Annotated in this window: 91 protein-coding genes (2 of these 91 running past the window's edge); 42 read left to right on the forward strand and 49 right to left on the reverse strand. The window is 69.6% G+C overall.

Going from position 1 to position 115,343, the window contains the following annotated elements; genetic code table 11:
• Both ACLIME_RS08235 and ACLIME_RS08240 read right to left on the reverse strand, forming a co-directional pair.
• On the reverse strand, nucleotides 1-951 hold the 5' portion of the coding sequence (locus tag ACLIME_RS08235) for an NAD-dependent epimerase/dehydratase family protein (RefSeq protein ID WP_079707288.1). Its footprint begins 117 nt before the window's first position; 951 of the gene's 1,068 nt are visible here — the first part of the coding sequence; its start codon is at nucleotides 949-951; its stop codon lies beyond the left edge, outside the window.
• Nucleotides 952-1,010: 59 nt separating this feature from the next.
• Complete coding sequence (locus ACLIME_RS08240) at nucleotides 1,011-2,210, reverse strand: acyltransferase family protein (RefSeq protein WP_164486968.1); 1,200 nt, start codon at nucleotides 2,208-2,210, stop codon at nucleotides 1,011-1,013.
• Between the two features lie 234 nt (nucleotides 2,211-2,444).
• Between ACLIME_RS08240 and ACLIME_RS08245 the strand changes: the two genes are divergently transcribed.
• Both ACLIME_RS08245 and ACLIME_RS08250 read left to right on the forward strand, forming a co-directional pair.
• Nucleotides 2,445-4,013: a DUF2142 domain-containing protein gene (locus ACLIME_RS08245; protein ID WP_411558622.1), complete on the forward strand. Its 1,569-nt coding sequence runs from the start codon at nucleotides 2,445-2,447 to the stop codon at nucleotides 4,011-4,013.
• A 16-nt stretch (nucleotides 4,014-4,029) separates the two neighbouring features.
• Entirely contained in the window at nucleotides 4,030-5,613 is a 1,584-nt protein-coding gene (locus ACLIME_RS08250) for a DUF2142 domain-containing protein (RefSeq protein WP_079707291.1), read from the forward strand.
• Here the strand turns inward: ACLIME_RS08250 and ACLIME_RS08255 are convergent.
• Nucleotides 5,583-7,547: a hypothetical protein gene (locus tag ACLIME_RS08255; RefSeq protein WP_411558623.1), complete on the reverse strand. Its 1,965-nt coding sequence runs from the start codon at nucleotides 7,545-7,547 to the stop codon at nucleotides 5,583-5,585. The two genes, ACLIME_RS08250 and ACLIME_RS08255, sit on opposite strands and share 31 nt — an antisense overlap.
• A gap of 134 nt (nucleotides 7,548-7,681) precedes the next feature.
• On the opposite strand from ACLIME_RS08255, the gene ACLIME_RS08260 reads away from it, so the two are divergent.
• The 3 genes from ACLIME_RS08260 to ACLIME_RS08270 all read left to right on the forward strand — a co-directional run bounded on the left by ACLIME_RS08260 (nucleotide 7,682) and on the right by ACLIME_RS08270 (nucleotide 11,531).
• Nucleotides 7,682-8,602, forward strand: a complete 921-nt coding sequence (locus ACLIME_RS08260) for a class I SAM-dependent methyltransferase (RefSeq protein WP_411558624.1) — start codon at nucleotides 7,682-7,684, stop codon at nucleotides 8,600-8,602.
• Nucleotides 8,603-8,712: 110 nt separating this feature from the next.
• The gene (locus tag ACLIME_RS08265; RefSeq protein WP_124769677.1) at nucleotides 8,713-9,171 is read left to right on the forward strand and encodes a hypothetical protein; all 459 of its coding nucleotides are present in this window, start codon (nucleotides 8,713-8,715) and stop codon (nucleotides 9,169-9,171) included.
• Complete coding sequence (locus tag ACLIME_RS08270) at nucleotides 9,168-11,531, forward strand: hypothetical protein (protein ID WP_411558625.1); 2,364 nt, start codon at nucleotides 9,168-9,170, stop codon at nucleotides 11,529-11,531. The genes ACLIME_RS08265 and ACLIME_RS08270 overlap by 4 nt, the downstream gene beginning before the upstream one ends.
• Before the next feature lie 69 nt (nucleotides 11,532-11,600).
• Here the strand turns inward: ACLIME_RS08270 and ACLIME_RS08275 are convergent, their stop codons facing one another.
• The 4 genes from ACLIME_RS08275 to ACLIME_RS08290 all read right to left on the reverse strand — a co-directional run bounded on the left by ACLIME_RS08275 (nucleotide 11,601) and on the right by ACLIME_RS08290 (nucleotide 16,955).
• Nucleotides 11,601-13,661, reverse strand: a complete 2,061-nt coding sequence (locus ACLIME_RS08275; RefSeq protein ID WP_411558626.1) for a glycoside hydrolase family 99-like domain-containing protein — start codon at nucleotides 13,659-13,661, stop codon at nucleotides 11,601-11,603.
• Between the two features lie 3 nt (nucleotides 13,662-13,664).
• Nucleotides 13,665-14,414, reverse strand: coding sequence for a rhamnan synthesis F family protein (locus ACLIME_RS08280; RefSeq protein WP_411558627.1), 750 nt, complete (start codon nucleotides 14,412-14,414; stop codon nucleotides 13,665-13,667).
• A 427-nt stretch (nucleotides 14,415-14,841) separates the two neighbouring features.
• Nucleotides 14,842-16,041, reverse strand: a complete 1,200-nt coding sequence (locus ACLIME_RS08285) for an ABC transporter ATP-binding protein (RefSeq protein ID WP_411558628.1) — start codon at nucleotides 16,039-16,041, stop codon at nucleotides 14,842-14,844.
• A 2-nt stretch (nucleotides 16,042-16,043) separates the two neighbouring features.
• On the reverse strand, nucleotides 16,044-16,955 hold the full coding sequence (locus ACLIME_RS08290; protein WP_159879409.1) for an ABC transporter permease: 912 nt from the start codon (nucleotides 16,953-16,955) through the stop codon (nucleotides 16,044-16,046).
• A gap of 146 nt (nucleotides 16,956-17,101) precedes the next feature.
• On the opposite strand from ACLIME_RS08290, the gene ACLIME_RS08295 reads away from it, so the two are divergent.
• A complete protein-coding gene (locus tag ACLIME_RS08295) occupies nucleotides 17,102-17,962 on the forward strand; it encodes a glycosyltransferase family 2 protein (protein ID WP_411558629.1) in 861 nt (286 codons plus the stop codon).
• A gap of 44 nt (nucleotides 17,963-18,006) precedes the next feature.
• Nucleotides 18,007-19,101 (forward strand): glycosyltransferase family 2 protein, encoded by a 1,095-nt coding sequence (locus tag ACLIME_RS08300; protein WP_236555506.1) that lies wholly within the window; start codon nucleotides 18,007-18,009, stop codon nucleotides 19,099-19,101.
• Nucleotides 19,102-19,167: 66 nt separating this feature from the next.
• On the opposite strand, the gene ACLIME_RS08305 is transcribed toward ACLIME_RS08300, so the two are convergent.
• The 6 genes from ACLIME_RS08305 to ACLIME_RS08330 all read right to left on the reverse strand — a co-directional run bounded on the left by ACLIME_RS08305 (nucleotide 19,168) and on the right by ACLIME_RS08330 (nucleotide 26,263).
• Nucleotides 19,168-20,391, reverse strand: coding sequence for a cell wall-binding repeat-containing protein (locus tag ACLIME_RS08305; protein WP_159879413.1), 1,224 nt, complete (start codon nucleotides 20,389-20,391; stop codon nucleotides 19,168-19,170).
• A gap of 107 nt (nucleotides 20,392-20,498) precedes the next feature.
• The gene (locus ACLIME_RS08310) at nucleotides 20,499-22,466 is read right to left on the reverse strand and encodes a cell wall-binding repeat-containing protein (RefSeq protein WP_411558630.1); all 1,968 of its coding nucleotides are present in this window, start codon (nucleotides 22,464-22,466) and stop codon (nucleotides 20,499-20,501) included.
• Nucleotides 22,467-22,574: 108 nt separating this feature from the next.
• Nucleotides 22,575-23,504 carry an NAD-dependent epimerase/dehydratase family protein gene (locus tag ACLIME_RS08315; protein WP_079707303.1) on the reverse strand — a complete coding sequence of 310 codons (930 nt, stop codon included), beginning with the start codon at nucleotides 23,502-23,504 and terminating at the stop codon, nucleotides 22,575-22,577.
• Nucleotides 23,497-24,783, reverse strand: coding sequence for a glycosyltransferase family 1 protein (locus ACLIME_RS08320; RefSeq protein WP_411558631.1), 1,287 nt, complete (start codon nucleotides 24,781-24,783; stop codon nucleotides 23,497-23,499). The genes ACLIME_RS08315 and ACLIME_RS08320 overlap by 8 nt, the downstream gene beginning before the upstream one ends.
• A gap of 2 nt (nucleotides 24,784-24,785) precedes the next feature.
• The gene (rfbA, locus tag ACLIME_RS08325; RefSeq protein WP_079707304.1) at nucleotides 24,786-25,655 is read right to left on the reverse strand and encodes a glucose-1-phosphate thymidylyltransferase RfbA; all 870 of its coding nucleotides are present in this window, start codon (nucleotides 25,653-25,655) and stop codon (nucleotides 24,786-24,788) included.
• A 2-nt stretch (nucleotides 25,656-25,657) separates the two neighbouring features.
• Nucleotides 25,658-26,263, reverse strand: coding sequence for a dTDP-4-dehydrorhamnose 3,5-epimerase family protein (locus ACLIME_RS08330; protein ID WP_124769687.1), 606 nt, complete (start codon nucleotides 26,261-26,263; stop codon nucleotides 25,658-25,660).
• Nucleotides 26,264-26,363: 100 nt separating this feature from the next.
• Between ACLIME_RS08330 and ACLIME_RS08335 the strand changes: the two genes are divergently transcribed.
• From ACLIME_RS08335 to ACLIME_RS08345, 3 genes are read left to right on the forward strand one after another with little or no spacing between them, the layout of a single operon-like run.
• Nucleotides 26,364-26,957: a GtrA family protein gene (locus tag ACLIME_RS08335; RefSeq protein ID WP_159879419.1), complete on the forward strand. Its 594-nt coding sequence runs from the start codon at nucleotides 26,364-26,366 to the stop codon at nucleotides 26,955-26,957.
• A gap of 26 nt (nucleotides 26,958-26,983) precedes the next feature.
• Nucleotides 26,984-27,805 carry a dTDP-4-dehydrorhamnose reductase gene (gene rfbD / locus ACLIME_RS08340; RefSeq protein ID WP_411558783.1) on the forward strand — a complete coding sequence of 274 codons (822 nt, stop codon included), beginning with the start codon at nucleotides 26,984-26,986 and terminating at the stop codon, nucleotides 27,803-27,805.
• The gene (locus ACLIME_RS08345; protein ID WP_159879421.1) at nucleotides 27,802-28,938 is read left to right on the forward strand and encodes a glycosyltransferase family 4 protein; all 1,137 of its coding nucleotides are present in this window, start codon (nucleotides 27,802-27,804) and stop codon (nucleotides 28,936-28,938) included. The genes rfbD and ACLIME_RS08345 overlap by 4 nt, the downstream gene beginning before the upstream one ends.
• A 40-nt stretch (nucleotides 28,939-28,978) precedes the next feature.
• Here ACLIME_RS08345 and ACLIME_RS08350 read toward each other — a convergent pair whose 3' ends face one another.
• Nucleotides 28,979-30,352, reverse strand: coding sequence for an LCP family protein (locus tag ACLIME_RS08350; RefSeq protein ID WP_236555507.1), 1,374 nt, complete (start codon nucleotides 30,350-30,352; stop codon nucleotides 28,979-28,981).
• Nucleotides 30,349-30,870 carry a 5-(carboxyamino)imidazole ribonucleotide mutase gene (purE, locus tag ACLIME_RS08355; RefSeq protein WP_411558632.1) on the reverse strand — a complete coding sequence of 174 codons (522 nt, stop codon included), beginning with the start codon at nucleotides 30,868-30,870 and terminating at the stop codon, nucleotides 30,349-30,351. The genes ACLIME_RS08350 and purE overlap by 4 nt, the downstream gene beginning before the upstream one ends.
• A gap of 146 nt (nucleotides 30,871-31,016) precedes the next feature.
• Between purE and ACLIME_RS08360 the strand changes: the two genes are divergently transcribed.
• Nucleotides 31,017-32,120 (forward strand): VIT1/CCC1 transporter family protein, encoded by a 1,104-nt coding sequence (locus tag ACLIME_RS08360; protein ID WP_411558633.1) that lies wholly within the window; start codon nucleotides 31,017-31,019, stop codon nucleotides 32,118-32,120.
• Nucleotides 32,121-32,252: 132 nt separating this feature from the next.
• The gene (locus ACLIME_RS08365; RefSeq protein ID WP_411558634.1) at nucleotides 32,253-34,346 is read left to right on the forward strand and encodes an acyltransferase family protein; all 2,094 of its coding nucleotides are present in this window, start codon (nucleotides 32,253-32,255) and stop codon (nucleotides 34,344-34,346) included.
• Between the two features lie 221 nt (nucleotides 34,347-34,567).
• Here the strand turns inward: ACLIME_RS08365 and ACLIME_RS08370 are convergent, their stop codons facing one another.
• Genes ACLIME_RS08370 through mvk form a run of 5 tightly spaced genes read right to left on the reverse strand, consistent with a single transcriptional unit; the run spans nucleotide 34,568 to nucleotide 40,092 of the window.
• Nucleotides 34,568-35,761: a hydroxymethylglutaryl-CoA synthase gene (locus ACLIME_RS08370; RefSeq protein WP_411558635.1), complete on the reverse strand. Its 1,194-nt coding sequence runs from the start codon at nucleotides 35,759-35,761 to the stop codon at nucleotides 34,568-34,570.
• A 59-nt stretch (nucleotides 35,762-35,820) separates the two neighbouring features.
• Nucleotides 35,821-36,888, reverse strand: coding sequence for a hydroxymethylglutaryl-CoA reductase (locus ACLIME_RS08375; protein WP_079002857.1), 1,068 nt, complete (start codon nucleotides 36,886-36,888; stop codon nucleotides 35,821-35,823).
• Nucleotides 36,885-38,102, reverse strand: a complete 1,218-nt coding sequence (locus ACLIME_RS08380) for a phosphomevalonate kinase (protein WP_071262515.1) — start codon at nucleotides 38,100-38,102, stop codon at nucleotides 36,885-36,887. Before ACLIME_RS08380 ends, ACLIME_RS08375 begins: the two co-directional genes overlap by 4 nt.
• The gene (gene mvaD / locus ACLIME_RS08385; RefSeq protein ID WP_411558636.1) at nucleotides 38,099-39,157 is read right to left on the reverse strand and encodes a diphosphomevalonate decarboxylase; all 1,059 of its coding nucleotides are present in this window, start codon (nucleotides 39,155-39,157) and stop codon (nucleotides 38,099-38,101) included. The genes ACLIME_RS08380 and mvaD overlap by 4 nt, the downstream gene beginning before the upstream one ends.
• Nucleotides 39,154-40,092 (reverse strand): mevalonate kinase, encoded by a 939-nt coding sequence (gene mvk / locus ACLIME_RS08390; RefSeq protein ID WP_079707312.1) that lies wholly within the window; start codon nucleotides 40,090-40,092, stop codon nucleotides 39,154-39,156. The genes mvaD and mvk overlap by 4 nt, the downstream gene beginning before the upstream one ends.
• A gap of 390 nt (nucleotides 40,093-40,482) precedes the next feature.
• Here mvk and ACLIME_RS08395 point away from each other — a divergent pair, with 390 nt between their 5' ends.
• Both ACLIME_RS08395 and ACLIME_RS08400 read left to right on the forward strand, forming a co-directional pair.
• Nucleotides 40,483-46,065 carry a glutamate synthase-related protein gene (locus ACLIME_RS08395; RefSeq protein WP_411558637.1) on the forward strand — a complete coding sequence of 1,861 codons (5,583 nt, stop codon included), beginning with the start codon at nucleotides 40,483-40,485 and terminating at the stop codon, nucleotides 46,063-46,065.
• A gap of 23 nt (nucleotides 46,066-46,088) precedes the next feature.
• A complete protein-coding gene (locus ACLIME_RS08400) occupies nucleotides 46,089-47,924 on the forward strand; it encodes a sulfite reductase subunit alpha (protein WP_411558638.1) in 1,836 nt (611 codons plus the stop codon).
• Between the two features lie 59 nt (nucleotides 47,925-47,983).
• Here the strand turns inward: ACLIME_RS08400 and ACLIME_RS08405 are convergent, their stop codons facing one another.
• Complete coding sequence (locus ACLIME_RS08405; RefSeq protein WP_124769697.1) at nucleotides 47,984-49,129, reverse strand: 5-(carboxyamino)imidazole ribonucleotide synthase; 1,146 nt, start codon at nucleotides 49,127-49,129, stop codon at nucleotides 47,984-47,986.
• A gap of 129 nt (nucleotides 49,130-49,258) precedes the next feature.
• Nucleotides 49,259-49,816: a PH domain-containing protein gene (locus ACLIME_RS08410; RefSeq protein WP_231884331.1), complete on the reverse strand. Its 558-nt coding sequence runs from the start codon at nucleotides 49,814-49,816 to the stop codon at nucleotides 49,259-49,261.
• Nucleotides 49,817-49,917: 101 nt separating this feature from the next.
• Between ACLIME_RS08410 and ACLIME_RS08415 the strand changes: the two genes are divergently transcribed.
• Nucleotides 49,918-50,730: an EI24 domain-containing protein gene (locus ACLIME_RS08415; RefSeq protein WP_411558640.1), complete on the forward strand. Its 813-nt coding sequence runs from the start codon at nucleotides 49,918-49,920 to the stop codon at nucleotides 50,728-50,730.
• Here ACLIME_RS08415 and ACLIME_RS08420 read toward each other — a convergent pair.
• The gene (locus tag ACLIME_RS08420) at nucleotides 50,714-51,505 is read right to left on the reverse strand and encodes a biotin--[acetyl-CoA-carboxylase] ligase (RefSeq protein ID WP_192006821.1); all 792 of its coding nucleotides are present in this window, start codon (nucleotides 51,503-51,505) and stop codon (nucleotides 50,714-50,716) included. The genes ACLIME_RS08415 and ACLIME_RS08420 overlap by 17 nt on opposite strands.
• 139 nt (nucleotides 51,506-51,644) lie before the next feature.
• Between ACLIME_RS08420 and ACLIME_RS08425 the strand changes: the two genes are divergently transcribed.
• From ACLIME_RS08425 to ACLIME_RS08435, 3 genes are all read left to right on the forward strand, one after another.
• Nucleotides 51,645-53,246: an acyl-CoA carboxylase subunit beta gene (locus tag ACLIME_RS08425; protein WP_071262519.1), complete on the forward strand. Its 1,602-nt coding sequence runs from the start codon at nucleotides 51,645-51,647 to the stop codon at nucleotides 53,244-53,246.
• Nucleotides 53,243-53,494 (forward strand): acyl-CoA carboxylase subunit epsilon, encoded by a 252-nt coding sequence (locus tag ACLIME_RS08430; RefSeq protein ID WP_411558641.1) that lies wholly within the window; start codon nucleotides 53,243-53,245, stop codon nucleotides 53,492-53,494. Before ACLIME_RS08425 ends, ACLIME_RS08430 begins: the two co-directional genes overlap by 4 nt.
• 648 nt (nucleotides 53,495-54,142) lie before the next feature.
• Nucleotides 54,143-55,414 carry a DUF222 domain-containing protein gene (locus ACLIME_RS08435; RefSeq protein WP_411558642.1) on the forward strand — a complete coding sequence of 424 codons (1,272 nt, stop codon included), beginning with the start codon at nucleotides 54,143-54,145 and terminating at the stop codon, nucleotides 55,412-55,414.
• 243 nt (nucleotides 55,415-55,657) lie between these two features.
• On the opposite strand, the gene ACLIME_RS08440 is transcribed toward ACLIME_RS08435, so the two are convergent.
• From ACLIME_RS08440 to ACLIME_RS08455, 4 genes are all read right to left on the reverse strand, one after another.
• Nucleotides 55,658-56,719 (reverse strand): hypothetical protein, encoded by a 1,062-nt coding sequence (locus ACLIME_RS08440; protein ID WP_411558643.1) that lies wholly within the window; start codon nucleotides 56,717-56,719, stop codon nucleotides 55,658-55,660.
• Nucleotides 56,716-57,966 (reverse strand): sensor histidine kinase, encoded by a 1,251-nt coding sequence (locus ACLIME_RS08445; protein ID WP_124769703.1) that lies wholly within the window; start codon nucleotides 57,964-57,966, stop codon nucleotides 56,716-56,718. The genes ACLIME_RS08440 and ACLIME_RS08445 overlap by 4 nt, the downstream gene beginning before the upstream one ends.
• Nucleotides 57,956-58,612 carry a response regulator transcription factor gene (locus ACLIME_RS08450; RefSeq protein ID WP_064294846.1) on the reverse strand — a complete coding sequence of 219 codons (657 nt, stop codon included), beginning with the start codon at nucleotides 58,610-58,612 and terminating at the stop codon, nucleotides 57,956-57,958. Before ACLIME_RS08450 ends, ACLIME_RS08445 begins: the two co-directional genes overlap by 11 nt.
• Nucleotides 58,613-58,689: 77 nt before the next feature.
• Complete coding sequence (locus ACLIME_RS08455) at nucleotides 58,690-59,994, reverse strand: class I SAM-dependent RNA methyltransferase (protein WP_411558644.1); 1,305 nt, start codon at nucleotides 59,992-59,994, stop codon at nucleotides 58,690-58,692.
• A gap of 62 nt (nucleotides 59,995-60,056) precedes the next feature.
• Here ACLIME_RS08455 and ACLIME_RS08460 point away from each other — a divergent pair, with 62 nt between their 5' ends.
• The 3 genes from ACLIME_RS08460 (at nucleotide 60,057) to ACLIME_RS08470 (ending at nucleotide 64,256) form a co-directional block, all read left to right on the forward strand.
• Nucleotides 60,057-60,707, forward strand: coding sequence for a Maf family protein (locus ACLIME_RS08460; RefSeq protein ID WP_079002868.1), 651 nt, complete (start codon nucleotides 60,057-60,059; stop codon nucleotides 60,705-60,707).
• Between the two features lie 96 nt (nucleotides 60,708-60,803).
• The gene (locus ACLIME_RS08465; RefSeq protein ID WP_079707321.1) at nucleotides 60,804-62,564 is read left to right on the forward strand and encodes a biotin carboxylase N-terminal domain-containing protein; all 1,761 of its coding nucleotides are present in this window, start codon (nucleotides 60,804-60,806) and stop codon (nucleotides 62,562-62,564) included.
• A gap of 54 nt (nucleotides 62,565-62,618) precedes the next feature.
• Nucleotides 62,619-64,256, forward strand: a complete 1,638-nt coding sequence (locus ACLIME_RS08470; RefSeq protein WP_411558645.1) for a LuxR C-terminal-related transcriptional regulator — start codon at nucleotides 62,619-62,621, stop codon at nucleotides 64,254-64,256.
• 38 nt (nucleotides 64,257-64,294) lie between these two features.
• Here the strand turns inward: ACLIME_RS08470 and ACLIME_RS08475 are convergent, their stop codons facing one another.
• On the reverse strand, nucleotides 64,295-65,731 hold the full coding sequence (locus ACLIME_RS08475) for an NAD(P)H-quinone dehydrogenase (protein WP_079707323.1): 1,437 nt from the start codon (nucleotides 65,729-65,731) through the stop codon (nucleotides 64,295-64,297).
• Nucleotides 65,732-65,859: 128 nt separating this feature from the next.
• Between ACLIME_RS08475 and ACLIME_RS08480 the strand changes: the two genes are divergently transcribed.
• Both ACLIME_RS08480 and ACLIME_RS08485 read left to right on the forward strand, forming a co-directional pair.
• Nucleotides 65,860-66,693, forward strand: coding sequence for a purine-nucleoside phosphorylase (locus ACLIME_RS08480; protein WP_079707324.1), 834 nt, complete (start codon nucleotides 65,860-65,862; stop codon nucleotides 66,691-66,693).
• Nucleotides 66,690-68,393 (forward strand): phospho-sugar mutase, encoded by a 1,704-nt coding sequence (locus ACLIME_RS08485; RefSeq protein WP_411558646.1) that lies wholly within the window; start codon nucleotides 66,690-66,692, stop codon nucleotides 68,391-68,393. The genes ACLIME_RS08480 and ACLIME_RS08485 overlap by 4 nt, the downstream gene beginning before the upstream one ends.
• A 56-nt stretch (nucleotides 68,394-68,449) precedes the next feature.
• Here ACLIME_RS08485 and ACLIME_RS08490 read toward each other — a convergent pair whose 3' ends face one another.
• The 11 genes from ACLIME_RS08490 to ACLIME_RS08540 form a co-directional block, all read right to left on the reverse strand.
• Nucleotides 68,450-68,722, reverse strand: a complete 273-nt coding sequence (locus ACLIME_RS08490) for a PTS sugar transporter subunit IIB (RefSeq protein WP_064294838.1) — start codon at nucleotides 68,720-68,722, stop codon at nucleotides 68,450-68,452.
• Nucleotides 68,719-69,186, reverse strand: coding sequence for a PTS sugar transporter subunit IIA (locus tag ACLIME_RS08495; protein ID WP_124769707.1), 468 nt, complete (start codon nucleotides 69,184-69,186; stop codon nucleotides 68,719-68,721). The genes ACLIME_RS08490 and ACLIME_RS08495 overlap by 4 nt, the downstream gene beginning before the upstream one ends.
• 120 nt (nucleotides 69,187-69,306) lie before the next feature.
• Nucleotides 69,307-70,437 carry an adenosine deaminase gene (locus ACLIME_RS08500; protein WP_236555512.1) on the reverse strand — a complete coding sequence of 377 codons (1,131 nt, stop codon included), beginning with the start codon at nucleotides 70,435-70,437 and terminating at the stop codon, nucleotides 69,307-69,309.
• Between the two features lie 61 nt (nucleotides 70,438-70,498).
• Entirely contained in the window at nucleotides 70,499-71,098 is a 600-nt protein-coding gene (locus ACLIME_RS08505) for a DUF559 domain-containing protein (protein WP_274500668.1), read from the reverse strand.
• Nucleotides 71,099-71,535: 437 nt separating this feature from the next.
• On the reverse strand, nucleotides 71,536-72,828 hold the full coding sequence (locus tag ACLIME_RS08510; protein WP_411558647.1) for a thymidine phosphorylase: 1,293 nt from the start codon (nucleotides 72,826-72,828) through the stop codon (nucleotides 71,536-71,538).
• Nucleotides 72,825-73,178: a cytidine deaminase gene (locus ACLIME_RS08515; protein ID WP_124770215.1), complete on the reverse strand. Its 354-nt coding sequence runs from the start codon at nucleotides 73,176-73,178 to the stop codon at nucleotides 72,825-72,827. Before ACLIME_RS08515 ends, ACLIME_RS08510 begins: the two co-directional genes overlap by 4 nt.
• Before the next feature lie 68 nt (nucleotides 73,179-73,246).
• Entirely contained in the window at nucleotides 73,247-74,548 is a 1,302-nt protein-coding gene (locus ACLIME_RS08520) for an ABC transporter permease (protein WP_079707330.1), read from the reverse strand.
• Entirely contained in the window at nucleotides 74,545-75,831 is a 1,287-nt protein-coding gene (locus tag ACLIME_RS08525) for an ABC transporter permease (protein WP_124769711.1), read from the reverse strand. Before ACLIME_RS08525 ends, ACLIME_RS08520 begins: the two co-directional genes overlap by 4 nt.
• Nucleotides 75,828-77,342 (reverse strand): ABC transporter ATP-binding protein, encoded by a 1,515-nt coding sequence (locus ACLIME_RS08530; RefSeq protein ID WP_124769712.1) that lies wholly within the window; start codon nucleotides 77,340-77,342, stop codon nucleotides 75,828-75,830. The genes ACLIME_RS08525 and ACLIME_RS08530 overlap by 4 nt, the downstream gene beginning before the upstream one ends.
• Nucleotides 77,343-77,482: 140 nt before the next feature.
• A complete protein-coding gene (locus tag ACLIME_RS08535; protein ID WP_124769713.1) occupies nucleotides 77,483-78,589 on the reverse strand; it encodes a BMP family protein in 1,107 nt (368 codons plus the stop codon).
• Between the two features lie 296 nt (nucleotides 78,590-78,885).
• On the reverse strand, nucleotides 78,886-80,592 hold the full coding sequence (locus tag ACLIME_RS08540; protein WP_411558648.1) for an ABC-F family ATP-binding cassette domain-containing protein: 1,707 nt from the start codon (nucleotides 80,590-80,592) through the stop codon (nucleotides 78,886-78,888).
• Nucleotides 80,593-80,855: 263 nt separating this feature from the next.
• Here ACLIME_RS08540 and ACLIME_RS08545 point away from each other — a divergent pair, with 263 nt between their 5' ends.
• Entirely contained in the window at nucleotides 80,856-81,857 is a 1,002-nt protein-coding gene (locus ACLIME_RS08545; protein ID WP_411558649.1) for a hypothetical protein, read from the forward strand.
• Between the two features lie 40 nt (nucleotides 81,858-81,897).
• Here the strand turns inward: ACLIME_RS08545 and ACLIME_RS08550 are convergent, their stop codons facing one another.
• Together ACLIME_RS08550 and ACLIME_RS08555 are read right to left on the reverse strand one after the other, a co-directional pair.
• Entirely contained in the window at nucleotides 81,898-82,386 is a 489-nt protein-coding gene (locus ACLIME_RS08550) for a hypothetical protein (protein WP_079707335.1), read from the reverse strand.
• Nucleotides 82,387-82,399: 13 nt separating this feature from the next.
• Entirely contained in the window at nucleotides 82,400-83,515 is a 1,116-nt protein-coding gene (locus ACLIME_RS08555; protein WP_064294827.1) for a mannose-1-phosphate guanylyltransferase, read from the reverse strand.
• A 107-nt stretch (nucleotides 83,516-83,622) separates the two neighbouring features.
• Between ACLIME_RS08555 and corA the strand changes: the two genes are divergently transcribed.
• From corA to ACLIME_RS08580, 5 genes are all read left to right on the forward strand, one after another.
• The gene (corA, locus tag ACLIME_RS08560; protein ID WP_071262530.1) at nucleotides 83,623-84,747 is read left to right on the forward strand and encodes a magnesium/cobalt transporter CorA; all 1,125 of its coding nucleotides are present in this window, start codon (nucleotides 83,623-83,625) and stop codon (nucleotides 84,745-84,747) included.
• 281 nt (nucleotides 84,748-85,028) lie between these two features.
• Nucleotides 85,029-85,370, forward strand: coding sequence for a succinate dehydrogenase, cytochrome b556 subunit (gene sdhC, locus ACLIME_RS08565; RefSeq protein ID WP_064294825.1), 342 nt, complete (start codon nucleotides 85,029-85,031; stop codon nucleotides 85,368-85,370).
• Nucleotides 85,370-85,816 carry a succinate dehydrogenase hydrophobic membrane anchor subunit gene (locus tag ACLIME_RS08570; protein WP_064294824.1) on the forward strand — a complete coding sequence of 149 codons (447 nt, stop codon included), beginning with the start codon at nucleotides 85,370-85,372 and terminating at the stop codon, nucleotides 85,814-85,816. The genes sdhC and ACLIME_RS08570 overlap by 1 nt, the downstream gene beginning before the upstream one ends.
• Nucleotides 85,817-85,842: 26 nt before the next feature.
• Complete coding sequence (sdhA, locus tag ACLIME_RS08575) at nucleotides 85,843-87,645, forward strand: succinate dehydrogenase flavoprotein subunit (RefSeq protein WP_086474106.1); 1,803 nt, start codon at nucleotides 85,843-85,845, stop codon at nucleotides 87,643-87,645.
• Nucleotides 87,646-87,647: 2 nt separating this feature from the next.
• Nucleotides 87,648-88,415 carry a succinate dehydrogenase iron-sulfur subunit gene (locus ACLIME_RS08580; RefSeq protein WP_064294822.1) on the forward strand — a complete coding sequence of 256 codons (768 nt, stop codon included), beginning with the start codon at nucleotides 87,648-87,650 and terminating at the stop codon, nucleotides 88,413-88,415.
• An 84-nt stretch (nucleotides 88,416-88,499) separates the two neighbouring features.
• On the opposite strand, the gene ptsP is transcribed toward ACLIME_RS08580, so the two are convergent.
• Nucleotides 88,500-90,158: a phosphoenolpyruvate--protein phosphotransferase gene (ptsP, locus tag ACLIME_RS08585; protein WP_124769716.1), complete on the reverse strand. Its 1,659-nt coding sequence runs from the start codon at nucleotides 90,156-90,158 to the stop codon at nucleotides 88,500-88,502.
• Between the two features lie 57 nt (nucleotides 90,159-90,215).
• Here ptsP and ACLIME_RS08590 point away from each other — a divergent pair, with 57 nt between their 5' ends.
• The 3 genes from ACLIME_RS08590 to trpS all read left to right on the forward strand — a co-directional run bounded on the left by ACLIME_RS08590 (nucleotide 90,216) and on the right by trpS (nucleotide 93,454).
• The gene (locus tag ACLIME_RS08590) at nucleotides 90,216-91,523 is read left to right on the forward strand and encodes a YihY/virulence factor BrkB family protein (protein ID WP_202939450.1); all 1,308 of its coding nucleotides are present in this window, start codon (nucleotides 90,216-90,218) and stop codon (nucleotides 91,521-91,523) included.
• A gap of 9 nt (nucleotides 91,524-91,532) precedes the next feature.
• Nucleotides 91,533-92,378: an exodeoxyribonuclease III gene (locus tag ACLIME_RS08595; protein WP_124769718.1), complete on the forward strand. Its 846-nt coding sequence runs from the start codon at nucleotides 91,533-91,535 to the stop codon at nucleotides 92,376-92,378.
• A 71-nt stretch (nucleotides 92,379-92,449) separates the two neighbouring features.
• Nucleotides 92,450-93,454 (forward strand): tryptophan--tRNA ligase, encoded by a 1,005-nt coding sequence (gene trpS / locus ACLIME_RS08600; protein WP_079002883.1) that lies wholly within the window; start codon nucleotides 92,450-92,452, stop codon nucleotides 93,452-93,454.
• Nucleotides 93,455-93,513: 59 nt separating this feature from the next.
• Here trpS and ACLIME_RS08605 read toward each other — a convergent pair whose 3' ends face one another.
• The 4 genes from ACLIME_RS08605 to ACLIME_RS08620 all read right to left on the reverse strand — a co-directional run bounded on the left by ACLIME_RS08605 (nucleotide 93,514) and on the right by ACLIME_RS08620 (nucleotide 99,117).
• The gene (locus tag ACLIME_RS08605) at nucleotides 93,514-94,413 is read right to left on the reverse strand and encodes a hypothetical protein (RefSeq protein WP_411558650.1); all 900 of its coding nucleotides are present in this window, start codon (nucleotides 94,411-94,413) and stop codon (nucleotides 93,514-93,516) included.
• Nucleotides 94,414-94,864: 451 nt separating this feature from the next.
• Nucleotides 94,865-96,379 carry a glycerol kinase GlpK gene (gene glpK, locus ACLIME_RS08610; protein ID WP_079707342.1) on the reverse strand — a complete coding sequence of 505 codons (1,515 nt, stop codon included), beginning with the start codon at nucleotides 96,377-96,379 and terminating at the stop codon, nucleotides 94,865-94,867.
• Between the two features lie 101 nt (nucleotides 96,380-96,480).
• The gene (locus tag ACLIME_RS08615) at nucleotides 96,481-97,233 is read right to left on the reverse strand and encodes an MIP/aquaporin family protein (RefSeq protein ID WP_079002885.1); all 753 of its coding nucleotides are present in this window, start codon (nucleotides 97,231-97,233) and stop codon (nucleotides 96,481-96,483) included.
• 147 nt (nucleotides 97,234-97,380) lie between these two features.
• Nucleotides 97,381-99,117, reverse strand: coding sequence for a glycerol-3-phosphate dehydrogenase/oxidase (locus ACLIME_RS08620; RefSeq protein ID WP_411558651.1), 1,737 nt, complete (start codon nucleotides 99,115-99,117; stop codon nucleotides 97,381-97,383).
• A 134-nt stretch (nucleotides 99,118-99,251) separates the two neighbouring features.
• Here ACLIME_RS08620 and ACLIME_RS08625 point away from each other — a divergent pair, with 134 nt between their 5' ends.
• The 7 genes from ACLIME_RS08625 to ACLIME_RS08655 all read left to right on the forward strand — a co-directional run bounded on the left by ACLIME_RS08625 (nucleotide 99,252) and on the right by ACLIME_RS08655 (nucleotide 107,859).
• Nucleotides 99,252-100,238, forward strand: a complete 987-nt coding sequence (locus ACLIME_RS08625; RefSeq protein WP_064294816.1) for a sugar-binding transcriptional regulator — start codon at nucleotides 99,252-99,254, stop codon at nucleotides 100,236-100,238.
• A gap of 332 nt (nucleotides 100,239-100,570) precedes the next feature.
• Entirely contained in the window at nucleotides 100,571-101,647 is a 1,077-nt protein-coding gene (gene ribD / locus ACLIME_RS08630) for a bifunctional diaminohydroxyphosphoribosylaminopyrimidine deaminase/5-amino-6-(5-phosphoribosylamino)uracil reductase RibD (RefSeq protein WP_411558652.1), read from the forward strand.
• A gap of 21 nt (nucleotides 101,648-101,668) precedes the next feature.
• Nucleotides 101,669-102,364: a riboflavin synthase gene (locus ACLIME_RS08635; RefSeq protein ID WP_079707344.1), complete on the forward strand. Its 696-nt coding sequence runs from the start codon at nucleotides 101,669-101,671 to the stop codon at nucleotides 102,362-102,364.
• The gene (gene ribA, locus ACLIME_RS08640) at nucleotides 102,361-103,644 is read left to right on the forward strand and encodes a GTP cyclohydrolase II (protein ID WP_411558653.1); all 1,284 of its coding nucleotides are present in this window, start codon (nucleotides 102,361-102,363) and stop codon (nucleotides 103,642-103,644) included. The genes ACLIME_RS08635 and ribA overlap by 4 nt, the downstream gene beginning before the upstream one ends.
• An 83-nt stretch (nucleotides 103,645-103,727) precedes the next feature.
• Nucleotides 103,728-104,198 (forward strand): 6,7-dimethyl-8-ribityllumazine synthase, encoded by a 471-nt coding sequence (ribH, locus tag ACLIME_RS08645; RefSeq protein ID WP_064294813.1) that lies wholly within the window; start codon nucleotides 103,728-103,730, stop codon nucleotides 104,196-104,198.
• 203 nt (nucleotides 104,199-104,401) lie between these two features.
• A complete protein-coding gene (locus ACLIME_RS08650) occupies nucleotides 104,402-105,748 on the forward strand; it encodes an MFS transporter (RefSeq protein ID WP_079707347.1) in 1,347 nt (448 codons plus the stop codon).
• Between the two features lie 182 nt (nucleotides 105,749-105,930).
• Nucleotides 105,931-107,859, forward strand: coding sequence for an ABC transporter ATP-binding protein (locus ACLIME_RS08655; RefSeq protein WP_194605281.1), 1,929 nt, complete (start codon nucleotides 105,931-105,933; stop codon nucleotides 107,857-107,859).
• A gap of 43 nt (nucleotides 107,860-107,902) precedes the next feature.
• Here the strand turns inward: ACLIME_RS08655 and ACLIME_RS08660 are convergent, their stop codons facing one another.
• Nucleotides 107,903-109,768: a phosphoenolpyruvate carboxykinase (GTP) gene (locus tag ACLIME_RS08660; RefSeq protein ID WP_411558654.1), complete on the reverse strand. Its 1,866-nt coding sequence runs from the start codon at nucleotides 109,766-109,768 to the stop codon at nucleotides 107,903-107,905.
• A gap of 123 nt (nucleotides 109,769-109,891) precedes the next feature.
• On the opposite strand from ACLIME_RS08660, the gene ACLIME_RS08665 reads away from it, so the two are divergent.
• The gene (locus tag ACLIME_RS08665) at nucleotides 109,892-111,349 is read left to right on the forward strand and encodes a helix-turn-helix transcriptional regulator (RefSeq protein ID WP_124769726.1); all 1,458 of its coding nucleotides are present in this window, start codon (nucleotides 109,892-109,894) and stop codon (nucleotides 111,347-111,349) included.
• On the opposite strand, the gene ACLIME_RS08670 is transcribed toward ACLIME_RS08665, so the two are convergent.
• Nucleotides 111,334-112,521, reverse strand: a complete 1,188-nt coding sequence (locus tag ACLIME_RS08670) for a DUF4192 family protein (protein ID WP_411558655.1) — start codon at nucleotides 112,519-112,521, stop codon at nucleotides 111,334-111,336. The genes ACLIME_RS08665 and ACLIME_RS08670 overlap by 16 nt on opposite strands.
• Before the next feature lie 223 nt (nucleotides 112,522-112,744).
• Between ACLIME_RS08670 and ACLIME_RS08675 the strand changes: the two genes are divergently transcribed.
• On the forward strand, nucleotides 112,745-114,469 hold the full coding sequence (locus ACLIME_RS08675) for a thiamine pyrophosphate-binding protein (protein ID WP_411558656.1): 1,725 nt from the start codon (nucleotides 112,745-112,747) through the stop codon (nucleotides 114,467-114,469).
• Between the two features lie 34 nt (nucleotides 114,470-114,503).
• Nucleotides 114,504-115,298, forward strand: a complete 795-nt coding sequence (locus tag ACLIME_RS08680; protein ID WP_411558657.1) for an alpha/beta fold hydrolase — start codon at nucleotides 114,504-114,506, stop codon at nucleotides 115,296-115,298.
• 19 nt (nucleotides 115,299-115,317) lie between these two features.
• Here ACLIME_RS08680 and ACLIME_RS08685 read toward each other — a convergent pair whose 3' ends face one another.
• Nucleotides 115,318-115,343, reverse strand: the 3' end of a protein-coding gene (locus ACLIME_RS08685; RefSeq protein ID WP_411558658.1) for an MMPL family transporter. It continues 2,245 nt past the right edge of the window; the window shows 26 of its 2,271 coding nt (coding positions 2,246-2,271); its start codon lies beyond the right edge, outside the window — the gene reads right to left on this strand; its stop codon occupies nucleotides 115,318-115,320.

Genomic DNA, 115,343 nt, shown 5'->3' on the forward strand with positions numbered 1-115,343 from the left:
GTCGCCGTCGCGGTACATCCCGTTGATCACCGGCGCGGGCGCGCCGTGATAGGCCGCGATGGCCTGTGCCAGCTCGAGGATGGTCGTCCCGACGCCCGAACCGATGTCGAAGCGGGACACGTCGGCGGACGGTCCGGCGGTGATGACCGCGCGGAAGGACTCCGCGATGTCGTCGATGAAGACGAAGTCACGGACGATCCGACCGTCCTCGTACACCTGGATCGTGCCGCCGTCCATCGCGAGCTGGGAGAAGAGGGAGACGATGCCGGTGTAGGAGTTGATGAGCGACTGGCCGGGACCGTACACGTTCTGCAGCCGGAGGACGGTGAGCTTCGCGTCGTGGGCGGCGGTCCAAGCGGACAGGATGTGCTCCTGGGCGAGCTTTGTCGCTCCGTAGACGCTCGTCGGGGCCGGCATGGTGACCGCGGCCCGGCTGGGCAGGGGTGAGGCCTCCGGGAAGTCCCACTCGCCACGTTCGAACTGAGCGTGCGAACGTTGCCCGGGCTCGAACACGGACCCGTCGGTGCGCCGCCACTGGCCCTCGCCGTAGACGGCCCGGCTCGACGACAGGACGAAGTGTCCCGGGACCTGCCCCGCCCGACCGAGTGCGTCGAGCATCTCCGTCGTTCCGACGACGTTCGCCTGGGCGTGGCTCGTGGCCGCGTGGAGGGACTGCGCCGTGCCGGTCTCGGCGGCCAGGTGGACGATGACGTCCGGCTCGACGTCCGCCAGCAGGGCGTCCCAGGCGGCGGCGTCGGTGACGTCACCGACGACCAGCTCGGCCGCCTCGTGGAGGTCGGCGGGCCGTTCTGCGCTCGGATGGACCTGCGGGTGCAGTTTGTCGATGACGACCCACCGCTCGGCTGTGGCAGCCAGCTTGTGGGACAGCGCGCAGCCGATGAAGCCGGCGCCTCCCGTCACCAGAACGGTTCCGAGCGTTGTTGCAGTCACGAATGGGTGTCCTTAGCTGTAGGCGGGCCGACATTCGATGGTACTCGACGCGGTCACCGTCACACGGGATCCGCGGTCCGACGCGTCGCGAGCCACTCGAGTCCCCGCCCGGGACCGCGATCCTTCAACGCCATCGCCCGCTTCTCGACCCCGTGCCAGCTCAACCACGCGCACGCCGCGGTGACGAGGATGGTCAGCCCGACCCACGGCCAGTAACCCAGGGCGTTCCACCCGAGGAAGGCGGTGAACTGCTGGACGAGGAACCCGTAGACGTACATGCCGTAGGAGTAGTCGTTCTTGGCGCCGATCCACTGGACGCGCTTCGGGAGGCGGGCCGCCAGCCAGAGGATGAAGTAGGCGAAAGCCGGGTATCCGAGGAGCACCCATCCTCCGGTCACGAGCGTGACCGCCGCCACGACACCGCACGCGACGCCGATCCAGTCGTTCAGCGGGATCCGCTTCGAGTACATCGCGAGCGACGAACCGATGAGGAAGGCGAGACCCAGCTTGATGGGGTTCGCGTCGACCAGTTGCGGGATGAACACCGTCACGATCTGCGGTGCGACGCTGTAGGCGATGTCGGCCAGCCAGAACCCTGCGGCGAGCGCCGGCACGACCCAGCGGGCATGGCGGAGCACGCCGACCACGAGGAGGGCGGCGATCAGCATGTAACACCCCCACTCGAGCGTGAGCGTCCAGAGCGAGCCGTTGAAGACGCTGTACTGGACGACCTCGCCGTACGGCGTCGTGTTCTGGAAGATGTCCCAGACTCCCCACTGCCGCATCGTGAGGTCCGCGTTGGAGAAGACGTAGGCGACCGGGCTGACCCCGATGTAGTCGCGCAGACCGCGGCCGGAGAGGTGCCAGGCGATCGGTCCGACGATGACGGCACCGACGAGGAGCACGGTCCAGAAGGCCGGGAAGATCCGCAGGGCGCGCCGCCAGACGAACTGGAGGATGTCCGCGGACGCACCGCTCTTCGCGATGAGGTAGCCGCTGATCGTGAAGAAGCCGACCACGGCGAACCCACCGATCGTCTCCTGGCCGTTCGTCCACCCCTTCGACGGATCCTCCCCCCAGCCCCCGGTGGGGAACGCGTGCGAGAAGATGACCATGGACGCGAGGATGAGCCGCAGGACGCCGAGCGAGTTGCGGTGGCCGCCCAGTCCTTCGCTGAGCGACATGCCACCGCCCGGGAGGCGGAGACGCTTGCCCGGACGACGCGGCTGGTCGTACGGGACGTTCGTCGTCGACGTCATGCGTTCCATTCCTGAGTGCGGGGCCGGCCCCTGGACGGACGCTGATGGGCGGTCCGAGGTGGAGTCAGGATACCCCGTCGTCAGCCGTCGCCCGTGACGGCTTCCGCATAAACTGTCTGCAGTCTCCGCGGTCGGCGCACGATCGCCCGTCATCACGTCGAATGGAACATCATCTCGCTCGCAGGCCCGCTCGAACCGTCCGGTGGCGCACGCCCGGTCAGGAACCGTTGGCGCGTGTTCGTGATCGCGTTCGTCTGCTTCTTCGCAGCCAACCTCCTCTGGTCGCTCGCCTCCCCGCTGCGCTCCTCGCCTGACGAGCCGGCCCACTTCATCCGCGCCGCCGCGGTCGTCCGTGGCGACCTCACCGGGCAGCCGAAGGCGGGCGAGACCTGGCTCTCGGAGTCGCTCGTGCCGAAGTACATCGCCGACACCCAGGGGCGCACCTGCTACGCCTACCAGCCGGACGTCAGCGCGAGCTGCGACGGACCCGTCGACCCCGACGACACACCGACCCCGGCCGTCACCACGGCGAACTCCAACCACCCGCTCTTCTACGCCATCACCGGGCTGCCCACGCTGGTCCTCGACGGCAACGCCGCCCTGTACGGGATGCGCGGGATGAGCGCCCTGCTCAACGCGGCGATGCTCGCCATCGCGACGATGTCGCTCTGGCAGTTCCCACGGGCGAGGTTCGCCCTGATGGGGCTGGTCGCGGGCTTCACACCGATGGTCGCGTTCCTGTCGGGAACGCTCAACCCCAACGGTGTCGAGGTCACCGCCGCGGTGGCACTGATCTCGGTCCTGCTCCTCACCCTCAGGCGCGCCTCGTCGACGCGACTGCTCTGGGAGCGCGGAGCGATGGTCGTCCTCGCGACACTGCTCCTGTCCAGCACCCGCAGCATCTCACTGCTCTGGGTGCTCGTCATCGTCGTCGCCGCGCTCCTCGCCGCCGACTGGCGATCCGCGAAGGACCTGTTCAGACGACCGGCCGCGATCGTCACCGTCGTGGTCTCGGGGCTCGTCGCGGTCGGAGCGATGGCCTGGTTCCTGACCCCGCTCACCACCTACGGTGACGGAGGGCAGACGTATCCGGAGGTGGGCACCGGGTACTGGACCGGATTCCTCCAGATGCTCGTGAGCACCTTCGACTACGCCCAGGGGTGGATCGGGCTCTTCGGCTGGATCGACACGGCACTCCCGCTCTCCGCGATGGCCATCTGGACGGTCGCGGCGGGATCGCTCGTGGCGGCCGCCTTCGTCGTGGGCCGAGGTCGCGCTCTGCTCGCCCCGCTCCTGCTGGTGCTCGTCCTGGTCTTCGTCCCGGCATTCGTCCAGGCGGCCCTGGTCACCGAGATGGGCTACATCTGGCAGGGACGGTACACGCTCGCGATGTTCGCGGTCCTCCTCGTCCTGTGCGGCGTCGTCATCGATGGGAGCGACGTCGTCCTCGGGGTGAGGACGACCCGTCGACTCGCGACGATCGCACTCGGCGCCCTGGTGATCGCGCACCTCATCGCCTTCGTGAACACCCTGCGGCGGTACACCGTCGGTTCGCAGTATTCCTTCGCCGACATGCTCCAGCACGCCACCTGGCAGCCTCCCGCCGGCTGGCTGCCGCTCTCCGTGGCATATCTCGTCGTGCTGACGGCCGGGGCCATCCTCCTTCGCCGACGCCTCCTCAACGACCAGGACGCGCCGGTCGGCTCCGTCGCCCAGACACCGGGGCGGCGCGCTGAGGATCCGCTCGGACCCGCCGCTAAGCTGATCGGCGACGGAACCGCGAACCGTCGCGCATCGACCTGATCGGAACCTCCACCACATGGATTCTCCCGCCCGCAGCTCCGCCCCCACCCGCTGGGAGCGACGACGCTGGCTGACCTTCCTCCTCGCATTCGTCACGATCCTGGCGCCGATGGTCCTCTGGGCGCTGGCCTCGCCGATCGGGTCCATTCCGGACGAACCGTCCCACGCCATCCGCGCCGCTGCGGTGGCGCGCGGAGAGCTCGTGTCCGTACCCTGGCCCGAGAATCCGAGCCTGACCGAGGCGACGGTACCCGAGAACATCGCGAACGCGCATCAGCTCGTGTGTTTCGCCTTCGACGGCGAACTGACCGCCGACTGCCAGGCGGGACTCCGGGATCGCGACGAGGATCTCGTGACCACGGGGTCCTCGGCCGGGCTTAACAGTCCGGCGTTCTACGCGATCGTCGGCTGGCCGTCACTCGTCGTCACCGGTGACGCGGCCTTCTACGCCATGCGCATCGCCGGGGCCGCGGTCTGCGCCCTCGCGCTCGCCGTCATGGTCATGCAGCTCACCCTCCTCCCGCGCTGGCGGTGGGCCATGGTCGGCGCGATCGTCGGGGTCACCCCGATGGTGCTCTACCTCAGTGGTTCCCTGAACCCGAACGGCCTCGAGGTCGCGGCTGCCGGAGGGCTCTTCGCCACGTTGCTCGCGATGACCCGAGGAACGGCCACCGGACGACGGCTCTGGGAGCAGGCCGGCCTCGCGCTCGTTACCGCGAGCCTGCTCATGACGACGCGGAGCATCTCGTTGCTCTGGGTGCTCCTCATCGTCGTCGCCGCCATCTTCCTGGGCAACCGGCCGCGGGTGGCGGCCCTCCTGAAGTCGCCACCAGGCCTGGCACTGCTCGTCGGGGCGGCCGTCGTCGGTCTCGTGACCGTCGCCTGGTACCTGCAACCGCCCGCCCTCGCCGGCTCGGCCCCCGCGAGTCTCGGGATCGTGAGTTACCTCTTCGCGGCCGGCTACACCTTCATCCAGTCCATCGACTGGGTGTTCGGCATGATCGGGTTCTTCGGCTGGGTCGACACCCCCGCCCCGTCGGCCACGATCATCGCGTGGAGCGCCGCACTGCTGCTCCTGTTGTCGGCGTCCGTCGTGTGGGGTCGACGACGCACCACCGTCGCGGTCTGGGGCCTCCTCGTCGTGTGCCTCGTCGTGCCCGTCCTCACGACCCTCTCCGTCTACGCGCAGTACGGGTACATCTGGCAGGGCCGCTACATGCTCGCGATGTTGCTGTGCCTCGTCATCGTCGCCGGTCTGGCGCTCGACGACGCCGGTGTCGGGATCGGTGCCGACCGTCGCATCGCGCGGTTCGTCGTCGGCGGGTTCGTCCTCCTGGCGATCGGCCACCTGTTCGCCTTCGTCATGACCCTCAGGCGCTACGCCGTCGGGATCGACGGCGATTTCGGACGATTCGTCTTCGACCCGAGCTGGGAGCCGCCCATCGGCTGGCGCCCGCTGTCGGTCGCGCTCCTCCTCGTGCTCGTCGTCGCCGTCTGGTTGAGCAGGAAGCTCTTCCTGGGAGCACCCGACCATCGGGCCGTCGAACCGAGCGCCGACCGCTTGGACGATCAGCCGTCGAGGACGACCGAGAAGTCCTGATCCGAGCACTCGGCACGCAGGGAGGCCTCGAGGTCGGGGTTCCGCGTCCGGATCGTCGCTCCGCTCTCGAACCGACCGATCGCCGTGCAGACGTCGTCGATCTTCGTCACGTCCAGGGCGTAGGCGGAGATCCGGATGGGGTCGGTCGCGTCCGTCGTGTTGATCTGCAGGCTCCAGGAGTTCACGTAGGCGTCCGTCGAGGGATCGGCGTACCCCACCAGGATGTTCTTCTCCCCCGGCGTCGCGAACCGCATGGCGAGCTCCGCGGCGTCGCCCGACGCGGCGATACCCGTCTTCCGCCAGACCTCGACGATCGGTGACACCGCCGAGTTCTCCGGGCCGAGCGGCGTGATCTGCCACGCGAGCGATCCGACCAGCACGATGCCACCGGCGACGAGGACCACACGGGCGCTCCGCACCTGGTCCAGCCGGACGGACAGCGCCTGAGCGATCAGGGCGAGGATGATGACGAGCGCCAGCGCTTCCAGCAACCAGGCGAACTTCGCCGGATAGTACCCCCAGGGGTTGGGCACGGCGTGGCGCAGGAGGACGAAGACGACGACCAGCAGCGCCCCCGCGCCGGTGAGGGCGAGGACGCCGGCGAAGACGTGCGATCGGCCCTGCTGCAGGCGGGCGCACGCAGCGACGACGAGCAGAGCGGCGCCGACCGCGATGGCGGTGTTGGACGTGGAGGTGAAGATGCCGCCGTCGGCGGAGAGCGCACCCTGCTCACGGAGGAAGTCGGGCACGGTGACGAACAACGCGTACCCCACCATCTGCGCGGTCGCCGCGATCACCAGGATGAACCGGGGGACGTCGACCCTGCTGGTGAGCACTCGGAGGTTCCGTCCGATGAGGACGAGCAGTACCGACCCGAGGACGATGGCGACCGGACCCCACGTGCCGAGGAGCACCGTGATGATCAGGGTGAGGACGACGTAGGCAGGCACCGGGTACTGCTCGGCGCGCAGGTAGACGAGCCACCCGGCCAGGAGCAGGAAACAGGCGAGCGCAGCGTTGAAGAAGCCGAATTGCAGGGCGTTCCCCGCGACGAACCAACTGAGCGGAAGCGCACCGGCGACCAGCGCAAGGGGGGTCGTGACCCACCAGGAGGCCGTACCCCGCGACGCGACGACGACCGCACCGGCCAGGACGGCAGCACCGAGGAGCACCAGGATCCAGAGTTGGGCGAGCTGACCGAGGTCGTGTCGCAGATACTCCTCGGGTGGGATGGAATCCCGCCCGGGTGCCAGCGCTGCGGCCACGAGCGAATACGGGACCGGCACCGGGTTGGTCCGCTCCGGGCTGATCCCGCCGTCGCCGAACATGTATCGGGAGAACATCAGGCTGGTGATGGAGTCGCCGCTCGTCACCCATGCGATGTTCCACCGGCCGGGGACGACGACGATCGCGAACACGGCCACAAGTCCGGCGAGCGCGCTCGCCGAGGCGACCACGATCTGGCGGAGCGGTCGGACGAGGCGATCATCCAGCGTCAGGACACCGTGTCGCCAGAGCAGCATCGCCACGGCGACGCCGATCGCCAGATGGACGATCAGGACCGGTGTGGCGATGCCGACACCGAGGAAGGGCGTCAGACGGAGCAGCATCGTGACGACGAAGAGACCGACGGCAGGGCCGGCGGCGATGCCGAGGAACCAGTCCGTCCGATGGGCGACGAGCGCACCGACACCGAGCCAGACGGCGAGCCAGAGCGGCCATCCCGCTCCCCCGAACCACAGCGCCCAGACGGCGAGCAGGACGACGCCGACCAGGTAGGCGGCCGCGAGGACCGTCCCGGACGAGAGCGCCAGGGGAGGCGATGCATTGCTGCGGTGCGCGACGGTCCCGGTCTCCCCCGGATCCGTCTGCTGACGACGAACCTCGACCACGACCGCCCCCTCATCCGCGGCGGCCGTCGGCCCGGTCGCCATCCGCGAGCCTAGTCGACAGCTGCAGCTCTGATGACGATCGTCACCGCCCGAGCACGGACCGCTCGTCACAGGTCACCCGTCGCTTCCGAGGTCGTGGAAGACTGAACCCACCCGTTCCCACCAGGAGGCCCCGATTGACTGAAGCCGAGACCGAGCGTTCCTACGTGGAACGGCTCGCAGACGCCGAGACCCTCGATGACGTCCCCGGGATCGTCGACCCCAGGGTCCAGGCACCGTCCAATCCACCGCGGCGTATCCAGCAGAAGTTCGTCGGCGCGAGCTACCTCGACGCCTACCGAGAGGCGGAGCGCTTCATCGGAGCAGCCTTCGACCGGTGGCCGACAGGCGACCAGGGCGAACACCTCGTCCTCGACTTCGGTTCCGGCTGGGGCCGGATCACCCGCCTCCTGATGAGTCGCCTCCGGGCGGACCAGATCTGGTCGAGCGACGTCGACAGACAGATGACGGCGCTCCTGCACCACACCCTGCCCGGCGTCAACGCGGTCACGAACCGCCCGATGCCGCCCACAGTCTTCCACAGCGGCAGTTTCGACGCCGTGACGGCGTTCAGCGTGTTCTCCCACCTCTCCGAGGAGGCCCACCGCCGGTGGTCCGCCGAATTCGCGCGGGTGACCCGGCCGGGGAGCAAGGTGTTCATCACGGTGCTCGAGGAGAACTTCCTCGCCCAGGTCGCCGGTGCACAGGCTGCGGTGGCCGCAGGAGAGGCCGACACGTTCGCGACGAACCTCGCGGCTGTGGTCCCCGACGCGCAGCTCGCGCTCGAGCAGTTCCGCAACGGCGAATTCATCTTCGGTGGCGGCGGCGATGACGGACCGCGCGAACAGTCGTTCTACGGTTGGGCGGCCGCACCCCGGGAGTTCGTCGAGCGCACGTGGGGCGCCAACGGGTTCGTCGTCGAGTCCTGGATCCCGACCGGAGAGCTGTTCGAACAGGCGATGGTCGTCCTCAGGCGCGAGGAGGCCGGCCCGATCGCGCGGGCCGAGCGTTTCGCCCGCCGCGCCGTGAACGGGCTGCAGCGCCGCATCGCGCGCTGAGCTGCACGGAACGCAGCGGTTCGGGGCCGTTCTCAGCGACTCTCCAGTCCGGCCGTATACTGAGCCGAGAACCGCCGGTCACCCATCCGGGGGTGGATGAGAGGAAGCCGATGCTGGTCGCACGTCGTGGAGGACTGCTCGCAGTGGTCGGTCTCGTGGCCATGTTCGGGCTGACCGGCTGCTTCGGCGGTGGCGCGGCTCCCGACTCCAGCCCCTCACCGACCGGCTCGACCAGCGAGGTACCGGGCAAGAGCCCGGAGCCGGCGCCGATCGAGCCGGAGGCCGTGATCGTGTTCGCCACCATCGATCCCGACGGTGCGACCATCTCGATCTCCGGCTACGTCGCCGGCGTCATCGAGAACGACGGTTCGTGCACCTACGTCCTGACGGGGCCCGGCGACGAACAGCGCATCGAGTCCGTCGGGGCGGCTGACGCCGGGCAGACCTCGTGCGGGGTCGTCCAGCTGGACACCGGCGCCCTGCTCACGGGCACCTGGTCCGTCACGCTCGACTACGCTTCAGCGGCGGTCACGACGACCTCCGCCCCGACCACTCTGGAGATCCCGTGAAACATCGTTTGGCGGCATTCTTCGCCATCTTCTCGCTCCTCGTGGCCGGCCTCGTCGTCGGTTCGACGCCGGAGACGTCCGAAGCCGCCGAGGCACGGAACTTCGACCCCGGCAACATCATCAGCGACCAGCTCTTCTACAACGACATCTCCATGTCGGCGGCAGCGGTGCAGTCGGTGCTGAACTCTCGGGTGTCCGCCTGTCGGTCCGGCTTCACCTGCCTCAAGGACTTCCGCGAGAACACCCCGAACCGCGCGGCGGTCTCCGGCAGATGTGCGGCGTACTCGGGAGGCAACCAGAGCGCGGCGGAGATCATCACCCGCGTCGGCGTCGCCTGCGGCATCAGCCAGAAGGTCCTGATCGTCATGCTCGAGAAGGAGCAGAGCCTCATCACGGACGATTGGCCCTCCGCGCGGCAGTACCGGAGCGCCATGGGCTACGGCTGCCCGGACACGGCCGACTGCGACACCAACTACTACGGCTTCTTCAACCAGGTGTACGCGGCCGCGCTGCAGTTCAAGAACTACCAGGCGAACCCGACCCGCTGGAACCACGTCCCCGGTCGCAACAACGCTGTACGGTTCAACCCGAACGCCGCCTGCGGGTCGAGCACCGTCTACATCCAGAACGCTGCGACGGCCGGACTCTACAACTACACCCCGTATCAGCCGAACGCTTCCGCGCTCGCCAACCTCTACGGCACCGGCGACGGCTGCGGTGCCTACGGCAATCGGAACTTCTGGCGGATCTACACGGACTGGTTCGGTCCGACGACGGGCTCCTCGTACGGCTCGTACGACGGCGTGTCCGGTGGATACCAGGGCATCTCCGTGTCCGGCTGGGCGATGAACCCGAATAGCACGGCGCCCGCATACGTGTGGGTCAACGTGAACGGCCAGGGAGGACCGTTCCTGGCGAACACGTCCCGTGCGTGGTTCAACTCCCTCTACCCGGGCTACGGCCCGAATCACGGCTTCGACGGGACCATCGCGAAGCCGCCGGGGACTTACGAGGTGTGCGTCTACAACTCGACCATGAACACGCTCCTCGGCTGCAAGCAGGTCACCGTCCCGAAGGGTGCCGGATCGTTCGACACCGCGACGCAGGTCCCGGGCGGCATGATCCTCAGCGGTTGGGCGGTCGACTACACGACGAAGAACCCGACCAACGTGACCGTCTCCGTGAACGGCAAGGCTGAACCGGCGGTCGCCGCCAACGCCTCCCTGCCCTGGATCAACGGATACTTCCCCGGCATCGGTGCCAATCACGGGTATTCCATCAAGCTCGACAGACCACTCGGGACGTACAACGTGTGCGTCGACGCGATCTCGGGTCGGTTGGGTTGCAAGACCGTGACGCTGAAGTCCGAGGAGGTGGGGTCGTTCGACACCGCGACGGCCTCGGCGAATCAGCTCCGGCTCACCGGTTGGGCGTTCGACCGGAGTACCACGGCTTCGACGTTCGTCTGGGTCGACGTCAACGGCAAGGGTTCCGCCTACCGCGCGAACACCGCACTGAGCTGGTTCGAGGGCATGTTCCCGGGGGCGGGGAAAAACCACGGGTTCGACCTCACGATCCCGACGACGGCGGGCAACAATCGTGTGTGCGTCTATGGTTCGGCGACCTCGAAGTTGCTCGGCTGCAAGACCGTCAACGTCCCCGCTCCGGCAGAATACGGTTCCTTCGACACCGCGACCGCCGTCGACGGCGGCATCAAGCTGACCGGCTGGGCCTACAACTCCGCGACGAAGGACCCGTCCTACGTCTGGTTCGACATCAACGGCGTCGGAACCGCGGTCAAGGCGAACACGAGCCTCAGTTGGTTCGAGGGATTGTTCCCCGGAGCCGGCAAGAACCACGGGTTCGACGTCACCCTGCCGAAGGGGCCGGGGACCTACCGGATCTGTGCTTACGGATCCGCGACCTCGGTGCTGTTCAGCTGCAAGACGGTGACCGTCGGCGCCGGGAAGGCTCCGGCACCCGCGCCGACCCCGACCCCGACGCCCACCCCCACCCCCACGCCGACGCCGGTCGCACCGACGCCGACCCCGACCACCGCGACCGGATCGTTCGACACGATCACCCCCGCGGCGGGCACGGTCCGGGTGACCGGTTGGGCGTACCAGCCCGGCGTGGACCCGGCGACGACGACGTCGTTCGTCTGGGTGGACGTCGACGGGGTCGGTGCCGCCTACCGCGCCAACAGCACCCTGTCCTGGTTCGACGGCCTCTACCCGGGTGCCGGCACCGACCATGGGTTCGACCTGACGGTTCCGGCGGCGTCCGGGGCGCGGAACGTGTGCATCTACGAAGCATCGACCAGCGTGAAGTTGGGGTGCAAGGCGACCACGGTTCCCTGACCGGAGCCATGAACGTCGAAGGGGCTGCACCGTTCGGTGCAGCCCCTTCGACGTTCGCGCGAATCGCGCTCAGCGGTACAGGACGTCGCGGATCGCCATCAGGTAGGACTTGCCGAAGCGGAGCGTCGGTTCGAGGACGGCGCTCTCCGCCCATTCGTTCCAGGCGTTGACGAAGACCAGACGGTGCTCGTGGTCGCGGTCCGCGACGGCCGACACGGCCGCGTCGAACCAGCGTCGGAACGTGTACGGGTTCGAGCCCCACCAGAGATCCGGCTGCCACTGGCGTCGGGCCGTGTTGTCGTAGTTGACCATCACGCCCGGGTAGCGGTCATCGGACACACCCTCCAACAAGGTGAGCTCGGCGTTCTCCACCATGGCGTCGTAGCGGAACGTGTTCCCCTGGAACCGATCGTCGAACTCCGTGTCCGCGCGGTCCCATGGGCTCCACAGTTTGTTGTGGGGAGCGAACTCCATGTACGCGTCCATGCCGTGCTCGGAGAGGTCGCCTTCGACCCCGTCGAACGCGCCGCTCACGTCCACGCTGAGGAGCAGGAGGTCGTCCAACCCGGCCTCACGAGCGACCTGACGCCAGTAGGCGACGACCGAACGGTACTCGGGGATCTGGGTGATCCGGTAGACACCGAGCACCGGGCGACCGTCGACTCGGATGTAGCGGTCGTCGGTGAGCAGGTCGATGACGTCGTGGATGAACTGCGTCGCGGGGACCCGCTCGTAGTCCTGACCGATCAGGACGTTCGTCGAACGTCCGTCCCATCGCCGCGTGAAGTTCTCGTTCGCCCACATGATGCAGAACGGTTCGTCATCGGAGTCCGCGACCAGCTGTTCCACCGGCAGGTTCATGAGCTTCTTGCCCGCGAACCAGTAGTAGTAGTACATGAAGCCCTCGATCCCCATGGACTGGGCGAGGTCGTACTGCTTCCGCCGGGTACCGGGCGCCCGGAGGTCGTAGAAGCCGAAGTCGCTGGGGAGCAGCGGCTGGTTCTGCCCCTCGTAGATGGCCTGTGCTCCGGCGACGTTCGACCATTCGGTGAAGCCGGTGCCCCACCACTGGTCGTTCTCGGGGAAGGCGTGGAACTGCGGGAGGTAGAAGGGGACCGCCCTGGCCCGCGGTGCCACTTCGGCATCCCGTCGGAACCGCTTCCAACCGTCGGACTCGACATCGGTCGAGGAGGCGGTGAGCGAACCGACCTCGCGCAGGTCGTATCCGGCCTCCTCCGTGACGATGCCGATGAGGCGCTCGACGCCGTGCGCCGTGGTCGCGTCGACCTGCCCGGCCTCCTCCTCGAAGTCCCACTCGCTCAACTGCAGCGCGCGGAGACCCTGCAGGACGAAGCCGCGGACCCAGTAGACCGAACCGGACGCGAAGTGGAGGGTCTCCGGTTCGAGTTCGAGCTGGAGACGCTTGAGCAGCGCCTCGACGATCTGCTGGTCGCCGCCCCAGAATTCGGGACCGACGAGGTTGCCGTCGGCGGTCAGGAGACCGAGGGCCGGGTCCCCGGCGAATGCCGAAAGGATGGACTCGACGTGCTCCGGCGAGCCGAGCAGGCCGGCGTACAACGAACGGCGCCACTCATCGCCCGTGCCGCTGAGCTCCGTGTGCTCGGCACGCCAGGCACTGCGCTTCGTGTGGATCTTGAGGACCAGCTCGTACGGCTCAAGGATGTCGGCGTTGACCAACGACACGAGCGGCAGGATGTCGCGTCCCTGGTTGTTCACCTCGTACACCTCGACCCGCCCGACGCGGTCGAGGGACGAGGTGTCGAGGTCGAGCGGGACGCCGGTGGCGTTGGTGACGATGAGGTCGAACTCGACGGGCAGGTGCTGCAGCTCGTGGAGGATCTCCGGCACGAGTTCGGCGTAGAAGACGTGCACGACCACAGCGACGCGTGCGGCGGGCACCGTCGACGGCTCGCGCATGCGCCACTCGCTCGGGAAGAGCGAGGTCAGGCGGTCGTTGCGTCGTCGCAGCCAGTTCTCGAACCCGGCCGGATAGGCCGTCGGCACGTGGTGCTGGACGATGGCCGGGTCGAGCTCGGCGAGCTTGACGCCCGCGGAGATCATCTTTCGGCCGGCGAACCGCTTCGCGCCGCCGGGGGTGATTCTTCTCATGTGTTACCTCGGCTTCGTGTCCGGTGTGGTCGGCAACCAGTCCATCGGGTCTTCCCCGAAGGCGGCTCGTACGGTCTCGCGAGCGCGGGCGCCGTCGGCGACCACGCTCGGGTTGGTGATGATCTCCCGCTTCACGAACGGGAATCCGAGCTGGACGAGTCGGCGCCAGCCCCGGATGACGGGGTTCTCCCCCGGTTCGACGACCTGGGCGTGATCGATCCAGGCGCTCGTGACGTAGGCCTCGACGTGGAGCAGCTCGCTCAGCCCGATCTCGTACTGGTCGATGATCTGCTGCTTGTCGTCGTGGTCGACGAGCGTGCGCCAGAAGGTGCGGACCGGGCGGTCCCGGAGCATCCCGTTCCGGAAGCCCAGGAGGTAGCTCTGGAGATGCGGCGAGAACTGGAGCGTGTTCGTCGCGCCCCAGACGTCCGTGTCGCGAGTCTCGAAGTCCTCGAGCATCGGCTGCAGCGACCCGAACGGGCCGACGAGTGAATCGTTCGCAAGTAGCACGAACGGGGCCCGGAGCAGCTGCGGGTACAACGCCATCCCGGTCGCCCATGAACCGAAGTCGTACCCGATGTTGGGCTTGCGCACCACCAGCGCCTCGGGAGGCGTCGGCCAGACCAGCGGTTCGATCGAGTCCGACGCACGGACGACGACGACGAAGTAGCCGCAACGGGCGAGCTCCGAGACGAGGGTGGAGAGCGACCGTGAGACGTGCGGATCCGCGCCCCAACTGGCGACGAACGCCACACGCTCAGGGTGCGTCGGGAGCGCTCGAGGGCGCTCGACCACCACCCGAGGGAGGACCTCACGCAGAACGGTACCGCCCACCTCAGCGGCCCCTGCGGAGCGACGCCACGCGCCGCTTCACGGCTCGCACTGGCTTCGTCAGGCGCCAGGAGGAGGATCGGCGCAGTTCGCGCACCTGCTCCGCGTACTTCGCAGACTTCGCACGCTCAGCCCGGAGCAGCCGCTTTGCGTCGTCGGCTTGACGTGCCAGGCGGGCCGCTTCCGCTCGCAGGCGGGCGATCTCGAGCCTCGCCTGTCGGAGCTCTCCGGTTCCGGCCTCTTCAGTCACGTCGTCCCACCTTCGTCCGTTCCCCACGAGTCAACGCTCCATCCTACCGAGGCGCCGACTTGGAGTTCGCTGGGCTTGCGTGTAGACGAGACCCGGAGGTCACGCGACGGAATCCACCACGCTGGCGGTCGGCACGGCGTGCACGGTTCCGACGGCGAGCTGGAAGTGCGGGGCATCGAACGACGCGATCTGGGGCCGGTCTGCGAGGTGGACCCCGTCGTGGGTCATCAGCGACACGTTGACGAAGTACTTGCCTTCGCCGAAGGTCACCTTCTCGAGCACGAAGTCGACCGTGCAGGAGCTCCGGAGCCGCGGGAGCGACAGCCCGATGCGCTTGCTCGTGGTGCCGTAGACGACCTGGCCGAGCGCACTGTCGATCTGCACCGCGGCGATCCAGTCGTCGAGCCCGTCACTGTGGGAGAAGGTCGCGGACACGATGAGGTCGTCTCCGGGCGCGACGGGCTCACCGACCGCCTTGCCGACGGCGTGGGCGGTCACCGAGATGATGCGTCCGGCGCCCTCCTGCTCCTCGGGGTGCTCGGCGATCTCCTCCTGACGTCGCTCCTCGAGCACGTCGCGGAACTCCGTCGTCGCGACGTGCGGTTCGCCGTCGAACAGCACCTCGCCGCGGTTCAGCAGGACGGCGCGATCGCACAGTTCGGTGACCTGGCCCAGGGAGTGGGTGACGATGACGATCGTGCGGCCCTCGGCCTGGAAGGACCGGATCTTGTCGAGGCACTTCCGCTGGAACGCTTCGTCTCCGACGGCGAGCACTTCGTCGACGAGGAGCAGGTCGGGGTCGACGTGGATCGCCACGGCGAAAGCGAGCCGCATGTACATGCCGCTCGAGTAGAACTTCACCTGCGTGTCGATGAAGTCACGGATCCCCGAGAACTCGACGATGTCCTCGAAGTAGTAGTCGGTCTGTTTGCGGGACAGCCCGAGGATCGAGGCGTTGAGGTACACGTTCTCGCGACCGGTGAGGTCCTGGTGGAACCCGGCGCCGAGCTCGAGGAGCGCGGCGAGCCGACCGCGACGCTTCACCGAACCGCTGGTCGGCTCGATGATGCCGCCGATCGCCTTGAGCAGGGTGCTCTTGCCGGAGCCGTTCGGCCCGATGAGCCCGATGGTCGAGCCTGAGTCGACCTCCAGCGAGATGTTCCGGAGAGCCCAGAAGTCCTCTTTGTGCTTCGCCGACCGGCCGGCGTTGACCAGCCGCTCCTTGAGACTCTTCTCCTTGCGGATGACGAATCGCTTCGAGACGTCGTCGAGACGGACGATGGGGACTGAGGTGCTCATGTTCACAGCTCCTGCGCGAAGTTGCCCTGGAGCTTCGCGAACACGCGCTGGGCTCCGAAGAGGAGGACGATGCCGACCACGGCGGCGATGGCCAGGCGGAGCCCGAGGTCGGGCAGGGTCTCGCCGTTGCTTGTGCTCGCCCAGAACGCTTCCTGGAATCCGATGACCCCGAGCGTGATCGGGTTGTTGAGGTAGATGTCGGCCAGCCAACCCGGCATGTGCTGCACCGCGAACGTCCAGTGGTACAGGATCGGCGAACCCCACATGAAGAGCATGAGGAGCACCTCGACCAGGTACTGCACGTCGCGGAGGTAGACGTTCAGGGCGGACAGCAGGAGCCCGATCGCCGTCGCATAGACCAGCAGCACGAAGAAGCCGCCGAGGCCGAACAGCAGGTTGCCTGAGAACTGCAGCGTCCCGAACAACGCGGCGGCTACCAAGAGGATCACGAACTGGATGCAGAAGTTGAAGATCGCCGAGCCCACAGCGGAGAGGGGGAAGATCTCACGCGGTAGGTAGACCTTCTTGACGAGGCCCGAGTTGGCGATGATCGAGGAGGTCGAGCCGCCGACGATCTCGCTGAAGAGCCCGTAGGCGGTCAGCCCCGCGAACAGGTAGATCGCGAAGTTCTCGATGTTGCGGGCTGCTCCGAGGAACTGCCCGACGACGACCGCGTAGATGAGCAGCTGCATGAGCGGCTTGATGAGGCTCCAGAAGAAGCCGAGTGCGCTGTCCTTGTACCGCGCCTTCACCTCGCGGTTCGTCAGCAGACCGAGGAGCTCGCGGTGCCGCCAGATGTCCTTCAGCTGCGAGGTGGAACCCCCCAGCGACGACCCGGGTGAACCGGCGTCCTCCCAGGGCAGTCCCGCCAGTCGTTCCGCCCGATCGTCCGGGCTCGGCGCAGCAATAGCCATGCAGTGGATCTCCTAGCAGTTCGAAACAGCTCTCCGCTGATTTCGAGCAGAGACGCCTCCGAGGATACAGGAGTGAACATGAGAGACTGCGTGCTGGGGTTCGAAGCGGACTCCCGCCAGGCAATCTCCAGGAAAGCGAGGTCGGTGTGCCCGACGGATACCGGAGCCTCCCGCGGCGCGCGCTCGGCCGCGCGGCGCGTGACTACCGTGGAGCCGTGCTCGCCTACCGGCAGCGCCGGGCCGACCAGCGGATGCGGCGGATGCTCGACGGACGGTTCACCATCGAGCTCCTGGCGGGTGAGGTGCACGAGGAGGACCTCGCGGTCGTCGTGTGCCTGTGGAACCGGCGGGAGCGGCTCGCCGACGTGATCCGTCTGCTGCGCGACCAACGAGTCGACCGCCACCTCCGGTTGGTGCTCTGGAACAACCAGCCGGACGACGAGGCACACTATCGCCGGGTCATCGCGGAGGTCGGCGTCGGCGGTGCGCTCCGCAGCATCGAGTTCCGCGCCAGCCCGGAGAACATCGGCGGCATCGGACGCTTCTGGGCGGCTCGCAAGCTCAGACTCGCCGGCTATCGCGGACCGTTCGTGATGTTGGACGACGATCAGGACGTCGAACCGGACTTCATCCGATCGCTCCTCGAACGAGCGGGCGAGCGGGTGATCGCGGGGGTCTGGGCCTATGCGAACCACGGCTCCTACTGGAACCGGACGGACCTCGCCGACCGCGAGCGGGCCGATTACGTCGGCACCGGCGGCTGCGTCTGCGATTCCGAGATCGTCACGGATGACGCGTTCTTCACCGACCTGCCCGAGCGGTACCGGTTCCTCGAGGACATCTGGATGTCGTTCCTGGCCGCCCGCCTCGGGTGGCGTCTGGAGAAGGCGGACCTCCCCGTCACGTTCGTCCTCGACGAGACCAATCAGAACCATACGCTCGCGTACATCAAGGACGAGTTCTACGCCTACCTGCACCACGACCACACCGGACCGACCGACGCGTAAGCTGGAGCGGTTGTCCCGATGCCGACCCGACAGGAACACACTCGATGAAACTCGCCATGACGATCATGGTCCGCGACGAAGCGGACATCATCGCGGCCATGCTCGACCACCATGAGGCCCAAGGGGTCGACACCTTCATCGTCACCGACAACGGGTCGGTCGACGGCACCACCGAGATCCTCGAGCGCTACGCGGCCGAGGGGCGGATCGACCTCCGTCATGACCCGGTGCACCGCAAGCAGCAGGCGCCCGTGGTCACGCAGATGGCGCGCGACGCCTACACCCGTTATGGAGCGGACTGGGTCATCAACGCCGATGCCGACGAGTTCTTCCTGCCCGTCGATCGCACCAAGACCCTCCACGAGGTGTTCGAGCAGATCCCCAAGACCTACCTCAGTTTCCTCGTCCCGGTCGTCAACTTGACCGGCGCACCGGCCAAGGACGGCACCGGCTTCGATCGGCTCGTCTACCGCGACGCCCGAACCCAGGACCAGCTCGAGCTCGCCGGGGTGCGTGCCCACCCGACCCCGGACGCCGTGCACATCGGGTCCCCCGACATCGACGTGATCCAGGGCAACCACTTCGTGAGCCTGGCGTCGCAGGGTTCCCCGCCGCCGGAACTCGCCATCGAGGTCCTCCACCTGCCGTGGCGTTCGTGGAAGCAGTACAAGAACAAGGTCGAGATCTCCGGGCGCGCCTACGAGAGCAACCCCGAGTTGACACCCAGCCCGAACCACCACGGGATGCGCGACTATGCGAGATTGAAGGCGGGTGCGCTGCTGCCGTACTACTTCATGCGCCACCCCACGCCCGAGGAGCTCGAGCAGGGAGCGGTCGACGGCACCCTGGTGCGCGATGACGTGCTCGCCGATGCGCTCACGGCGCCCGTGCCGGATGCGGACTTCGACAAGGCGACCCGGAAAGCACAGCTCGCCTTCAGCGAGGCGCTCCGGTACGACCGTGTGCAGCGGGCGAAGCGCATCGCCTCCGGCTTCGAGGATCGACTCGAAGCCGCAGCGGAGCGCGAGGCCGACCTCGCAGCCCGCCTCGCCGTTGTGGAAGGTGAGGCGGCGGCCCTGCGCTCGAGGCGGGTCGTGCGCGCCACGGATCGACTCGCACGACTCGTCCGCCGTCGCTGACCGGTCTCAGCAGCGCTTCAGTGCCGCCACCACCGGCGTGAGTGCCGTGGTCCCGCCGATGCTGAGTCAGGCCTGACGCCACCGAAGTCTGGAATCTGTCGCGGATCGCGAGCAGACCATCAGGAGCCCGGTCGCCGTTCGGCCGTACTGCCCGTCGAGCGAAGCTTTACAGAACGCCCCCGGAGTGACACCGTCCCGATGCGGGTTCCCTGCTGAACCGAGCGGCGGCGCCGGCGCCGGAGGCGGGTTCGGAGCAGGAGCCGGCGCGGGTGGCGGAAGGCAGACGAAGCGATCTGCCACAGCGGGAGAAAGCGCCGCGGCACCACCGAGCAAGGTCAGTTCCGTAACTCCTGCCGAAGCCAAACCGTTGGCGACGACAGGCGGAAGGCAAGTCGGCGTCACGACGTACAGCGACGAGCCGGTGCGGCCCGCGAGGACGGCACCCGCCAGTGCGTCCGCATACGCGGTTCCCGTTGCAATCAGGGCAGACGAACTTCCCGATGGAAACTGACTGTTGATGAGGACCGACGTCTCGTAGCGATCCTGGCCGGCGATGCGGCCAACGGATGAGACGGACTTCCGCAGTCCGCCCGCGTAGCCTTCCCCGATAGCGGCCGAACCGCCGATGAGCGTCGCACTCGTCGTTCCCAACGCCTGGAACAGTCCCAGATCATCCAAACTAGGGCCCGATGAGCTTCCGTCGACCAGCAACACCGGGATCCCGCGGGGTCCGCTTGCGGCCCCCGCGGAGAGGGCGTCGGGGAAGTTGGATCCTGTCGCGAGGAAGACCTGCGTTGCTCCGGTCACCGAGAACGCTCGCTGAATCAGCGCTCGCGACGTCGCGAACCGATCTGTACCCGAGACTCTCTCGACGGTGATACCGAGAACACCGAGTTCGTCGACCACCGAAGCGTCGACGGCGTTCACACCGCCGACGACGACGACCTTCGTGACGCCGAGGCGCGAGAGTTCCGCTCGAACGGTCTCGGGAAGCCGATCGCGCATCGTGAGGAGGAGTGGACCACCTTCTACCATCGCTGCGGGCGCCGCGCTGAGGGCGTCCGGAAAGTTGAAGCCGGTCGCCAAGTACGCAACGGTGGCCCCGCCGTCGGGGAACGCTGCCTGCGAGATGGCGACCGCCGTCGAGAATCGATCGTCGCCCGCCAGTCTGACCGTCGCCGCCTGAGCTGGAGCGGCTGTGCCAGCCATCAGGCCGGCGCTTGCGAGAGCGATGGTCGCCGCCACGGCGAGCATCGCCAATCGACCGCGTGGAGCGAACGTTCTGTGCACAGCGCTGTCCTTGCCGCCGACCGCTCGGGTTCGGCAGGCGAGCTGAACTCTAGCAGAGGTGATCACCTCAGTACTGCACCCTCGAGGCACGGCTCCGATGATCGGGGTCAGCAGCGCTTCAGTGCCGCCACCGCCGGCGTGAGTGCCGTGGTCCCGCCGACCACCGACACCGTCTTGGGCTGCAACGCCGCAAGGCGGTCGAGTACGGAAGACGACACACAGGTGGACCCGCTCGTGAGCATCGGTACACCCAACGCGCCGGCTGCGAGTGCGTCGGGGAAGTTCGCCCCCGAGGCCAACAGCACCTGATCGACGGCGCCCGGCCACGCGGCGGCCACGATCTGCGCGGCCGTGTCGTAGCGGTCGGCTCCCGCATACCGCGTCACCTTGCCCGGGTAGAGGTGTTCCAACTGCGACTGGATACCGGCGCTCATCGCCGCACGCCCGCCCACGAGTCTGACGTCGCGGACCCCGAGCCCGGCGATCATCCGGAGCGTCGCAGCGTCCACGGTCGACGCACCACCGTCGACGAGGACCACGGCACCTCCCAGACTGGCTGCGGCCGGGCCGGCGGCGAGTGCGTCCGGGAAGTTGGACCCGATCGCGAGGTAGACCGTCGAGGCGCTACGCAGCGCGTCCGCGATGAGCAGTCGGTTCGTCTCGAACCGGTCCGACCCACCGATGCGGGTCGTACCGTGTGCGAATGCGAGCCCCGTGACCTGGCTGAGGACCGCGTCGGACACGGCCGACGTCCCACCGACCACCTTCACCGTCGCAGGACGCAATCTGAGCAGCTCCGCCCGCACCGCGTCCGGCAGGACCTCCGGTGCCGTCAGGAGGACCGGCGCACCGATCGAGGCGGCGAGGGCTCCGGCTCCCAGCGCGTCCGGGAAGGTGTTCCCCGACGTCAGGTAGACGGTTCCGGTACCCGTGTCGAACGGAGCGAACGCCTGCGCCGTCGCGACCGCGGTCTGGTAGCGGTCCTCCCCCGAGATCCGGACGACCTCCGGCGAAGCGGCCACGGTCAGCGCGGCGGAGACCAGTCGTCCGTCGTCGGACCCGCTCACCCCCCAGAGTCGTTGCACGCCGGCGGGAGCGTCGGCCGGCAGTCGAAGCGTCCCCGCGACCCCGCCGCCCGCATCGGCGACCAGCGCTCCGACCTGCTCAGCGGAACCCGTCGACGGGTGCAGGGAGAAGGTGACCGTCTCCGCCGGTGCGAACCCTCCTGCCCGGACGACGAGGTCGCCTCCCGAGAAGACCGCCCCGCTCGTCGAGAGCGCCTCCGTCGAGCTGAGTGGCATCGGGGTGCCCGGACCGGACGCGAGGCGGAACCGGCTGGTGGCGCCCGCGATCGAGAGGTCGAGGTCGTCCCCGGGAACCCAGCCGCTCGGAACGACGATGTCGACCGTCACCGCACCCGATCCGTCGACCGTCGCCCCGACAGGTGCAGCGACCGCACCGGACAGGTCGCCGCCCGACGCGAGTCCCCGCGTGACGTTCGTGATCGAGGCCGTCACCTGCTCACCAGGCGTGAAGCCGAACGCGCTGGCGGTCACCACGGCTCCCGCCCCGATGGGGCCCGTGATGCTCCAACTCCACCTGGTCGCCGTCGGGCCCGAACGGACCGTCAGCGGTAGGGAGATGGTCTGTGCTGCGCCACCTCCCGAGGGTGTGCACGTGAGCTGCAGGGATCCGGCCGTACCATCGGGGATCGACGCCGACATCTGACCGTCCCGCGAGGTCACGCCGAGCGCTGAATTCGCCTCCGAGGGCGACGGCAGCGGTGTCGATGCTGCGGCGTCGACGAACGCCCAGCTCTGGGAGAACGCGTCACCGCCGTCACCGCACTCGGCGGTCTCGCCGATGAAGTCCACGGTGAACGCGCCATCCGGTGCGACGGACGGTGCAGAGACGTAGGCGCCCGTCGGAGCCGGTTGCGGAGCCTCGGCCACGGCCGCGGGGACGGCACCGAGGGCAGTCGAGCCCACCACGATGGCGACGACCGCGCCGATCGCGACCGAGGTTCTGCGTCGTGGTCTCGGACCGACGTGTCGGGCCCCGGTCGTCTCTGGCATCTCGGGGCCTTCCGCTCGGGGATGTCGTCCTCTGAGGGTATCGAGCGGACCAGCACCGGAGAGACGCCACGCTGCGGTCCCCGACGAGACCCTTCGAGCCGGACCCTGTCAGCCGGCGTCCCGTCCCAGTTCGGCCCAGAGCGCGCGGACGCCGTCGTCGAGTGAGGTCGGCGACTGCGGCCGACCGAACTCGCCCTCGTACCGGGAGACGTCCAGGACGACCCGATCGACGAACGTCTTCGGTTGCGGCAGGCGTTCGATCGCGAAGTCGACGCCGGTGACGCGACGCAAGGAGGCGAACACCTCGGACACGGAGAACCCGATGCCGCTGCCGAGGTTGTAGGTGGAGTGCTCCGGCGTGGTCGCAACCACCGGCAGGATCATCCGTACGAGATCCTCGACGTAGACGTAATCGCGGACCATCGACCCGTCGCCGAACTGTTGGATCGGCCGGCCGAGCGCGATCTGTCTCAGCGCGATCGGGATGAGCCCCTGCTTGCGGTTCGGACGCTGGCGAGTGCCGTAGGGGTTCGACACCCGCAGGGCCGTCGAGGCCAGACCGTGCTTCGCCCGGAAGTAGTCGAGGTAGTGCTCGATCGCGAGCTTGCCGATGCCGTATGGCGAGATCGGGAGCGCCTGGTCCGTCTCCGAGTAGACGTCCTGACCCTGCTGCCCGTAGATCGCCCCGCCGGTCGATGCGAACACGAATCGGCCGACACCCGCGGCGACACTCGACTCGAGGAGCTCGATCGTCTGGGCGATGTTGGTGCGGACGTCCAGCGTCGGATCGCTCTCCGCCGTCGCCGGCGTGGTCGTCGACAGGAAATGGAACACGAGTTCCTGACCTCGGACGGCTTCCTCGAGGTCGCTCCGACTGAGGAACTCCCCGGTCAGCACTCGGGCCCGCTCGGAGCTGAAGGTCGTCGTGCCCGAGCTGAACCGGTCGAACGCGGTCACCTCGTGGCCGGCACCGTCGAGCGCGTCGACGAGGTGCGAACCGATGAACCCGTTCGCACCGATGACCAGTGCCTTAGCCACGCATGACCCGTTCGACTGCCGACACGAACGCGTCACCCGAGTCGCTCCAGCTTGCACCGGCGACCGAGGCGGACATGGCCAGACCACGAGCGGTCGCATCCGGCCGGTCGAAGACGCCGGCGAGCGTACGAGCGAGCGCCATGGGCACCGGAGGCACGTATTCGATGAACGGGTTGTCCGACACCATGCGGTTGTTCGGACCGTCGTTCACGACCGGGGCGACGCCGCTCGAGATCAACTCGAGCGGGAGCAGCGACATGTTGGTCAGCGACAACACGAGCCCCGCAGCACAGCGGTTGTAGAGCTCGTTGAGCTCGGCCAGCTGCATGCTGGAGTGGTTCTTGTACGCGAACGGCAGGTCCCATCCGGAGACGTCCCAACCGGCCAGGTTGATGGTGACATCCGGCTTCAGCTCCGAGAAGTCCTTCAGCGCGAGGACGCCGAGCTCGAACGCGCGCCGCGAGGTGACCGGGCGTGCGTAGAAGAAGATCTCGTTCCGTGGACGCTCATTCGTGATCCGGTAGAGCGAGGTGTCGACCGAGAAGTCGAAGGAGTCACATGCCATGCCGTACTCGGTGCTGAGCTTGTGGGCCAGCCACCCGCCGGCCGTGATGCCGTGGAATCCGAAGCGGTAGGTGTTCTCCGCGAGGATGTACTCCGAGCCGATCGCATAGAAGTACGGCTCGAAGTCCTGCACGAAGTAGAAGCGCTTCGCCGTCGAGCGATCGAGATAGGAGGCGTAGGCGGTCTCCCAGCCGGTGGCGAACAACGCCTGGGTGTCCGCATCCACGCCGACGGAGGCGTCGTACATCCGGATGTCGGCCTTGAGATCCGGGTACGACTTCGAAGCGGCGAGCATCTGCTTCGTCGCGTCGAGACTCGGCGTCAGGTGCAGATTGTCGTAGAGGTAGATCGTGCAGTGGTGACCTGCCCGTTCAGCGAAGTCGATGAACCGGAACAGGTTCTGGTGGCCGCCGCTCTCGGCTCCCGGAGGCGACATGATCCAGGCCATGCGAACCGGGCCGTCGGCGACGGTCACCGGGTTCGCGAAGCGTTCGCCGGGCACCGTCCAGTCGACGGCTGCGGCGTGCTCGAGGTTGACGAGCATCTCCCCGCCGGCGTTCTGCAGGCTCAGTTGGGTCGAGAGCTTGCTGAACACCCGACCGAGGAAGGCCTTCGGACCGAGGTCCTTGAAGAACCGGAGGAGGCGGGCGGCACGGGTCCTGACACGGGCGGCGCGGGTGCGTACCGCCGTCAGCCGCGAGCTGAGAGGCGACACGGTCAGGCCTGCTGGGCCAGCAGCGTCTGCAGGTAGCGACCGTAACCGCTCTTCACCAGCGGAGCGGCGAGGGCTGCGAGCTGCTCATCGTCGATCCAACCGGCACGCCACGCGATCTCCTCGATGCAGCCGACCTTGAAGCCCTGGCGGTCTTCGATCACACGCACGTACTCGGACGCCTGCATCATCGACTCGAAGGTGCCGGTGTCGAGCCAGGCGGTGCCACGGTCGAGCACCTGGACCTGCAGGGTGCCGCGCTCCAGATAGCGCTCGTTGACCGTCGAGATCTCGAGCTCGCCTCGGGCGGAGGGCTCGATCGTCTTGGCGATCTCGACGATCGAGTTGTCGTAGAAGTACAGTCCGGGCACCGCATAGTTGCTCTTCGGCTGCGCGGGCTTCTCCTCGATGGAAAGCGCTTTGAAGTCGTCGTCGAACTCGACGACGCCGTAGGCCTTCGGATCGGCGACCTGGTAGGCGAAGATGAGCGCGCCGTCGATGTCGTTGTGACTGCGGAGAGCTGAACCGAGGCCGGTGCCGTGGAAGATGTTGTCGCCGAGGACCAGGGCGACGCTCTCGTCTCCGATGAACTCCTCACCGATGATGAACGCCTGCGCAAGGCCGTCCGGAGACGGCTGGACGGCGTACTCGAGGCGGATGCCGAGGTCGTCGCCGTTGCCGAGGAGCGCCCGGAACTGCTCGTTGTACTCCGGGGTGGTGATGATGAGGATCTCCTTGATCCCCGCCATCATGAGCGTCGACAGGGGGTAGTAGATCATCGGCTTGTCGTAGATGGGCATGAGCTGCTTGGAGATGCCCTTGGTGATCGGCCAGAGACGCGTGCCGGATCCACCGGCGAGAATGATGCCGCGCATCGTCAGTTCCCCTTCAAGGTCGCGTAGAACGCCCGGGCGTCGTCCCAGGTCGGCAGGAGACCGGCGGCGGCCGCCTCGTCGAGACCGGGGGCCTCGGTGTCCTTCGGTGAGAGCAGAGGCGTGCCGGCCTCCGGTGGGATGACGAGACCGATCCGCTCGTCGAGCGGGTTGATGCCGTGCTCGCGGTCGGGGCGGTACACGTCGGTCACGAGGTAGCTGACGGTGGCGTCGTCGGTCAGGGCGACGAAGCAGTGGCCGAGGCCCTCGGAGATGAAGATCGCCTTGCGGTCGGTGTCGTCGAGCAGCACCGAGTCCCACTGGCCGAAGGTCGGTGAGCCCACGCGGATGTCGATGACGTAGTCGAGGACGGCACCGCGGGTGGCCGTGACGTACTTCGCCTGCCCGATCGGGATGTCGGCGAAGTGGATGCCGCGCACCGAGCCGCGCTTCGACACCGAGGTGTTGGACTGGGCCAGCTTGATCGACCGACCGGAGGCCTCTTCGAGCTTGTCGAAGCGGTACCACTCGAGGAACACGCCTCGGTCGTCGCCGAACTGCTTCGGCGTGATCTCATAGCTGTCGGGGACGTTCAGTTCGCGGATCTGCACCCGGGGAGTCTACCAAGTCGGCGCTCGGCGACAGTATTCCGCGGTTCCTTCACCGGTTGTCTCAGGCATAATCGAGTGTCCGCGCACAGAACGGCCCGCCATGATCCCTCTGCTCCGCCGCCTCTGGAACGGTGTCTCCGCGTACGCGGTGAAGTTCGGCGTCGTCGGGCTGATCGGCTTCGGCCTCGATGTGCTCGTGTTCAACCTGCTGCGCGTCGGCGTCTTCGGGCACGACCACGTCGCGCAGTCCCCGCTTGGCGCCAAGGTCATCAGTGTCTCGGTCGCCATCGTCTTCAACTGGATCGGCAACCGGTACTGGACCTTCCGCGAGCATCGCCGGAAGAACTTCGTCCTGGAACTCGGCGAGTACGTGATCGTCTCCCTGGGTGGCATGGCCATCGCCGTCGGGTGTCTCTACGTCAGCCACTACGTCCTCGGCTTCACCTCGCTGCTCGCCGACAACCTGGCCTCGAACGTCATCGGGCTCGGCCTCGGAACCCTCTTCCGTTTCTTCCTCTACCGCTTCTGGGTCTACGGACACCATCGGGCGGACGGCCTGGCCAACCTCGCTCGCGTTGAGGAGGCCCAGCGAACGCTGTTCGAGGAGCCACCGGCGACTCAGGCACCGACAGGTTCCGCCCTGCCCGAGCCGGGTACGATGAACGGGCCACTCCCGAGAGGACCCCTATCTTGACGTACCTGATCACCGGCGCTTCCGGCATGCTCGGCCACGACCTGCAGGAGGCCCTGACGGGTCGCGAGGTCACCGCCCTCGGTCGCGCCGAGCTCGACGTGACCGACCTCGAGGCCGTCCGTTCCGCCGTCGCAGGGCACTCGGCCGTCATCAACGCCGCCGCCTACACGAAGGTGGACGACGCCGAGTCGCACGAAGCAGACGCCGCGGCCGTGAACGCCATCGGGGCCCGCAACCTCGCGATCGCCGCTCGGGAGGCCGGCGCGAAGCTCGTCCAGGTGTCGACCGACTACGTCTTCGACGGCTCCGCGACCTCGCCGTACCAGGAGGACCACGAGCTCGCCCCGATCAGCGCGTACGGCCGGACGAAGGCCGACGGGGAGCGCGCCGTCCTCGCCGAGCACCCGAACGGCGGCTACATCGTGCGGACGGCATGGCTGTACGGCAAGAACGGACCGAACTTCGCCGCCACCATGGCGAAGCTCGCGGCGAACGGCGTCGACCCGGCCGTCGTGACCGACCAGCTGGGTCAGCCCACGTGGACCGCCGACCTCGCCGCGCAGATCGTCGCGCTGCTCGACGCCGACGCTCCTGCCGGGGTCTACCACGGCACCAACGCCGGACAGGCCTCCTGGTACGAGTTCGCCCAGGCGGTCTTCGCGGCGGTCGGCGCGGACCCGGCCCGTGTCTCCCCCACCGACAGCTCGGCGTTCGTCCGCCCCGCGCCGCGCCCCGCCTACTCGGTGCTCGGCCACGACGCCTGGGCCACCGCCGGTCTCGCCCCGATGCGTGACTGGCGGGAGGCCTTCGAGGCAGCGACGCAGCACGGCGTCGTCACGGCGCCGTGACCACCCTGCGCGTCGTCGTCGACCAGATCGTCGCGCCGGTCGCCGGCGGGGTCGGTCGTTACTCCGAGGAACTCACCCGTGAGCTCATCGCGAGCGCCCCAGCGGGATGCGACGTCGAGGGCATCGTCTCGGCGGTATCGAAGGAGAAGATCGACCTCCTCGAGTCCAAGCTCCCCGGACTGGCGACGCTGCATCGCACCACGCTCCCGCGCCGCGAGCTCAGTGCCGCCTGGCAGCTCGGCATCGTCGCGCCCGGCACCGCGAACGGCATGGTGCACGCCCCGGGCCTGCTCGCCCCGCTCAACCGCCACGACCGCATCAACGACGGCAACCAGATCGTCGTCACCATCCACGACACGCTCGCCTGGTCGCACCCGTCGTCACTGACACCGATGTCGGTGGCGTGGCAGAAGGCGATGGTCAAGCGGGCGCGGAAGCACGCGGACGCCATCGTGGTCCCGACGCACGCCGTCGCCGACGAACTGCGCGACATCGTCGATCTCGGCGACCGCGTCCGCGTCATCGGCGGGGCCGCCGCGACCACGCTCACCATCCCGACCGACGCCGATGGTCGAGCACGGACGCTCGACCTCCCCGCCGAGTACCTCGTGTCGGTCGGCTCACTCGACCCCCGTCGCGGCATCACGGAACTCATCACCGGCCTCGGACGACCCGGTGCACCCGACCTCCCCCTGCTCATCGTCGGCACGGACAGCTGGGGCGACGTCACCCTCGCGCAGGTCGCCGACGAGGCCGGGCTGCCGGAGGGTCGCGTGCGTGCGCTCGGGTTCCTCGACGACGCCGACCTCGCCGTCGTCCTCGACCGCGCGACCGCCTTCATCTACCCGAGTCTCGCCGAGGGGTTCGGGCTCCCACTCGTCGAGGCGTTCCGCTTCGGCACGCCCGTCATCCACTCCGACGTCCCGGCGCTCGTCGAGGTCGGCGGCGGCGCCGGCGTCGTGGTCGAGTCCGGTGCCAAGGGGTACGCCGATCGACTCATCGCCACCATCAACGACGTCATCGGCGACAGCGAACGCCTCGCCCGCCTGCGCATCCTCGGCATGGACCGCGAGCAGGCCTTCAGTTGGCGCGACTCCGCCGAACGCGTCTGGCAGCTGCACGCGGAGATCTGACACCGACGCCGAGCCGGACGGACGACCTCTCAGAGCGGCCTCAGCCGGCGTCCGGCTCCGGGCTCGGCGACGGCGGGAACAGCTGGTCCTGCACCATCTGGTGGATGAGCGTGTAGTCGGGCTCTTCCGGGTCGATCGTCGGCGGGACGAACTGCAGGGAGTTGATCGGCAGCTCGCGCGTCTTGAGCGCGAGGTTCACGAAGTAGCCGAGCATGCCCTGGGGCACATCGGTCTTGACGACGTCGCCTCCCGCAGCTGCGACGTCCTGGAAGCGCGCGAGGACGTTCGCCGGGTTGAACTGCTTGAGCATCGCCGTCTGGAGGATGTGCTGGCGCTCCATGCGGTCGTAGTCGCTCGTCGAGTGCCGCGACCGGGCGTACATGAGCGCGGTCCAGCCGTCCATGTGCTGCTCGCCGGGTTCGATCCACTTCGTGACGTTCTCGAGGTCGGCGTCGCCGTCCATCGGCAGTCGCTCCTTGACGTCGATGTCGACGCCACCGAGCGTGTCGATCAGCGTGGCGAAGCCGTACATGTCGATGAGGACGTACCACTGGATGTGCAGCCCGGTGATGCCTTCGGCTGCCTGCTTCATCGCCTCGATGCCGGGCTCGCTCGCCTCAGCCGTCGCCTTGGGGAACAGTTCGGGGTTCTTCAGCTCGATCTCGGTGTAGATCGAGTTGAGCTGACAGACGTCGACGTCGCAGGAGTCGTCGTAGCCGTCCGGATAGAGGGACGCCATCTCGCTGCCCTCGGGGAACGGGATGTCGACGAGGTCACGCGGCATCGACATGGTCGTCGCCTGCCCGGTCTCGGCGTTGATGCTGACGACCGACATGCTGTCCGGCCGCATGCCGTCGCGGTCGGGACCTGCATCGCCACCGAGCAGCAGGATGTTGTAGTAGCCGTCGACCGGCGGCTCCGACGGGCCGGTGTTGCCGAAGATGGAGGAGATCGACCCGCGGGTGGCGCCTGCGACCACCGCTCCGTAGCCGGCCCCACCGGCCACCAGCACCATGGCGAGGGTCGTGAACAGCGCCACACCGAGCCTGGCGTTCGGCGAGGCCTTCACGAGGCGCACGAGCCGCAGGGTGTCGAGCGTCAACACGATCCACAGGATCGCGTAGGCGGCGAGGAGGATCTGCGCGACGGTGAGGGCGATCGGATTCGTCGCGAGGGTGAAGAGCACCTCGCGGGCGAGGAACATGAGGGCAACGCCGACGACGACGAGCAGCCAGAGGAAGAGGGTGAACCCGAGGCCGAACCGACCGAGCTTCCGGTTCCCGGCGAGCACCTGCGCGGAGCCGGGGATCAGCAGGTTGAGCAGGACCAGCCACCAGGCGCGCTTCGTCATCACCTCGCGCGAACGGGTGTCGGGATACCGCATCGGCTTCGCGGCGGTGGCTGCACTCGTCATAGCTGCGCTTTGAGGTTCCGGTTCTTCTCCTCGACGGAGTCGGCGAGGCCCGCGGCGTAGGCGACGAGCGCCTGGTGCAGGTCGTCGTCGGCCGTGGCGAGGATCTTGACGGCGATCAGCGCGGCGTTCTTCGCGCCGCCGATCGACACGGTCGCGACCGGCACGCCCGCGGGCATCTGCACGATCGACAGGAGCGAGTCGAGGCCGTCGAGGCGGGAGAGCGGCACCGGGACGCCGACGACCGGGAGCGTGGTGACGGAGGCGAGCATTCCAGGAAGGTGCGCCGCTCCACCGGCACCGGCGATGACGACCTTGACGCCACGGCCGTGGGCGGCTTTGCCGTAGGCGATCATCTTCTCGGGCGTGCGGTGGGCCGACAGCACCTCGACCTCGAACGGCACGCCGAAGTCGCGGAGCACCTGCGCCGCGTCGCTCATGACGTTCCAGTCGGAGTCCGAGCCCATCACGACGCCGACGAGCGGCGGGGCGTCACGGGACGGGGCGGAGTTCTCGGGCATGAGCACCATCGTAGATCGCGGTGCCTGAAGATCGGCTCAGGACGCACCGCAGCTGGCGGACAAGCCCTCGCCCAGGAGCCCCCAGTCCGGGGACGCCTCGGTACCGCGCAGCGCACCGGTCGACAGGTGTCTGGGACAATCGGCGGATGAGCACGTCGACCGCGGACGGATCCGCAGCACGCCACGAGCCGCCCAGCCAGCGCGAGCTGCGGCGGTGGCGCGGGTACCTCGCCGACGAACGCGCCGAGGCCGCCGTCTACCGGGATCTCGCCGGGCGGCGGAGCGGTGAGGAGCGCGACATCCTGCTCGCGCTCGCGGAGGCCGAGAAACGCCACGAGTCGCACTGGATCGCCCTGCTCGGGGACGACGTCGGCAAGCCGCAACGCGGTGACCTGCGGACCAGGCTGCTCGGCTGGCTCGCGAGGCGGTTCGGATCAGTCTTCGTCCTGGCGCTCGTCCAGCGCGCCGAGTCACGCTCGCCCTACGCGACCGAACGGGCGGCCACCGAGCGCATGGCCGCCGACGAGCAGATCCACGAGGAGGTCGTCCGGGGCCTGGCCGCCCGAGGACGCAACCGCCTGTCCGGAACCTTCCGGGCGGCCGTGTTCGGAGCGAACGACGGACTCGTCTCGAACCTCGCGCTCGTCATCGGCATGAGCGCCACCGGCGTCGGCAACGGCGTCGTCCTCGCCGCCGGGCTCGCGGGCCTCCTGGCGGGCGCGCTGTCGATGGGGGCCGGCGAGTACGTCTCGGTGCGGTCGCAGCGGGAACTGCTCGAGGCGTCCAGCCCCAACCCGGCGGCCGACGACGCCCTCCCCCACCTCGACGTCGACGCGAACGAACTCGCGCTCGTCTACCGGGCACGCGGCATGGAGGTCGGCGAAGCCGAGGCCCACGCAGCGGACGTCCTGGCCCGCGTCGGCGCCGGCACCTACCAGCGCGAGGCCCGGACGGCGATGGAGCACGAAGCCATCGGGACCGGGCTCGGTGCCGCGCTCTCGAGCTTCTGCTTCTTCGCGTCGGGCGCCGTCATCCCGGTCCTGCCCTACCTGTTCGGGCTGCAGGGTGTCGCTGCATTGGTGGTCGCCGCGCTCCTCGTCGGGGTGGCCCTGCTCGGCACCGGCGCCGTCGTCGGGCTGCTCTCCGGGGGGCCACCGCTTCGCCGGGCACTGCGACAACTCGCGATCGGGTACGGCGCTGCTGCGGCGACCTACGTGCTCGGCCTGCTCTTCGGCGCGAACGTCGGCTGACCCGGCCGTCGGTCGTCCGCCGCGCGACACCGGGAGCCGATGCGAACCCGTCATCTGCCGTCCACGAGTGCGTCACCGGCGTTCCCTACGCTGAGCCCGCCGTCCGTCGACCCGGAGGGCGGAGGAGGGCGCGTGAGGCAGGTGCAGGACCGGACCGACGTGTCTCCCCTCCTCGGAGCGGTTCCGCGCACGCAGCCTGACATCCAGTTGCTCCGCGCGATCGCCGTCCTGTCCGTCGTGGTCTTCCACCTGTCGTCGAGCCTCCTGCCCGGCGGGTACGTCGGCGTCGACGTGTTCTTCGTCGTCAGTGGCTATCTGATCACGAGCCACCTCGCACGCCAGGCCGACGAGACGGGCCGCGTCGACCTCCCGGCGTTCTGGGCCCGCAGGATCCGGCGACTCCTGCCGGCCGCTCTGCTCGTCCTCGCCGTCACCGCCGTCCTGATCTGGCGGCTGGCCCCGCCGAGCGCCTGGACGCAGTTCTTCACCGAGACCGTGGCGAGCGCGACCTCCTGGGAGAACTGGTTCCTGGCCGGGAGCTCCGTGGACTATCTCGCACAGGGCAGCGCCGCGTCACCGGTCCAGCACTTCTGGTCACTCTCCGTCGAAGAGCAGTTCTACCTCGGCTGGCCGCTCGTCGTCGTGCTGTGCGTGTGGCTCACCCGGCGTCGACCGTCGGACCTCCGCCGCACCCTCGGTGTTGCGCTCGGGATCATCGGTGCCACCTCGCTCCTGTGCTCGATCCTGTACACGGCGGCGGACCCGGCTCCGGCGTACTTCGCCACGCCGACCCGTGCCTGGGAGTTCGCGGCCGGCGGTCTGCTCGCGCTCCTCGGGCCGGTCGTGGTCGTGCACCGCACCCGGTGGCGAACGGTCTCCGGCGTCCTCGGTGTCGTCCTCCTGGCGGTCGCCCTGGTCGCCTTCACCGAGCGGACGGCGTTCCCCGGGATCGCCGCCGCCCTCCCGGTCCTCGGGACGCTCCTCGTGATCGTCGGTGGGTCGTCGACCCACCGGTGGTCCGTGACGACCCTTGCGCGCACACGTGCGTCGCTCCTCCTCGGCGATCTCTCCTATTCGCTGTATCTGTGGCACTGGCCGCTCATCGTGGTCGCGCCGTGGGTGCTCGGCGTGCCCGTCGCGCTCGGCGACCCGCTCGGGTGGGCGGTCGCTGCCGCACTCCTGGTCGTCGCCGTGATCCTCGCCGCGCTGACGAAACGGTTCGTCGAGGACCCTGTCCGACGAATCCCCGTCCTCGCGCACGCACGCTCCGCACGGACCGTCCTGCTGGCGGGCGCGGCGACCGCACTCGTGCTCTGCATCCCGACCGCGGGGTTGCTCACCGTCGCTACGGAGGAACGCACCCTCGCGAGCACCGTGGACGCCTACCTCGCGGACGGCGAACCGTGTTTCGGTGCCGATGCGGCCGTGTCGGGCTGCACCAATCCGGCGTTGGCGGACGAACTCCTGCCGCCGCTGTCGGTGCGGACCGAGGACACCGGCGACACCTTCCGGTGCTCCGCGGCGGCCGACGCACCGGACTTCCCCGGCTGCACCTTCGGTTCCGAGCGCCCGGACGCCACGCGGGTCGCGCTCACCGGGAACTCGCACGCCACGATGCTCATCCCCGGACTCGTCGACCAGCTCGAGGCACGCAACTGGCGACTCGACGTGTACGTCGGCAAGGGCTGCGAGTGGCGGGCACCGGGACCCGACGACTCGGCGGCCTGCGACGCCCGGCGGACGCTCATGCAGGAGGCGTTCACGGGTGAGCGGCCGTACGACATCATCCTGGTGACCTCCAAGAGTCCGGACGAGACCTCGGTGGCCGAACAGGCCGCGATCCGCAGCGCGACGCTCGCGGCGTGGAGACCGGTGCTCGAGCAGGGGACGTCGATCGTGGTACTGAGGGACAATCCCCGCGTGCCGACCGAGGCCGCGGCCTGCGTCGACCGCACGAGCGCCGCCGAGCTCATCGCGGGGGCGTGCGCCTTCCCCGTGGCCGAGGCGTACCCGACGTTCGACCTGAACACCGCCACGGCGGCGATGACCGATGGCGCGGTGCCGGTCGTGGATCTCGGCGAGCTGTACTGCGCCGCCGGGACCTGTCCGCTCGCCGTCGGGAACGTGCTCGTCTATCGCGATCTGCACCACATCACGGCCACCTGGTCGCGGACCCTGGGCCCGTTCCTCGTCGACCGGATCCGAGCCGCCACCTCCCGAGGGTGACCAGTCCCCGATCGGGTGGAGTGCCAGCGCGGTGCGCTGACGCGAGGGTGTCGAACCCGGCGTCGGCGCGGTGCGCTGACACGAGCGCGGCGGAACCGGCACGACCGCAGGGCACACGCGTGAGCGCGCCCCTCCGGAGACCCTCGCTGACGTCCCCGACCCGCGGTGACGTCAGCGCACCGCGCCGGCGACCACCCAGGAGAGCTCAGGCGCGGGAGCGGTCAGGCGGAGGTGGGCTCGTACTGCCGGCGGTCGCCCGCGACGCCCGCGAAACGGAACGGCGCACCGGTCTCGCGAGGGCGGTCGGAGTCGTGGACGTCGGCCGACGCCGCGTCCTCGAGGAGCTGCAGGTAGCGGGCGTCGTCGACGACCGTCCGCGCATCGAGCTGCGCGCGGTTCGCGTCGCTCCGCAGAGCCGAGCGGTAGCCGGGACGCACGATGCCGCTGAAGCACTCCGCGACCGCACCCGAGCCGTAGCTGAGGAACGCGATGCGCCGACCGGTGAGGTCGTCGTCGCCGTCGAGCAGCGCGAGCAGCGCGAGGTACACGGAGGCCGTGTAGCTGTTCCCGATCCGGCGGTTGTACCCGGTCGTCGGCTCGATCTGTGCGTCCAACTCCTCCTGGGTGCGCTCGGAGCCGAGCGACTTGGCCAGGTGCCGGTGCGCCTTGATCGCCATCTTCGTGAACGGCTGGTGGTAGCAGAAGTGGTCGACCTCGGAGAAGTCCGCTCCGCCGCGTGACCGGTAGTCCGCCCAGGCACCCTCGATCGCGTCCTGGTAGGCGGAGATGGACAGCTTGCCGTCGACGATCGCCGTCGCGCTGTGGTTCGGGCGCCAGAAGTCCATGACGTCCTGCGTGTAGACGCCGGTCGCGGTCTCGAGCTCGAGGATGGCCGGATCGGCGGCCACGAGCATGGCGACGGCCCCGGCGCCCTGCGTCGGCTCGGCGTTGGAGTGCAGTTCGTACCGCGCGATGTCGCTCGCGATCACGAGCACGGTCTCCTCGGGGTTCCGCGCGACGAGCGCAGCCGCGAACTGCAGCGCCGCGGTGGCCGAGTAGCAGGCCTGCTTGAGCTCGACCACGCGGACCGCCTGCGGCAGGCCGAGCAGCCGGTGCATGTAGACGCCAGCGGACTTCGACTGGTCGATGCCGGACTCGGTGGCGAACAGGACGGTCCTGAGCCGGTCGCTGCCGTGGCGTTCGATGATGGGCGCGGCAGCGGCGGCGGCCATCGTGACGATGTCCTCGTCGGCGGCCGGGACGCTCATCTCGCTCTGGCCGAGACCGACGTAGTACTTGGCGGGTTCGACACCGAAGCGCCCCGCGAGCTCGGCGAGGTCGATGCGGTTCGCCCCGGTCGCGAAGGCGATGTCGTCGATGCCGACGGCGGGGCTGCTGGTCTGGTTGGTGTTCACGTGCGGGGTGCTCCGTTCGAGCGTCGACGATGCACCGGTCCCCCGGTGCGGTGGGAGGGTCAGGCGGGCGCGCCGGCTGCGGTCTGCGCGCTGCGTTCGAGCTTCAGGTGGGCGGCCATGAGCTCACCGGGGTTGGTCTGCGCGGCGAGGAGTGACAGTTCGCCACACCAGACGGCGGCAGCGCACAGGACGGCGAGTCGCCGGGCGTTGGCGCCGGGTTCACGGTCCTCGCGGCACCCGAGGCGGGTGAGGTTCTCCTCGACGAAGCCGAGCCCCTTGCCGTTGCCGACCGTGCCGACGATGAGGTTCGGCAGGGTGCAAGAGAAGTAGAGGTCGCCGTCGTGCACCTCGGCGTGTGTGACGCCCTGCGAGCCCTCGACGATGTTCGCCGCGTCCTGGCCGGTCGCCAGGTAGAACGCGAGCAGCATGTTGGCGTAGTGGGCGTTCGCGCTGCGCAGGCCGCCGGCGAGGATCGTCCCGACGAGGTTCTTGCGCACGTTCAGCTGCACGATCTGCTCGGGCGTCGTGTGCAGGAACCGCTCGACGATCGCCCGCGGGATCGTCATCTCGGTGACGACGTTCTTGCCGCGACCCAGGATGCCGTTGACCGCGGTCGCCTTCTTGTCGGAGCAGAAGTTGCCGGAGATCGAGCCGTAGCGGAGCATCGGCCAACGCTCCATGATGTACGGCATGAGACGGTCCGCCGCGAGCGTGACCATGTTGTGGCCGGACGCGTCACCGGTGCGGAACTCGAGGCGCAGGAAGAGCAGGTTGCCGGCGATCTGCGAGTTGATCTCGATGAGTTCGGCGAAGTGACTCGACTGGGCGACGACGGCCTGCAGCTCGGGCAGGCTGCGCTCGATCTCGCGGAGTGCCTGCAGGGCGTCGCCGGCCGAGTCGACCTCGAACAGGACGGAGCGGCTCATCCGCTCGTCGACGAGCGTCGCGCGGATGCCGCCGGGGACCATGGAGGAGATGCGGGCGCCCCGACGGACCGACGGCCAGAGCGGGCTCTCGTAGGTGGCGAGCGGGACCTCCTGCTCGCCCTCCATGACGTTGCCGCTCAGATGGAGCGGGCCGATCCACTTGAGTGGGACCGGTGCGACGCCGTCGGGTTCGTTGCTCATGCGTGGGGTTCCGTTCCGCCCCGGAGGACGTCGTGCTGCTCGGCGAAGGCACGAGCGTAGGTGGATCTGATGGATTCGACCGCGTCGTCGTCGGTGCGGCTGATCTCCGACGGCCCCCACGGGCTGTGGGCGGCGTCGATGAGTCCGGTCGGCGGGTGCACCGTGAGCGGGAGCCGCTCGATGCCGTGGGCCGACCAGTCGTCCTCGAGGGCGGCGGTGGAGACAGACTGCCCGATGAATGCGATGCCGCAGTCGCCACCACCGGCACCGGAGGACTTGGCCGCCCCGCCGAGGCGCTCGGCGGCGTCGCAGAGTTGCGCGAGCGCGGCGGTCTCGATGTCGACACCGGCGTCGCGTCCGAGACCGGCGAGCGTCGCGCGCGCGGAGCGGACGGCACCGAGCACGAGGGCCGGGTCCTCGTCGTTCAAGCCGATCGTGAGAGCGTCGACGGCGGCGCGACTGGCCGCGAGGAACGAGGTGTAGTGGGCGGTCTCCGCCCATTTGCGGGACTGCAGTTCGTCGACGAGACGCGTGGTCGAGGCGGGCTCGCCGGTCCATCCGACGAGGAGCCGGAGCGAGGTCGGCGGCGACAGGCGCTCGAGCCCCAGCTCGGCCCAGGGGTCGCGGAGGGCGGCGAGCACCCCTTCTCGGTGGCGCACCTCCCGCAGCCGGGCCCGATCGGGCGAGGTGTACCGGAGCCAGCCGCCGAACATGCTCGCCGCGAGGTCGCCCCCGGAGGCTGCCGGCGCGACGTCGATGGTGGCGAGGATCGCGAGCTTGAGCATCTGCGTGCGGGTGAGGTCGAGCTGGTAGAACTCGTCGAGGGCGCGGATGGTTGCGGTCGTCACGGCCGCGCTCGAGCCGAGGCCGAACTTCCGGCCGCTCGCGTCGTCGAGCTCGCTGGTGATGGACAGCGCGGAGAACCGCTGCGCGACGCCGAGCTCGGCGACGAGGGTCTCCATCGTGCTCACGGCGGAGAGGACGTGGTCGAGCGGGCGTTCCTCGTGCTCGACGACGACCCCGTTGCGGTTGCGACGCCAGATGATGGGCGCTCGGCCGTACTGGTCGGAGAAGATGCGGCCCTCGTGCTCGCTCGCCTCGAGTCGGACGGTGACGCACCGGTCGACCGCGACGAGGATGGAGGGGTGCCCTGGTTCGACGACGGCGTACTCGCCGGCCACGAAGAGCTTGCCGGGCGCCTTGATCTCGATCATCGCGCTCCTTCCGTTGTCTGCTCGCCCGCCGATCCGCCGGGCTCCGAGGTGATGAGCCTCGCGCCCCGTCCAGCTCTGGCGGGGATGACGCCGATGTCGGGCTGCGCCTCGAGGATCCGAGTCGCGAGCTCGTCGACCGCGTCGGCTCGACACAGGATCTTCACGTTCGGGCCGGCGTCCATCGTCGCATAGCATTCGAGGCCGTCGCCTCTGAGGTTTGCGACGAGATCGAGCAGTTCCACGCTCGCCGGTCCCCAGTACCGGACCGGCGGCTCGGCGCCGAGCATCGTGGCGTGCATCCGCATCGCGTTCCGCTCGGCGATCGTGCCCACCGCGGTGAAGTCGGCGCGGGCGATCGCGGCGAGCATCTCCTCGAGTTCGACGGGGGTGCGTTCGACCCAGGCGGGGTAGTACGGGGAGGTGTCGACCGTGCGCCGCATGCCGTCGCGACTGGAGACCGACTTGGCCCGGGCGTCGAGGACGGTGAGGACCATGCCGAGCTCGAGTCCGGAGGCCGGCACCGCCTCGGCGAAGGAGCTCTCGTCGTCGTGCCCGGCGTGCCAGACGGCGATCCCGTCGAAGATCGAGCGCGAGGCCGAGCCCGAGCCACGGCGGGCCAGCCGGGAGAGGGCGCGGCGGTCGAGGTCGAGTCCGAACGCGGTCGATGCGGCGAGCGCCAGCGCAGCGAAGCCCGAGGCCGAGGAGGCGAGGCCGGCGCCCGTGGGGATCTCGTTGTGGGAGTCGACGGTGACGCGCTCGTCCCGGCCGGCGAGCGCGCGCACGAGGTCGATGAAGCGCGTGACGCGGGAGCGGGCGGTGCCCTCGAGGGGTCGTCCACCGAGGAGCACGACGTCGTCGTGTGCGTCCGTCAGTCGCACCGTCGTCGTCGTGGGCGCTGCGTCGAGGGTCAGTGAGAGGCTTCCGGTCCACGGGAGGATGAGCGCCTCGTCCCGCTTGCCCCAGTACTTGACGAGGGCGATGTTGGGGTTGGCGAGCGCGGTCGCACTGCCCTCCTCCGAGGCGGTCGTCGCGAGCTGTTGCGGGGTCAGGGTCACGCGTAGTCCTCCGCGTCGATCGTCCAGGTGCCGAGTGCTCCGGCCTCGAGGAGGGCTTGCGAGATGCGTCGGGCTGACGCGGGGTCTGCGGCGAGGGTGATGATGCATCCGCCCTGCCCGCCGCCCGTCAGCTTCGCGCCGAGGGCGCCGTTCCCCGCGGCGACCGCGATGAGCGCGGTGATGGCCGGGTGGCCGGCGCCGAGTTCGTCGAGGACGACCTGCGCCGCGTCCATGCGGGTCCCGAGGTCGTCGCGGCGGTCCGCGGCGAGGTCGGCGACGCCCGCCACGGTCCCGCGTTCGAGCTCGGCCAGAAGCGCGCGACCACGCTCGGGGTGCAGCTCGACGAAGGCGCGGACGTCGGCGACCGCCTTCCGGGTCGACCCGCGCGCACCGGTGTCGGCCACGACGAAGCTGCCGCCGAAGCGGATCGGCGGATGCTCGACGCGGCCGGCGGTGAAGAGGATGGGTGTCGAGGCGCTCGTGGCCCGGGCGTCGAGACCGCTGGGCGTCCCGTGGGCGACGCGTTCGCCGCGCTGCACGAGCTCGAACCGGTCGGCGTCGTCGAGCGCCACGCCGTGCAGGTCGGCGACGGCGTCGACGATCGCGTTGGCGGCCGCGGCACTCGAACCGAGGCCTCGGCCGATCGGCAGGGTCCCGCGGACGACGACCTCGACACCGGCCGGTGCCGCACCGACGTGCGCGAGGGTCTCGAGGACGGTTGTCCCGAGCGGATCGGAGGCGTCGAGCGGGCCGAGCGAGATCTCGGTGTCGAGCACCGAGGCTCCGTCGATGCGTCGGGCGGTCGCCTCGACCCGGAGCGACGGGATGGGCAGGGCGACGGCTGGAGACCCGTACACGACGGCATGCTCGCCCAGCAGGATCGCCTTGGCGTGCGCGAAGCCGCGACCGGTCGCAGCCGTGTGCTCTGTCGTCATCTCACCATTCTGGTCCGAAAAACATGCAGCTGGCTGCACATCGGTCGTCCGGTCGCGATCCGATCCGCCACGGGGCCGGCTCATGAGCCGTCCCGCAGCGCATCCGGGCGCTGCACGATGGGCCGTCGACGGGAGCTGCCGGAGCGCTCACGGCGTGTCCCATGCGTACCGGAAACACCCAGCCTACGCCGAACGGCCCGGTTCGGCTCGTTACGGTTGAGTGGGCGGGACGGCCCGGTTAGTATCGGAACACCTCCATTCATGCAGACGACGGCCGCCGCACCCAGCGCCCGCGTCGACACGGACCCTCCCTCCAGCGACGTAGATCCGGTCCCGTCATCTCACCGTCTCCGGGCCGTCCAGCGCCCGCATTCCGAGGGGTACCCCGTCGTGATCTCGTCTTCCGTTCCACCGCGCCCGCGCACCGCCGCACCGTCGCCCCTGCCAGACCTCGTCGATCGCCAGACCGACAAGAGCGACTGCGGCGTCGGTTTCATCACCCGCAAGGACGGCGTGCAGAGCCACGACGTCATCGCACTCGGCGACACCGCCCTGTGCGCCATCCCCCACCGCGGCGGCATGTCCTCCGAGGGTGTCGGCGACGGAGCGGGCGTGCAGATCGACCTCTCGGTCGACTTCTTCAGCTCCCTCGTCGGCAAGCCACTCGTCGCCGGGCGGTTCGGCGTCGCGAACGTCTTCCTCCCGGTCGACCACGGTCGGATCGGTGACGCCGAGGCGCTCATCGAACGCTCGCTCGGCGAGGCCGGCTTCACCGTGCTGCTCGCCCGTGCCGTGCCGACGGTCGACGCCGTCCTGCGCCCGAAGGCCGTGCAGTACCAACTGCCGATCCGGCAGTGGATCTTCGAGCCCTCGGACGACGCCTCCACGGAGGACCTCGACCAGCGCGCGCACGCGGCCCTGCTCGCGATCGAGGCGACGGCCTACACGGACCTCACTTTCGACGGCCTCTACCCGCTGTCGCTCAGCACGCGCACCCAGGTCCTCAAGGGACGCCTCAACTCCGGCGAGGTCATCCCCTACTTCGCCGACCTGGCCGACCCCCTGCACCGGGTCAGGACCCTCGCCTTCCACACCCGGTTCTCGACGAACACCGCTCCCCACCCGTCGATGGCGCAGCCCTTCCGCCTCATGGCGCACAACGGCGAGCTCAACACCGACCGCAAGAACCGTCTGTCCGAGACGGCGCTGGCTGCATCGCGAGGCCGGAAGATCATCCGGGCCAGGGGCCAGTCGGACAGCTCGCGCCTCGACCAGACGCTGCACAGCCGCGTGGTCGAGGACGGACTCGAACTGCTCGAGGCGGTCGTGTCCGTCATGCCCCCGGCCTGGGAGAACGATCGCACCCTGAGCCGCGAGGTTCGGGCGATGCTCGAGTACTTCTCGCTCGTCGAGGAGAAGAACGACGGCCCGGCCGCGCTCATCTTCAACGACGGCACGACCGTCGGCGCCCGGCTCGACCGGCTCGGCCTGCGCCCGCTGCGCAGCGTCGAGACGGCCGACTACCTCTGCGTCACGTCCGAGGCCGGGCAGCTGCCGTTCCCGGACGACGAGGTGGTCCACCGCGGTCGCATCGAGGCCGGCGGCATGCTCGCCTACGACCACCGCACGGGCACGCGCCTCCGCACGGGCGAGGCGCTCGAGCTCCTCGCGGCGCGCAAGGACTACCCGGCGATGCTCGCCGCATCGGCCACCGACCTCGATGCGCTCGAGGACCGGGGCGTCCCGGTGTCGGCACCGACGGCCTCGGCGGACGACGAGTTCGCCTACCGCGGTGGGCTGAGCCAGGTGCAGCGCTACGTCGCGTACTCCCTCAACCAGGAGAGCTTCCGGTTCATGACGGACCCGATGCTCGCCTCGGGCAAGGAGCGGATCTCGGCGATGGGCTACGGCAACGCCATCAACGCCCTGTCCGACCAGGAGGGCGGCCTGGCGAAGTACTTCTCCCAGCGCTTCGCCCAGGTGACCAACCCGCCGCTCGACAGCATCCGTGAGGCGGACGGCATGACCCTCCGGGTCGCGCTCGGCCCGAAGCCCGGCAGCGGCACGGTCGGCACCAAGCAGCTCGTCCTCCGATCCCCCATCATCAGCGAGGACGAACTGCGGCGCCTCAGCGCTCAGCACGAGTCGCCGGCCGCGTGGTTCGACATCCTCTACCGGCCCGAGGTGGACGCGCAGGCGAACGCCGACGCGCTCGAGGCCGCCGTCGAGCGTGTGGCCGCGGCGGTCGCCGGGTTCGCCGCAGAGAACGGCGGCATCGCGATCCTCAGTGACCGCGGCGTCCACGCGGAGGGTGCCGCCCTGCCGCTCATCCTCGTCGTGGCGGCCGTCAACCAGCGACTCATCGACGACGGCCTCCGGCTCCGCGTGTCGCTCGTGGTCGACAGCGGCCAGCTGCCGTCCTCGCACCACGTCGCCTCCGCCCTCGGCTTCGGCGCGTCGGCCGTCCACCCGCTCGCTGTCCGCCTCCGCGCCGAGCAGCAGCACCCCGACGAGGTGGAAGCAGCGTTCCGCCGGTTCGCCTACGCCGCGGAGAAGTCGCTCCTGAAGACCATGGGCAGGGTCGGCCTCTGCACCGTCGAGAGCTACATCGGCGGCGAGTTCTTCGAGCCGAACTACCTCGACACGAGCGACCCCGTGCTCGCGCGCGCCTTCCCGCACCTCCGCGCCCCCGTCGGCGGCGTCGGCTTCGCCGGGATCGCCCGGACGGCGAGCGCCTGGCACCAGCGCGCCCTGACGACGTCGAGCGACGCGGACGTCCCGCTCCTCGGCCTGTTCAAGGAACGCGCCGAGGGCGCCGGCCACTCCTACGGGACGACCGCGGTCCGCGGCTTCGTCGACCTCACCGAGGAGCCCGTGCAGCTGCCGCGAGCGGACACCACGGCCGTCGACCGCGACGGCGGCACGCTCGGCGACGACCCGCTGCGCCTCCACACCATCGGGAACCTGGAGGACGCGTTCGGGATCGACGACGACGCCTACCAGCACACCTCCTTCGACGCCCTCGACGACGACGAGATCGACGCCTTCACCATCACGCCCGGCTACCGCTCCTTCGTCCAGTCGATGACGACCGAGCGCCGCCGCCGCCCGGCGGCCCTCCGCGACGTGCTCGTGCTGCCCGAGGACATCACCCGACTGACCACCCCGGAGGAGTTCGCGCGCGAGCTCGACCGGCTCGGCCCCGTCGGCAACTCCTCGATCGTCGTCCGCGGCCTGCGTGCGACGCGGACCGAGCAGGGGCGGCACCGGCTGCAGCTCACGGGACCGCTCGCGGGCGACCTCACGCGGGTCTCGGCGCTCGGCGAGTACTACGTCCACCGTTTCGGCGGCGAGGTGACGGGGCACTGGATCTCCGGTGGCGACCTCATCGTGGAGGCGACGGGGTCCGCCGACGACTACTTCTCGATGCTCGTCGAGGGTGCCGAGAGCATCTCGACCGACCTCGTCCAGCCGGCGAGCGAGATCACCCGATCCCTCGCGTCCGGGGCGATGAGCCACGGCGCCCTCGTGGCGACCGCGCACGAGGCGGTCGCGCACGGCACCAACATGGTCGGCGGGATGTCGAACAGTGGCGAGGGCGGCGAACACCTGTCCCGCTACGGCACCATCCGCGGCTCGCGCATCAAGCAGTTCGCCTCCGGGCGCTTCGGTGTCTGGGCCGGTTACCTCGCCGACCCGATGCTGCAGGAGCTCGAGATCAAGATCGGCCAGGGTGCCAAGCCCGGCGAGGGCGGTCAGCTCCCGGCTCCCAAGGTGACGGTGGACATCGCGGCTGCCCGGGGTGGCACGCCCGGCATCGAGCTCGTCTCGCCGCCGCCGCACCACGACACCTACTCGATCGAGGACCTCGCGCAGCTCATCCACGACTGCAAGGCCGCACGGGTCCGCGTCGTCGTCAAGCTCGTCTCCTCCGAGGGCATCGGCACGATCGCCGTCGGCGTCGCCAAGGCCGGTGCCGACGTCATCAACGTGGCCGGCAACACCGGCGGGACCGGCGCAGCCGCCGTGACGAGCCTCAAGTACGCCGGACGCAGCGCCGAGATCGGCATCGCCGAGGTCCACCAGGCCCTCAGCGCGAACGGTCTGCGGTCGAAGGTCACGCTGCGCTGCTCCGGCGCGCACCAGACCGGTCGCGACGTCGTCATCTCCGCCCTGCTCGGCGGCGACAGCTTCGAGTTCGGGACCACTGCGCTCATGATGCTCAAGTGCGTCATGGCGAAGAACTGCAACGTGAAGTGCCCGGCTGGTCTCACGACCAACCCGGAGACCTTCGACGGCGACCCGCGTGCGCTGGCGCAGTACCTCCTGAACATCGCGCACGACGTCCGCGAGCGGCTCGCCATCCTCGGCCTCCGCTCGCTTCGCGAAGCCCGCGGTCGCACCGACCTCCTCCACCTCGTCGACCACCCGGCGGCCGTCGCGGACCTCGACCTGCGTGCCATGCTCGCGGTCGTCCCCGAGGTCGTCGTCACCGACCCGGTGTACCTGGAGAAGGACTTCACGCTCGACGACGCCCTCATCGAGCGGGTACGGGCAGGACTCTTCGACGACGGCCGGACGACGCTCGACCTGGGCGCCGAGGACGCCGACGGCGGGATCCGACTCGGCAACCGCTGGCGTTCCGTGGGCGGGCAGCTCGCGATCGACCTCGAGCGCATCCTCAACCACGAGCTCGACGACGACCAGGCGGCGGCGATCCCCTCCGTCGTCACCGACGACCGCGGCCACCGTTCGCTCGCCGCCGACACCGTGACCATCCGCACCGAGCACTCCGCGGGGCAGTCGTACGCGGCGTTCTGCGTCGACGGCCTGCACTGGCGACACACCGGCACCTGCAACGACGGCGTCGGGAAGAGCGCATCCGGCGGCACCATCGCGATCCTCTCCCCCGGCGGCGGCAGCTCGGAGGACGGCGGCAACGTCCTCATCGGCAACTTCGCGCTCTTCGGGGCAACCGGTGGACGCACCTTCGTCCAGGGCGAGGCCGGCGACCGCTTCGCCGTCCGCAACTCGGGCGCCACCGCGGTCGTCGAGGGCGTCGGCGACTACGCCTGCGAGTACATGACCAACGGCGCCGTGCTGAACCTCGGCGGCTTCGGGATCGGCTTCGGCAACGGGATGAGCGGTGGCTTCGTCTACCAGTACGACCCGCGGGGCGAACTGCCGAGCAAGGTCAGCGCGGACTCCCTCCTCCTCGGATCGATCACCGAGGGCGAGCAGGCGGCGTTCCACGAGGCCGCCGTGCTCCTGCTGCTGCAGTGGCACGTCGAGGCGACCGGCTCGCCGCTCGCTTCCCGGTTGCTCGCCGACTGGGACACGGCCAGGCACCAGTTCGTGTTCGGCATGCCGCGCGCGCTGCTCCTCTATCAGGACAGCGACGCGATCCTCGCGGCCAAGAGCCGGAAGGAACTCCTCGACGAGCTCGGCGCGGCCCTCGCGGCACAGCAGCTGCGCACCTTCAAGCTCGACTACCGCGACCGCCGGCCGGTCCGCGGCGGTCGCGCCCCCGGACTCGGCGAGCCCGCGGCCGACCCGCAGGACGTCTACGCGCTCCTCACGAGCTACACGGTGCTGAAGCTCGCCCAGGAGGTCGCGATGTCCCGCACGCCCGGCGTCGACGACCCGTCGCACCCGCTCGTGCAGGCGAGTGTCCGCACGCTCATCCTCACCGAGGACTTCTTCGTCATGCAGCGGGTGCAGCGGGCGGCTCGAGAGCTGCTCGAACGGTACGACGACGAGGCGCTGGCCGCCATGATCGCCGCGAAGCGCCTCCACGATTACACGGAAGCCCTGCGCCTGCGGAACGTGCTGTCGATCGACCACCCGGGCACCACGGGGTGGATCATGCACCAGCACGCCAAGAACCGGACCCGATCCGCAGCGACCGGTGGCACCGAAGCACTCCTTGCATCGGCCGCTCTGGCCGAACTGACCCTGGCGGGTTCCCGATGAACGCGCCCGAACTGGAGGGGACGATGACCTCGACCCAGGCCCCGGCGGCCACCAGCACACCGAGCCCGGTGCTCTTCGAGGCGCTCGCCGCGCTCGGCAGCAGCGCAGACGACCCGTTCATCCCGGCGGACGCGCCATTCAGCCCCGAGCAGCGGGTCTGGCTCGCCGGATTCCTGGCGGGGGTCCGCTCCAGCGCGATCGATGTCACCGACGCCGGTGGCCGGACACCGCAGCTCGCCCTGCACGTGCTCGTCGGCACGCAGACGGGCACCGCGGAGGCCATCGCAGAGGATCTCGGCCGAGCCGCCTCCGGCTACGGTGTGGCGGTGACGACGATCGGACTCGACGACGTCGAGGTGGACCGGCTCCCGGCGATGGGACACGTCGTCGTCATCACCTCCACCTACGGCGAAGGTGAGATGCCCGACAACGCCGAACTGTTCTGGGAGACGCTCCAGGCGAGCACCGCACCACGCCTCGACGGCCTGAAGTTCTCCGTGCTCGCGCTCGGCGACTCCGGATACGACGGGTTCTGCCAGGCGGGCAAACTCATCGACACGCGCCTGGAGCAGCTCGGCGCGGAACGCATCCTCGCCCGCGTGGACTGCGACGTCGACTACGAGGAGCCCGCCGCGGCGTGGACCACGCAGGCCCTGTCGCTCTTCGGCGCCCTCGCCCCGACGGACGCCGATGCCGCATCCGCTCCCGCGCCGGCCGCCAAACCGGCGAAGAAGCCCGGCCGCACGCGTTCACCGTGGACACGCAAGACGCCGTACGGCGCGACCCTCGCCGTCAACCGCGTCCTCTCCGGGCCGGCCTCGTCGAAGGAGATCCGGCACTACGAGTTCGACCTTGGCGACAGCGGCATCGAGTACGCGGCGGGCGACGCCCTCGGCGTCATGCCGAGCAACGACCCGGCGCTCGTCGATGCCATCATTGCCGAACTGGATGCGACCGCGGACGAGTCGGTCGACGGCTCGACCCTGGCGGAACGGCTCACCCACGGGTTCGAGATCCGGACCCCTTCGAAGGACCTCGTGGCCGAGCTCGCGGACCGCGCGCCCGACTCGGAGCTCGCCGGCATCCTGGCGCTCGCCCAGGCGGAGACGCTCGACTCCTGGTTGCGCGAACGGGACATCCTGGACCTCCTGCGCTCCACGTCCGTGCGGTTCGACGCCGAGTCGCTCCTCGACGTCCTGCGTCCCCTCCAGCACCGCGCCTACTCGATCTCGTCCAGCCCGCTGGCTGCCGACGGGCGGGTGCACCTCACCGTGGCGAGCGTCCGCTACGCCGTCGGTGACCGGGCCCACGGCGGCGTCGCGTCGACGCACCTCGCCGACCGGGTCGCCGAGGGCGGGACGAGCGGGATCTTCGTCTCGGCCAACGCCGGCTTCCGGGTGCCCTCGGATGACGATGCGCCGCTCATCATGGTCGGCCCGGGAACCGGGATCGCGCCGTTCCGCTCGTTCCTGCAAGAGCGCCGCGAGCGCGGGGCCACCGGTCGGAACTGGCTGTTCTTCGGCGACCAGCACCGGGCGCACGACTTCATCTACGAGGACGAACTGGGCGAGCTGCTCACCGGAGGGGTGCTCGACCGCCTCGACCTCGCGTTCTCCCGGGACCAGCGAGAGAAGGTGTACGTCCAGACCCGGATGCGCGAGAACGGCAAGGAGCTCTACGCCTGGCTGGAGGAGGGCGGCCACTTCGCCGTCTGCGGTGACGCCTCCCGGATGGCGAAGGACGTCGACCAGGCGCTGCACGAGCTCATCGCCGAACACGGCGGGCGTTCGACGGAGGCCGCGGCCGAGTACGTGCACACGCTGAAGCGCGAGAAGCGCTACATCCGCGACGTGTACTGAGCCACACCTCGACCGGTCCCCGAGCACCCCACGCGGTCCCTGAGCTTGTCGAAGGGCGGTCAGGCGTTCTCGGCGCCGAGCAGCGCTGCGGCGGCACGTGCCTCGTACACGACGTCGTCGAGGTCGTCGCCCGCGACGTTGACGTGGCCGACCTTGCGCCCGGGGCGCGGGTCCTTCCCGTAGTTGTGCACCTTCGCCAGCGGGTGCGCACCGAGGACCTGCGGGTAGCGGTCGTCGAGCGTCCCCTCGGCAGGCCCGCCGAGCACGTTCACCATGACGGTCCAATCGCGGTGGCAGCCCGTCGAGCCGAGGGGCAGGTCGAGGACGGCGCGCAGGTGCTGCTCGAACTGGCTCGTGACGCTGCCGTCCTGCGTCCAGTGCCCACTGTTGTGCGGACGCATGGCGAGTTCGTTGATGAGCAGGCGGTCGTCGTCGGTCTCGAACAGTTCGACGGCCAGGACGCCCGTCACCCCGAGCGCGGTCGCGACGGTCACGGCGATCTCCTCCGCGGTGTCGGCGAGCCGACCAGCCGAGCCGGGCGCCGGAGCGATGACCTCGCTGCACACCCCACCGAGCTGCACGGTCTCGACGACGCGCCACGGCACCACCTCGCCGGACGGGCGCCGGGCGACGAGCTGGGCGAGCTCGCGCCGGAACGACACCAGCTCCTCGACGAGCAGTGCTCCGCCGTTGGCGTCCTCGGAGAGCGCCGTGAACCAGTCGTCGACCTCGTTCGGTCCATGGACGACACGGACGCCCTTGCCGTCGTAGCCACCACGTGGCGTCTTCACGACGCCCTTCCCACCGTGCTCGGCGAGGAAGGCGGCAAGCTCCTCCTGATCGTGCACGCGCGCCCAGTCGGGCACCGGCAGTCCGAGCTCCGTCAGGCGTTCGCGCATGAGCAGCTTGTCCTGGGCGACGGCGAGCGCGTCCGGTCCCGGGTGCACCTGCACACCGGCGTCGACGAGTGCCCGCAGGACGTGCTGCGGCACGTGCTCGTGGTCGAAGGTGATGACATCGACCGTCTCGGCGAAGGCGAGCACCGTGTCGGCGTCGCGGTAGTCGCCCACCTCGACGGTGGCGAGCCGGGCGGACATGCCCTCCTGCTCGGCGAGCACGCGGATGTCGAGCCCGAGGTTCACGGCCGCAGGCACCATCATCCTGGCCAGCTGACCGCCGCCGATCACTCCGACGCGAATGCTCATGGGTTCACTCCAGCTCTCCGGCGACCGGCCGGCGGGTCTCGTTTCGGCAGGCGGGACGGGCGGATCCGGAGGCGGATCGGCGGGTGCCCCGACTCGAACATCGTACCGGCCGGGCGCGCCCCGCACCGGTCAGCGTCGGACCGGTGGCTGCTGCATCGGAGGCGGTGCTGCCGGGTACGGCGCGGCGATGCTCTGGTTCTCCGCGACGAGCTCGTGCAGGGCGTTCTGGACGAGGACCGCACCGGGCACGTCCCTCAGGACGACCGGCACCTCGCCACCGCTCGTCACCCGGACGTTGCCGCTCCCGAAGGCGCTCTGCACCCAACTCTTGTGCACCGTGATGCCGTAGCCGCGGGCGTGGTAGAGCTCCTGGCGCGTCCGCACGAAGAACCCGCGACGGACGATCAGTCGCCGGGTCGTGATCACGTAACGGACCGACAGCCAGGCGATGAACGGCAGGACGCAGGCGACCAGCACGATCACCCCGCCGCCGATCAGGACGGCCCAGTTCTGCCACTCGAGGTCGAACGAGCCGAAGAAGTACGCACCGGCGCCGCTCACCGCGATGAGCAGGAGGGCGGGGAGCAGGAGCCGCCGGGCATGCGGACGCAGGCGTGCGACCACACGTTCGGTCGCCGCCGCGGGAGGAGCCGGCCTGCCCGGCCCCGTCATACCGGGATCAGCCATACTCCCATTCTTAGCAGTCGCGGGAACCCGCCGCCTGCTCCCACCCCGCCCGTCGGCGATCCCGAACATCCGTGCATCGGCCGCCCGGCTAGCATGAAGGCGTGAAACCGGCCGACAGCACCGCACCGACGGCGCAGCAACCCGGCGTGGTCGGGTCGTTCCTCGAGGGGATCGGCATCCTCTTCGGCGGGTTCCGCCTCTGGGGCACCTCGCCGAAGCGCATGCTGCTCGGCATGATCCCCGCCGCGATCGTGGGCGTCGTGTTCATCGCGTTGCTCGTCGTCCTCGGCGTCAACGCCGCCACGATCGTCGACTGGGCGACACCGTTCGCCGACACCTGGGACGAGCCGTACCGCTCGTCCATCCGGGTGGCCGCCGCGGTGGCGTTGGTGGCCGTCGCCGTCGTGGTGATGCTGTACGCCTACGCCGCAGCGACGCTCCTCGTCGGCGACCCCTTCTACGAGCGGATCTGGGCCGACGTCGAACGCACCCTCGGCGACGCTCCTCCGGAGTCGGGTGAGTCCGCCTGGCGCGGAATCCTCACCGGTGTCACCCGGGCACTCGGCCTGCTCCTGCTCACCATCCCGACGGCGGCCGTCCTCTTCCTCCTCGGCTTCGTCCCGGTGATCGGCCAGACGGTGGTCCCGGTGCTCGGGCTCGCCGTGAGCGGTTGGTTCCTCGCCCTCGAACTGACGGGCTACGCGTTCGACGCGAGGGGGTTGTCGTTGCGCGACCGCCGCCAGGTCCTCGCCAGGAGACGCGCCCGCACCCTGGGCTTCGGGATGACGGTCGCGATCCTCTTCCTCGTGCCGGTCCTGTCCGTGCTGGTCATGCCGGCAGCCGTCTCCGGCGCGACGGTGCTCGCACGCCGGTCCCTCAGCGAACAGGCGGGAACGCTCAGCGCACGTGCGTGACGTCGCCGGCCGCCACCGCGACCGGCGCACCACCGTCGGTCGGTCGGACGACGAGCCGCCCGTCCGCGTCGATCCGCTCGGCCGTGCCGGTCAGGACGTCGCCGCCGGGGAGTTCCACCCGCACCGAGCTGTCCAATGTCACGCATCGCTCGGTGACCGCCGCTCGGAGCCCACTGGCCTCGGCGTCACCGGACGCGGCCAGGTAGGCGTCGTACAGGGCGCCGAACGCACGCAGGTAGCCGACGAGGACGGTGTCCGGGTCAGGATCGGCGAGGCCGGCGAGCGCGAGCGAGGTGGACCGGTCGGTCGGCAGTTCCTCGGCACGCTGACGGAGGTTGACGCCGGTCCCGAGGATCACCGCGTCCCCGCTCGGCAGCAGCTCGGCGAGGATGCCGGACACCTTCCGGCCGCCGATGAGGACGTCGTTCGGCCACTTCACGTCGGCGGGCACCCCGAGCTCCCGGAGTGATTCTGCGAGCGCCGCACCGGCGAGGAGCGGGAGCCAGCCGTAGGCCTGCAGCGGGAGCGGATCACCCGACGGAGTGACCGGCCGGAGCAGGACCGAGACGGCGAGTGACGTGCCGGGTGGCACCGTCCACACGCGACCGAGGCGGCCTCGTCCCCCGCGCTGGTCGTCGGTGAGGACCACCGAGCGGTCGGGCCACGCGTCGCCGCCGTCCTCGCGCACGCGTCGGGCGAGTTCGTCGTTGGTGGAGCCGGCGTGGGCGAGGATCTCGAGGCGTGGCACGAGGGCGGCGGTGAGGGGCAGATCCATGGCACAACCCTACTGAGGCCGGTCGTCGGCGCCTGCGTCGCCCGCCGGCACGCTTGGACGATGCCGACAACGGATCGGCGCGCCGCTTGTACCCGATCGTCAACGGGTCGGCCGGGGGACCACCGGGTAAGGTGAAAGCGTGACCGACGAAACCACCTCCGGCCCTGACCTGTACACGACGGCCGGGAAGCTCGCCGACCTCAAGAACCGCTATCACGAGGCCGTGACGGCGAGCGGCGAAGCCGCCATCGAGAAGCAGCACAAGAAGGGCAAGCTCACCGCGCGGGAGCGGATCGAGCAGCTGCTCGACCACGGCAGCTTCGTCGAACTCGACGAGTTCGTGCGGCACCGCACGACCGCCTTCGGCATGGACCGCTCACGGCCGTACGGCGATGCCGTCGTCACCGGCACCGGCACCATCCACGGCCGCCAGGTCGCCGTGTACTCGCAGGACTTCACCATCTTCGGCGGTTCGCTCGGCGAGGTCGCCGGCGACAAGATCATCAAGATCATGGACCTCGCGTTGAAGACGGGCGTCCCGATCATCGGCATGCTCGACTCCGGCGGCGCGCGCATCCAGGAGGGGGTCGTCGCGCTCGGCAAGTACGGCGAGATCTTCCGACGCAACACGCAGGCCTCCGGGGTCATCCCGCAGATCTCCATCATCATGGGTCCGGCGGCCGGCGGCGCCGTCTACTCCCCCGCGCTCACCGACTTCGTCATCATGGTCGACAAGACGAGCCAGATGTTCGTCACAGGCCCCGACGTCATCAAGACCGTCACGGGCGAGGACGTCGGCATGGAGGAGCTCGGCGGCGGGTACACGCACAACACCCGCTCGGGCGTCGCCCACTACCTCGCGAGCGACGAGCCGGACGCCCTCGACTACGCCCGCACCCTCGTCGGCTTCCTGCCCGACAACAACCTGTCCGAGGCCACGGTCTTCGACGTCGAGGTGGAGCTCGAGACGACGGACGAGGACCGCCGACTCAACACCCTCATCCCCGACTCGCCGAACCAGCCCTACGACGTGAAGACCGTCATCGAGCACGTCGTCGACGACGCCGACTTCCTCGAGGTCCAGCCGCTCTTCGCCCCGAACATCGTCATCGGCTTCGCGCGCGTCGAGGGACGGTCGGTCGGCGTCATCGCCAACCAGCCCTCCCAGATGGCCGGGACGCTCAACATCGAAGCGGGCGAGAAGGCGAGTCGGTTCGTCCGGTTCTGCGACGCGTTCAGCATCCCGATCCTCACCCTGGTCGACGTCCCCGGCTACCTGCCCGGCACCGACCAGGAGTGGACCGGCGTCATCCGCCGCGGCGCGAAGCTCCTCTACGCCTACGCCGAGGCCACGGTGCCCCTGGTGACCGTCATCCTGCGGAAGGCCTACGGCGGCGCCTACATCGTCATGGGCTCGAAGCAGCTCGGAGCCGACATCAACCTCGCCTGGCCCACGGCCGAGATCGCGGTCATGGGTGGGCAGGGTGCCGTCAACATCCTGTACCGCGGCGAGATCAAGCGGGCCGAGGAGGCCGGCGAGGACGTCGCCGCCGTGCGCACGCGCCTCGCGAACGAGTACACCTACAACGTGGCGAGCCCGTTCCTGGCCGCCGAGCGCGGCGAGCTGGACGGCGTCATCGAGCCGGCGGCCACGCGGGTCTCGGTCATCAAGGCGCTCCGCGCGCTCCGGACGAAGCGTGCGAGCCTGCCCGCCAAGAAGCACGGGAACATCCCGCTGTGAGCACCGGCACCGAGCCGAGCCCGACCGAGCCGTCGTCGATCGATCTCCGGATCGAGCGCGGTACGCCCACCGATGAGGAGCTCGCGGCACTCACCGCGGTGCTGAGCGTGGCGATCGCCGAACAGGCGCTGCGCGACGCCGACACCGCCCCGGCACCTCGCGTCCCGTCGACGTGGGAGCGGACGAGGCGGAACCTCCGCACGGGGATCACCGTGGGCCCAGGACACTGGCGCGCGTTCACGGGCTGAGCCGTCTCGACGGAGGACCCACGCCGGTTGCCCCTCGCGGCTCGCGGTGCTGTCCCCCATTCGTGTCCTCCATAGTGCCGACTGTTGGGGGTACCCCTGATGGAGGATCATCATTCTCGAAAGTTGCGTCTCATCGAGACCACTTCACCAGCTCCTGCTCCATCTAGGGTAAGCGGGCAGGAGTTCGGGGGCGGGTCAGAGCGGTATTCGGGTTACCGCTCTGACCCACGAACGTCACGGAGGGCCAGCATCGGGTGCTGGCCCTCCTTTCGTTCGTCCAGGACCAGGCACGTCGACAGGCTCAGTCGCGGGGAGCGGTTCGCTCGGATGCGTCCGGCTCATGCGCTCGTCGAAGGGCGCATGAGGAACCTCCCGCTCCGGTGATCCTCTCCCGGTCCCTGGCAACCCCCTCCCGTCCCTGAGCAGCCTCCTCCGGTCCCTGAGCAACCCCCTCCGGTCCCTGAGCAACCCCCTCCGGTCCCTGAGCCTGTCGAAGGGCACACGAAGAACCTCCCGCTCCGGTGATCCTCTTCCGGTCCCTGAGCAACCTTCTCCGGTCCCTGAGCTTGTCGAAGGGCACACGAGCAACTTCCACAACCAACTCGACTCGGCATCTGGAATGTCAGTGGTTCGTGGTGGACTTGTTCCATGACCGAGACCACCCTCACCGCGATCCGCGCGAGCGACGAGCACGCCGCGCGCCTCGCGGAGTTCTCGGACCACTACGCGGACATCCAGCGGCGGCGTGCTGCTCTGGACGCCGAGGAGGCCCGGCTCCTTGCCCGCTCTGCCGCCTACGCGGACGCCTTCGCAGACGTCACGGTTCCGGCGATCTTCCCGCCGGCCGAACGGCAGGCGCTCTCGCGCCGCTCGACCTGCGCGGCCCTCGCGATGGCAACCCGAACGCCCGAGCAGACGGTCCAGCGGGCGACGAACGACGCCGAGCGCCTCGTGAACGACGCGCCCGCCGTGCTCGCGTCCCTCGAGGTCGGCCGCATCTCGGCGCGGCACGCGCAGACGATCATCGACCAACTCAGCGACGTGCCGACCGCAGGGCGGGCGGCGTTCCTCGCTGAGGTCCTGCCGGTCGCGGAAGAGTCCACCAACGCGAACCTCCGCAGACGCGCCCGCGTCCTCCGCGAGCGCCTTCACCCCGAGTCCATTACGGCACGCGCCCGGCGGTCCGAGGCGGACCGCCGGGTGGAGTTCGAGCCGGCAGCGGACGGCATGGCGTGGGTACACCTGTTCACCACCGCGCCCATCGCGCAAGGCCTCGCGGAGCGGGTCGAAGCGGCTGCCGCGGAGTCACGCAAGGCCGGTGACACCCGCACGTGCGCCCAACTGCAGGCCGACGCCCTCGCGGCGCTCGCGCTCAGCGGCGTCACGCCTGACGACGTGACGTTGAGCCCAGTGCTCCCGCACCCCATCGAGGTCCAGGAACACATCAAGCCGACCGTGCAGATCACCGTCCCGGCGCTCAGTATGGCCGGCGTCAGCGACGCACCGGCCATGCTGGACGGGTACGGCCCCATCGACCCGGAGACCGCCGCACGCATCGCGGTGAACGCACCCAGCTTCACCCGGATCCTCGTCCAGCCAGAGACGGGTGCGGTGCTCTCCGTCGGGCGCAGCCAGTACCGGGTCCCGGCCGACCTGCAACGCGCGGTACGCCTCCGGGACGGCACTTGTCGGGCACCGGGCTGCGGGAGGCGCGCCCGAGCCTGCGACCTCGACCATTCGGTCGCCTGGGAGGACGGCGGGACGACGGATGTCGGTAACCTCGCGTGTCTCTGCAGACATCATCACCGGATGAAGCACCTGCCCGGATGGAACCTCGACCACGGGCCCGGCGGGGCGCTCGAGTGGACTACACCTGACGGGAAGCGCCATCGGACGGAACCGGACCCCGCCCCGTTCTGACCGCTGCCTGTCCCTGAGCTGCGTCGCACTGAGCTTGTCGACGTGTCGAAGGGGTTCTCGTGGGCACTTCGACAGGCTCAGTGACCGGGAGAGGTTCACCGGGAACGATTCGGTCCCTGAGCCTGTCGAAGGGTACTCAGGTCGCGCCGGTTCTGTGGACGGCGGCGGTCCACCCGGAGTAGCTCCGGTCCCTGAGCAATGCCGCACTGAGCCTGTCGAAGGGTGTTGCACCGTCGAAGCGGTTCAGCCCTCGTCGGACACGCCGACCGCGCCCACGCCGGCACGGGAGCCGTCGCGCGGGATCTCGAGCCAGACGTCGAGTTCCTCGTCGTCGTCGTCCGGACCCGCAGCGACGCCCGGATCGCGGTGCACCGCGCGCAGGCCGACCACGGTCACCGCGACGCGCTCGTCGTCCGGGACGCTCCGCACGATGAGGCGGGTGGCTTGCGAGGCGGCGAGCGCTTCGGCGATCTGCTCGTGGATCGCATCGAGGACGCCGGCGTCCAGCTCCTCGAGGCCGCCTTCGTCCAGCATGTTCACGATCGCTCCGCGCCGTCGGGCCGCGAGCACCTCGGACCGGACCGGGTCGCTCAGGAGGTGACGCCCGCGGATCTCGTCGCGGAGACTGGCCTCCAGCGTGCGGCACTCCGTGCGATCGGCCACGGAGAGCCTGCCGCCGTTGGCGATGATCGTACGCAGCATCGGGGTCGCGAGGCGGCCCGTCTGGCTGAGGCGTCGTCGCCGCTCGTGCACGTGCGCGTACTGCGCCGCCTGCCAGTCCGAGGTCGCATGCTCCGCCTGGGTGAGGCGCTCGGCGTCGTGCTGCGCCCCGGCGATCGATCGGGTGAGCACACTCGCGAGGATGACCCAGATGAGGCTGCCCGTGACGCCCATCCCGAGCGCCAGTCCCGGACCCGCCCAGAGGAGCGACTGGACCGTGAGGAAGACGATCCCGATGTACGCGACCGCCTCCCGCTGCCGGACCACGGTGATCGTCATCAGCGTCCCGATCGACGCGACGTGCCAGGTGGCGTACCCGTTGTTCCGCGTGGGGTCGAGCTGGCTGGTCACCAGTAACGGGACGATGATCGCGGTCGCGAGGTTGATGCTCGCGAGCCACGACGGCATGCGCGTCGTGCCCATCGGCCAGAGACTCAGGACGCTCGCGACGGCGTAGACGAGCATCGCGATGAGGACCGGGACGACGTCGCGGGGTGTCTCGAGCGTCAGCGCCGCACGGAGCAGGTGGTACGCCGAGAACAGGGCGGCGAGGATGACGAGGGCGTACCGCGGTGCCGGGGTCACGAGCCGTGCTCCGGTGACCACTCGATGCGGATGACGGCACCCTCACCCGGACGGGAGATCACCGTCGAGCGGCCGCCGACCGCGGCGACGCGCTCGACGATCGAGACCTTCAGCCCGAGGCGCTCCTCGGCGACCTGCTCGGGGCAGAACCCGACGCCGTCGTCACCGACGATGACGCAGACGCCACCGGAGACCGTGCCCTCGATCGACAGGCTCCGTGCCGCTCCCGAACCCGCGTGCTCGACGCTGTTGACCATCGCCTGCACCGTCGCCCAGTAGACCGCGTTGGCGACCGTGACGGGCAGGACCCGGCCGGAGGCCCCCTCGACCGTGACGGAGAACGGTTCACCGAGCATCGACGCGGCCGCACGCAGCCGTTCGATGAGCTCGGCGAGACCGGTGACCTCGTCCTCGTTCGTCATCGGAGCGCCGACGCCCTCGAGTTGCTCGATCGCGACCCGCGCCATCATGACGGCGAGCGCCTCCGACTTCGGGGTCAGCGCCCGATCCGCGGCGAGCAGGGAGGCGAGGACGCTGTCGTGGACGATCGAGTCGACCTCCACGCGCTCCACCTCCGTGGCGTGCTGCTTGACGGCCGCGTCGTAGGTGGCGAGGGCGGCCGCCCTCGCGGTGTCGACCCGACCGGCCAGCACGCGGAACAGCCCGACGAGCACGACGATGAGCCCACCGATGATCGTCGCGTAGGACGCGTCGAGCGCCCCGATCTCGAAGGACGCGGGCGCGAAGTCCGCGTCGATCACGCGGTTGACCCCGTACATCACCGAGGTCACCACGAGGTACACGATGGCACCCCGCAACTGCAGCGGGATGCAGGCGAACGCGACGGCGATCGTGCAGAGGTACCAGATCCACGGTTCCTGGTTGATGTCGGTCGACGCCTCGGCGTTGACCGCCGGCCAGATGAGCAGCGCCACGAAGAACACGGCGGCGAAGACGCCCGAGGCGATCCGGTGGTGCCACAGGAAGAGGCAGCAGACGATCGCGGCGAACATCGTCCCGAACACGAGCGCGACGTAGACCACACCGAACCAACCCGTGATCTGCACGCCCTGCCCGAGCGTCGTGAACGCCGTCTGCAGACCGAAGACGAGTCCGATGATCGCGACCGATCGGCCGAGGAGGCGTTCGAAGTTCGCGGTGTTCAGCATCCGGCGCTGAGCCTGGGCATCCTTCGGGATCGCGGTGATCGCGGGGTGCCTGGTCGGTGCCCGGAAGCTAGGAGACATCCGTCCCGCCTTGATCGAGGCCGGGGAGGATCCCGTCCTCGACCGCTCGGCGGAGCAGGTCGACCTTCGTCGGTGCCGGGCGACCCACCTCGACGTACTTCACCCGGATGCGGTCGATGTGTTCGCGGGCCGTGGAGTAGGCGATGCCGAGCTGCATGGCGACGGTCTTCAGCGGCAGGCCGGACGCGTAGAGGTGCAGGACGTCGCGCTCACGACGGCCCAGCTGCGCGCGGGCGAAGTCGCTGTCGGCGTCGATCGCGCTCGCCCACTCGATGTTGTTGAGCGCCTCACCGCGGGCGACCGTGCCGATCGCCGCGATGACCGTGTCCGTCGGTGACGACTTCGGGATCACCCCGGACGCGCCTGCGGCCAGCGCCTCGCGGACGAGCGCGACCCGGTCGGCGATGGAGTGGATGAGGACGTGGGCGCCGACCGCCTGCACCGCGTGGATGTTCGAGGTCGGCGTGCTGCCGTCGGACAGCGAGAGGTCGAGCACGACGACGTCGGGCACCACACCGTTCAACGCGGCGATGCACTCGACGGCGGTCGGGGCACTCGCCACGACCTGATACCCGGCGTGCGCGCACACCGCTTCGATCCCGAGTCGGACGGACTCGTGGTCATCAATGATTGCGACTGTCACCACGGCACCATCGTAGCGAGTGCCGGACCCGCCGGGCACGACGGTCGTGTCGCGAGTCTCCACCGTCGGCCCAGACCGGCTCAAGCCGTGCGGCTGAAGCCGGCCACGGCCTCGAGGTGGTGGGTGTTGGGGAAGAGGTCGTACCCGGCGAGGTGGTCGAGCTCGTATCCCTGCTCCGCGAGGAGGGCGACGTCGCGGGACAGCGCGATGGGGTCGCAGGCGACGTAGACGATCGAAGCGGGGCGGAGTTCACCGAGCATCGCGACGATCTCAGCACCCGCACCTGAGCGGGGCGGGTCGAGCACGACGGTCGCGGTGGCGTATCGGGACCGCTCGATGCGGCTCCCCGAGGCGATCTCCGACCGGAGGAACGCGTCGACCTTGGCCGTGACGGCCTGTGCGCCCACCCACTCGGACAGGTTCTCGCCCGCGTACTCGGTGGCGCGTTCGTCACTCTCCACGGTCGTGATGCGGGTGGTGGAGCCGAAGCGGTCCCCCACGCCCGCGGCCAGGAGGCCGACGCCGCCGTAGAGGTCGAGGTTCGCGGCGCGCGGGTCGAAGCGCGCGTCGTCGATGGCCGCCGACACCGCCTGCTGGAGGGTCGTCGCAGCCTGACGGTGGACCTGCCAGAATCCGTTCGCGTCGACGATGAACTCGCGCTCGCCGACGAGCTCGCGGATCGGGTCTGCCGCGGGACGGACCGGCTTCGGTCCCCCGCGTCGACCGCGCCCGCCACCGCGTCGGCGGTCGCCGCCTCCCGCCTCGTCCGCACGCGTCAGGACGCGGACCGCCCCGGTCGAGGAGGCGACGATGTCGATGGAGGTGGTGCCGTGCGGCAGCTCCTCGAGCTTGGCCGCTTCGGCCACCGCTTCGATCGCGAGCGGCAGGTCGTCGACGGGGACGACGTGGTGGGACCTCGAGGCGTAGGGGCCGATGTTGCCGTGCTGGTCGACGTGCAGGGAGACCCGCGTCCGCCACCGGGTGCCGTCGGCCGTCTCGCCGTCGACCGCGGCGACCGTGAACTCGGGAGCGACGCCGGCGAACCGCTCGAGCCCTTCCGAGAGGACCTGGTGCTTCAACGCGCGCTGGTGGGCGAGCTCGATGTGTCCGAACTCCGCTCCCCCGGCCCGCTCGCTCGGCTCGCGGTCGACGGAGGCCTCGGCCCAGACGTGCGGACGGCGGTGCTCGGACGGCGTGAGGACCTCCAGGGTCTCCGCCCGCCAGAAGCGCTTCTCGTTCTCGTCGACGATGCGCGCCCGCACGCGCTCACCGGGGAGCGTGTCGGGGACGAAGACCACCCGGCCTTCGTGCCGGGCGACGAAGACACCCCCGTGGGCTACGTTGGTGATGTCCAGTTCCACGGTGCGTGCAGTCGTCGTGCTCATGCGTCGAGCATGTCACACGGGCGGCCGCGGGGAGTCCACCGTCCACTGCAGAAGGAACCGTCATGCGCCTCACGCTCGCCTCCACGTCACCGGCCAGACTCGCCCTGCTGCGGTCGAGTGGCATCGAGCCGATCGTCGTCCCGTCGTCGGTCGACGAGGAACAGGCCGTCGACGATGCGACCCGCGCCGCGGGTGCCCCCCTCGCCCCCGACGAGGTCGTGGCCCTCCTCGCCCGCGCGAAGGCGGAGGCCGCTCTGGCCGTCGTGCGCGAACGTGGCGACGCGGCCGACCTCATCCTCGGCGGCGACTCGGTGTTCGTCCTCGACGGCGTCGTCCACGGCAAGCCCCACACCCCCGAGCGCGCCCGCGAACGCTGGCACGCCCAGCGCGGCCGGACGGGGACCCTGTACTCCGGTCACTGGCTCATCGACTGCACCGGCGCCTCGCCGGTCGGGATCGGTGCGGTCGCGAGCGCCGAGGTGTCCTTCGCCGACGACCTCGACGACGCCGAGATCGACGCCTACATCGCATCGGGCGAGCCCCTGGCGGTGGCGGGGGCGTTCACGATCGACAGTCTGGGTGCCGCCTTCATCACCCGCATCGAGGGCGATCCGTCGACCGTCGTCGGCCTCTCGCTCCCGACCCTGCGGCGTCTCGTCCGCACGCTGGGACACGACTGGCACGAGCTCCGCAACCGGCGCGGCGCCCTCTGACACCCCAGCACTTGTAGAGGCGACACGTCGTTCCTGCGGCTTTTTTGTGCGTGTGAGCCAAAGGCTCACCCGGGCCTCCCGGTAGGCTCGTGGACTGTGCCACGTATAACCAAGGTCCTCATCGCCAACCGTGGCGAGATCGCCGTCCGCGTCATCCGAGCCGCGAAGGACAGCGGGATCGCCTCCGTCGCCGTCTACGCCGACCAGGATCGCGACGCCATGCACGCCCGTCTCGCCGACGAGGCCTACGCCCTCGACGGGACGACGAGCGCGGAGACGTACCTCGTCATCGACAAGCTCCTGTCCATCGCCCGACGGTCCGGCGCCGACGCCGTCCACCCGGGCTACGGCTTCCTCGCCGAGAACGCTGACTTCGCGCGTGCCGTCATGGCCGCCGGGCTGATCTGGATCGGCCCGTCGCCCGAGGCCATCGAGCGGCTCGGCGACAAGGTCTCGGCCCGCCACGTGGCCGAGAAGGTGGGCGCTCCGCTCGCCCCCGGCACGCTCAACCCCGTCTCGGGTGCCGAGGAGGTGCTCGACTTCGTCGACATCCACGGCCTGCCCGTCGCCATCAAGGCGGCCTTCGGCGGCGGCGGTCGCGGCCTCAAGGTCGCCCGTGAGCGCGAGGAGGTCGCCGAGCTCTTCGAGTCCGCCACCCGCGAGGCCATCGCAGCGTTCGGACGGGGCGAGTGCTTCGTCGAGAAGTACCTCGACCAGCCGCGCCATGTCGAGACACAGTGCCTCGCCGACGCACACGGCAACGTGGTCGTCGTCTCCACCCGCGACTGCTCGCTGCAGCGTCGCCACCAGAAGCTCGTCGAAGAGGCACCGGCACCCTTCCTCACCGACGACCAGGTGACGGAGCTCTACCGCGCGTCGAAGGCGATCCTCAAGGAGGTCGGCTACCTCGGCGCCGGCACCTGCGAGTTCCTCATCGGCAAGGACGGCACCGTCTCCTTCCTCGAGGTCAACACCCGCCTGCAGGTCGAGCACCCGGTCTCCGAGGAGATCACCGGCATCGACCTCGTCCGCGAGCAGTTCCGCCTCGCCGAGGGCGGCGTCCTCGACTACGACGACCCGCAGCCGAGCGGCCACTCCTTCGAGTTCCGCATCAACGGCGAGGACCCGGGACGCGGCTTCCTCCCGCAGCCGGGCCCGATCCACGTCTTCAAGACCTTCGGGGGCCCCGGTGTCCGCCTCGACTCCGGCGTCACGGCCGGCGACACGATCTCGGGGGCGTTCGACTCGCTCCTCGGCAAGATCATCGTCACGGGACGCACCCGCGAGGAGGCGCTCGAGCGCAGTCGTCGCGCGCTCGACGAGTTCGAGGTCGCCGGCCTCCCCACCGTCATCCCCTTCCACCGCAAGATCGTCCGCGACCCCGCGTTCACCGCGGAGGACGGCACCTTCGGTGTCTACACCCGATGGATCGAGACGGAGTTCGTCAACGACATCGAGCCCTGGGACGGATCCATCGATGCACAGCAGGCACCCGCCGCCCGCTCGACGGTGGTCGTCGAGGTCGGCGGCAAGCGGCTCGAGGTCAGCCTTCCGGGCGGACAGCTGGGGCTGAACGTCGGTGCACCGGTCGCCGCTCCCGCCCCGCACCGCCGCGGTGGTGCAGCGGTGGTCTCGGGTGCGACCGGTGATTCGGTCTCGGCGCCCATGCAGGCGACCATCGTGAAGCTCGCGGTCGCCGAGGGCGATGTCGTCGTGAAGGGCGACCTCGTCGTCGTCCTCGAGGCGATGAAGATGGAACAGCCCATCACGGCGCACAAGGACGGCACGGTCGGCGCGATCGACGCGACGGTCGGCGCCACGGTCTCCTCGGGTCACCAGCTCCTCACCATCAGCTGACCCAACCGGCGCCTTCGGGCGTCGCATCGGACCCGGCGACGATACGCTGAACAGGTGTCAGCAGCCGACCTCCTCGAAGATGCGTTGGATCGTGTGGCGGACTTCGACGCCGCCGGTGCGATCGCGCTGCTCGAGGCAGAGCCGCACGCGGCGTCCGATCCCCGCGTCCTCGCCCTCCTGTCCTACGCCCGGTTCACCACCGCCGACTTCGCGAGTTGTCGCCGGGACGCGGTGGACGCGCTCGCCGCCTCGACGGACTCCGACCGGACGACACGCCTGCTCGTGCTCGGGGCGGCCGGGCTGGCCCTCGGATCGGACCGCTCGTCCGGCTCGGAGCTGGAGGGGTGCTTCGCGGAGGCGGACGCCCTCGTCGACGACGGCGGCGACCTCGAGCCGACCCTGGCCTGGCTCGTCGGGTATCTGCTGGTCGAGGGTGCCGTCGTCAACGTCCTGATCCACGCCGCCCGGCGCTTCGCCGACGCGTTCGCCGACGACATCGCCGCCACCCCGGGCCGCTTGTACCGGACGCTCGTCGACGGGGTCCTCGCCCGCCTCCTACTCAACGAGGGACGCGTCGCCGACGCAGAGGCCGCCGCGCTCGCGATGTTCGAGCGGGCCGGGAGCGGACCGACCGCGCTGTACGCGGAGGCCGTGCAGTGCCTCGTCGCCGGGAACCGTGCTGAGCAGGGGGCGACCAGGACACTCGCACGCCGCGTCCGCCAGGCCATCCCCGAGCCCACGGGCGCCTTCCAGACGACGTGCTACCTCCTCGTCGGCTACGGTCTCGCCGCCCTCGCGGACGACCACGGAGCCGCAGCCCTCGCGCGGAGCGCCTCGGGGAACGACTTCAGCGGCCTGTCCGTCCAGGACCGCGCCCTCGCGATCGAGCTGCTCGTCTCGAGCGCCTTCCTCGACCGCGACCTCGTCGAATCGGAACGCCTCATCGGCTTCATCGCCGCCGATGTCGACCGCAGGGTCCCCGGGCCGGCCATCCTCCGGATGCAGTGCAAGCTCGAACTCCTCCGCGGACGACCCGCCGAGGCGCTGGCGCTCGCGCGCACGGCGACCACCCGCGCGTTGGTCGACGGCCGCATGCTGGAAGCCGGGATCGGCGAGATCCTCGCGACGCGTGCCCTCATCGCCATGTCCGACCGGACGCAGGCCGTCCGTGAGCTGGCCGCGCTCGCCGAGCAGGCGGTCCTCGGCGGGCACACCGCCGCGACCCGCTCCGCCGCCCGGGAGCTGAAGGCGATCGGCCGACGTCTCGCGCCGGTCGCCGGATCCGGTTGGGACGGACTGTCGCCCCGTGAACGCGAGGTCGCCCTGCTCTCCGCGGAGGGCAACTCGACGGCGGAGATCGCGTCCGTCCTCCAGCTCTCCTCGCGCACGGTCGACGCGCACGTCACCCGGGTGCTCGCCGCGTTCGGGATCGTGTCCCGCCGCCAGCTCCCCTCTCGGCTCCCGGCCACGCTGCCGTTGACCGCCGTCCCCGTCCCGACCGCGCCGCTGACGCCCCGACAGCGGGACCTCACCGAACTCGTCGCGGACGGCCTGTCGAACGACGAGATCGCGACGGCCCTCGGCATCTCCCGCAAGACCGTGGAGAAGCATCTGAGCGCCGTCTTCCAGGCCTGGGGCGTGCGCTCGCGGGTCGCCGTCGCACGCATCGTGCTCGCGAACCGCGATCGGTGAACTCCGGCGTCTCAGCGCCGGTTCGACGAGGACGACGCCTATTCGACGATGTGCATGGCGCGCGCAGCATCGGTGATCGACCCGGTGAGTGACGGGTAGACCGTGAAGGCACGTGCCACCTGGTCGACGTTCAGCCGTTGCTCGACCGCGAGGGCGAGCGGGAAGATGAGCTCGCTGGCCTTCGGGGCGACGATGACCCCGCCGATGACCGTCCCGCTGCCGGTCCGCGCGAACAGCTTGACGAAACCGTCCTTGATGCCCATCATCTTCGCGCGCGGGTTCTGGGCGAGGGGCAGCTTGTAGATCTCGCCCTGGGCGATGCCGTCCTCGATCTGCTTCTGGGTCCAGCCGACAGTCGCGATCTCGGGCTGCGTGAAGATGTTCGCGGCGACGTTGCGGATCTCGGTCGGGTTCACCGCGTCGCCCATCGCGTGCAGCATCGAGGTGCGACCCTGCATCGACGCGACGGACGCGAGCGGCAGGAAGGTCGTGCAGTCACCGGCGGCGTAGATGTTGGGGACGCTCGTGCGGGCCACCCGGTTCACACGGATGTGCCCGGAATCGGTCAGCTGCACGCCAGCCTCCTCGAGACCGATCCCGGCGGTGTTGGGCACCGAACCGACCGCCATGAGGCAGTGCGAACCCTCGACCGTGCGCCCGTCGGAGAGCGTGGCGACGACGCCGGTCTCGGTCCGTGTGACGGAGTCGGCCCGCGACTTCGACAGGACCGTCATGCCGTTGCGCTTGAAGACGTTCTCGATGACCGCCGCGGCATCGGCGTCCTCACCGGGCAGCACCTGGTCGCGGCTCGAGATGAGCGTGACCTTCGAGCCGAGCGCCGTGTAGGCGGAGGCGAACTCGGCGCCGGTGACGCCCGAGCCGACGACGATGAGGTGCTCGGGGACGGAGGTGAGGTTGTAGAGCTGCGTCCAGGTGAGGATGCGCTCGCCGTCCGGCAGGGCGGAGGGCAACTGGCGCGGGCTCGCGCCGACGGAGACGACGACGGTGTCAGCCTCGATGCGGTCGAAGTCGGTGCCGCCGGACAGGTCGGTCGAGACGATGACCTCGTTCGGTCCGTCGAGCCGCCCCTGACCGTTGACGATGCGGACACCGGCACGGATGAGACTCGCCCGCATGTCCTCGGACTGCTGGCGGGCCAATCCGAGCAGCCGTTTGTTGACGGCGGCCAGGTTCACGGCGACCTCGGGACGGCTGGGCTTCCCGGTGGTCTCCGAGCGGACGAAGAACTGCACACCGAGGTCGGCCGCCTCGCCGATGGCCCCGACCGCGTCGGCCGTGGCGATGAGGCTCTTGGACGGGACGACGTCGGTGATGACCGCCGCGCCGCCGACGCCCGTGCGCTCCACAAGCGTGACGTCGGCCCCGAGCTGTGCCCCGGCGAGGGCAGCCTCGTACCCGCCGGGTCCGCCTCCGATGATCGCCACTCGCTGCTTGCGTTCGAACTCGTAGGCCATGCGTCCATTCTCGCGCGCCACCAGGGGCGGGACCAAACCCGTTCGGGCCTGCGGCGGTGGGCATCGTGCGCGGATGAGCGGGGTCGGCACGGTTGGGCGGCGGCCCCGCCCCTGTCTAGAGTGAGAGGATGTCCGAAACCTCTGCGAACCCACTCGATCTGTCCGATGTCGATCCCTTCGAGATCGCCCGCGAAGCCGCCGGCCAGATCGCTGAGAAGACCGGCGTGGAACGCCACGACATCGCACTCACCCTCGGCAGCGGCTGGGGCAAGGCGGCCGACCTGATCGGCGAGACGACGGCGACGATCCCGGCCTCCGAGATCGTCGGCTTCTCGAAGCCGGCGCTCGAGGGCCATGTGGGCACCCTGCGCTCCGTCCTGCTCCCGAGCGGGAAGCGTGCGCTCGTCATCGGCGCCAGGACGCACTACTACGAGAACCACGGCGTCCGCCGTGTCGTGCACAGCGTGCGGACGGCCGCTGCGGCCGGCGCGGGCATCATGGTGCTGACGAACGGCGCAGGCGGCATCAAGGACCACTGGACGCCCGGCACGCCGGTGCTGATCAGCGACCACATCAACCTCACGGCCGACTCGCCGCTTGAGGGCGCGACGTTCATCGACCTCACCGACCTCTACGCCAAGCGGCTGCGGGACATCGCGCACAGCGTCGCTCCGGAGCTCGACGAAGGCGTCTACACGCAGTTCCGCGGACCGCACTACGAGACCCCGGCCGAGGTCCAGATGGCGAAGGCGATCGGCGGCCACATCGTCGGCATGTCGACCGCGCTCGAGGCGATCGCCGCACGTCAGGCCGGCATGGAGGTCCTCGGGATGTCGCTCATCACCAACCTCGCCGCCGGCATCCAGCAGACGCCGCTCAGCCACGCCGAGGTCATCGAAGCCGGCCAGGCGGCCGAGCCGGTGATCAGCAAGCTCCTCGCGCAGATCGTCGCGGCCCTGTGAGCGAGGCGACGAGCCTGCTCACGACCGCCGAGGCCTGGCTCGCCCAGGATCCCGACGACGAGACCCGGGCGGAACTGGCAGGCCTCGTCGAACGCGCCCGGGTGTCCGACGACGTGGCCGTCGCCGAGCTGCACGACCGCTTCGACACCCGACTGCAATTCGGCACTGCCGGGCTCCGCGGTCGCATCGAGGCCGGCTCCAACCGGATGAACCGGGTTCTCGTGTCGCAGGCCGCGGCCGGGCTCGCCGCCTACCTGATCGAGCAGGCGCCGGAAGGGGTGACGCCGAGCGTCGTCATCGGATACGACGGCCGGAAGAACTCCGCCGTGTTCGCCAGCGACACCGCCGAGCTGATGGCCGGTGCCGGTGTCCGCGCAATCCTGCTCCCACGGCTCCTCCCGACGCCCGTCCTCGCGTTCGCCGTGCGGTTCTTCGACGCCTCCGCCGGAGTCATGGTGACCGCGAGTCACAATCCGCCCGCCGACAACGGCTACAAGGTGTACCTGGGCGGTGAGCACGACGGGTCCCAGATCGTCTCCCCCGCCGACGCGGCCATCGCCGCCCACATCGGGCGCATCGCCGAGACGGCGCTCGTCCAGGACCTCCCGCGCAACGACGGGTTCGAGATCGCGGGCGAGGACGTCGTCGACGCCTATGTCGCCGAGACCGCGGCCGTCGCTCCCGCCCCGGCGGGCGGCCAGCTGCGCGTCGTCTACACGGCCATGCACGGCGTGGGTTGGGAGACGACCCGACGCGTCCTCGAGACGGCCGGTTACCCGGCACCGGAACTCGTCACCGAGCAGATCGATCCCGATCCCACCTTCCGGACCGTCAGCTTCCCGAACCCGGAAGAGCCGGGCGCACTCGACCTGTCCTTCGCGACGGCGCGAGCAGTCGGCGCCGACCTCATCATCGCCAACGACCCCGATGCCGACCGCCTGGCGATCGCGATCCCCGACGACGCGGCGCCGTCGGGGTTCCGTCGACTCACCGGCAACGAGGTCGGTCTCCTCCTCGGCTGGCGGGCCGCCCAGGCCGCCAGAGCCGCACTCGACGGCGACGCGGCACCCGAGGGCACGCTCGCGTGCTCGATCGTCTCCTCCCCCGCCCTGCGCATCGTCGCCGAGGCGCACGGCCTCGAGTTCCGGGAGACGCTCACCGGGTTCAAGTGGATCTCCCGGACGCCGGGCATGGTCTTCGGCTTCGAGGAGGCCCTCGGCTACCTCGTGAACCCCGGGACCGTGCGCGACAAGGACGGCATCTCGGCCGCCGTGGCGTTCCTCGGTCTCGCGACGGCGTCGGCGCAGGCGGGCGAGAGCGTCGCGGGGCTCCTCGACCGGTTCGCGGACACCTTCGGTTCCTTCGGCAGCGACCAGATCTCCATCCGCTACGCGGAGCTCAGCCGCATCGGCGAGGTCATGTCCGGGCTCCGGGCACTCCCGCCGACGGAGCTCGCGGGAGCCCGGGTGACCCGGATCGACGACCTCGCCGACGGCTTCGAGGCGCTCCCGCCGAGCGACGTCCTGCGCGTCTGGCTCGACGACGGCACCCGGGTCATGATCCGGCCGAGCGGCACGGAACCGAAGCTCAAGGTGTACGTCGACGTCCAGTCCGCCGACGGCGACGCCGCCGAGCGGGCGGCGACGGTCACCGCGCGGCTCGCCGCGCTGCGGACGGATCTCACGGCGCTCGTCTCCTAGCGCCTCGACGGGCTGAGCGGCCTGACGGGTGCGGCCCGGAGACCGGGCCGCACCCGTCAGCCGATGGCGCGTTCGAGCTTCTCGGTGAGTTCGGCGAGGTCGAAGTAGTTGTCGATGACGACGATGTCGGCGAAGGTCTTGCCGATGCGCTCGACGAGTTCCGGCGAGGTCAGGATCACCTGGGCGTCGGCCGCGGTCGTGCCGAGGCTCTCGATGTCGCCGGCGACAACGTCGGCCTCGAGGTCGAGGCGTTCGAGCGCGCGTTCGGCGTTGAGCTTGAGGATCGCGGAGGAGCCGACTCCCGAACCGCAGACGGCGACGATCTTCATGCCTGGTCTCCGATGCTCAGGGGGGACGCACCGAACACGGCCCGCACCTCGTCGAGCGTCGTGGCCGCTGCGAGCCGCGGGATGGCGGTCTCGTCGTTGAAGACGTTGGCGATCTCCGCCACCCAGCCCACGTGCGACTCGGCGGTGGTGACGGCGAGGCCGAGGACCACCGAGACGGGGTCGTTGTGGGGATGGCCGAACCGGACCGGAGCAGCCAGGGTCGCGACGACGAGGGCGTCGTCGTGGACGTCGGCACCCGGTCGGGCGTGCGCGAGCGCCAGGCCCGGCGCGATCACGACGTATGCGCCGAACTCCTCGACGACGTCGATCATCCGCTGGGTGTACGCGGCGTCCGTCGCGTGGGTGTCGGACAGCAGCGCTCCGGCTACGCGGATGGCCTCGCGCCAGTCGTCGGCTTCGACGTGGAGCGCGACGCTGGCTTCGGACAGTTCTGGGAGTGGCATCGCTTCAATCAGAGGATCGGTCGACCCGAATGGATCGGAACCATCGTAACGCTCCGAGGCTGGAAGCCTGCCGCGCAGGTGCCGCCCAGGCCGTCGCCGGAACAGCACCTGCCGGCATCGTCAGTCCTCGTCGTCGTCGAGGAACTCGTCGAACGCCTCGCTGATGCGGTCCGCCAGGGCCTCACGGATCTCCAGCGGCTGGAACGTCGCGGCGGCGGCGTTCAGCTGGAAGGTCTCCAGGTCGGTGAGGTCGTAGTCGAACGCCTCGGAGAGGAGCGCGAGCTCCTTCGTCAGGCTCGTGTCGCTCATCGTGCGGTTGTCGACGTTCACCGTGACGGCGAAGTCGAGCTGGTAGAGCAGGTCGAACGGGTGGTCCTCGAGCTCCTCGCCCCAGGCCGCGATGGCTCCGGTCTGCAGGTTCGACTGCGGGCTGAGCTCCAACGGGATCTTGCGGTCGCGGACCCACTCCGCGACGGGACCGAGCGTGGCGTAGAGGGACTCGGCGTCGTCGCGCTCGATGAAGATGTCCTCGGCGATGCGGACACCGTGGCCGAGTCGCAGCGCACGGCCGTCGAGCATGGCGCTCCGGATCGACTCGATGCCGTCGGCCTCCCCCGCGTGGACGGTGACCGGGAACAGCTCGGCCGCGAGGTAGTCGAACGCCAGCCGGTGCTTGCTGGCGGGGAAGCCTGCCTCAGCGCCGGCGATGTCGAACCCGACAACGCCGCGCTCGCGATGGCGCACGGCGAGCTCAGCGATCTCGAGCGCGCGGTCGGCGTGCCGCATGGCCGTGACGAGCTGGCCGATCTGGATGTCGGAGCCGGAGTGGGCCGCGTCCTTGATGCCGAGCTCGATGCCCTCCTGGACGGCCTCGACGACCGCGTCGAGGCTGAGACCCCGGGTGAGGTGCTGTTCGGGAGCCCAGCGCACCTCGCCGTAGATGACGCCGTCCGCAGCGAGGTCCTGGACGAACTCGCGCGCGATGCGGACGAGCCCCTCCTCGGTCTGCATGACCGCGGTGCTGAGGTCGAAGGTCTTCAGGTACTCGACGAGCGAGCCGGCGTTGCACTGCGTGTAGAACCAGTCGGCCAGGCCGTCGGGGTCCGACACGGGGACGTCGACACCGTTCGCTTCGCCCAGCTCGATGATCGTTGCGGGCCGCACACCGCCGTCGAGGTGGTCGTGGAGCGAGATCTTCGGGAGCGCGCGGAGGTCGACGCCGGAGAGGGGGGATTCGTCTGCAGAGGTCACGGGGTTCACTGTACCGCTCACGCTCCGTCGAGGTGAGGCACTTCGTCACTCCCCATCGCCCTCAACGACCAACCGCCTCAACTCGGCCGGGGCCGCCGAGGCGCACCCGGATGCGCTCCGCGAGCATCGACGGTCGGCGGAGGTCGTCGGCAGTCAAGCGCATCACCGTCCATCCCTCATGTGCCAAATCCTCCGTGCGCGCGATGTCCTTCCGCCATTGCGACCGGTCGGTCCGGTGATGGTCTCCCTCGTACTCGAGGACCAGACGCTGGACACGGAACACCACATCGCCCCGGACCACTCGCCCGGAGCCGTGGAGGACGATCTCGGCGTTGTGCTCCGCCTTCGGGAGCGCCGACGCCTCGAGGATCAACCGGAGCTCGGTCTCCTTCGGCGACTGGCAGCGGTCATGCAACCGCGGGATCGCCGACCGAAGGGCGACGACGCCACGACGCGACGGATACTCCTCGACGGCCTGACGAAGCCGATCGAGGGACGTCCGAGGATCCAGGAACCAGAGCAGGGCGTCGCCGGCGGCGATCAATGCCGGGAGCGGTACCACCGTCGCGAGGTCGCACCAGGTCCGCTCGACACTGGTGACCGGGAGTCCGTCGAGATCGACGATGTCCCCCGGGCCGAGGGTGCCGCGATGTCCCACCACGCCGCGCCCCTCTCGCGCCCGGACGCCAGCAGGTGACATGACATGCAGCGGGACGTCCGGACTCGTCGGCCTGGGCGTCGGGATGCCGTGCAGAGCAGCGGCCGTCTGATGGCTGAAGGCTCCCCCGATCGGGAGAGCACTCAGGTAGGCGACCGCTTGGTGGTACAGGTCAGTCGGGTAGCCCGGTGGCGTTCGGATCCCGTGGAAGGGAGCACCAAGCGCTGGGTTCCGGAGCTGGCGGGGAGTGAACCCGGCGCGCACTGCCGACTGAGCGGGCTTCGGCCCGGCCATGATCGGGATCGAGGATCGGAAGGTCATCCTTCGATCGTGCCGCCGGCAGGAGCTTCCCCCGTCGTTCTCCACAGGTCGCGTACTCAGGTGAGGCAACTCGTCGTCCGGAACGGCGATGGACGACGAGTTGCCTCATCTCAACGGACTCAGGCCTCGATGCGGGCCCGGACGATGGGGCCGCGCGGGGGCGCGGTGTCCTCGATCGTGTACGCACCGTCGAGGGCCTCGAGCGCCCGCGGGAAGCGTGCTGCATCGTCGGCGCTCAGCGTGAAGAGCGGCTGTCCGGCCCGGACCTCGTCGCCCGGCTTCGCGTGCAGGTCGATGCCCGCCGCGTGGATGACCGGGTCCTGCTGCCTGGCCCGACCGGCACCGAGGCGCCATGCCGCGATGCCGAACGGCAGTGCCTCCTGCGTCGCCAGCACGCCGTCGCGCGACGCCGTGACGACGTGGGTCTCCTTGGCGACCGGCAGCGGTGCGTCCGGGTCGCCGTCCTGTGCGCGGATCATGCGCTTCCAGACGTCCATGGCCCGACCGTCCGCGAGGGCGCCCTCGACGTCAGCGTCCGGCTGCCCGGCGAGGGTCAGCATCTCCCGCGCGAGGGCGAGCGTCAGCTCGACGACGTCCGCCGGACCGCCACCCGCGAGGACCTCGACGGACTCGCGGACCTCGTTCGCGTTGCCGATCGCGAGGCCGAGCGGGACGTTCATGTCCGTCAACAGCGCGGTCGTGGCCACACCGGCGTCCGTTCCGAGCGCGACCATCGTGCGCGCCAGTTCCTCGGCACGCTCGTAGTCCTGCATGAAGGCGCCGGAGCCGAACTTGACGTCGAGGACGAGCGCCCCGGTGCCTTCGGCGATCTTCTTCGACATGATGCTCGACGCGATGAGCGGGATCGCCTCGACCGTGCCCGTCGTGTCGCGCAGGGCGTACAGGCGCTTGTCGGCCGGGGCGAGACCGGAGCCGGCGGCGCAGATGACCGCGCCGACGTCCTCCAGCTGCGCCATCATCTCGTCGTTCGTCAACGCCGCACGCCAGCCGGGGATGCTCTCGAGCTTGTCGAGCGTCCCACCCGTGTGCCCGAGCCCGCGGCCCGACAACTGCGGCACCGCGACGCCGAAGACGGCGACGAGCGGGGCGAGCGGCAGGGTGATCTTGTCGCCGACGCCGCCGGTCGAGTGCTTGTCAGAGGTCGGCTTGTCGAGCGACGCGAAACTCATCCGCTCGCCACTCGCGATCATCGCCATCGTGAGGTCGCGGATCTCGCGCCGCTCCATGCCGTTCAGCAGGATCGCCATCGCCAGCGCCGACATCTGCTCGTCGGCGACGTAGCCGCGGGTGAAGGCGTCGATCAGCCAGTCGATCTGCGGCGTCGACAGCTCGCCGCGGTCGCGCTTCGTGCGGATGAGGTCGACGACGTCGAATGCTTCTACGGAACTCATGCGTGGTACTCCTCGAGTTGACGGGGTCCGAAAGCGTCCGGCAGGACCTCGTCGATGGTGCGGATGCCGGAGACGGTGTCGAGCAGCATGCCCGCCGTCGAGTGCTCGTACAGCAGCTGTCGGCACCGGCCGCACGGCATGAGGCGTTCGCCCTTGCCGTCGACGCAGGCGAACGCCACGAGGCGTCCTCCGCCCGACATGTGGAGGGCGGAGACGAGCGCGCACTCCGCGCACAGCGTCAGGCCGTAGCTGGCGTTCTCGACGTTGCAGCCGGAGATGATCCGGCCGTCGTCGACGAGAGCAGCCGCGCCGACCGGGAACCGGCTGTAGGGCACATAGGCGTGACCCATCGCCTCCCGGGCCGCGGTGTGCAGCGCCTCCCAGTCGATGGGCGGCGTGGTCGTCGTGTCGCTCACGATCAGCCCTTCACGTAGGGCTTGCCGGCGGCTGCCGGTCCGCGGGAGATGCCGACGAGTCCGGCGACCGCGAAGATCGTCACCACGTACGGGAGCATGAGCATGAACGCGCTCGGCACCGGCGAGCCGATGGCACTCAACGCGAACTGCAGGTTCTGCGTGAAGCCGAACAGCAGCGCGGCGAGCGTCGCCTTGAGCGGGTCCCAGCGTCCGAAGATGACCGCTGCGAGCGCGATGTAGCCGGCACCCGCCGTCATCTCCTTGTTGAACGCACCGACCGAGCCGAGGGTGAAGTACGCCCCACCGAGGCCGACGATCGCGCCCGCGAGCGCGACGTTCCAGAACCGCGTCCGGTTCACGTTGATGCCGACGGTGTCGGCCGCCTGCGGGTGCTCACCCACGGCGCGGAGGCGGAGGCCCCAGCGCGTGTAGAACAGGCAGAAGAAGACCACGGCCACGGCGATGTACATCAGGTAGATGATGATCGTCTGGCGGAACAGCACGGGCCCGATGAGCGGGATCTCGCTGAGGATCGGGATGTTGATCCGGGGGAACTTCGGCGGGCTGTTGAAGAGCGCCTCGTTCTTCGTGAGCACCTGCGAGTACAGGAAGCTCGTGAGTCCGACGACGAGGACGTTGAGCACCACACCGACGATGACCTGGTCGACGAGGTACTTGATCGAGAACGCCGCGAGCAGGAAGCTCACAAGCGTGCCGGCGATCATCGCCGCGACGAGCCCGAGGAAGGCGTTCCCCGTCACCGAGGCGACGAAGGCGGACGAGAACGCTCCGGCGAGCAGCTGGCCCTCGATCGCGATGTTCACGACGCCGACCCGCTCGGAGATGACGCCGCCGAGCGCGCCGAAGATGAGCGGGACGCTCAGGGCGACCGTGCCGAGCAGGAGCCCGGTGATCGGGATCGCCTTGCCCGCGGCGGCCCACGACAGGAACCCGACCATGAACAGCACACCGAACACGGTGATGAGCCAGAGCGGGACCTTCTTGCCCGTCGTGACCAGGTACGCGCTCAGTGCCGTGATGGCGGCCAGGAGGATCGTGACGACGATGCCCGTGACCGTGGACGGGAGCACGACCGTCGGCAGCTGGATGACGTCGCCGTCGCTGGAGAGCCGGAACGTGCTGTTGCCGTCGCGGTGCCAGATGACGAACAACAGGAACGCGATGACGGTGAAGATCCCGAATGCGATCGGGGCCTTCCAGCTCCGGACGACGACCGTCTCGAGGACGATCGGGGCGTCGGGAGCCGGCTGCGGCGTCTGCTTGTCGAGCGTGAATCCACTCATGCGGACACCTCCTTCTTGGCGGAGCGACGCGTTCGGCGCGTCGAACCGTCGGGCTTCGGCAGGAAGAAGATCGCCCGCACGAGCGGCGGAGCCGCGATGAACAGCACGATGAGTGCCTGGAGGACGAGCACGATGTCGATCGGCACGTTGACGCCCTGGGTGGCCTGCATGGAGTACCCACCGGCCTTGAGCGCACCGAACAGGATGCCGGCGATGAGGATGCCGCCCGGCCGGCTACGTCCGAGGAGCGCGACGGTGATGGCGTCGAAGCCGATGCCGGCGTCGATGCCGTTGTCGAACCCGGAGGTCACCGTTCCGAGCACCTGCGAGACGCCGGCGAGACCGATCAGTCCACCGGAGAGCAGCATGGCGTACACGTAGGTGTTCTTCACGTCGATACCCGCGACGCGCGCTGCGTTCGGGTTCTCACCGACCGCGCGGAAGCGGAAGCCGATCGAGGAACGACTGAACAACCACCACACGAACACGACCGCGAGGATCGCGATGAGGAAGCCGGCGTGCAGGTTGTAGCGGTCACCGAGGAGCTTGGGCAGGACGGCGTTCTCCGCCATCCCCGCGCTCTTCGGCACGTTCGACCCGGGAGCCTGCAACAGCCCCTGCGTGGAGAGCATGAAGGTGATGAGGTAGAACGCGACGTAGTTGAGCATGATCGTGATGATCACCTCGTGCGCGCCGGTGCGGGCCTTCAGGACGCCGACGATGCCGCCCCAGAACGCGCCACCGATGATGCCGGCGGCGATCGCGACGAGCAGGTGCACCACGGGCGGGAGGTCGAGCGTGAAGCCGACCCATCCGGCGCAGGCGGCGGCGATGAGCATCTGACCGCGTCCACCGATGTTGAACATGCCGACCCGGAACGCCAGGCCGACACCGAGTCCGGCGAGGATCAGCGGGGTCGCGAAGGTCAGCGTCTCCGTCAGCGGGCGGATGCCGTTCAGGAAGTCGGGGCGCTTGAAGTTGTAGATCGACCCCTGGAAGAGCGCGCCGTACGCACCGGTCGCCGACTGCCAGACCGCCGCGATCGTGTCGCCCGGGCGCGCGAAGAAGTACCCGGCGGCGGTGTGGACCTTCGGATCGGTCAGCGCGATGAGGATCGCACCGACGACCATCGCCAGGACGACGGCGAGGATCGAGATGACGATGCTCGAGTTGAGGATCTCGGCGAGCACCTTGTTCGAGCGCGGCTGGGTCGTGTCGGGCTTCGCCTCGCCCGGTGCCACCGGCTGGACCGTTCCGGGCGGGGTGTGGGACGTCTCGCTCATGCTGCTGCTCCTGCCGGGAGTTCGCCGGCCATCATGAGGCCGAGGACCTCTCTGGGGGTCGATGCCGGGACGATCCCGACGATGCCGCCGCGGTACATGACCGCGATGCGGTCGGCGAGCGCGACGACCTCGTCGAGCTCGGTCGACACGACGATGACGGGGATGCCGGCGTCGCGCGTGGCGACGATGCGCTTGTGCACGAACTCGATCGAGCCGACGTCGATCCCGCGGGTCGGCTGTGCGGCGACGAACAGCCGCAGCTCACGGCTGAGCTCACGGGCGAGGACGACCTTCTGCTGGTTGCCGCCCGACAGGGAGCCGGCCGGCGACTCGATGCCCTGCGACCGGACGTCGAACTCCTGCGACTTCTCGCGTGCGAACTCGTCGCGGAATCCGCGCTGGACGTTGCCGCCCTTCACGAAGGGTGCACCCGTCGATCGGTCCAGCATGAGGTTCTCGGCGATGGTGAACTGTTTGACGAGCCCGTCCTCGGATCGGTCCTCCGGCACGAAGCCGACGCCGGCGTCGAGCACCTTGCGCGGGGTGGACCCGACGAGTTCGACACCGTCGAGCTTGATGCTGCCCTTGGTGTGCGGCTGCAGCCCGAGGATCGCCTCGGTGAGCTCGGTCTGCCCGTTCCCCTGGACGCCGGCGATGGCGAGCACCTCGCCCTCGCGCACCTCGAAGCTGACGCCGTTGACGACGAGCTGGCCGAGGTGGTCGACGACGGACAGGTCGTGCACGGTGAAGGTGGTGTCGCCGAGGTTCGGCGCCTCCTTGTGGACCGTGAGTTCGACGGGACGCCCGACCATGAGGGACGCCAGCTCGGCGTTCGTCGCGGTGGGCGAGGCCTCGCCGACGACCTTGCCGAGTCGGATGACGGTGATGCGGTCGGCGACTTCGCGGACCTCACGCAACTTGTGCGTGATGAAGACGATGGACGTGCCCTCGTCCTTCAGCTGCTTCATGATCGCCATGAGCTCGTCCGTCTCCTGTGGGGTGAGCACGGCGGTGGGCTCGTCGAAGACGAGGACGTTGGCGTTGCGGGAGAGCGCCTTGACGATCTCGACGCGCTGCTGCACTCCGACCGGGAGGTCGCCGACGATGGCGTCCGGGTCGAGGCTGAAGCCGAACCGCTCGGAGATGTCGATGACGAGCTTGCGGGCCGCTGCGACGTCGAGGCGGCCACCGCCCTTGGTCTGCTCGTGGCCGAGCATGACGTTCTCGGCGACGGTGAAGACGGGGATGAGCATGAAGTGCTGGTGCACCATGCCGATGCCGGCGCCCATGGCGTCGCCAGGGCCCTGGAAGTGCTGGACGACGTCGTCCAGGAGGATCTCGCCCTCGTCGGCCTGATAGAGGCCGTAGAGGACGTTCATGAGGGTGGATTTGCCGGCACCGTTCTCGCCGAGGAGACAGTGGATCTCCCCCGGTTCGACGGTGAGGTCGATGTGGTCGTTGGCGGTGAGTGCACCGAACCGTTTGGTGATGCCGCGGAGCTCGAGCTTCATGGGTCCCAATCTAGTCACGTGTCGGATGTCGGCACAGGCGGTCGGGATCGCCGTCCGGCCGTGCCGCGAACAAAGCGGGGGGAGGTCGCGGATCGCGACCTCCCCCCGGAGTCCCGGGCGAGGGCCCGGGTGAAGAGGGACTACTTGACGGGCGAGGAGACCGAGGTCGCTTTGATGGAACCGTCGATGATGCCAGCCTTGATCGTGTCGAGCTCGTCGGCCAGGGTCGGGGAGACCTTGGACTCGAAGTCGTGGAACGGCGCGAGGCCGACGCCCTCGTTCTCGAGGGTGCCGATGTACGCAGCTGCGTCGAACTTGCCGCCACCGGCCTCGGTCACGGTGTCGGCGACGCCGGCCTTCATGCCCTTGAGGATGGAGGTCAGGAACAGGCCCTTGTTCTCGGAGTTGGTCTCGTACAGGTCGGCGTCGACACCGATCATGGCGATGTCCTTACCTGTCTCCTGGATCTCGGCGATCGCGCTCAGGAAGATCGGGCCACCGACCGGAAGGAGCACGTCGGCGTTCTGGTCGATGAGTGTGCGGGCGAGCTGCTTGGCGGTGTCGTTCGCCTCGAAGCCACCGGTGAAGGAACCGGTCTGAGCGGCGACGTCCCAACCGACGACCTGGACGCTCTTGCCCTTCTGCTCGTTGTAGTACGCGACGCCCTCGGCGAAGCCGTCCATGAAGATCTGGACGGACGGGAAGGGCTGGCCGCCGAAGGTGCCGACGACGCCGGTCTTCGAGTAGTCGGCCGCCGCGTAGCCCGCGAGGAACGCGGCCTGGACGGTGTCGAACAGGATCGGCTTGATGTTCGGGGCGTCGACCTTGCCGTCGAAGTCGTTGTCGGCCGCGTCGTCGATGATCGCGTAATCGACGTCCGGGTTCGCGAGTGCCGCGTCGACCGTGTCGGCGGAGAGGGCGAAGCCGACGCTGACGATGAGCGAGCAGCCCTGGTCGGCCAGGCTCTGCAGGTTCGGCTTGTAGTCGTCGGCCTTGTCGGACTGGACGGTGATGGGCTCGACGCCGAGCTCCTTCGCCGCCTCGGTCAGACCCTCGTAGCCGAGCTGGTTGAACGACTTGTCGGTGAAGCCACCGGCGTCGGAGACCATGCACGGGAGGAAGTCGGATGCGGCACCGGTCGAGTCGCCGTCGCCGGTGCTGGGAGCCGATGCGCAGCCGGCGAGCAGTGCCATGAGACCGACGCCGGCGATTGCGCCCGCAGCGGCCTTCCGAGTTGAGATTGCCAAGGTAGCCTCCAAGATGCAGCCCCGCGGGTCACGGGGCGTATGGGGTTACGTTACCCAATACGACGACTGCCGAACGGACGATCCCGGCTTCGCGACCGAAGCGTTACAGAACGGTGGCACCGGCGTCATGCGCCGGAAACACGCGGATGCGCAGACGCGCATCGCCGGGCCGTGATGCTGCGCACGTGAGCGCGGAGCGACCCCGCCGGCGGTCGCCTTGCGCTCCGGGTAGCTGCGGTTCCCACCTGGGCACCGAGCGCGGCTCGATGCCCAGGCAGAACCGGCCGGGATCCCGGTCAGCGGCGGTCCAGCATCAGGGTGTCGCCGCTCCAGCGCCGACGGAGCCATCGGTCGTGGCTCGCGATGACGACCGCGCCCGGATAGTCGCCGAGGGCGTCCTCGAGCTCCGTCGCAAGCGTGAGCGACAGGTGGTTCGTCGGCTCGTCCAGGAGGAACAGGTGCGGAGGCCGCGCGATGATCAGCGCCAGGGCCAGACGGCGCTGCTGCCCGACGGAGAGCTGGCCGATCGGGCGGTCGAGGTCGCGAAGTGCCAGGAGCCCGAGACCCGCGAGCGGGGTGCGCGCTGCACGCGCCTCGCCGAGCATCCGGTCGTAGACCTCCCGAGGTGATCGCTCCGCATCCGGGAACACGACGTCCTGCTCGAGGAGCCCCACGCGGAGCCCCTTCCGCCGGAGGAGCGTCCCCGCATCGAGACGCAGCGAACCGGCGAGGACCGCCAGGAGCGTCGACTTCCCCGAACCGTTCGCCCCGGTGACCAGCACCCGCGACCGGGGCGCCAGCTGCAGGCGTTCGAGGTGCAGCCGGCCGTCCACGCGGGCGTCGGCGAGGTCGAGCAGCTGCTCCCCCTCGTCGAGGACCGTCGATCCGCTCGGGATCCCTGCGAACGAGAGCTGGCGAGGCGGGCGCCGCACCTGCTCGCGCTCGAGGACCTCGAGTCGGAGCTGCGCGTTCCGCACCCGCCGACTGATCTGCTGCTCGACGCGGTCGCCGCGCATGCCGAAGGCCATGCGGTTGTTGTCGCGGATGCCCCGATCGTGGTTGATCCGCGGGGCGACGTCGTGCACCGCGGACGCGAGGCGGCGCAGTTCGGCCTGCTCCTCTTCATGACGCGCCGACCAGCGATCGAGTTCCGCTGCCTTCCAGTCGAGGTACTCGCTGAACGGCCCGCCGAACTCCACGACGGGTGACGCCTCGCCGACAGGGACGGGGCGGGACGGATCGATGTCGACGAGCCCCGTCGCCACCTCGTCGAGGAAGGCGCGGTCATGGCTCGCGAAGAGCACCGGACCCGGCCACTCCGACAGGTGGCCGCGGAGGAACGCGACCGCCTCGTCGTCCAGATGGTTGGTCGGCTCGTCGAGCAGCAGTGCGGTCGGTCTCGCGACGAGGAGCGCGGCGAGGGCGAAGCGGGATCGCTGTCCCCCGCTCACCTCACCGAGTCGTCGCGACCGTTCGATCGCGGCGATGCCGAGGCCGTCGACGACCGCGTCCAACCGGGCGTCCGCCGTCCAGACGTCGGCGCGTTCCGCCGCATCGAGCGCGGCGGCATACCGCTGCTCGGCGGAACCGTCACCGGCGGAACCCGTCTCACCGAGTGCCGCCGCCGACGTCTCGAGCTCCTGCTCGACGGCGCGGACCTCGCCGAGCGCCTGCTCCAGCAACTCGCCGACCGTCGTGTCCTCCGGGAGCTCGAGTTCCTGCATGAGGATGCCGGTGCGCAGCGGGCGGACGGCCTCGCCGTCGTCCGGATCATCGATCCCGGCGAGGATGCGCAGCAGCGTGGACTTCCCCGCGCCGTTCTCGCCGATCAGGCCGAGACGATCCCCGGCCGACACGACGAGGTCGACGTCGCGCAACACGACGCGGTCGCCGTAGGAGCGGGTGACGCCGTCGGCGCGGAGTTGCTGGATGTCGATGGATCGCCCGAAGGTCGAAGCGGTGCGACGGTGGACTGGTGTTGCGTGGGTCGTGGGTGCTCGCATGGAGGCCCCTTTCGAGATGGGGCACGCCGCGTGCGGTCGTCGTCCGACACGTCAGGAGTGAGCGCTGGGCTCGAACTCCTGGGCGGACCTGGAAGCGTCTGGCGTACCTCGATGGATTCCCGCCGGGCACATCACGTTCGTGATGGTCTGCCGCAGGCGCGGGACGTCGATTCGCTCAGTTCTTCACAGTGATCTCAGGCTATCCGTCGGTTGTCGGCCGCCGCAAGCCCTGCACGTCACCGGTCCCGATTAGGCTGGTCGTCATGCGTGCTCCGTCGGTCCCCTCGCCCGCGCGGCGTCGCCGTGCGCATCGATCGACCGCGGCCTCGCTGGTCGCCGCGCTCGGTATCGGTGCGCTCGTCGCACTCGGCGCACTGCCGACCACGCCGGCGACCGCGGCCGCCGCGAGCTCGCAGCTGAGCCGGGCGCAGACGACGCCGACGCCCACCCCGAGTCCCTCGCCGACCACGCCCTCGACGGCGAGCCCGAAGCCGACGAAGCCGGCTCCGAGCAAGCCTGCCCAGCCGGCGCCGCCCACGGTCCGCGGCACGGACTTCGACCCGGGCGAGATCATCAGCGACGCGAACTTCTACGACGCGAACGCCATGAGCGAGGCGGACGTCCAGGCGTTCTTCGCCTCCCAGCCCTGTACCCCGAAAGACGGCGTGCCGTGCCTGGCGGACTTCCGTGCCAGCACCGAGTCCGTCCCGGCGGCCGAGCCCGGGCACTGCGAGGCCTACCGCGGCGCTGTGAACGAGTCGGCGGCGAGGATCGTCGCGAAGGTCGCCCACGCGTGCGGGATCAACCCCAAGGTGCTGCTCGTCCTCATGCAGAAGGAGCAGTCGCTCATCACCGGGCCGAGCGAGTACGGCTACGCGCGCGCCATGGGTTGGGGCTGCCCCGACACCGGCCCGAACTTCAGCGCGAGCTGCGACGCGGACTACTTCGGGTTCCAGAACCAGGTCTACCGTTCCGCATGGCAGTTCCGGCAGTACACGCTGTACCCGCTCAACGTGCCCGGTGAGTCCTATCAGCGGGCGTATCACCTGGGATCGGTCTACATCCAGTACAGCCCCGACGCGGCCTGCGGCGGTACCCAGGTCGACATCCGCAACCAGGCGACGGCGAACCTCTACCTCTACACGCCGTACCAACCGAACGCCGCTGCCCTCGCGAACGTCTCGGGCACTGGCGACGCCTGCAGTGCCTACGGCAACCGCAACTTCTGGCGGCTCTACACGGAGTGGTTCGGCCCCGCGGTCTGATCGCCCGGTTCGCTCTCCCAAGGATGGGCGAACGAACGGGTCATTCGCCGATGAGCAGCGCGACGCGGTCGTCGAGGTAGGCGTCGAGCGGGGTGAGCCCGAGGTCGTGCCCGGCCCAGCGGAGCATGACCGTGTCGTCGACGAGTCGCAGCGGGCCTGAACCTTCCCGGAGTGACGCCTCGTCCAGCGCGAGCTCGACGACCTCGAAGTTCACGACGTCGCCCTCGGCGAACGGGCCGCGGTGGGCCGCCTGCTGCGCGATCCGACGGTGCTCGACCTCCGAGGAGCGGTGGTTGAACCACTTCGGCTCCACGGCCCGAGTGGATTCGGCGGCGGTGAAGAGGCGACCGTCGGCCGAGAGCAGGACGACCCCGAGGCGCCACGCCCGGCCGATCGGCCGCAGCGCGGGTGCCCGCTTCACGAGCGGGAGTCCGCGGGGTGTGTAGACCTCCGCCAGGGCCTCGTCACGCACGCCTGCGGCTTGGAGACGCGCGCCCGCCTGCAGGAGCAGCTCGCGCAGCGCGGTCACCGTCGGTCGCCGATCAGAGGACGTCGTCGCGACCGGACAACTTGAGGGCGTCCACGACGCTCTTCACCCGCTGCGCGTTGGCGCTCGTGGTGACGAGCAGGGCGTCCGGGGTATCGACGACGACGATGTCCTGCACGCCGATGAGGCTGATGACCCGACCGGTCTGGCTGACGACGATGCCGCTGGAGGCGTCCGACAGCACCCGCGCGTTCTCGCCGAGGATGGCGAGGTCGGACTTGCGCCCCCCGGAGTTGAGCTTGGCGAGCGAGGCGAAGTCGCCCACGTCGTCCCAGTCGAAGTGCGCCGGCACGACGGCCATGCGACCGGCGGCCGCGGCGGGCTCAGCCACGGAGTAGTCGATCGCGATCTTCTCGAGCGCCGGCCAGACGCGGTCGACGACCGGGCCACGGGCCGCCGCGTCGTCCCAGACCTCGGCGAGTTCGAGGAGGCCCGCCAGGAGTTCGGGCTTCTGCCGACCGATCTCCTCGAGGAGGACGTCGGCCCGCGAGATGAACATCCCGGCGTTCCAGAGGTGCTCGCCGCTCGAGACGTACCGCTTGGCCGTGGCGAGGTCGGGCTTCTCGACGAAGGAGTCGACCAGCATGACCCCTTCGGCCCCGCGGATGCCGAGGTCGCGGGCGCTCTTGATGTAGCCGAAGCCGATGGCGGGCTCCGTGGGCTGGATGCCGATCGTGACGATGTAGCGCTCCTCGGCGGCCGTGACGGCCTGGGCGACCGCGGCGCGGAACAGGCGGTCGCCGCGGATCACGTGGTCGGCGGCGAACGAGCCGACGATGACGTCGGGTTCGCGACGGACGAGGATCGCTGCGGCGAGCCCGATCGCGGCGGTCGAGTCGCGCGGCTCGCTCTCGAGGACCACGTTGGCGTCGGCGAGGTCGGGCAGCTGCTGTTCGACGGCCGCGCGGTGCGCACGCCCGGTGACGACCATGATGCGCTGGTCGCCGGCGATCGGCGCGAGGCGGTCCCAGGTGGCGCGCAACAGCGTGCTGCCGGAGCCGGTGAGGTCGTGCAGGAACTTGGGTGCGTCGGCTCGCGAGAGCGGCCAGAGACGACTGCCGATGCCGCCGGCCGGGATCACTGCGTAGAAGCGTTCGAGGGGCGTGGTCATCCCCCGAGCGTACCGCCAGGCTCCAGCCTGAGGACGACGGCACGGAAGCGTCATCTGACGGGTTTACGATGAGCGCCAGATCGAGCACGAGAAAGAACGGTACGAGCATGGCTGGACGCAACGTCCTCGGGATCCCGATCCCGTCCTTCGGCAGCAAGCAGGCTCCCCCGGTCCCCGTCGGTCCGCCGGACGCAGCGGACCTGGACGGCCGCAACAGCATCGTCAACGCCTGCATCTACCGCCACGGTTCCCGCAGCTCGACGCTCACCTCACTCGAGGACACCTTCCGCGCGCTCCATGAGACCCCGGACGGCGTCGCGTGGATCGGGCTCTACCGGCCCGACGCCGGCGAGCTCGGCGTCCTGGCGGCGGAGTTCGGTCTCCACCCGCTCGCCGTCGAGGACGCCATCACCGCGCACCAGCGGCCGAAGATCGAGCGGTACGACGATGTCCTGTTCGTCGTCCTCCGGGCCGCCAACTACGTCGACGAGACCGAGACCGTCGAGTTCGGCGAGCTGCACGTCTTCGTCGGTCCGAACTTCGTCATCACCCTCCGGCACGCCGAGTCCCCCGACCTGTCGCACGTCCGGGCGCGGATGGAGCAGGAGCACGAACTCCTCGCCTACGGTCCGCAGGCGATCCTGTACGCCATCATCGACGCCGTCGTCGACGGCTACGGTCCGGTGGTCGCCGGGCTCTCGAACGACATCGACGAGATCGAGGAGCAGGTCTTCGTCGGCGAGTCCCAGGTGTCCCGCCGCATCTACCAGCTCTCCCGCGAGGTCATCGCCTTCGAGCGGGCGACGCACCCGCTCAGCGACGTGATGCTGTCGCTCGAGCAGGGCAGCGCGAAGTACGGGGTCGCCGACGAACTGCAACGCGGCCTCCGCGACGTCGCCGACCACCTCACGAGCGTCAACCAGCGGATCGACGCCTACCGGGAGCTGTTGCGCGACATCCTGACCGTGAACAGCACCCTCGTCGGGCAACGCCAGAACGAGGAGATGGCGAAGATGACCGAGGCGAGCCTCAAGCAGGGCGACGAGGTGAAGAAGATCTCCTCCTGGGCCGCCATCCTGTTCGGCCCGAGTCTCATCGCGGGGATCTACGGCATGAACTTCACCCACATGCCGGAGTTGTCGTGGTGGTTCGGCTACCCGATGGCGCTCGCGCTCATGGCCACCACGAGCGTCATCCTCTACAAGGTGTTCAAGCGACGGAACTGGTTGTGAACACCCGGTGTCGCCCGGTCGTCGCGCAGATGTCCGGCCTCTCTCGACGTCGAGACAGTTAGGCCAGCCTTAGCGGCGGGACCGCGCATCCCACGCCTACACTTGGTCCAGCGCGCCGATTCGACGCACGGCAGGCAACAACCCCCGCACGGCAGAACGATCTGCCGCAGATAGCGACTATCAGGGAGGACCTCGTGACCGCGAGTCTCACGCGAACGTCACCGTTGGAATCCACGACATCCAAACGCCCGGCCGGCACCCTGTACCGGGGCCGTGAGGGCATGTGGTCGTGGGTGCTCCACCGGATCACCGGCGTCGCCATCTTCTTCTTCCTCCTCGTGCACGTCCTCGACACCGCGCTGGTGCGGGTCTCCCCCGAGGCGTACAACGCGGTCATCGGCACGTACAAGAACCCCATCATGGGGCTCGGCGAGGTCGCGCTCGTCGCCGCCATCGCCTACCACGCGTACAACGGCATCCGCATCATCCTCATCGACTTCTGGTCGAAGGGCACCAAGTACCAGCGGCCCATGTTCTGGATCGTCATCGGTCTCTGGGTCGTGACGATGCTCGGCTTCACGCCGCGCCACCTGATCAACGTGTTCAGCGAGATGGGCCACTGATGACGACGATCGCCGCTCCCCGCACCCCCGCTCGTCCCGCGCGCCGTAAGGGCGTCAACTGGGAGAAGTGGGGCTGGATCTACATGCGCGTCTCCGGCGTGATCCTGCTGGTCCTCATCTTCGGCCACCTGTTCGTCAACCTCATGGTCGGCGACGGCATCAAGGCCATCGACTTCGCCTTCGTCGGCGGCAAGCTGTCGAACCCCTTCTGGCAGTGGTGGGACGTCGCCATGCTGTGGCTCGCACTGATCCACGGCGGAAACGGCATGCGCACCATCGTCAACGACTACGCCACGGGTCGCACGATCCGCGGTGTCCTCAAGGTCGCGATCCTCGCCGCCGTCACCATCCTCATCATCCTCGGGACCCTGGTCGTCTTCACCTTCGACCCGTGCCCCGCCGGCGCACCTGCAGACCTGCTCGCGTCGTTCTGCCCCGCCAACTGAGCAACCGAGACCGAGCAACGGAAACCGTGACTACAGAAACCACCGAGTCCACCGTCATCGACGGCATCCACTACCACCAGTTCGACATCGTGATCGTCGGTGCCGGCGGTGCCGGCATGCGCGCCGCGATCGAGGCCGGCCCCGGAGCGAAGACGGCCGTCATCTCCAAGCTCTACCCGACGCGGTCCCACACGGGAGCGGCGCAGGGCGGCATGGCCGCTGCGCTCGCGAACGTCGAGGAGGACAGCTGGGAGTGGCACACCTTCGACACCATCAAGGGCGGCGACTACCTCGTCGACCAGGATGCTGCGGAGATCCTCGCGAAGGAGGCCATCGACGCGGTCATCGACCTCGAGAACATGGGTCTGCCGTTCAACCGCACCCCCGAGGGCAAGATCGACCAGCGTCGCTTCGGCGGCCACACCCGCGACCACGGTAAGGCGCCGGTCCGCCGTGCCTGCTACGCGGCCGACCGCACGGGCCACATGATCCTGCAGACGCTGTTCCAGAACTGCGTCCGCCTCGGCATCAACTTCTTCAACGAGTACTACGCGCTCGACCTGATCATGACGAACGTCGACGGCGTCGACAAGCCGTCCGGTGTGGTCGCGTACGAGCTCTCCACCGGCGAGATCCACGTCTTCCAGGCGAAGGCGGTCATCTTCGCCACCGGTGGCTTCGGCAAGATCTACAAGACGACCTCGAACGCCCACACCCTCACGGGCGACGGCGTCGGGATCATCTGGCGCAAGGGTCTCCCGCTCGAGGACATGGAGTTCTTCCAGTTCCACCCCACCGGCCTCGCCGGTCTCGGCATCCTCCTCACCGAGGGAGCGCGAGGTGAGGGTGCGATCCTCCGGAACGCGAGCGGTGAACGCTTCATGGAGCGGTACGCCCCGACCATCAAGGACCTCGCCCCGCGAGACATCGTCGCGCGCTGCATGGTCCAGGAGGTCGCGGAAGGCCGCGGTGCCGGGCCGAACAAGGACTACGTCTACCTCGACTGCACCCACCTCGGTGCCGAGGTCCTCGAGACCAAGCTGCCCGACATCACCGAGTTCGCGCGCACCTACCTCGGTGTCGACCCGGTGACGGAGCCCGTCCCGGTCATGCCGACGGCGCACTACGCCATGGGCGGCATCCCGACGAACGTCAAGGCCGAGGTCCTGAGCGACAACAACACCGTCGTCCCCGGCCTGTACGCGGCAGGCGAATGCGCGTGCGTGTCCGTCCACGGCTCGAACCGGCTCGGCACGAACTCGCTCCTCGACATCAACGTGTTCGGCAAGCGCGCCGGCAACAACGCCGTCGAGTACGTCCAGGGCGTCGACTTCACGCCACTGCCCGAGAACCCCGCCGGCTTCGTCTCCGGCCTCATCGAGCAGATGCGGAACTCCAACGGCACGGAGCGGATCTCCACGATCCGCAAGGAGCTGCAGGAGGAGATGGACCGTAACGCCCAGGTGTTCCGGACCGACGAGTCCCTCGCCGGCGTCACCGCCACCATCCACAACCTGCGCGAGCGGTACCAGAACATCGCCGTCCAGGACAAGGGCAAGCGGTTCAACACGGACCTCCTCGAGGCGATCGAGCTGGGCTTCCTGCTCGACCTCGCCGAGGTCGTCGTCTACTCCGCTCGCAACCGTCAGGAGAGCCGTGGCGGTCACATGCGCGACGACTACCCGAAGCGCGACGACGAGAACTACATGAAGCACACGATGGCGTACCTGTCCGGCGACCCGCACTCGTCCGACGCGGCCGACCACATCCGGCTCGACTGGAAGCCCGTGGTCATCACGCGGTACCAGCCGATGGAGAGGAAGTACTAGCGATGAGCACTGCAACGCTCGAGAACCCGCCGGCAGCAGCACCGGAGGAGATCCAGTCCTTCACGGTCACCCTGATCATCCGTCGATTCGACCCGGACGTGGACGCCGAGCCGCGCTGGGAGGACTTCGACGTCGAGATGTTCCCGACGGACCGCATCCTGGACGCGCTCCACAAGATCAAGTGGGAACAGGACGGGACCCTCACGTTCCGTCGCTCCTGCGCGCACGGCATCTGCGGCTCCGACGCCATGCGGATCAACGGACGGAACCGCCTCGCCTGCAAGACGCTGATCAAGGACCTCGACATCTCGAAGCCGATCTACGTCGAGGCGATCAAGGGCCTGCCGCTCGAGAAGGACCTCGTCGTCGACATGGACCCCTTCTTCGCGTCGTTCCGCGAGGTGCAGCCGTTCCTCATGCCCGGCAAGCCTGCGGAGAAGAACAAGGAGCGCGTGCAGTCGGTCGCCGAGCGCGCCCGCTTCGACGACACCACGAAGTGCATCCTGTGCGCCGCGTGCACCTCGTCGTGCCCCGTGTTCTGGACCGACGGCCAGTACTTCGGCCCGGCGGCGATCGTGAACGCGCACCGCTTCATCTTCGACTCCCGCGACGACGCCTCGCAGGTTCGCCTGGACATCCTCAACGACCAGGAGGGCGTGTGGCGCTGCCGCACCACCTTCAACTGCACCGAGGCGTGCCCCCGCGGCATCCAGGTCACGCAGGCGATCGCCGAGGTCAAGCAGGCCATGATCTCCGGCAAGGTCTCCTAGCCCACACCCGGTTCATCCGTCCGGCCCAGCGCACTGCGCTGGGCCGGACGTGTTCGTGCAGGGCGACCTGTTCGTCGAGCGACGTCAGGCCAGCGCGGCAGCTCTGGCTTCAGCCGGTGACGCGGCGCTCAGGGCGTCCATGGCCATGGCACGAGCCGCCTCGAGCGTGTAGCGTCGCAACTCGCTCCGGACGTCGCCGAGCGCGGCCGGGGTGACCGAGAGACTCGTCGCCCCGAGGCCGACGAGCACGACCGCGAGGGCCGGGTCCGCTGCCGCTTCCCCGCAGACGCCGATCGAGCGCCCGGAGGCGAGACCGGCGTCGCCGACGAGCTTGACGAGCCGCAGCACGGCGGGGTGCCACGGGTCCTGATACGAGCCGAGCGGCCCGAGGAGACGGTCCGCCGCGAGCGTGTACTGCGTCAGATCGTTGGTGCCGATGCTCACGAAGTCCGCGACCCCGAGGATCTGCGCGGCGAGCAGCGCACTCGACGGCACCTCGATCATCGTCCCGACCGTGCGGAGCCCGAGCCGTTTCGCGAGGGTCACGAACGCCGCGGCCTCGGGGAGGTCGGCGATCATCGGGGCCATCACCCAGAGGTCCGCCTCGTGGGCGTCCTGTGCGAGCGCGAGCGCCGTGAGCTGGTCTCGGAGCACCTCGTCACGTGCGCGGAGCGCCCGGATGCCCCGCACCCCGAGCGCCGGGTTGGCCTCGGCCTCGTCCGCTCGGAGGAAGGCGAGCGGCTTGTCGGCTCCGGCGTCGAACACCCGGACGACGACCCGCTTGCCCGGGAACGCCGCGAGCAACTCGCCGTAGCGGTCAGCCTGTTCGGCGACGCCCGGCGCCTCCGCGCGGTCCAGGAAGAGCAGCTCGGTGCGGAACAGCCCGACCCCCTCGGCGCCAAGGGCCAGGGCACCGGCCGCACCGGTGACGGACCCGAGGTTCGCGAGCAGGGGCACCGGGGTGCCGTCGGCGAGTTCGCCCGGTGAGCGCGGTGAGACCCGCACGCGCTCGGCCGCGGTGGACCTGGCGGACCGCACCTCGCGTTTCGTCGGCGACCCGGTGACGACCCCGGCTCCGGCGTCGACGAGGACGATCTCACCGTCCTCGAACTGCTCGGCTCCTGCGACGCCCACGACGGCGATGAGTGACTGCTCGCGTGCGAGGATGGCCGTGTGCGAGGTCGCCGAGCCGCCACTCGTGACGAGTGCCAGCACCCGCTCGAGATCGAGGAGCGCGGCGTCTGCCGGAGCGAGGTCCGTGGCGACGAGGACGAACGGCTCGTCCGACTCGGGAGGTCCGGGGACAGGTCGGCCCAGTAACCGCGCGATGACCCGTTGCGAGACGTCACCGACGTCGGTCGCGCGCGCCGCCATCGGCTCCCCCAGGTTGAAGAGGACCTGCTGGACCGTCGCCAGGGCCTCGAACACGGCGCGCTCCGCGGAACGCCCCGCCGCGATGCGCGTTGCGACGTCCTCCGCGAGCGCCGGGTCGTCCGCCATGACCGCCTGCGCTTCGAGCACGTCCTGCGCATGTCCGCCGGCTCGTCGAGCCCGGTCCTCGAGGTCGGCCCGCGTCGCGCTGAGCGCCGCGACGGCCCGGGCCTGTTCGAGCGTGACGTCCCCGCCGAACGGGTCGGCACTCGGTTCGGGCAGCGGTTCCGGCATGCGGAGCACGGGACCGGCGACGACGCCGCGTCCGACGCCGGTGCCGGTGAACGTGCGTTGCCCCTCCGCCTCGCGCATGGTTCGACCCTAGTGCACCGCCTCTCCCCCGGTCCGGCCCGCTTGTAGGCTGGTCCGGTGACCAATCCGCGTGCGCCGAGGAAGGACTCCGCCGACGCGCCGGACGCCGGTACGACCCCCAGGGTGCGGCTCCAACAGACGCCACCGCCACTCGTGTTCCAATGGATCCAGAACAGCGAGAACCCGTTCATCCGACGGCTCGCGCCCCGCGCGGCGAGAGCGGAGCGCGCCACGACGTGGGTCATGCGGCTGAAGCCCTATCGCGTCATCCATCGGTATCTCGCCATGGACGGCAACCTCCTGGCCGCCGGGATCAGCTTCCAGGCCGTCTTCGCCGTGTTCGCCGCGGTCTACGTCGGATTCGCCATCACCGGCATCTGGCTCGGCAACAACGCCGAGGTCTTCCAGGCGCTGGTGGAGATCATCAACCGCGCCGTCCCCGGCCTCATCGGCACCGACGGCGAAGGCATCATCGCCGAGGAGCAGTTGTCGAGCGCCTCGCTGCTCGGCTGGACCGGGGTCATCGCCGCCGTCGGTCTCATCTGGACGGCGATCGGCTGGCTGTACTACACCCGACAGGCGGTCAGGTCGATCTTCGCGCTCCCGAAGGTCGCGGCCAGCTTCTTCCTGCTCAAGGTCGTCGACCTCGTGCTGGCACTCGCCTTCGGCGTCCTCCTCCTCGTCTCCGCGACGCTGTCGGTCGCCAGCACACAGGCACTCAGCTGGCTGCTGTCACTGGTCGGCTTGGAGGGCACCTTCTGGGTGACCGTCGGCAGCCGGGTCGTCGGGCTGGTCGTCGCGGTGGTCGTGAACCTCGTCACCCTCGGCGCCATGTACCGCGTGCTCAGCCGGATCCGGATCCCGTGGCGCAACCTCTTCGGAGGCGCGCTCCTCGGCAGCCTGGTGCTCTCACTCCTGAGCGTCGCGAGCAGTGCGGTGATCGCCGGGGCCTCCCGGAACCCGTTGCTCGCGACCTTCGCGGTGTTCATCGGCCTCATGCTGTGGTTCAACCTCGTGAGCCGCGTCATCCTCGCCTCCGCCGCCTGGATCGCCGTGGGGCTCGACGACCAGGGCATCAGTGTGCGCACGACGACGCCGGAGGAGCAGGCGGCCGAAGAGCTGGCGGCCAGGAGGCTGATCGCCGAGGCGGAACTGCGGGAGGCTCGCGAATCCCTCCGGCGCGCCAAGGGCCCGGCGGTCTGGTTCGCCCGCCGGCGCGTCCGGCACGCCGAGGAGGCCTCGGCCGAGCTCATCCGAGAGCACGGCGAAGCCCCCGAGTCGCCCGCGGCGGACGCGTCGGACCCACCTCATCGCCGACGCCCGGGCGGGCGCCGGGGCCAGGGCGTTGTCGGCCCCCGCGACTAAGCTGGAGGCATGTCTGCACCCCTCCGCATCGCCAGTGTCAACGTCAACGGAGTCCGCGCGGCCTTCCGCAAGGGGATGGGCGACTGGCTCGAAGACCGCGGGGTCGACATCCTCGCCCTGCAGGAGGTCCGCGCCGCGACGAGCGACCTCGAGACGCTCTTCGGACCGGAGTGGAACATCCTGCACGATGCCGCGACCGCCAAGGGGCGTGCCGGCGTCGCGATCGTCAGCCGTCGCTCGGCGGGCATCCACCGGGTCGCCCTCGGAGCCGACGACTTCGACAGTGCGGGTCGGTGGATCGAGGCCGACTTCGACGTCGACGGCACCCTCGTCACGGTCGTGAGCACCTACGTGCACTCCGGCGAGGTCGACACCCCCAAGCAGGTCGAGAAGTTCCGTTTCCTCGAGGCGATGCTCGAGCGGCTGCCGGCACTGCGCGAGCACAACCCGCTGTCCCTCGTCGTCGGCGACCTCAACGTCGGCCACACCGAGCTCGACATCAAGAACTGGAAGGGCAACGTCAAGCGTGCCGGCTTCCTGCCCGCGGAGCGGTCCTACTTCGACCGCTACCTCGGCCCGGCTGGTGAGACGGTGACGGGCGTCGACGGCGTGACCGGCACCGGCCTCGGCTGGGTCGACATCGGGCGCCAGTCCGCCGGCCAGGTCCCCGGTCCCTACACCTGGTGGTCGCAGCGCGGCCAGGCCTTCGACACCGACACCGGCTGGCGCATCGACTACCAGCTCGCCACCCCCGAGCTCGCGGCCCTCGCGTCCGGCTACACGATCGACCGCGCAGCGGCGTACGACCAGCGATGGTCCGATCACGCCCCCGTCGTCGTCGACTACGCCGTCTGACCCTTCGGCATCACGCCACCCCACCACTCCGTGCCCCGGCTCCGGCCGCTCATCCCTCTGCGAGAACCCACATGACCAAGCCACGCCTGTACTCCGGCATGCAGCCCTCCGCCGACTCGCTCCACCTCGGCAACTACATCGGTGCCCTCCTGCAGTGGAAGCAGATGCAGCAGGAGCACGACGCCTTCTTCAGCATCGTCGACCTGCACGCGATCACGGTGCCGCAGGACCCCGCCGAGCTCCGCGAGAAGACCCGTCGCACGGCCGCCCAGTACATCGCCGCAGGCATCGACCCCTCGGCGTCGACCCTGTACGTCCAGTCGCACGTCCCGGCGCACGCACAGCTCGCCTGGGTGCTCAACACGATCACCGGCATGGGCGAGGCCGCGCGCATGACGCAGTTCAAGGACAAGTCGGCCAAGCACGGGCGCGACGCCTCGTCGGTCGGGCTCTTCGCCTACCCGATCCTCATGGCGGCGGACATCCTGCTCTACCAGACCGACATCGTGCCGGTCGGCGACGACCAGCGGCAGCACATCGAGCTCACGCGCGACCTCGCCGAGCGGTTCAACGCCCGCTTCGGCGACACCTTCGTCGTCCCGAAGGCGCAGATCCAGAAGGACTCCGCGCGCATCTACGACCTCCAGAACCCGACGTCGAAGATGTCGAAGTCCGCCGAGACCCCGGCGGGGATCATCTGGTTGCTCGACGAGCCGAAGGTCACGCAGAAGAAGATCATGCGTGCCGTCACCGACAACGACGGCGTCATCGCCTTCGACGCACAGGAGAAGCCCGGTGTCTCGAACCTGTTGAGCATCTACTCCGCGATCACCGGCTCCCCCATCGAGGCCGTCGTCGGCGAGTTCGAGGGTCGTGGCTACGGCGACCTCAAGAAGGGTCTCGCCGAGGTCGTCGTGGGCGAACTCGAGCCGGTCCGTGCGCGCGCGCTCGAGCTCCTCGACGACCCCGCCGAGCTCGACCGCCTGCTCGCGGTCAACGCCGCGCGCGCGACCGAGGTCGCCGAGCAGACCCTCGCCGAGGTCTACGACCGCGTCGGACTCCTCCGCCCCGCCTGATCCCGCGGTCCGTTCGCAACTCCTGCTCGTCACTGTCCGCAAGCCCGCACACACCGCACTCACCGCGCGGCCCGTGGAGTACCCACGCGGTGAGCAGGAGTTGTGCGTACGTCCCCGATCAGACCGGTGATCGCTGCCGCGACGAGCCCGGGCTCATGCACCACGTGCTGGTAGAGCGGTCGCAACGTCATCAGCCCGCGCGAGGCGGCTCTGAGGTCGCGGGTGCGGTCGGAGACGGCGTGCGACCACCCCTCATGATGGGCTCGACTGTCGACCTCGATCAACAATGACTCAGCCACCAGGAGATCACCGCGTCCACCCTCCGCCAGACGGGGCTGCACTTCGTACGACAGACCGAGGCTGCGGACGATCAAGCGCAGGAGTGTCTCCGGACCTGACTCGGCGCGTCCATCGATCAACGCCATGAGCGCACGAAAGCGTTCGGGCACCAGGGCGAAGACTCGTCGGAGGTCGGGCTCATCCACCAACCCGAGATGGACCGCGCTGTCGAGCGTCGCGAGTGCCATCCGCGGCGACTGGCACCGGATGGACTGGGCCAGTGCGTCGATGATCGACACGTCGCAGTCGAACGTGCCGCACGGCTGATCAAGCGGTCGCCAGTGGAGAGTGAACTCCCGTCGATCGCTGGTAGCCAGCCGCCGGTCCTCCGCCCGCGGTCCGCGAAGTCGTGAGGCGCTGCGGTCTACATGCACATGGACCCGGGTGGCGCCGAACACGAACACACCACGGGCGGCCAGGGTGGACAGGCACGCTCGCCTCCCCCCGATGCGCACTGCGGCACGGATGTCATCGTGTACTCCGGGGAGCGCGTATCGATCGCGCCGCACGCGAACGATCGTTCCGTCACGCACCGCCTGGGTGATCTCACGCGGTCGCATACCTTCCTCGAGAAGCGTCGAGCGGGTGAGGATCGTGTGACCAGAAGCTGCACTGTCCATCCATCGAGGTTCGGGGCACCGATCGAGCGGTCGGTCCGACGCGGCTGCTTCGTCGTCGGTCGAGGACTACGGGAGCGCTGTGGAGGAGGGTCACGGTCAGGGCGTCACCGTCGCACGCGGTTCACAACTCCTGCTGGCCACTGGCCAACGCTCAGGATCGACCCCAGGGAGGCGCCGCAGCAGCGAGGAGCAGGAGTTATGCGCATGTGGGACACCCATCTCGACGAGATGGGGTCGGAGCGAGTCTCGCGGGAGGCAGCGAGTTCGCGCAGAACTCCTGCGCCTGACCGGCCCGGTCGGCGCGGGCAGGCGGAATGGCGCGGTTGCTCCCGAGTCGGTCCTCAAGCTGCAGGAGTTTTGCGCAGGTGCACCCTGCGGGAAGCGGCACGAGGACGGACGACAGAACGGCCCGCCCTCCGCGAGGAGGACGGGCCGTTCCGGTCGGTCGGGACTACTGCACGTCGTCGTCGACCCAGTCGAAGGTCTTCGTGACGGCCTTCTTCCAGTTGCGGTAGAGGCGGTCGCGCTCCGCGGAGTCCATGTTGGGCTCCCAGCGCTTGTCCTCCTGCCAGTTCTTCGCGAGGTCGTCGAGGTCGGACCAGAAGCCGACGGCGAGACCGGCCGCGTAGGCAGCGCCGAGCGCCGTGGTCTCGGCGACGACCGGTCGGATGACCGGCACACCGAGGATGTCGGCCTGGAACTGCATGAGCGTGTCGTTGGCGGTCATGCCGCCGTCGACCTTGAGCTCCGTCAGCGGGACACCCGAGTCGGCGTTGACGGCGTCGATGACCTCGGCCGTCTGGAACGCGGTCGACTCGAGGGCGGCCCGGGCGATGTGGCCCTTGTTGACGTACCGGGTGAGCCCGACGAGCGCACCGCGGGCGTCCGGACGCCAGTACGGCGCGAACAGCCCGGAGAACGCCGGCACGAAGTACGCGCCACCGTTGTCCTCGACGGTCTTGGCGAGCGCCTCGACCTCGGGAGCGGAGGAGAACATGCCGAGGTTGTCGCGCAGCCACTGGACGAGCGAACCGGTCACGGCGATCGAACCCTCGAGCGCGTAGTGCGGCTTCGCGTCGCCGAGCTTGTAGCCGAGCGTCGTCAGCAGACCGTTCTCGGAGTGGACGATCTCCTCACCGGTGTTGAAGATGATGAAGTTACCGGTGCCGTAGGTGTTCTTGGCCTCGCCCTGCTGGAACGCCGCCTGCCCGAAGGTCGCCGCCTGCTGGTCGCCGAGGATGCCGGCGATCGGCGTCTCGCGGAGGAGGCTGTCGTCGGACGCGTGGCCGTAGATCTCGGAGGAGCTCTTGATCTCCGGGAGCATCGACTTCGGGACGCCGAACGCCTTGAGGATCTCGTCGTCCCACTGCAGGGTCTCGAGGTCCATGAAGAGCGTGCGCGAGGCGTTGGTGACGTCGGTGACGTGCACGCCGCCGTTGACACCACCGGTGAGGTTCCAGATGACCCAGCTGTCGGTCGTACCGAAGAGGAGGTCGCCCGCCTCGGCCTTCTCGCGAGCACCCTCGACGTTCTCGAGGATCCAGACGATCTTCGTGCCGGAGAAGTAGGTCGCCAGCGGCAGGCCGACGGTCTTCTTGAAGCGCTCGACGCCGCCGTCCGCAGCGAGGCGGTTCACGATGTCCTGGGTGCGCGTGTCCTGCCAGACGATCGCGTTGTAGACGGGCTGACCGGTGGTCTTGTCCCAGACGACGGCGGTCTCGCGCTGGTTCGTGATGCCGATGGCCGCGATGGCGTGCCGGGTGATGTTGGCCTTGCTGAGCGCCTGGCCGATGACCTCGCGGGTGTTGTTCCAGATCTGGTTCGGGTTGTGCTCGACCCAGCCGGCCTTCGGGAAGATCTGCTCGTGCTCGAGCTGGCCCGTCGAGACGATCGATCCGCTCTTGTCGAAGACGATGGCCCGGGAACTCGTCGTCCCCTGGTCGATTGCGATGACGTAGTCCGCCATTGGATACTCCTTCGTTGCGTGCGTTGCGAGGTGAGGCACCGGAACCGGTACCCCGGGGTGCCGCGGCGGTGATCGTGTCCGGTCACCGCCGCAGCGTCAGGTCAGACGGCCGGGAGCAGCACCATCGAGGCGAGGGCCGCGAGGACACCGCCGAGCAGGGGGCCGACGACCGGCACCCAGGCGTAGGACCAGTCGCTCTTGCCCTTGCCCTTGATGGGGAGGAGGGCGTGGGCGATACGCGGACCGAGGTCACGTGCCGGGTTGATCGCGTAGCCGGTCGGGCCACCGAGGGAGGCACCGATTCCGACGACGAGCAGGGCGACGGGAAGGGCGCCCAGGGCTGCGAGTCCCCCGGGGACGCCCTCGATGACCACCGCGTCGGGGCCGGTCTTGCCGAAGGACATCACGACGAAGACGAGGACGAAGGTCGCGATGACCTCGGTCACGAGGTTCCAGCCGTAGCTGCGGATCTCCGGACCGGTCGAGAAGACACCGAGCTTCTTGCCCGGGTCCTCCTCCTGGTCGAAGTGCTGCTTGAAGGCGAAGTACGTCAGCACGGCACCGATGAAGGCACCGACCATCTGCGCCGCCCAGTAGACGAGCGCCGTACCGAAGTCGATCGATCCCGTGGTGAGGAAGCCGATCGTGACGGCGGGGTTCAGGTGTCCGCCGGAGGCGTAGGACACCGTGACACCGGCGAAGACCGCGAGGCCCCAACCGAAGTTGATGAGCAGCCAGCCGCCACCGAGGCCCTTGGATTTCGTGAGGATCGCCGTGGCGACCACACCGGTACCGAGGAGGACGAGCATCGCCGTCCCCACGGTCTCGGAGAGGAAGATGGTTCCGAGGTTCATGTCTTCATTGACCTTTCATAGGTGTGGCCGTGTGGGGGCCGACGCCGAGGCGCGAGCCCCCGCTGGGCGAGGTTGCACTGACCAGTTGCTTGTAAGGTAGCCAGCTCCTGTTGCACAGGACAAGGGCCTTGCCTGCACATTCGTGCATTATGAGAACGCCGGGGCCTCCTTGGCGGCGTCGACCCGGAGGTCGACCTGGTGGGCGTCGCGCAGGCGGTCGAGCGCTGCGGTGATCTGCGCCGTCCGCTCGGCGTCGTCCCACCCGAGGACACCGCCGACGACGCGGGCGATCTCGTCGACGAGGCCGGCGGTCAGCGATCCGGTGAAGGCGAGGCTCGTACGACGGTGCAGCACGTCGGAGAGGTGCACGACCTGCTCCTGCTCGACGAGGAACTCCAGCTCCTGCACGCTGTAGTCGGCAGCGCCCTGCAAGCGGTCGTCGCCGTGCTCGGACAGGTGCTCGAGGAGTGCGGCGGCCTTCGTGCCGTACCGGCCCAGCAGCTGCTCGGCACGCTTGGCACCGATGCCGTCCTCGTGCGCGGCGACCCAGGTGCGCGTCGCCGAGTCGGTGCGCGGGAAGCCGGCGCCGCCGCCGATCGCGAGGCCGAGGGTCTCCACGGGGCGCGGGGCCCCGATGGTGTTGAGCACGTCCGTGCTGAGGTGCTCGGCGAGGGCCCGGAAGGTGGTCCACTTGCCGCCGACGAGGCTGAACACGGTGGTGGACGGACGTGCAGCGGCGGCCCGACGCTCGATCCGGTAGTCGCGCGACACGAAGCCGGGGGCCTCGTCGTCGTGCTTCGGCAGCGGGCGGATGCCGGAGAACCGGTAGACGATCTGTTCGCGCGAGGTCGCGATGGTCGGGAAGACGTGCTTCACGAGGTCGAAGAAGTAGTCGACCTCCTCCTCGGTGCAGACGCTCGGCGTACTCGGGTCGGCGTCGATGTCGGTCGTGCCGACCATGACCTTGCCCTTGAGCGGGTAGATGAGGACGATGCGGCCGTCCTCGTGCTCGAAGAAGATCTCGCGCCCCTTGGTGGCCGCGTAGAGCTCCGGATTGTCGAGGACGATGTGCGAGCCCTTCGTGCCGCCCATGTAAGTCGTCGGCTCGCCGAGGCCGGCGTTCGTGAGGTCGGTCCAGGGGCCGGAGGTGTTGACCACGACGTCGCTCGTCACGGTGAAGGTCTGGCCGGTGACGGTGTCGCGGAGCTCGACGCCGTCGGCTCCCATGCCGACCGCCTCGACGTAGTTGACGGCGCGGGCGTGCGGGCCGGCGGCGAGGCCGTCCATGAGGACGTCGAGTGCGAGACGCTCCGGGTCGTGCATGGAGGCGTCGTAGTAGGTCGCCGTGTACTTGAGGCCCGGGTTCATCTTCGGCAGGTCGGCGAGGGACTTCTTCCGGCCGTGGAAGCGGTGACGCGGCACGCTGCCACCGTCGCGGGAGAAGGAGTCGTACGCGGTGAGGCCGACCTTGATGAGCAGCGCACCACGCTCCTGCGGCTTGCCCTGCTTGTGGGTGAGGAAGCGCAGCGGTGCGGAGAGGATGCCGGAGAAGGTCGAGAAGATCGGGACCGTGGTCTCGAGCGGCTTCACGTAGTGCGGGGCGATCTTGATGAGCCCGTTGCGCTCCTGCACCGACTCCTGGACGAGGCGGAACTCGCCGTTCTCGAGGTACCGGATGCCGCCGTGGATCATGTGGCTCGACGCGGCAGAGGCGCCGGAGGCCCAGTCGTTGCGTTCCACGAGCGTGACGTCGACGCCCTGGAGCGCGAGGTCGCGGAAGGTCGCGATGCCGTTGATGCCGCCGCCGATGATGAGCACCGACGCCTGCGGGCGGTCGATGACGGACTGGACGGTGGAACGGGGAGCTGACGACTTGAGGGACATGAGATGCCTCGCTTCTTCGCGGTTGGTACGCGACGCTGCCGGGATTGCGCGCCGCTGAATGATGTGACTGAATACATCGTGACACCCGCTGCAACTCTGAACAGCCCTAGTGAACAAACGTGCAAGGAGACCCGATGTCGCTCGCAGACGCGCTCAGCCAGCCGGACCGGACGGCCGAGGCGCTCCGCGCCGCACAGCTGTATTACGTGCAGGACCTCACCATGGAGGCCATCGCCCAGGAGCTCCACACCTCCCGGTCGTCGGTCTCCCGCCTGCTCGGATATGCGCGGGAGAGCGGGCTCGTCGACATCCAGGTGCGCTCCCCGCACGACATGCCGTCGCGGCTCGAGGCGGAGTTCCGCGACCGGTTCGGCGTGACCGCCCACATCGTCCCGGTCCCCGACCACACGAGCGACATCGACCGCCTGGAGCGGGTCGCCCTCTCGGCTGCACGTTTTCTCGGCTCGGTGTTCGACTCGAACATGACGCTCGGCCTGGCATGGGGCTCGACCGTGAGTGCGGTGGCGAGGCACCTCACCCCCAAGCGGACCCACAACTCGCAGATCGTCCAGCTGAACGGTGCGGCCAACACGCGCACCTCGGGCATCCTCTACGCGAGTGAGATCCTGCATCGGTACGCGGACGCCTACGGGGCCTACGCGCAGCAGTTCGCGGTGCCCGCCTTCTTCGACGACCCGTCGACCAAGCTGGCCCTCTGGCGGGAACGCAGCATCCGACGCGTGCTCGAGATCCAACGCCGCATGGACGTCGCGCTGTTCGGTCTCGGTTCGCAGCTCTCGGGGGTGCCCAGCCACGTCTACGTCGGCGGCTACCTCGACGACAGCGACTTCGAGGCGCTCGCGAGCGCCGGGGCGGTCGGGGACGTCGCGACCGTGTTCTTCCGCGCCGACGGTTCCTGGCGCGACATCCCCTTCAACAACCGTGCGTCCGGGCCCGATCTCGACGTGCTGCGCGGCGTCTCCCGTCGGATCTGCGTGGTCGCGGGAGCCGCCAAGGTGCCCCCGCTCCTCGGGGCGTTGGCGGGCGGGCTCATCTCCGACCTCGTGGTCGACGAGGGGACCGCCCGCGCGGCGATCGACCAGCACGACGCCCAGCGCTGACCCCGGCCGCATCAGGCGCTGCAACCGGGCGTCATCCGAACCGGGAATAGGGCACCCACTCAGCCCGTTGACCTAGAATCGACAACACGTAACGTGCTCCGGGGTCGGTGAGAGTCCGAACCGGCGGTGATAGTCCGCGACCCGTGTCTCGCGCAAGCGAGGCCCGGTTGACCTGGTGGAACTCCAGGACCGACGGTTATGAACGCGTCTGCTCGCAGGCAGCGTTCGAGTCCGGATGGAAGGAAGCACGGGCGTCGGCCGATGGTCGACGCCGGCGAGCACCTGCCCGCGACCCCGGAACTCGTGTCAGTACCGACCGAGATGACGGACAGATGAGCGCAGGAACCGAGGCACCGCAGGCGAGTGTCCGCGAGGAGCAGGCCATGCTGCGCGCGCTCGAACTCGCCGCCAACGGCCCGACCCGCGGCGTCAACCCCCGCGTCGGCTGCGTCGTCCTCGACGCTGACGGCACCGTGCTCGCCGAGGGCTGGCACCGTGGAGCCGGCACCCCGCATGCGGAGGTCGACGCCCTGTCCCACCTCGCTCCCGGAGCGGCCCGCGGCGCGACGGCTGTCGTCACCCTGGAACCCTGCAACCACACGGGCCGGACCGGACCGTGTGCCGTCGCCCTCCTCGAGGCCGGTGTCGAGCGCGTCGTGTTCGCCGTGGACGACCCCGGCCACCACTCCGGAGGTGGAGCGGAACGCCTCCGCGACGGCGGCGTCACCGTCGTCGGCGGCGTACTCGCCGGACCGGCGGAGGACCTCCTCGGTGACTGGCTCACCACCGCCCGCCTCGGTCGTCCGCTCGTCACGGTGAAGTGGGCCTCGAGTCTCGACGGGCGGATCGCCGCGAGCGACGGCACGAGCCGCTGGATCACCGGCGACGCCGCGCGCGACGACGTCCACCGTCGACGGGCCGCCCACGATGCGATCCTCGTCGGCACGGGGACGGTCCTCGCCGACGATCCGAGCCTCACCGCTCGCGACGACCGCGGCGACCTCCTGCCCGAGCAGCCATTGCCCGTCGTCATGGGCGATCGCCCGATCCCCCTGGACGCCGCCGTCCACCGCCACCCCCGGCCGGTCGTCGTCCACCACGGGCATGATCCGGCTGCGCTGTTAGCCGAGCTCCGCGCCGTGGGCGTCCGGAGCGTCTTCATCGAGGGCGGCCCGACCATCGCCACGGCGTTCCTCCGCGCAGGACTCGCCGACACGGTCCTCACCTACCTCGCCCCGGTGCTCCTCGGCGGCCCTCGCCTCGCGATCGGCGACCTCGGTGTCGACACCATCGGCGAAGCGATCCGCCTCACCACCGTCGGCGTCGAACCACTCGGCGACGACCTCCTCGTCATCACGACACCCGACCGCAGCGCCTCCGCCTCGGCCGCCCGCCACCTCACCGCCTGACCCCCAGAGAACGGACCACCCATGTTCACGGGCATCATCGAAGAACTCGGCACGATCGTCGCCATCGACCACGGCGAGGACTCGGCACGGTTCACCGTCCGCGGCCCGCTCGCCCTCGAGGGCACCAGGCACGGGGACTCCATCGCCGTGAGCGGTGTCTGCCTCACCGTCGTCGAGCAGACCGGCGAGACGTTCACGGCCGACGTCATGGCTCAGACCCTCGCGATGAGCTCGCTCGACGGCGTCACGGTCGGATCTCCGGTCAACCTCGAACGTGCGGCCCGCGTCGGCGACCGCCTCGGCGGCCACATCGTCCAAGGCCACGTCGACGGCACCGGCACCGTCCTGGCAACGGTGCCCGGCGAGGCCTGGCGCGTCGTGCGCGTCTCGCTCCCCGCGGCACTCGCGCCGCTCGTCGTCGACAAGGGATCGATCACCGTCGACGGCGTCTCGCTCACCGTCAGCGCCATCAGCGCTCCGGACGCACCGGAAGCCTGGTTCGAGGTGTCCCTCATCCCCGAGACGCTGGCCGCGACGACGCTCGGTGAGCGGGTCCCCGGCGATCGTGTGAACCTCGAGACCGACATCCTCGCCCGGCACGTCGAGCGCATGCTCGCGTTCAGCCGTCTCGAGTCGGCACTCCCCAGCAGCATCGGCCAGGATCCGCAGTCCGCGGACCCGGTCGGCACCACCGCCACCGGAAGGGGCAACGCATGAGCATCGCCAGCATCCCGGAGGCCCTCGCGGCACTCCGCCAGGGCCGACCGGTCATCGTGGCCGACGACGAAGGGCGAGAGAACGAGGGCGACGTGATCCTCGCCGCGGAGTCCGCCACCCAGGAGTGGATCGCGTGGACGGTCCGACACTCCTCCGGATTCATCTGCGCACCGATGACGAACGAGATCGCCGACCGGCTGGCCCTCCCGCCGATGGTCGCGCTCAACGAGGACCCCAGAGGCACCGCGTACACCGTCACGGTCGACGCGGCCGACCGGCTCAGCACCGGCATCAGCGCCGCCGACCGCGCCCACACCTTGCGCGTGCTCGCCGACCCGGCGTCCGTGCCCGCCAGTCTCTCGCGCCCCGGACACATCGTCCCGTTGCGCGCCGTCGACGGCGGGGTGCGTGAGCGCGACGGCCACACGGAGGCGGCCGTCGACCTCATGAAGCTCGCGGGGCTGGTCCCCGTCGGGGCGATCTCCGAGATCGTCGCCGACGACGGCGAGATGATGCGCCTGCCCGGCCTCATCGCGCTCGGGGAGCGGGAGGGCGTGCTCGTCACGACGATCGCCGCACTCATCGCCTTCCTCGAGGAGAACCCCGATGCGGCTGCGGTCTGCGCCGAGGAACGCGCCGCCCAGGCGGCCATCCCCGAATCGTCGAACGTGTCGTTCGAGGTGGAGACGACCGTCCCGACGACGCACGGCTCGTTCCGGTTGCGCGCCTACCGCGACCGCAGGACCGGTGCCGACCACGTCGCCATCATCGCCGGCGACCCGCAGGCCATCGGTGCGCTCGTGCGCGTCCACTCCGAGTGCCTGACCGGCGAGGCGTTCGGCTCGCTCAAGTGCGAGTGCGGTCCGCAGCTCGACAGTGCTCTGGACACCATCCAGCGCCACGGCGGAGTCGTCGTCTACCTGCGCGGGCACGAAGGGCGCGGCATCGGCCTCGTCAACAAGCTGCGCGCCTACCGGTTGCAGGAGGACGGTCTCGACACCCTCGACGCCAACCTCGCGCTCGGGTTGCCGGCCGACGCCCGCGACTACACGGCGGCGAGCGCGATCCTGACGGACCTCGGCATCACCTCCGTGCGCCTGCTCTCGAACAACCCGGAGAAGGAGCGACAGCTCACGAACCACGGCATCGCCGTGAGCGAGCGCGTCCCGCTGGTGGTCGGCGTCGGCCTGTTCAACGAGAGCTACCTCGAGACGAAGCGCGACCGCATGGGCCACAGCATCGGGTTCGAGCTCGCACCCGAACCGCACCCCCACCAGTAGTCCACCGCCGCCCTCGATTCCTTCGAGGAGCGCGAACACCACCAACCCCTCGACGCGCTCGAGGGAAGAAGACAGGAGACCGCATGAGCGGCGAAGGATCCCCCACCATCAGCGTCGACGGCACCGGCCTCGACATCGTCGTCATCGCCGGCACCTGGCACGAGACCATCACCGACGGTCTCATCGCCGGAGCCGTCAAGGCCCTCGATGCGAGCGGCGCCAACCACCGCCTCGTGCGGGTCCCCGGGAGCTTCGAACTCCCGGTCGTCGCCAAGGCCGCCCTCGAGGCCGGGGCCGACGCGGTCGTCGCACTCGGGGTCATCATCCGTGGCGGCACGCCGCACTTCGAGTACGTCTCCGACGCCGCGACGAGTGGCCTCACGCAGGTGAGCATCCAGACGGGCAAGCCCGTCGGCTTCGGCGTCCTCACCCTCGACGACGAGAAGCAGGGGCTCGACCGCGCAGGGCTGCCCGGGTCGAAGGAGGACAAGGGGGCGGAGGCCGCTGATGCCGCCGTCGCGACCGCGGTCGTCCTCCGCGAGCTGCGCGGCTGACCCGAGCAGAGGCGCATCACGCGGCATTCCGGTATCGGTATACGCCCGTCCGGGCAACCGAATACCGGAATGCCGTACTTCGGCGTACAGTGTCATGGTCCTGCCACAAGCGGGCGAACCTCTGATCCTGCCGTCGTCGGCGGGCGTGCGCGACCGGTGCTGATGCTTCGACGGCGTCCATTCCCGAACCGAAACGCGCACGCATGTCTCTCGAAGCAACCCCAGTCACCAAGGCCCCGGTCAATCCGCGCTCCCGAGTCGTCCTCGCCAGCCTCATCGGCACGACGATCGAGTTCTACGACTTCTACGTCTACGCGACGGCCGCCGTCCTCGTCTTCCCGCACCTCTTCTTCCCGAGTGAGGACCCGACCGCGGGTCTCCTCGCCTCCTTCGCCGTGTTCGGCGCCGCGATGGTGGCCCGCCCCGTCGGTGCCGTCATCTTCGGGCACCTCGGCGACAAACGCGGTCGGAAGGCGACCCTCGTCGGCGCCCTCCTCACCATGGGGATCGCGACCTTCCTCATCGGCCTGCTGCCGACCTACCAGCTCGTCGGCTGGGTCGCCCCGCTGCTCCTCGTGATCCTCCGCATCGGTCAGGGCTTCGCGCTCGGCGGCGAATGGTCGGGCGCCGCCCTCGTCGCGACGGAGAACGCGCCGACCGGCAAGCGTGCCCTGTTCGGCACGTTCCCGCAGCTCGGTGCGCCGATCGGCTTCATCATCGCCAACGGACTGTTCCTGATCATCGCGGCGATCCTGCCGAGCGACGACCCGTCAATGCCGTCCGAGGCGTTCCTCGAGTGGGGCTGGCGCATCCCGTTCCTCTTCTCCGTCGTCATGGTCATCGTCGGCCTCTGGGTCCGTCTCCGTCTCGTCGAGAGCAACGCGTTCACGAACGCGAAGGAGCAGGGCAAGGTGCAGCGGTCGCCGCTCGCGAGCGTCGTCAAGCTGCACTGGCGCAAGCTGCTCCTCGGCACCTTCTTCATGCTCGCCACCTACGTGCTCTTCTACCTGATGACGACGTTCTCCCTGAGCTACGGCCGTGCGCCACTCGACGCCCCGGTCGCCGGGCTCGGCTACAGCTACACGACCTTCGTGCTCATGCTCATCGCCGGCGTGGTCTTCTTCGGGATCTTCACGCTCGTGTCCGGTCCCTTCGCCGACAAGTACGGACGCCGCAAGACGCTCATCGTCGTGACGAGCGCGATCCTCGTGTTCGGTCTCGTCTGGGTCCCGCTGCTCGGCGCCGGGTTCACCGGGGTCATGATCTGGCTCATCATCGGATTCAGCCTCATGGGGTTCACCTTCGGACCGATGGGCGCCCTGCTGCCCGAGCTGTTCCCGACGAACGTGCGGTACACCGGGTCCGGGATCTCCTACAACGTGTCGTCGATCCTCGGTGCCGCGGTCGCACCGTTCATCGCCGTGGCGCTGTGGAGCGCCGGCGGCGGCAGCCCGTTCTGGGTCGGCGTCTACCTCTCGGCGATGGCCCTGATCACGCTCGTCGCCCTCATCGTCTCCAAGGAGACCAAGGACGTCGACATCGACGCCTGATCGAGGCGACCACCGAGGGCCGGTGCGTGGAGGACGTCTCCGCGCACCGGCCCTCGGCGCGTCCGCGCTCGGTGCGTCGGCTTCGGGCTCGGCGCGTGCGACCGTCGCCTAGAGTTGAACCACGGTGCGCCGTCGCCATGGACGTCTCGGAGCCGCGCACCGCACCTCGGAGGAAGAGCACCATGAGCACCCCAGCGCGCCCGGCACGCAGCCGCAACCCGTTCAGCCGACCGAAGGACGACGGTCCCCGCGCGAGCCTCAAGCAGCTCATGCCGTACATCTTCGAGCACCGTTCGATCCTCATCGTCGTCATCATCCTGAGCGTCATCGGAGCGGCCGCGTCACTCGCCCAGCCGCTCATCGTCAGCCAGGTGATCGGGGTCGTCGAGGCGGGCCGGTCGCTCGGCAACCTGGCGTGGCTCCTCGTCGGGCTCGTCGTGGTCTCCGGCGTCATCAGCGGGTACCAGCACTACCTCCTGCAGCGCGCCGGCACCGGGGTCGTCTACTCCTCCCGGCGCCAGCTGATCGCGCGCATCTTCCGGCTGCCGATCAGCCAGTTCGACACGCGCCGGACGGGCGACCTCGTCTCGCGGGTCGGCAGCGACACGACCATGCTCTACGCCGTCCTGACGCAGGGCTTCGTGGACGCCGTCGGCGGTGCCATCACCTTCCTCGGCGCGCTCATCGCCATGGCGATCATCGACCCCGTCTTGCTGGGTCTCACCCTCCTCGTCGTCATCGTCTCGGTCGTCGTGGTCGTCGCCCTGAGCGGACGCATCCGCGTCGCCAGCCGCGAGCAGCAGACCAAGGTGGGTGAGCTCGCCGCCGCGGTCGAGCGCGCCATCAGCTCCATCCGCACCATCCGGGCGTCCAACGCGACCGACCGCGAGATCGACGCGGTGGACGGCGTGGCCAAGGAGGTCTACGGCGTGGGCGTGCGGATCGCGAAGATCTCCTCGCTGGTCGTCCCGGTCGCCGGCATCGCCATGCAGACCTCGTTCCTGGTCGTCCTGGGCGTCGGTGGGTTCCGGGTCGCGTCCGGGGCCATCACCATCGCGAGTCTCGTCGCGTTCATCCTCTTCCTGTTCATGATGATCATGCCGCTCGGCCAGGCCTTCGGCGCGATCACGAGCGTCAACCAGGCGCTCGGAGCGCTCGGCCGGATCCAGGAGATCCTCGACCTGCCCGACGAGGGCGACGACGACGCGGCCATCGCCGCGCGGGTCGGACGTCCCGGGACCGCCTCAGCGTCCGCTCCGGCGATCGAGTTCGACGGGGTCGAGTTCGCCTACCCGGACGCGGCGGTCATCGAGCGCGAACGGGCCGCAGCGGAGGCGCTTGCCACCGAGGCGTTGAGCGAGGGCACCAGCGCGCCGGAGGTCGTCGCCGCCGATGCCGCCCGACTGACCGAGGCGCAGTCCGCGCTCGGTCGTCAGGTGCTCCGTGGGGTGTCCTTCGCCGCGATGCAGGGCAGACGCACGGCGCTCGTCGGACCGTCCGGCGCCGGCAAGAGCACCATCCTCGGGCTCATCGAACGGTTCTACGACCCGACGGCCGGAGCCATCCGCCTGGGCGGCGTGGACATCCGCACGATCCCCCGCGCCGACCTCCGGGACCAGATCGGATACGTGGAGCAGGACGCCCCGGTCCTCGCCGGCACGCTGCGCGACAACCTGCTGCTGTCGTCACCTGATGCGAGCGACGCCGATTGCGAGCGCGTGCTGCACGCGGTCAACCTCGGCGGGGTCCTCGACCGCAACCCGCTCGGTCTCGCCGCTCCGGTCGGCGAGGACGGCATCATGTTGTCGGGTGGCGAGCGGCAACGCCTCGCGATCGCGCGCGCCATCCTCGCGGCTCCCCCGATCCTGTTGCTGGACGAGTCGACCTCGAGCCTCGACGGCGTCAACGAGCAGATGATGCGCGAAGCCATCGACGCGGTCGCGACGGGACGCACGCTCATCGTCATCGCGCACCGGCTCTCGACCGTCGTCGACAGCGATCAGATCGTCGTCCTCGAGGAGGGTCGGGTGGTCGGCGTCGGCACCCACAGCGACCTCGTGACCGAGGTCCCGCTCTACCGCGAACTCGCGAAGCACCAGCTCCTCGTGTGACGCTCCGCTCGCCCGACCGTGGTCGGGCGAGCGAGCGGACGCATCAGGACCGGAGGCGGTAGCGCAGGGCGGCGAGTTCCGCACGGAGGGCGGCCGGGACCCGGTTGCCGAAGGTGTCGAAGAAGGACTCGGTGAGGTCGCACTCGACGAGCCAGGACTCGCGATCGACGGCGAACAGGGCGTCGAGGTCGGCGTCCGGCACGTCGATGCCGTCGAGGTTCAGCTCGTCGAGGACGGGCAGCCGGCCGATCGCCGACTCCCGTGCATCGACCTCGTGCTCGAGCCGCCGCACGATCCACTCGACGACCCGCGAGTTCTCGCCGAAGCCAGGCCACAGGAAGGAGCCGTCGGCATCCTTCCGGAACCAGTTGACCTGGAAGATCCGCGGCGCCTTGCCGTGCTCGAGTGCACCGCCGACCCGCAACCAGTGACTCCAGTAGTCCGCCATGTTGTAGCCGCAGAACGGGAGCATCGCGAAGGGGTCGCGACGGAGCTCCCCGACCGTGCCCTCGGCGGCGGCGGTCTGCTCGGAGGAGATCGTCGCCCCCATGAACACGCCGTGCTCCCAGCTGCTGGCCTCGACCACGAGCGGGACGTTCGTGGCACGACGCCCGCCGAAGAGGATCGCGTCGAGCGGGACGCCGTCGGCCGCGTCCCAGTCGTCGGCGATCGACGGGCACTGCGCCGCCGCGACGGTGAACCGCGAGTTCGGGTGGGCCGCCGGGCGCCCCGACTCGGGCGTCCAGTCCTGCCCCTGCCAGTCGACGAGGTGGGCGGGCGGCTCGGGGGTCAGTCCCTCCCACCAGACGTCTCCGTCGTCGCGGAGCGCGACGTTGGTGAAGATCGTGTTGCCCCACAGGGTGTCGACGGCTGTCGCATTCGTGGCGGCGCCCGTGCCGGGTGCGACCCCGAAGAAGCCTGCCTCCGGGTTGATGGCGTACAGACGGCCGTCGTCGCCGGGCCGGATCCACGCGATGTCGTCGCCGAGGGTCTCGACCGTCCACCCGGGGATCGTCGGCCGCAGCATCGCGAGGTTGGTCTTGCCACAGGCCGAGGGGAACGCGGCGGCGATGTGGAACGCCCGGCCCTCTGGCGAGACGACCCGGACCAGCAGCATGTGCTCGGCCAGCCAGCCCTCGTCGCGTCCGATGACCGAGGCTATCCGCAGCGCGAAGCACTTCTTCGCGAGGAGTGCGTTACCGCCGTAGCCGGAACCGAACGACCACACTTCGCGCGTCTCCGGGAACTGGACGATGTACTTGGTGTCGTTGCATGGCCAGACCACGTCGGCCTGCCCTGCTTCGAGCGGAGCGCCGACCGAGTGGACGGTCCGGACCCACGGCTGTCCGTCGGCGATGAGCTCGAGGACGCGGTCGCCCATCCGCGTCATGATGCCCATGCTGAGGACCGCGTACGCCGAGTCGGTGATCTGGACGCCGAGCTGCGAGAGCGGCCCGCCGACCGCGCCCATCGAGAACGGTACGACGTACATCGTGCGACCGCGCATGCTGCCGGCGAAGACCCCGTGCAGTTCGTCACGCATCACCGCGGGATCCCGCCAGTTGTTCGTCGGGCCGGCGTCCTCCTCCTGCTCGGAGCAGATGAAGGTGCGGTCCTCGACGCGCGCGACGTCGCGCGGATCGCTGCGGGCGAGGAAGCTGTTCGGCCGCCACTCCGGGTTGAGCTTGATCAGCTTCCCCTCCTCGACGAGCTGGTGGGTGAGCCGGTGCGACTCGCTCGCGGAGCCGTCGACCCAGTGGATCGCGGACGGCTCCAGGAGGGCGGCCAGTTCGTCGACCCAGGCGTGCAGCTCGGCAAGGCCCGTCCGCTTCGGGCGCGGCACCGCTCGGAGCCCCGCGCGGGCGGCGGGAGCGGGTGCGGTGTCGGGAATGAGTGCTGCGATGGACATGCGTTCCTCCGGCGTTGGTGGGACGGTCAAGAAGTGGTCGTAGAGCCACCATGCGCCTGAATTCGCCGATCTTCACAAACTTTCTCTCTTCAAGAATCGCGGTTCTTTCGATATGGTGAAGGAATGACGCCGACTCCCGCATCGAACGCCGCCGCCGAGCTCCTCACGCTCGGCCATCGGATCCGGCACTTCCGGACCCGGCGAGGCCTCACCCTCGACGACCTCGGCGAACGGGTCGGGCTGGCGGCGAGCCAGCTCTCCCTCATCGAGAACGGGAAGCGCGAGCCGAAGCTGTCGGTGCTGCAGGAGCTGACGACCGCGCTCGGGGTCGACCTGACCGACCTCCTGTCGAAGGAGGCACCGAACCCCCGCGCGGCGCTGGAGATCGAGCTGGACCGCCTCCAGCGCAGTGCCCTCTACGGCGAGTTGACCCTGCCGATCGTCAAACCGTCGAAGGGTATCCCCGACGAGGCCCTCCGCGCACTCGTGGGCCTGCACCGCGAACTGCAGCGGCACGCGAGCGAGGCGATCGCGACGCCGGAGGAGGCGCGGCGTGCCAACACCGAGTTGCGGGAGTGGATGCGGGAGCGCGACAACCACCTGCCCGAGATCGAGGAACTCGCGGAGTCGCGCGTGCTGCGTGCCGGACACAGCACCGGCGCACTCACCCACCGCACGGTGAGCATCATGGCGGAACAGCTCGGCTTCGACCTCATCTACGTCAACGACCTGCCGCACTCCGCGCGCAGCGTCACCGATCTCGAGAACGGGCGCATCTACCTGCCACCGGCGTCGATCCCCGGCGGGCACGGCCTGCGGTCCATGGCCCTGCAGGCGATGGCGCACCGCCTGCTCGGGCATCAGCGTCCGACGAGCTACGCCGAGTTCCTCCGGCAACGGCTCGAGATCAACTACTTCGCTGCGGCGGCGCTCATGCCGCAGACGGCCGCGGTGTCGTTCCTGCAGCAGGCCAAGCGCGATCGCAACCTGGCCGTCGAGGACTTCCGCGACGCCTTCGGGGTCACCCATGAGGCCGCGGCGCTGCGCCTGACCAACCTGGCGACCGCCCGGCTCGACATGCGCCTGCACTTCCTGCGGGTCTCCGAGGACGGGGCGATCTCGAAGGCCTATGAGAACGATGCGCTGCCGCTGCCCGTCGACGTGACGGGCGCGGTGGAGGGCCAGATCGTGTGCCGGAAGTGGAGCGCGCGGAACGCCTTCGCGCGGACGAACCGCACCACGGAGCTCTACCAGTACACCGACACCCCGGCCGGTACCTTCTGGTGCGCGACGCAGACCGGCACGACCGAGGCCGGGGAGTTCTCGATCTCGGTCGGCGTGCCCTGGGGCGAGGCGAAGTGGTTCCGTGGACGGGAGACCACGACGCGTGCGGTCTCCACCTGCCCGGACCCGACCTGCTGCCGTCGACCACCGTCGGACCTCGCGGACAAGTGGCGCGAGCAGGCCTGGCCGAGCGCCCGGTTGCACACCCACATCCTCTCCCCGCTGCCGAGCGGCACCTTCCCCGGCGTCGACGACTCCGAGGTCTACGACTTCCTCGAGCGTCACGCGGCGGGCTGATCGCTGGGGGCGGCGAGGCCGTCGTGTGTTCCCGGGGTGCTGCAGAACGCCCAGGCCGGGAGGTGCCCCTGGCGGATCAGCGAACCGACGGTCGCCGCCATCGGGTGGTCCAGCTCCTCGTCGACCAGCTCGGCGAGGAAGGCGGCCGCGCGCGTGCTCTGACCGAGCGCCCACGACAGCCAGGCGAGCATGGCGAGCGGCGCGACGCGTGCCGACTCCGACGCTCGCGCCGCGACACCGAGGAGCAGGCTGCTCGCCGCCCGGATGCGCTGGACGTCGGGATGCGGTCCGTCGCCGACCAGCAGGTGGGCGACCCGGTGGAACACCTCCGGGTCGTCCGTCCCGACCGGCAGATGCCCGTACGCGCGTTCTGCGTCGTCGAGTTCCTCACCCAGCTCGCGCCCGAACGCCCACTGCATGAGTGCGAGATCGCTCGCCCACGGGCGTGACAGGCTCAGCAACAGGAAGGCCACTTCCCGGGCGGTCATCGCATCGACGCCGCGGGCGAGCGCGTCCTCGAAGACCGCAGGAAGGCCGTCGAGTCGTTCCACGGCGTCTCCGACGTCGATCCGCCAGGTCGTGCGCGCGTGATCGGCGGCCGCGTCGAGCATGGAGGCCAGTCGAGCGCAGAGCACCCGGTACTCGAGGTCGACGGCTGCGAACGTCGCCACGTCCACCCGCGGGACCTCGGTCGTGACGAGCTCCCACGGGAGCGGTGGGACCGGCGGGACCGCCGCCGAGGCCACGATCCCCGGCGAGCGCCCTCCGGCGGGGAGTCCAGGGTCGAGGTAGGAGCCCCAGCCGTCAGCGGCCGAGCAGAGCGCGTCTTTGACCGTGAACCCCTGTGCGCTCGCCAGCTCGAGGACCGCGTCGGCGATGGTCCTGCCCGGCGGCTCCGCCCCTGCTCCGAACGCGTCGTCCGTGTAGACCACGGGCACGATGGCGTCGACACCCGGGGCCCGGCAGGCGAATCCGAGGGCGCGCTCCGCGGCGGCGTCCGCCACCTGCCGGTCGACGTCCGTTCCGGCCGGCAGGTGCACCTGGAGTGCGCCGCGGCTGTGACGGCCCGCGAACAGGACGACGACGAGACTCGATCTCGGAGTGCTTCCGACGAGTCCGGGGATGAGGGCGAGGAGGTCTTCGGCCGCATTGGCCTGCACGATGTGGGTCATGGAGCAAGCCTCGATCGAACCCGGGTCCGACTGCCCGGCAGGCGTCACGCATGTGGAGCGGATGCTGTCGCGGCCGCACTGTGCAGCGCGGTCACCGCGGAGTAGAGTGTGCTCGTCAGACTCCGCAACACGGGGGTCGTTGCTCGAAAAAAGGGCGATAGCGCGGCCAGCACCGGCGAGACACACACGGAATCCCATCCGTCCACGTTCTCGAAGGTCTCCCATGTCCGAACACGCTTCGTCGACCGTTCTCACGTCGATCCGCTCCTCCACCGTCTCCGCCCGGGTGGCACAGGCACTCAGCCGCCATGTCTCCGAGGTGTTCGGCGTCATGGGCAACGGCAACGCGCACCTCCTCGACGCCCTCGCCTCGACCACGACCCGCTTCACCGCCATGCGGCACGAGGCCGGCGGTGTCGCCGCAGCCGACGCCTACGCCCGCGCGGGCGGCGGTCTCGCTGCCGCGACCGCGACCTACGGAGCCGGATTCACCAACACCCTGACACCCCTCGCGGAGGCGGTGATGGCCCAGATCCCGTTGGTCCTCGTCGTCGGTGACGCCCCGACCACCGGTGCCCGCCCCTGGGACGTCGACCAGTTCCAGATCGCCGCCGGGCTCGGTGCCCCCACCTTCACCGTCGGTCGTGACGACGCCACCGCGACCACGCTGCGGGCCATCGAGCACGCCGTCCACCGCCGGACCGCGGTCGTGCTCGCGATCCCCTACGACCTCGCCGCCGTGGCGTCCGACGAGCCGCTGCGGGCGGACGGGACACCACACCACCCGGCGCTCGTCCGGCCGTCCCGCGTGGAGCCCGTCGCACGGCGCCTGGACACCGCCGCCGCCGCCCTGCGCAGCGCACACCGTCCGCTCATCCTGGCTGGGCGTGGAGCCTGGCTGGCCGACGCCGGACCCGTCCTCGGCGAGCTCGCCGAGCGGCTCGACGCCCACACCGCCACCACGGCGCTCGGACGCGGGCTCTTCGGTTCCAGCCCCCGTGATCTCGGGGTGGCCGGCGGCTTCGCGACGGAGCACGCCGCGACACGCATCGCCGAAGCGGACGTCGTGCTCGTCGTCGGCGCGGGCCTCAACCAGTTCACGATGCGGTTCGGCGAGGCCTTCTCCGCCGATGCGCACGTCATCCAGGTCGACCTCGCCGACGCCCCGACGAACGCCAGGGTCGACGAGCTCATCCACGGTGACGCGGCCCTCGCAGCCGCAGGTCTCCTGGAACGGCTCTCCGACGGCGCGGGGTCCGGATGGGTCGCGTCGGCCGGCCGCGCCCGCCCAGCACCGCACCTCGACCGCGACCTGGGTGACGGTTCGACCGGCGACGGGCTGTGCGCGGACGGGCGCCTCGACCCACGAAGCCTCGCGCACCGACTGGACGAGCTGCTTCCGGCCGACCGCACGGTCGTGCAGGACGGCGGCCACTTCATCGGCTGGGCGCCGATGTACTTCGACATCCCCTTCCCCGACCGCCTCGTCATGGTCGGGACGGCGTACCAGTCGATCGGACTCGGGTTCCCGAGCGCTGTCGGTGCCGCGGCGGCCGGGCACACGGGCACCACCGTCCTGTGCACCGGCGACGGCGGCGGCCTCATGGCGCTCCCCGACCTCGACACCGTCATCCGCACGGTGCCGAGCGGCGTGATCGTGGTCTTCAACGACGCGGCCTACGGAGCCGAGGTCCACCAGTACGGCTCGCGTGGACTCGACCAGACCCCGATGCTCATCGACGAGGTCGACTTCGCCGCCCTCGCGCGCGCCTTGGGAGGCCAGGGCGTGACGGTCGACACGCTCGCGGACCTCGACGGACTCACCGACTGGGTCCACGCCGGGGCGCAAGGCGTCCTCCTGCTCGACTGCCGCATCTCCACGAGCGTCGTCGCCCCGTACCTCTCCGAGATGATGCAGCAGGGACCACGACCGGTCGCCGTCGACTGAGCCTGCGCGGTGCCACCGCGGGTATCGTTGACGGGTGCTTCCTCAGCCTGCCCCGACCGCACCCACCTACGTCATGTCGACGGACGGTATCCGGATCGCGACGTACCTCCACGAACCGGCTCCGGGCACAGGCGACCTCGGCACGATCATCGCAGTGCACGGCTTCGCCTCGAGCGCCGGACTCAACTGGGACCTCGCCGGGTGGACACGCACGCTCACGCGCGCCGGGTACCGCCTGCTGACCCTCGACCAACGCGGTCACGGAGCCTCGGACAAACCGACGGATCCGGCCGCATACCGCCTCGACATCCTCGTCGACGACGTCCTGTCCGTCCTCGACGGCTACGGCGTCGACGAGCCGCACTACCTCGGGTACTCGCTGGGCTCCCGGGTGGGTTGGCGGCTGGGCGTCCGGCACCCCGACCGCGTGCGCTCCCTCAGCCTCGGCGGCCTCCCCGAGGGCGACTCGCTCCGCGACTTCGACCTGGAGGCGGCCCGTCACCATGTGAGGACCGGGACGACGATCACGCACGCCCTCACGGACACGTACGTGACGATGGCCGAGGGCGTCCCGGGCAACGACGTGGAGGCCCTCATCGCCCTGGTGGACGGCCTCCGCGGAGGACCGCAGCCGAGCACGGCCGAGGTGCCGCCACTGCCCATGTTGCTCGTGACCGGAGACGACGACGCGGTCGCCGCCGGGAGTCGGCGGCTGGCCGAAGCCGCCGGTGCCCGCTACGTGGGGCTGCCCGGCCGCGAACACTTCAACGCGGTCTCGTCGCGGGCGTTCAAGGACGCCGTGCTGGCGTTCCTCGCCGCGCAAGGCTAGCCGGTCGCGTCCGCCTCGGTCAGGCCGCGTGCCGGTGCTCGACCC

Source organism: Plantibacter sp. MPB07, from assembly GCF_046619465.1.
Taxonomy (GTDB): domain Bacteria; phylum Actinomycetota; class Actinomycetes; order Actinomycetales; family Microbacteriaceae; genus Plantibacter; species Plantibacter auratus.

Excerpts from the sequence above, each read along its gene's own strand:
- ACLIME_RS08240 (WP_164486968.1), bottom strand. The coding sequence starts at position 2,210 with ATGACGTCGACGACGAACGTCCCGTACGACCAGCCGCGTCGTCCGGGC.
- ACLIME_RS08250 (WP_079707291.1), top strand. The coding sequence starts at position 4,030 with ATGGATTCTCCCGCCCGCAGCTCCGCCCCCACCCGCTGGGAGCGACGA.
- ACLIME_RS08255 (WP_411558623.1), bottom strand. The coding sequence starts at position 7,547 with ATGGCGACCGGGCCGACGGCCGCCGCGGATGAGGGGGCGGTCGTGGTC.
- ACLIME_RS08265 (WP_124769677.1), top strand. The coding sequence starts at position 8,713 with ATGCTGGTCGCACGTCGTGGAGGACTGCTCGCAGTGGTCGGTCTCGTG.
- ACLIME_RS08275 (WP_411558626.1), bottom strand. The coding sequence starts at position 13,661 with ATGAGAAGAATCACCCCCGGCGGCGCGAAGCGGTTCGCCGGCCGAAAG.
- ACLIME_RS08285 (WP_411558628.1), bottom strand. The coding sequence starts at position 16,041 with ATGAGCACCTCAGTCCCCATCGTCCGTCTCGACGACGTCTCGAAGCGA.
- ACLIME_RS08290 (WP_159879409.1), bottom strand. The coding sequence starts at position 16,955 with ATGGCTATTGCTGCGCCGAGCCCGGACGATCGGGCGGAACGACTGGCG.
- ACLIME_RS08300 (WP_236555506.1), top strand. The coding sequence starts at position 18,007 with ATGAAACTCGCCATGACGATCATGGTCCGCGACGAAGCGGACATCATC.
- ACLIME_RS08310 (WP_411558630.1), bottom strand. The coding sequence starts at position 22,466 with ATGCCAGAGACGACCGGGGCCCGACACGTCGGTCCGAGACCACGACGC.
- rfbA (WP_079707304.1), bottom strand. The coding sequence starts at position 25,655 with ATGCGCGGCATCATTCTCGCCGGTGGATCCGGCACGCGTCTCTGGCCG.
- ACLIME_RS08335 (WP_159879419.1), top strand. The coding sequence starts at position 26,364 with ATGATCCCTCTGCTCCGCCGCCTCTGGAACGGTGTCTCCGCGTACGCG.
- rfbD (WP_411558783.1), top strand. The coding sequence starts at position 26,984 with ATGCTCGGCCACGACCTGCAGGAGGCCCTGACGGGTCGCGAGGTCACC.
- ACLIME_RS08350 (WP_236555507.1), bottom strand. The coding sequence starts at position 30,352 with ATGACGAGTGCAGCCACCGCCGCGAAGCCGATGCGGTATCCCGACACC.
- purE (WP_411558632.1), bottom strand. The coding sequence starts at position 30,870 with ATGCCCGAGAACTCCGCCCCGTCCCGTGACGCCCCGCCGCTCGTCGGC.
- ACLIME_RS08360 (WP_411558633.1), top strand. The coding sequence starts at position 31,017 with ATGAGCACGTCGACCGCGGACGGATCCGCAGCACGCCACGAGCCGCCC.
- ACLIME_RS08375 (WP_079002857.1), bottom strand. The coding sequence starts at position 36,888 with ATGAGCAACGAACCCGACGGCGTCGCACCGGTCCCACTCAAGTGGATC.
- ACLIME_RS08380 (WP_071262515.1), bottom strand. The coding sequence starts at position 38,102 with ATGATCGAGATCAAGGCGCCCGGCAAGCTCTTCGTGGCCGGCGAGTAC.
- mvk (WP_079707312.1), bottom strand. The coding sequence starts at position 40,092 with ATGACGACAGAGCACACGGCTGCGACCGGTCGCGGCTTCGCGCACGCC.
- ACLIME_RS08400 (WP_411558638.1), top strand. The coding sequence starts at position 46,089 with ATGACCTCGACCCAGGCCCCGGCGGCCACCAGCACACCGAGCCCGGTG.
- ACLIME_RS08405 (WP_124769697.1), bottom strand. The coding sequence starts at position 49,129 with ATGAGCATTCGCGTCGGAGTGATCGGCGGCGGTCAGCTGGCCAGGATG.
- ACLIME_RS08410 (WP_231884331.1), bottom strand. The coding sequence starts at position 49,816 with ATGGCTGATCCCGGTATGACGGGGCCGGGCAGGCCGGCTCCTCCCGCG.
- ACLIME_RS08420 (WP_192006821.1), bottom strand. The coding sequence starts at position 51,505 with ATGGATCTGCCCCTCACCGCCGCCCTCGTGCCACGCCTCGAGATCCTC.
- ACLIME_RS08435 (WP_411558642.1), top strand. The coding sequence starts at position 54,143 with ATGACCGAGACCACCCTCACCGCGATCCGCGCGAGCGACGAGCACGCC.
- ACLIME_RS08445 (WP_124769703.1), bottom strand. The coding sequence starts at position 57,966 with ATGTCTCCTAGCTTCCGGGCACCGACCAGGCACCCCGCGATCACCGCG.
- ACLIME_RS08455 (WP_411558644.1), bottom strand. The coding sequence starts at position 59,994 with ATGAGCACGACGACTGCACGCACCGTGGAACTGGACATCACCAACGTA.
- ACLIME_RS08460 (WP_079002868.1), top strand. The coding sequence starts at position 60,057 with ATGCGCCTCACGCTCGCCTCCACGTCACCGGCCAGACTCGCCCTGCTG.
- ACLIME_RS08475 (WP_079707323.1), bottom strand. The coding sequence starts at position 65,731 with ATGGCCTACGAGTTCGAACGCAAGCAGCGAGTGGCGATCATCGGAGGC.
- ACLIME_RS08480 (WP_079707324.1), top strand. The coding sequence starts at position 65,860 with ATGTCCGAAACCTCTGCGAACCCACTCGATCTGTCCGATGTCGATCCC.
- ACLIME_RS08490 (WP_064294838.1), bottom strand. The coding sequence starts at position 68,722 with ATGAAGATCGTCGCCGTCTGCGGTTCGGGAGTCGGCTCCTCCGCGATC.
- ACLIME_RS08495 (WP_124769707.1), bottom strand. The coding sequence starts at position 69,186 with ATGCCACTCCCAGAACTGTCCGAAGCCAGCGTCGCGCTCCACGTCGAA.
- ACLIME_RS08510 (WP_411558647.1), bottom strand. The coding sequence starts at position 72,828 with ATGAGTTCCGTAGAAGCATTCGACGTCGTCGACCTCATCCGCACGAAG.
- ACLIME_RS08515 (WP_124770215.1), bottom strand. The coding sequence starts at position 73,178 with ATGGGTCACGCCTATGTGCCCTACAGCCGGTTCCCGGTCGGCGCGGCT.
- ACLIME_RS08520 (WP_079707330.1), bottom strand. The coding sequence starts at position 74,548 with ATGAGTGGATTCACGCTCGACAAGCAGACGCCGCAGCCGGCTCCCGAC.
- ACLIME_RS08525 (WP_124769711.1), bottom strand. The coding sequence starts at position 75,831 with ATGAGCGAGACGTCCCACACCCCGCCCGGAACGGTCCAGCCGGTGGCA.
- ACLIME_RS08530 (WP_124769712.1), bottom strand. The coding sequence starts at position 77,342 with ATGAAGCTCGAGCTCCGCGGCATCACCAAACGGTTCGGTGCACTCACC.
- ACLIME_RS08540 (WP_411558648.1), bottom strand. The coding sequence starts at position 80,592 with ATGCGAGCACCCACGACCCACGCAACACCAGTCCACCGTCGCACCGCT.
- ACLIME_RS08545 (WP_411558649.1), top strand. The coding sequence starts at position 80,856 with ATGCGTGCTCCGTCGGTCCCCTCGCCCGCGCGGCGTCGCCGTGCGCAT.
- ACLIME_RS08555 (WP_064294827.1), bottom strand. The coding sequence starts at position 83,515 with ATGACCACGCCCCTCGAACGCTTCTACGCAGTGATCCCGGCCGGCGGC.
- corA (WP_071262530.1), top strand. The coding sequence starts at position 83,623 with ATGGCTGGACGCAACGTCCTCGGGATCCCGATCCCGTCCTTCGGCAGC.
- sdhC (WP_064294825.1), top strand. The coding sequence starts at position 85,029 with ATGTGGTCGTGGGTGCTCCACCGGATCACCGGCGTCGCCATCTTCTTC.
- ACLIME_RS08570 (WP_064294824.1), top strand. The coding sequence starts at position 85,370 with ATGACGACGATCGCCGCTCCCCGCACCCCCGCTCGTCCCGCGCGCCGT.
- ACLIME_RS08580 (WP_064294822.1), top strand. The coding sequence starts at position 87,648 with ATGAGCACTGCAACGCTCGAGAACCCGCCGGCAGCAGCACCGGAGGAG.
- ptsP (WP_124769716.1), bottom strand. The coding sequence starts at position 90,158 with ATGCGCGAGGCGGAGGGGCAACGCACGTTCACCGGCACCGGCGTCGGA.
- ACLIME_RS08595 (WP_124769718.1), top strand. The coding sequence starts at position 91,533 with ATGTCTGCACCCCTCCGCATCGCCAGTGTCAACGTCAACGGAGTCCGC.
- trpS (WP_079002883.1), top strand. The coding sequence starts at position 92,450 with ATGACCAAGCCACGCCTGTACTCCGGCATGCAGCCCTCCGCCGACTCG.
- ACLIME_RS08605 (WP_411558650.1), bottom strand. The coding sequence starts at position 94,413 with ATGGACAGTGCAGCTTCTGGTCACACGATCCTCACCCGCTCGACGCTT.
- glpK (WP_079707342.1), bottom strand. The coding sequence starts at position 96,379 with ATGGCGGACTACGTCATCGCAATCGACCAGGGGACGACGAGTTCCCGG.
- ACLIME_RS08615 (WP_079002885.1), bottom strand. The coding sequence starts at position 97,233 with ATGAACCTCGGAACCATCTTCCTCTCCGAGACCGTGGGGACGGCGATG.
- ACLIME_RS08620 (WP_411558651.1), bottom strand. The coding sequence starts at position 99,117 with ATGTCCCTCAAGTCGTCAGCTCCCCGTTCCACCGTCCAGTCCGTCATC.
- ACLIME_RS08625 (WP_064294816.1), top strand. The coding sequence starts at position 99,252 with ATGTCGCTCGCAGACGCGCTCAGCCAGCCGGACCGGACGGCCGAGGCG.
- ribD (WP_411558652.1), top strand. The coding sequence starts at position 100,571 with ATGAGCGCAGGAACCGAGGCACCGCAGGCGAGTGTCCGCGAGGAGCAG.
- ACLIME_RS08635 (WP_079707344.1), top strand. The coding sequence starts at position 101,669 with ATGTTCACGGGCATCATCGAAGAACTCGGCACGATCGTCGCCATCGAC.
- ribA (WP_411558653.1), top strand. The coding sequence starts at position 102,361 with ATGAGCATCGCCAGCATCCCGGAGGCCCTCGCGGCACTCCGCCAGGGC.
- ribH (WP_064294813.1), top strand. The coding sequence starts at position 103,728 with ATGAGCGGCGAAGGATCCCCCACCATCAGCGTCGACGGCACCGGCCTC.
- ACLIME_RS08650 (WP_079707347.1), top strand. The coding sequence starts at position 104,402 with ATGTCTCTCGAAGCAACCCCAGTCACCAAGGCCCCGGTCAATCCGCGC.
- ACLIME_RS08655 (WP_194605281.1), top strand. The coding sequence starts at position 105,931 with ATGAGCACCCCAGCGCGCCCGGCACGCAGCCGCAACCCGTTCAGCCGA.
- ACLIME_RS08660 (WP_411558654.1), bottom strand. The coding sequence starts at position 109,768 with ATGTCCATCGCAGCACTCATTCCCGACACCGCACCCGCTCCCGCCGCC.
- ACLIME_RS08665 (WP_124769726.1), top strand. The coding sequence starts at position 109,892 with ATGACGCCGACTCCCGCATCGAACGCCGCCGCCGAGCTCCTCACGCTC.
- ACLIME_RS08670 (WP_411558655.1), bottom strand. The coding sequence starts at position 112,521 with ATGACCCACATCGTGCAGGCCAATGCGGCCGAAGACCTCCTCGCCCTC.
- ACLIME_RS08675 (WP_411558656.1), top strand. The coding sequence starts at position 112,745 with ATGTCCGAACACGCTTCGTCGACCGTTCTCACGTCGATCCGCTCCTCC.